The sequence below is a fragment of the Sphingomonas sp. CL5.1 genome, from assembly GCF_013344685.1.
In the GTDB taxonomy this organism is placed as follows: Bacteria; Pseudomonadota; Alphaproteobacteria; order Sphingomonadales; family Sphingomonadaceae; genus Sphingomonas.
On sequence record NZ_CP050137.1, the window covers coordinates 1,995,313 to 2,110,655 of the forward strand.

The 115,343-nt window shown below is 63.8% G+C and carries 97 protein-coding genes, 1 tRNA gene and 8 pseudogenes (2 of these 106 only partly in view); 45 read left to right on the top strand and 61 right to left on the bottom strand.

Annotation, left to right across the window (positions count from 1 at the left end):
* Nucleotides 1-678, top strand: partial view of a hypothetical protein gene (locus tag F9288_RS09650; protein WP_174836417.1) — the 3' portion only. The gene continues 342 nt to the left of window position 1, outside the view; only the last 678 of its 1,020 coding nucleotides appear in the window; its start codon lies off the left edge, out of view; the stop codon is at nucleotides 676-678.
* A 53-nt stretch (nucleotides 679-731) separates the two neighbouring features.
* On the opposite strand, the gene F9288_RS09655 is transcribed toward F9288_RS09650, so the two are convergent.
* The 5 genes from F9288_RS09655 to F9288_RS09675 form a co-directional block, all read right to left on the bottom strand.
* Nucleotides 732-1,754 (bottom strand): alpha-ketoacid dehydrogenase subunit beta, encoded by a 1,023-nt coding sequence (locus tag F9288_RS09655; RefSeq protein WP_174836418.1) that lies wholly within the window; start codon nucleotides 1,752-1,754, stop codon nucleotides 732-734.
* A gap of 11 nt (nucleotides 1,755-1,765) precedes the next feature.
* Nucleotides 1,766-2,731 (bottom strand): thiamine pyrophosphate-dependent dehydrogenase E1 component subunit alpha, encoded by a 966-nt coding sequence (locus F9288_RS09660; RefSeq protein WP_174836419.1) that lies wholly within the window; start codon nucleotides 2,729-2,731, stop codon nucleotides 1,766-1,768.
* Nucleotides 2,728-3,855: an acetoin dehydrogenase dihydrolipoyllysine-residue acetyltransferase subunit gene (locus F9288_RS09665; RefSeq protein ID WP_174836420.1), complete on the bottom strand. Its 1,128-nt coding sequence runs from the start codon at nucleotides 3,853-3,855 to the stop codon at nucleotides 2,728-2,730. Before F9288_RS09665 ends, F9288_RS09660 begins: the two co-directional genes overlap by 4 nt.
* 294 nt (nucleotides 3,856-4,149) lie before the next feature.
* Nucleotides 4,150-5,421, bottom strand: a complete 1,272-nt coding sequence (locus tag F9288_RS09670) for an aminotransferase class III-fold pyridoxal phosphate-dependent enzyme (RefSeq protein WP_174836421.1) — start codon at nucleotides 5,419-5,421, stop codon at nucleotides 4,150-4,152.
* Nucleotides 5,422-5,559: 138 nt separating this feature from the next.
* Nucleotides 5,560-6,585 carry a TetR/AcrR family transcriptional regulator gene (locus F9288_RS09675; RefSeq protein WP_174836422.1) on the bottom strand — a complete coding sequence of 342 codons (1,026 nt, stop codon included), beginning with the start codon at nucleotides 6,583-6,585 and terminating at the stop codon, nucleotides 5,560-5,562.
* Between the two features lie 44 nt (nucleotides 6,586-6,629).
* Between F9288_RS09675 and F9288_RS09680 the strand changes: the two genes are divergently transcribed.
* From F9288_RS09680 to F9288_RS09690, 3 genes are all read left to right on the top strand, one after another.
* A complete protein-coding gene (locus F9288_RS09680; protein ID WP_174836423.1) occupies nucleotides 6,630-7,511 on the top strand; it encodes a phytanoyl-CoA dioxygenase family protein in 882 nt (293 codons plus the stop codon).
* Nucleotides 7,512-7,531: 20 nt separating this feature from the next.
* Complete coding sequence (locus F9288_RS09685; protein WP_174836424.1) at nucleotides 7,532-8,197, top strand: hypothetical protein; 666 nt, start codon at nucleotides 7,532-7,534, stop codon at nucleotides 8,195-8,197.
* Nucleotides 8,198-8,600: 403 nt separating this feature from the next.
* Nucleotides 8,601-8,804, top strand: a complete 204-nt coding sequence (locus tag F9288_RS09690; RefSeq protein WP_174836425.1) for a hypothetical protein — start codon at nucleotides 8,601-8,603, stop codon at nucleotides 8,802-8,804.
* Nucleotides 8,805-8,847: 43 nt separating this feature from the next.
* Here F9288_RS09690 and F9288_RS09695 read toward each other — a convergent pair whose 3' ends face one another.
* From F9288_RS09695 to F9288_RS09705, 3 genes are read right to left on the bottom strand one after another with little or no spacing between them, the layout of a single operon-like run.
* Nucleotides 8,848-9,606, bottom strand: a complete 759-nt coding sequence (locus F9288_RS09695) for an SDR family NAD(P)-dependent oxidoreductase (protein WP_174836426.1) — start codon at nucleotides 9,604-9,606, stop codon at nucleotides 8,848-8,850.
* 12 nt (nucleotides 9,607-9,618) lie between these two features.
* Nucleotides 9,619-11,346 (bottom strand): hydantoinase B/oxoprolinase family protein, encoded by a 1,728-nt coding sequence (locus F9288_RS09700; protein ID WP_174836427.1) that lies wholly within the window; start codon nucleotides 11,344-11,346, stop codon nucleotides 9,619-9,621.
* On the bottom strand, nucleotides 11,343-13,466 hold the full coding sequence (locus F9288_RS09705; protein WP_254621149.1) for a hydantoinase/oxoprolinase family protein: 2,124 nt from the start codon (nucleotides 13,464-13,466) through the stop codon (nucleotides 11,343-11,345). Before F9288_RS09705 ends, F9288_RS09700 begins: the two co-directional genes overlap by 4 nt.
* A 217-nt stretch (nucleotides 13,467-13,683) precedes the next feature.
* On the opposite strand from F9288_RS09705, the gene F9288_RS09710 reads away from it, so the two are divergent.
* The 3 genes and pseudogenes from F9288_RS09710 to F9288_RS22145 all read left to right on the top strand — a co-directional run.
* Nucleotides 13,684-14,628 (top strand): phosphotransferase, encoded by a 945-nt coding sequence (locus tag F9288_RS09710; RefSeq protein ID WP_174836428.1) that lies wholly within the window; start codon nucleotides 13,684-13,686, stop codon nucleotides 14,626-14,628.
* Between the two features lie 14 nt (nucleotides 14,629-14,642).
* Nucleotides 14,643-15,965: an aspartate aminotransferase family protein gene (locus F9288_RS09715; RefSeq protein WP_174836429.1), complete on the top strand. Its 1,323-nt coding sequence runs from the start codon at nucleotides 14,643-14,645 to the stop codon at nucleotides 15,963-15,965.
* Between the two features lie 24 nt (nucleotides 15,966-15,989).
* Nucleotides 15,990-16,173 (top strand): annotated as a pseudogene (locus F9288_RS22145) (hypothetical protein); the annotation flags it as partial.
* Nucleotides 16,174-16,259: 86 nt separating this feature from the next.
* Here F9288_RS22145 and F9288_RS09720 read toward each other — a convergent pair.
* The 15 genes and pseudogenes from F9288_RS09720 to F9288_RS09795 form a co-directional block, all read right to left on the bottom strand.
* On the bottom strand, nucleotides 16,260-16,976 hold the full coding sequence (locus F9288_RS09720) for a helix-turn-helix domain-containing protein (protein WP_174836430.1): 717 nt from the start codon (nucleotides 16,974-16,976) through the stop codon (nucleotides 16,260-16,262).
* A 557-nt stretch (nucleotides 16,977-17,533) separates the two neighbouring features.
* On the bottom strand, nucleotides 17,534-19,069 hold the full coding sequence (locus F9288_RS09725) for a fatty acyl-CoA synthetase (RefSeq protein WP_174836431.1): 1,536 nt from the start codon (nucleotides 19,067-19,069) through the stop codon (nucleotides 17,534-17,536).
* 77 nt (nucleotides 19,070-19,146) lie between these two features.
* Complete coding sequence (locus tag F9288_RS09730) at nucleotides 19,147-20,394, bottom strand: S9 family peptidase (protein ID WP_174836432.1); 1,248 nt, start codon at nucleotides 20,392-20,394, stop codon at nucleotides 19,147-19,149.
* Nucleotides 20,395-20,514: 120 nt separating this feature from the next.
* Nucleotides 20,515-21,117, bottom strand: a complete 603-nt coding sequence (locus F9288_RS09735) for a nitroreductase family protein (RefSeq protein WP_254621150.1) — start codon at nucleotides 21,115-21,117, stop codon at nucleotides 20,515-20,517.
* Nucleotides 21,114-22,259, bottom strand: a complete 1,146-nt coding sequence (locus F9288_RS09740) for a 3,4-dihydroxy-2-butanone-4-phosphate synthase (protein ID WP_174836433.1) — start codon at nucleotides 22,257-22,259, stop codon at nucleotides 21,114-21,116. The genes F9288_RS09735 and F9288_RS09740 overlap by 4 nt, the downstream gene beginning before the upstream one ends.
* Nucleotides 22,259-23,800, bottom strand: coding sequence for an amidohydrolase (locus F9288_RS09745; protein ID WP_174836434.1), 1,542 nt, complete (start codon nucleotides 23,798-23,800; stop codon nucleotides 22,259-22,261). Before F9288_RS09745 ends, F9288_RS09740 begins: the two co-directional genes overlap by 1 nt.
* Nucleotides 23,801-23,852: 52 nt before the next feature.
* Nucleotides 23,853-26,042 (bottom strand): annotated as a pseudogene (locus F9288_RS09755) (TonB-dependent receptor).
* 239 nt (nucleotides 26,043-26,281) lie between these two features.
* The gene (locus F9288_RS09760) at nucleotides 26,282-27,022 is read right to left on the bottom strand and encodes a hypothetical protein (protein WP_174836436.1); all 741 of its coding nucleotides are present in this window, start codon (nucleotides 27,020-27,022) and stop codon (nucleotides 26,282-26,284) included.
* Nucleotides 27,023-27,071: 49 nt separating this feature from the next.
* A complete protein-coding gene (locus F9288_RS09765; RefSeq protein WP_174836437.1) occupies nucleotides 27,072-28,427 on the bottom strand; it encodes an MFS transporter in 1,356 nt (451 codons plus the stop codon).
* 17 nt (nucleotides 28,428-28,444) lie between these two features.
* Nucleotides 28,445-29,770 (bottom strand): LLM class flavin-dependent oxidoreductase, encoded by a 1,326-nt coding sequence (locus tag F9288_RS09770; RefSeq protein ID WP_174836438.1) that lies wholly within the window; start codon nucleotides 29,768-29,770, stop codon nucleotides 28,445-28,447.
* Between the two features lie 275 nt (nucleotides 29,771-30,045).
* Complete coding sequence (locus F9288_RS09775) at nucleotides 30,046-31,110, bottom strand: phosphotransferase (protein WP_174839006.1); 1,065 nt, start codon at nucleotides 31,108-31,110, stop codon at nucleotides 30,046-30,048.
* Entirely contained in the window at nucleotides 31,107-32,288 is a 1,182-nt protein-coding gene (locus F9288_RS09780) for an acyl-CoA dehydrogenase family protein (RefSeq protein WP_174836439.1), read from the bottom strand. Before F9288_RS09780 ends, F9288_RS09775 begins: the two co-directional genes overlap by 4 nt.
* Entirely contained in the window at nucleotides 32,285-32,578 is a 294-nt protein-coding gene (locus tag F9288_RS09785; RefSeq protein ID WP_217482617.1) for a hypothetical protein, read from the bottom strand. The genes F9288_RS09780 and F9288_RS09785 overlap by 4 nt, the downstream gene beginning before the upstream one ends.
* Nucleotides 32,579-32,629: 51 nt before the next feature.
* Nucleotides 32,630-32,773, bottom strand: a complete 144-nt coding sequence (locus tag F9288_RS09790; RefSeq protein WP_174836440.1) for a hypothetical protein — start codon at nucleotides 32,771-32,773, stop codon at nucleotides 32,630-32,632.
* 6 nt (nucleotides 32,774-32,779) lie between these two features.
* Nucleotides 32,780-33,907, bottom strand: a complete 1,128-nt coding sequence (locus tag F9288_RS09795) for an acyl-CoA dehydrogenase family protein (protein ID WP_174836441.1) — start codon at nucleotides 33,905-33,907, stop codon at nucleotides 32,780-32,782.
* A gap of 89 nt (nucleotides 33,908-33,996) precedes the next feature.
* Here F9288_RS09795 and F9288_RS09800 point away from each other — a divergent pair, with 89 nt between their 5' ends.
* The gene (locus F9288_RS09800; RefSeq protein ID WP_254621151.1) at nucleotides 33,997-34,620 is read left to right on the top strand and encodes a TetR/AcrR family transcriptional regulator; all 624 of its coding nucleotides are present in this window, start codon (nucleotides 33,997-33,999) and stop codon (nucleotides 34,618-34,620) included.
* Nucleotides 34,621-34,653: 33 nt separating this feature from the next.
* On the opposite strand, the gene F9288_RS09805 is transcribed toward F9288_RS09800, so the two are convergent.
* Nucleotides 34,654-35,319 carry a TetR/AcrR family transcriptional regulator gene (locus F9288_RS09805; RefSeq protein WP_174836445.1) on the bottom strand — a complete coding sequence of 222 codons (666 nt, stop codon included), beginning with the start codon at nucleotides 35,317-35,319 and terminating at the stop codon, nucleotides 34,654-34,656.
* A 122-nt stretch (nucleotides 35,320-35,441) separates the two neighbouring features.
* Here F9288_RS09805 and F9288_RS09810 point away from each other — a divergent pair, with 122 nt between their 5' ends.
* The 3 genes from F9288_RS09810 to F9288_RS09820 are packed head-to-tail and all read left to right on the top strand — an operon-like array spanning nucleotide 35,442 to nucleotide 39,001.
* Nucleotides 35,442-37,658: a TonB-dependent receptor gene (locus F9288_RS09810; protein WP_174836446.1), complete on the top strand. Its 2,217-nt coding sequence runs from the start codon at nucleotides 35,442-35,444 to the stop codon at nucleotides 37,656-37,658.
* A gap of 13 nt (nucleotides 37,659-37,671) precedes the next feature.
* The gene (locus F9288_RS09815; protein ID WP_174836448.1) at nucleotides 37,672-38,139 is read left to right on the top strand and encodes a nuclear transport factor 2 family protein; all 468 of its coding nucleotides are present in this window, start codon (nucleotides 37,672-37,674) and stop codon (nucleotides 38,137-38,139) included.
* A 22-nt stretch (nucleotides 38,140-38,161) separates the two neighbouring features.
* Entirely contained in the window at nucleotides 38,162-39,001 is an 840-nt protein-coding gene (locus F9288_RS09820; RefSeq protein ID WP_174836449.1) for an ergot alkaloid biosynthesis protein, read from the top strand.
* Between the two features lie 292 nt (nucleotides 39,002-39,293).
* Here F9288_RS09820 and F9288_RS09825 read toward each other — a convergent pair whose 3' ends face one another.
* The gene (locus tag F9288_RS09825; protein ID WP_174836451.1) at nucleotides 39,294-40,631 is read right to left on the bottom strand and encodes a TetR/AcrR family transcriptional regulator; all 1,338 of its coding nucleotides are present in this window, start codon (nucleotides 40,629-40,631) and stop codon (nucleotides 39,294-39,296) included.
* Nucleotides 40,632-40,689: 58 nt separating this feature from the next.
* Between F9288_RS09825 and F9288_RS09830 the strand changes: the two are divergent.
* The 5 genes and pseudogenes from F9288_RS09830 to F9288_RS09850 form a co-directional block, all read left to right on the top strand.
* Nucleotides 40,690-40,848 (top strand): annotated as a pseudogene (locus tag F9288_RS09830) (SDR family NAD(P)-dependent oxidoreductase); the annotation flags it as partial.
* A 22-nt stretch (nucleotides 40,849-40,870) separates the two neighbouring features.
* Nucleotides 40,871-41,017, top strand: coding sequence for a hypothetical protein (locus F9288_RS09835; protein ID WP_174836454.1), 147 nt, complete (start codon nucleotides 40,871-40,873; stop codon nucleotides 41,015-41,017).
* A gap of 1 nt (nucleotide 41,018) precedes the next feature.
* Nucleotides 41,019-43,538: a TonB-dependent receptor gene (locus tag F9288_RS09840; RefSeq protein ID WP_174836456.1), complete on the top strand. Its 2,520-nt coding sequence runs from the start codon at nucleotides 41,019-41,021 to the stop codon at nucleotides 43,536-43,538.
* Nucleotides 43,539-43,563: 25 nt separating this feature from the next.
* Nucleotides 43,564-45,081, top strand: a complete 1,518-nt coding sequence (locus F9288_RS09845; protein WP_174836458.1) for an MFS transporter — start codon at nucleotides 43,564-43,566, stop codon at nucleotides 45,079-45,081.
* 31 nt (nucleotides 45,082-45,112) lie between these two features.
* The gene (locus tag F9288_RS09850) at nucleotides 45,113-46,942 is read left to right on the top strand and encodes an NAD(P)/FAD-dependent oxidoreductase (RefSeq protein WP_174836460.1); all 1,830 of its coding nucleotides are present in this window, start codon (nucleotides 45,113-45,115) and stop codon (nucleotides 46,940-46,942) included.
* On the opposite strand, the gene F9288_RS09855 is transcribed toward F9288_RS09850, so the two are convergent.
* On the bottom strand, nucleotides 46,939-48,231 hold the full coding sequence (locus F9288_RS09855) for a D-serine ammonia-lyase (protein ID WP_217482618.1): 1,293 nt from the start codon (nucleotides 48,229-48,231) through the stop codon (nucleotides 46,939-46,941). The two genes, F9288_RS09850 and F9288_RS09855, sit on opposite strands and share 4 nt — an antisense overlap.
* A 99-nt stretch (nucleotides 48,232-48,330) precedes the next feature.
* The gene (locus tag F9288_RS09860; RefSeq protein WP_174836463.1) at nucleotides 48,331-49,308 is read right to left on the bottom strand and encodes a LysR family transcriptional regulator; all 978 of its coding nucleotides are present in this window, start codon (nucleotides 49,306-49,308) and stop codon (nucleotides 48,331-48,333) included.
* 295 nt (nucleotides 49,309-49,603) lie between these two features.
* On the opposite strand from F9288_RS09860, the gene F9288_RS09865 reads away from it, so the two are divergent.
* The 5 genes from F9288_RS09865 (at nucleotide 49,604) to F9288_RS09885 (ending at nucleotide 55,996) form a co-directional block, all read left to right on the top strand.
* Nucleotides 49,604-51,724, top strand: coding sequence for a TonB-dependent siderophore receptor (locus tag F9288_RS09865; protein WP_174836465.1), 2,121 nt, complete (start codon nucleotides 49,604-49,606; stop codon nucleotides 51,722-51,724).
* A 67-nt stretch (nucleotides 51,725-51,791) separates the two neighbouring features.
* On the top strand, nucleotides 51,792-52,694 hold the full coding sequence (locus F9288_RS09870) for a DUF5829 family protein (protein ID WP_174836466.1): 903 nt from the start codon (nucleotides 51,792-51,794) through the stop codon (nucleotides 52,692-52,694).
* A gap of 53 nt (nucleotides 52,695-52,747) precedes the next feature.
* Complete coding sequence (locus F9288_RS09875) at nucleotides 52,748-53,740, top strand: alpha/beta fold hydrolase (protein WP_174836468.1); 993 nt, start codon at nucleotides 52,748-52,750, stop codon at nucleotides 53,738-53,740.
* Between the two features lies 1 nt (nucleotide 53,741).
* The gene (locus tag F9288_RS09880; RefSeq protein ID WP_174836470.1) at nucleotides 53,742-55,445 is read left to right on the top strand and encodes a serine hydrolase; all 1,704 of its coding nucleotides are present in this window, start codon (nucleotides 53,742-53,744) and stop codon (nucleotides 55,443-55,445) included.
* On the top strand, nucleotides 55,442-55,996 hold the full coding sequence (locus tag F9288_RS09885) for a DUF1611 domain-containing protein (RefSeq protein ID WP_302675325.1): 555 nt from the start codon (nucleotides 55,442-55,444) through the stop codon (nucleotides 55,994-55,996). The genes F9288_RS09880 and F9288_RS09885 overlap by 4 nt, the downstream gene beginning before the upstream one ends.
* On the opposite strand, the pseudogene F9288_RS22150 reads toward F9288_RS09885, so the two are convergent.
* The 3 genes and pseudogenes from F9288_RS22150 to F9288_RS09895 form a co-directional block, all read right to left on the bottom strand.
* Nucleotides 55,984-56,204: pseudogene (locus F9288_RS22150) on the bottom strand (conjugal transfer protein TraN); the annotation flags it as partial. The gene F9288_RS09885 and the pseudogene F9288_RS22150 sit on opposite strands and share 13 nt — an antisense overlap.
* Before the next feature lie 44 nt (nucleotides 56,205-56,248).
* Complete coding sequence (locus F9288_RS09890) at nucleotides 56,249-57,439, bottom strand: tyrosine-protein phosphatase (RefSeq protein WP_254621152.1); 1,191 nt, start codon at nucleotides 57,437-57,439, stop codon at nucleotides 56,249-56,251.
* Between the two features lie 46 nt (nucleotides 57,440-57,485).
* Nucleotides 57,486-58,103 (bottom strand): TetR/AcrR family transcriptional regulator, encoded by a 618-nt coding sequence (locus tag F9288_RS09895; protein WP_174836473.1) that lies wholly within the window; start codon nucleotides 58,101-58,103, stop codon nucleotides 57,486-57,488.
* Nucleotides 58,104-58,301: 198 nt separating this feature from the next.
* On the opposite strand from F9288_RS09895, the gene F9288_RS09900 reads away from it, so the two are divergent.
* From F9288_RS09900 to F9288_RS09950, 11 genes and pseudogenes are all read left to right on the top strand, one after another.
* Entirely contained in the window at nucleotides 58,302-60,491 is a 2,190-nt protein-coding gene (locus F9288_RS09900) for a TonB-dependent receptor (RefSeq protein WP_174836475.1), read from the top strand.
* 20 nt (nucleotides 60,492-60,511) lie between these two features.
* Complete coding sequence (locus F9288_RS09905; RefSeq protein WP_174836477.1) at nucleotides 60,512-61,591, top strand: metallophosphoesterase; 1,080 nt, start codon at nucleotides 60,512-60,514, stop codon at nucleotides 61,589-61,591.
* Nucleotides 61,588-62,358 carry an SDR family NAD(P)-dependent oxidoreductase gene (locus F9288_RS09910; RefSeq protein WP_174836479.1) on the top strand — a complete coding sequence of 257 codons (771 nt, stop codon included), beginning with the start codon at nucleotides 61,588-61,590 and terminating at the stop codon, nucleotides 62,356-62,358. Before F9288_RS09905 ends, F9288_RS09910 begins: the two co-directional genes overlap by 4 nt.
* 706 nt (nucleotides 62,359-63,064) lie before the next feature.
* A pseudogene (locus tag F9288_RS09915) lies at nucleotides 63,065-64,043 on the top strand (IS481 family transposase).
* A 124-nt stretch (nucleotides 64,044-64,167) separates the two neighbouring features.
* Entirely contained in the window at nucleotides 64,168-64,545 is a 378-nt protein-coding gene (locus F9288_RS09920; protein WP_174836481.1) for a BlaI/MecI/CopY family transcriptional regulator, read from the top strand.
* Entirely contained in the window at nucleotides 64,542-66,200 is a 1,659-nt protein-coding gene (locus tag F9288_RS09925) for a M56 family metallopeptidase (protein WP_174836482.1), read from the top strand. The genes F9288_RS09920 and F9288_RS09925 overlap by 4 nt, the downstream gene beginning before the upstream one ends.
* A gap of 103 nt (nucleotides 66,201-66,303) precedes the next feature.
* A complete protein-coding gene (locus tag F9288_RS09930) occupies nucleotides 66,304-67,176 on the top strand; it encodes a hypothetical protein (RefSeq protein ID WP_174836484.1) in 873 nt (290 codons plus the stop codon).
* Nucleotides 67,177-67,380: 204 nt separating this feature from the next.
* The gene (locus F9288_RS09935) at nucleotides 67,381-69,405 is read left to right on the top strand and encodes a hypothetical protein (RefSeq protein ID WP_174836486.1); all 2,025 of its coding nucleotides are present in this window, start codon (nucleotides 67,381-67,383) and stop codon (nucleotides 69,403-69,405) included.
* Nucleotides 69,406-70,240: 835 nt separating this feature from the next.
* A pseudogene (locus F9288_RS09940) lies at nucleotides 70,241-71,014 on the top strand (IS3 family transposase).
* Nucleotides 71,015-71,220: 206 nt separating this feature from the next.
* Nucleotides 71,221-72,393, top strand: coding sequence for an alpha/beta hydrolase (locus tag F9288_RS09945; protein ID WP_174836488.1), 1,173 nt, complete (start codon nucleotides 71,221-71,223; stop codon nucleotides 72,391-72,393).
* 23 nt (nucleotides 72,394-72,416) lie between these two features.
* The gene (locus F9288_RS09950) at nucleotides 72,417-72,773 is read left to right on the top strand and encodes a YciI family protein (RefSeq protein WP_217482619.1); all 357 of its coding nucleotides are present in this window, start codon (nucleotides 72,417-72,419) and stop codon (nucleotides 72,771-72,773) included.
* A 45-nt stretch (nucleotides 72,774-72,818) separates the two neighbouring features.
* On the opposite strand, the gene F9288_RS09955 is transcribed toward F9288_RS09950, so the two are convergent.
* Together F9288_RS09955 and F9288_RS09960 are read right to left on the bottom strand one after the other, a co-directional pair.
* Nucleotides 72,819-73,535 (bottom strand): SDR family oxidoreductase, encoded by a 717-nt coding sequence (locus F9288_RS09955; protein WP_174836490.1) that lies wholly within the window; start codon nucleotides 73,533-73,535, stop codon nucleotides 72,819-72,821.
* Between the two features lie 61 nt (nucleotides 73,536-73,596).
* Nucleotides 73,597-75,012 carry an MFS transporter gene (locus F9288_RS09960; protein WP_174836492.1) on the bottom strand — a complete coding sequence of 472 codons (1,416 nt, stop codon included), beginning with the start codon at nucleotides 75,010-75,012 and terminating at the stop codon, nucleotides 73,597-73,599.
* 354 nt (nucleotides 75,013-75,366) lie between these two features.
* Here F9288_RS09960 and F9288_RS09965 point away from each other — a divergent pair, with 354 nt between their 5' ends.
* From F9288_RS09965 to F9288_RS09975, 3 genes are all read left to right on the top strand, one after another.
* Nucleotides 75,367-76,092 (top strand): FadR/GntR family transcriptional regulator, encoded by a 726-nt coding sequence (locus F9288_RS09965; RefSeq protein WP_174836493.1) that lies wholly within the window; start codon nucleotides 75,367-75,369, stop codon nucleotides 76,090-76,092.
* A gap of 146 nt (nucleotides 76,093-76,238) precedes the next feature.
* Complete coding sequence (locus F9288_RS09970; protein ID WP_174836495.1) at nucleotides 76,239-77,594, top strand: MFS transporter; 1,356 nt, start codon at nucleotides 76,239-76,241, stop codon at nucleotides 77,592-77,594.
* A gap of 204 nt (nucleotides 77,595-77,798) precedes the next feature.
* Complete coding sequence (locus F9288_RS09975; protein WP_174836497.1) at nucleotides 77,799-79,928, top strand: TonB-dependent receptor; 2,130 nt, start codon at nucleotides 77,799-77,801, stop codon at nucleotides 79,926-79,928.
* Nucleotides 79,929-80,032: 104 nt separating this feature from the next.
* Here F9288_RS09975 and F9288_RS09980 read toward each other — a convergent pair whose 3' ends face one another.
* From F9288_RS09980 to F9288_RS10000, 4 genes and pseudogenes are all read right to left on the bottom strand, one after another.
* Nucleotides 80,033-81,205, bottom strand: a complete 1,173-nt coding sequence (locus tag F9288_RS09980; RefSeq protein WP_174836499.1) for an alpha-hydroxy acid oxidase — start codon at nucleotides 81,203-81,205, stop codon at nucleotides 80,033-80,035.
* Nucleotides 81,205-81,912, bottom strand: a pseudogene (locus tag F9288_RS22155) (GMC family oxidoreductase). The gene F9288_RS09980 and the pseudogene F9288_RS22155 overlap by 1 nt, the downstream one beginning before the upstream one ends.
* Before the next feature lie 206 nt (nucleotides 81,913-82,118).
* Nucleotides 82,119-83,012 carry a dihydrodipicolinate synthase family protein gene (locus F9288_RS09995; RefSeq protein ID WP_174836502.1) on the bottom strand — a complete coding sequence of 298 codons (894 nt, stop codon included), beginning with the start codon at nucleotides 83,010-83,012 and terminating at the stop codon, nucleotides 82,119-82,121.
* 50 nt (nucleotides 83,013-83,062) lie between these two features.
* On the bottom strand, nucleotides 83,063-83,491 hold the full coding sequence (locus F9288_RS10000) for a heme-binding protein (RefSeq protein ID WP_174836504.1): 429 nt from the start codon (nucleotides 83,489-83,491) through the stop codon (nucleotides 83,063-83,065).
* A 178-nt stretch (nucleotides 83,492-83,669) separates the two neighbouring features.
* Here F9288_RS10000 and F9288_RS10005 point away from each other — a divergent pair, with 178 nt between their 5' ends.
* Genes F9288_RS10005 through F9288_RS10015 form a run of 3 tightly spaced genes read left to right on the top strand, consistent with a single transcriptional unit; the run spans nucleotide 83,670 to nucleotide 85,745 of the window.
* Nucleotides 83,670-84,221 (top strand): hypothetical protein, encoded by a 552-nt coding sequence (locus tag F9288_RS10005; protein WP_217482620.1) that lies wholly within the window; start codon nucleotides 83,670-83,672, stop codon nucleotides 84,219-84,221.
* Nucleotides 84,214-84,918, top strand: a complete 705-nt coding sequence (locus F9288_RS10010; RefSeq protein ID WP_174836505.1) for a fumarylacetoacetate hydrolase family protein — start codon at nucleotides 84,214-84,216, stop codon at nucleotides 84,916-84,918. Before F9288_RS10005 ends, F9288_RS10010 begins: the two co-directional genes overlap by 8 nt.
* A gap of 17 nt (nucleotides 84,919-84,935) precedes the next feature.
* Complete coding sequence (locus F9288_RS10015) at nucleotides 84,936-85,745, top strand: amidohydrolase (RefSeq protein ID WP_174836507.1); 810 nt, start codon at nucleotides 84,936-84,938, stop codon at nucleotides 85,743-85,745.
* A gap of 499 nt (nucleotides 85,746-86,244) precedes the next feature.
* On the opposite strand, the gene F9288_RS10020 is transcribed toward F9288_RS10015, so the two are convergent.
* Complete coding sequence (locus F9288_RS10020) at nucleotides 86,245-86,874, bottom strand: glutathione S-transferase family protein (RefSeq protein WP_174836509.1); 630 nt, start codon at nucleotides 86,872-86,874, stop codon at nucleotides 86,245-86,247.
* A 10-nt stretch (nucleotides 86,875-86,884) separates the two neighbouring features.
* Nucleotides 86,885-88,012 (bottom strand): zinc-binding dehydrogenase, encoded by a 1,128-nt coding sequence (locus F9288_RS10025; protein ID WP_174836511.1) that lies wholly within the window; start codon nucleotides 88,010-88,012, stop codon nucleotides 86,885-86,887.
* A 232-nt stretch (nucleotides 88,013-88,244) separates the two neighbouring features.
* On the opposite strand from F9288_RS10025, the gene F9288_RS10030 reads away from it, so the two are divergent.
* A complete protein-coding gene (locus F9288_RS10030) occupies nucleotides 88,245-89,987 on the top strand; it encodes a GMC family oxidoreductase (RefSeq protein WP_174836512.1) in 1,743 nt (580 codons plus the stop codon).
* A 53-nt stretch (nucleotides 89,988-90,040) separates the two neighbouring features.
* On the opposite strand, the pseudogene F9288_RS10035 reads toward F9288_RS10030, so the two are convergent.
* The 6 genes and pseudogenes from F9288_RS10035 to F9288_RS10060 form a co-directional block, all read right to left on the bottom strand.
* A pseudogene (locus F9288_RS10035) lies at nucleotides 90,041-90,398 on the bottom strand (transposase); the annotation flags it as partial.
* Between the two features lie 27 nt (nucleotides 90,399-90,425).
* The gene (locus tag F9288_RS10040; RefSeq protein ID WP_174836514.1) at nucleotides 90,426-90,674 is read right to left on the bottom strand and encodes a hypothetical protein; all 249 of its coding nucleotides are present in this window, start codon (nucleotides 90,672-90,674) and stop codon (nucleotides 90,426-90,428) included.
* 270 nt (nucleotides 90,675-90,944) lie between these two features.
* Nucleotides 90,945-91,020, bottom strand: a tRNA-Glu gene (locus F9288_RS10045).
* A gap of 45 nt (nucleotides 91,021-91,065) precedes the next feature.
* Complete coding sequence (locus F9288_RS10050; protein WP_174836516.1) at nucleotides 91,066-92,439, bottom strand: class II 3-deoxy-7-phosphoheptulonate synthase; 1,374 nt, start codon at nucleotides 92,437-92,439, stop codon at nucleotides 91,066-91,068.
* An 86-nt stretch (nucleotides 92,440-92,525) separates the two neighbouring features.
* Nucleotides 92,526-93,305, bottom strand: a complete 780-nt coding sequence (locus tag F9288_RS10055) for an SDR family oxidoreductase (protein WP_174836518.1) — start codon at nucleotides 93,303-93,305, stop codon at nucleotides 92,526-92,528.
* Between the two features lie 41 nt (nucleotides 93,306-93,346).
* Nucleotides 93,347-94,786, bottom strand: a complete 1,440-nt coding sequence (locus F9288_RS10060) for a carotenoid oxygenase family protein (protein WP_174836520.1) — start codon at nucleotides 94,784-94,786, stop codon at nucleotides 93,347-93,349.
* A gap of 47 nt (nucleotides 94,787-94,833) precedes the next feature.
* Here F9288_RS10060 and F9288_RS10065 point away from each other — a divergent pair, with 47 nt between their 5' ends.
* Nucleotides 94,834-95,439: a TetR/AcrR family transcriptional regulator gene (locus F9288_RS10065; RefSeq protein ID WP_254621153.1), complete on the top strand. Its 606-nt coding sequence runs from the start codon at nucleotides 94,834-94,836 to the stop codon at nucleotides 95,437-95,439.
* Here the strand turns inward: F9288_RS10065 and rfbA are convergent.
* Genes rfbA through F9288_RS10090 form a run of 5 tightly spaced genes read right to left on the bottom strand, consistent with a single transcriptional unit; the run spans nucleotide 95,425 to nucleotide 99,821 of the window.
* Nucleotides 95,425-96,312, bottom strand: a complete 888-nt coding sequence (gene rfbA, locus F9288_RS10070; RefSeq protein ID WP_174836521.1) for a glucose-1-phosphate thymidylyltransferase RfbA — start codon at nucleotides 96,310-96,312, stop codon at nucleotides 95,425-95,427. The genes F9288_RS10065 and rfbA overlap by 15 nt on opposite strands.
* Nucleotides 96,309-97,196 (bottom strand): dTDP-4-dehydrorhamnose reductase, encoded by an 888-nt coding sequence (rfbD, locus tag F9288_RS10075; RefSeq protein ID WP_174836522.1) that lies wholly within the window; start codon nucleotides 97,194-97,196, stop codon nucleotides 96,309-96,311. The genes rfbA and rfbD overlap by 4 nt, the downstream gene beginning before the upstream one ends.
* Nucleotides 97,193-98,248: a dTDP-glucose 4,6-dehydratase gene (gene rfbB, locus F9288_RS10080; protein ID WP_174836523.1), complete on the bottom strand. Its 1,056-nt coding sequence runs from the start codon at nucleotides 98,246-98,248 to the stop codon at nucleotides 97,193-97,195. The genes rfbD and rfbB overlap by 4 nt, the downstream gene beginning before the upstream one ends.
* Nucleotides 98,249-98,257: 9 nt before the next feature.
* Complete coding sequence (gene rfbC, locus F9288_RS10085) at nucleotides 98,258-98,824, bottom strand: dTDP-4-dehydrorhamnose 3,5-epimerase (protein WP_254621154.1); 567 nt, start codon at nucleotides 98,822-98,824, stop codon at nucleotides 98,258-98,260.
* A gap of 55 nt (nucleotides 98,825-98,879) precedes the next feature.
* Nucleotides 98,880-99,821, bottom strand: coding sequence for a D-2-hydroxyacid dehydrogenase (locus F9288_RS10090; protein ID WP_174839013.1), 942 nt, complete (start codon nucleotides 99,819-99,821; stop codon nucleotides 98,880-98,882).
* A 47-nt stretch (nucleotides 99,822-99,868) separates the two neighbouring features.
* Between F9288_RS10090 and F9288_RS10095 the strand changes: the two genes are divergently transcribed.
* On the top strand, nucleotides 99,869-100,843 hold the full coding sequence (locus F9288_RS10095; protein WP_174836525.1) for a M48 family metallopeptidase: 975 nt from the start codon (nucleotides 99,869-99,871) through the stop codon (nucleotides 100,841-100,843).
* A 145-nt stretch (nucleotides 100,844-100,988) separates the two neighbouring features.
* Here F9288_RS10095 and cysS read toward each other — a convergent pair whose 3' ends face one another.
* The 3 genes from cysS to F9288_RS10110 form a co-directional block, all read right to left on the bottom strand.
* Nucleotides 100,989-102,419, bottom strand: coding sequence for a cysteine--tRNA ligase (gene cysS, locus F9288_RS10100; RefSeq protein WP_174836527.1), 1,431 nt, complete (start codon nucleotides 102,417-102,419; stop codon nucleotides 100,989-100,991).
* A 175-nt stretch (nucleotides 102,420-102,594) separates the two neighbouring features.
* Nucleotides 102,595-103,887 carry a cell wall metabolism sensor histidine kinase WalK gene (locus tag F9288_RS10105; RefSeq protein ID WP_174836529.1) on the bottom strand — a complete coding sequence of 431 codons (1,293 nt, stop codon included), beginning with the start codon at nucleotides 103,885-103,887 and terminating at the stop codon, nucleotides 102,595-102,597.
* Complete coding sequence (locus F9288_RS10110) at nucleotides 103,871-104,584, bottom strand: response regulator (protein WP_254621155.1); 714 nt, start codon at nucleotides 104,582-104,584, stop codon at nucleotides 103,871-103,873. The genes F9288_RS10105 and F9288_RS10110 overlap by 17 nt, the downstream gene beginning before the upstream one ends.
* Nucleotides 104,585-104,830: 246 nt before the next feature.
* On the opposite strand from F9288_RS10110, the gene rpsU reads away from it, so the two are divergent.
* Together rpsU and F9288_RS10120 are read left to right on the top strand one after the other, a co-directional pair.
* On the top strand, nucleotides 104,831-105,037 hold the full coding sequence (gene rpsU / locus F9288_RS10115) for a 30S ribosomal protein S21 (RefSeq protein ID WP_007404630.1): 207 nt from the start codon (nucleotides 104,831-104,833) through the stop codon (nucleotides 105,035-105,037).
* Nucleotides 105,038-105,136: 99 nt separating this feature from the next.
* Nucleotides 105,137-105,703 (top strand): FKBP-type peptidyl-prolyl cis-trans isomerase, encoded by a 567-nt coding sequence (locus F9288_RS10120; protein ID WP_174836532.1) that lies wholly within the window; start codon nucleotides 105,137-105,139, stop codon nucleotides 105,701-105,703.
* Nucleotides 105,704-105,829: 126 nt separating this feature from the next.
* On the opposite strand, the gene F9288_RS10125 is transcribed toward F9288_RS10120, so the two are convergent.
* The 3 genes from F9288_RS10125 to wecB all read right to left on the bottom strand — a co-directional run bounded on the left by F9288_RS10125 (nucleotide 105,830) and on the right by wecB (nucleotide 109,099).
* Nucleotides 105,830-106,612 (bottom strand): metallophosphoesterase family protein, encoded by a 783-nt coding sequence (locus tag F9288_RS10125; protein ID WP_174836534.1) that lies wholly within the window; start codon nucleotides 106,610-106,612, stop codon nucleotides 105,830-105,832.
* A gap of 89 nt (nucleotides 106,613-106,701) precedes the next feature.
* Nucleotides 106,702-107,997, bottom strand: coding sequence for a UDP-N-acetyl-D-mannosamine dehydrogenase (wecC, locus tag F9288_RS10130; protein ID WP_174836536.1), 1,296 nt, complete (start codon nucleotides 107,995-107,997; stop codon nucleotides 106,702-106,704).
* Complete coding sequence (wecB, locus tag F9288_RS10135) at nucleotides 107,984-109,099, bottom strand: non-hydrolyzing UDP-N-acetylglucosamine 2-epimerase (protein WP_174836538.1); 1,116 nt, start codon at nucleotides 109,097-109,099, stop codon at nucleotides 107,984-107,986. The genes wecC and wecB overlap by 14 nt, the downstream gene beginning before the upstream one ends.
* Before the next feature lie 119 nt (nucleotides 109,100-109,218).
* On the opposite strand from wecB, the gene galU reads away from it, so the two are divergent.
* Nucleotides 109,219-110,088 (top strand): UTP--glucose-1-phosphate uridylyltransferase GalU, encoded by an 870-nt coding sequence (gene galU / locus F9288_RS10140; RefSeq protein ID WP_174836539.1) that lies wholly within the window; start codon nucleotides 109,219-109,221, stop codon nucleotides 110,086-110,088.
* A complete protein-coding gene (locus F9288_RS10145) occupies nucleotides 110,085-111,083 on the top strand; it encodes an SDR family NAD(P)-dependent oxidoreductase (protein ID WP_174836541.1) in 999 nt (332 codons plus the stop codon). The genes galU and F9288_RS10145 overlap by 4 nt, the downstream gene beginning before the upstream one ends.
* Before the next feature lie 180 nt (nucleotides 111,084-111,263).
* On the opposite strand, the gene F9288_RS10150 is transcribed toward F9288_RS10145, so the two are convergent.
* The 6 genes from F9288_RS10150 to F9288_RS10175 all read right to left on the bottom strand — a co-directional run.
* The gene (locus F9288_RS10150) at nucleotides 111,264-111,506 is read right to left on the bottom strand and encodes a hypothetical protein (protein ID WP_174836543.1); all 243 of its coding nucleotides are present in this window, start codon (nucleotides 111,504-111,506) and stop codon (nucleotides 111,264-111,266) included.
* Nucleotides 111,507-111,603: 97 nt separating this feature from the next.
* Complete coding sequence (locus tag F9288_RS10155; protein WP_174836545.1) at nucleotides 111,604-112,362, bottom strand: molybdopterin-synthase adenylyltransferase MoeB; 759 nt, start codon at nucleotides 112,360-112,362, stop codon at nucleotides 111,604-111,606.
* Entirely contained in the window at nucleotides 112,359-112,757 is a 399-nt protein-coding gene (locus F9288_RS10160) for a hypothetical protein (RefSeq protein WP_254621156.1), read from the bottom strand. The genes F9288_RS10155 and F9288_RS10160 overlap by 4 nt, the downstream gene beginning before the upstream one ends.
* Entirely contained in the window at nucleotides 112,754-113,200 is a 447-nt protein-coding gene (dut, locus tag F9288_RS10165) for a dUTP diphosphatase (protein WP_174836547.1), read from the bottom strand. The genes F9288_RS10160 and dut overlap by 4 nt, the downstream gene beginning before the upstream one ends.
* Before the next feature lie 49 nt (nucleotides 113,201-113,249).
* The gene (coaBC, locus tag F9288_RS10170) at nucleotides 113,250-114,431 is read right to left on the bottom strand and encodes a bifunctional phosphopantothenoylcysteine decarboxylase/phosphopantothenate--cysteine ligase CoaBC (RefSeq protein ID WP_174836549.1); all 1,182 of its coding nucleotides are present in this window, start codon (nucleotides 114,429-114,431) and stop codon (nucleotides 113,250-113,252) included.
* Nucleotides 114,428-115,343, bottom strand: the 3' portion of a protein-coding gene (locus F9288_RS10175; RefSeq protein ID WP_174836551.1) for a hypothetical protein. The gene runs 206 nt beyond the window's last position; the window shows 916 of its 1,122 coding nt (coding positions 207-1,122); the start codon falls outside the window, past its right edge; its stop codon occupies nucleotides 114,428-114,430. Before F9288_RS10175 ends, coaBC begins: the two co-directional genes overlap by 4 nt.

Genomic DNA, 115,343 nt, shown 5'->3' on the forward strand with positions numbered 1-115,343 from the left:
GCGCGGAATGCACCGGTCGTGATGGCGAGCAACTGGTTCGCCGGAGCGCCGGCAATTGCGGCGCTTGCACTCGCGCAGGGGTTGGCGCGCGTCGATGAGATTGAGGTGGGTCTCGTCATCGATCGCGGGGAAGCTCCAAGTGGCGCCGCGACGATCGCCGATTTCGAGCGAATCTCGCTATCATGCCCCAGCACATTGGTACGCGAGGCAGGATGTTATCGCTGGGTCCAGGGCGATGCGGCCAGTGCGCATTTCGAGCGCGAGAACGGCGCCATTGCTGAAGGAAAGATCGCCGTATCGACCGACGTCATGTCGCTCACGGCGGCGACTGGCGCTGCCACGGTTCGCGTTATCGAGGCGTTTACGCCGTCGCTCAGCCTGTTGCGCGGCGAAGGTGCCGCCGATGAGATCAGTATCCGTGTCGTCGGTGCGGATGCGCACGGCATTCGGATCGAACGTCGCCGGTTTCTGACCGCGCGGCGCGACAAGGTCGGGCTTACCGCGCTGACTGTCGCGCTGGCGCTCGAACGCCTGGTCGGAAGGTTTGGAGAATCCGCACCGGCATCAGGATTGCATCCGGTCGAGGCGATCTTCGCCCCCGACGCTTTTGTCGATGCGGTGCGTGCCGCAGGCGTTCAGGTATCAGCGGTGATCGAACGCCGCTCACCAGATGCATGACGTTGCATTTTCCGGGAGGTGCAGCCTCGGCATCGAGCGGACCGTTCGATGCGTCACGCGATCGCCTTCGCGCGGGAGGTGATGCTCAGTGCCGCCTGTTTGATCGCCTCGATCGAGGGGATATAGGCGTCCTCGAGCACTGGCGCGAAGGGAACCGGTGTGTGGGGGGCGGTCACCTTGCGGATCGGCGCCTTGAGGAAGTCGAAACCTTCCTCGGCGACGACCGATGCAATGTCGGCGGCAAGCGAGCAACGCGGCGGGCTCTCGTCGACCACCACGAGCCGGCCGGTTTTCTCGACACTCTCGAGGATGGTTTCCGCGTCGAGCGGCGAGGTGGTGCGCGGATCGATCACCTCGGCGGACACGCCGGCCCTGGCGAGCAACTCGGCTGCTGCGGCGGCGCGCTGCACCATCGCGCCGAGCGCGACGATCGTCACGTCCTTACCGCTCCTGAGGATGTGCGCTTCGCCAAAGGGGATGCGATAGGATTCGTCCGGAACCTCCATCTGCTCGTCGTACAAGAGCTTCGATTCGAGGAACATGACGGGATCGTCGTCGCGGATCGCCTGGATCAGCAATCCCTTGGCGTCATAGGCGTTGGAGGGCATGACCACCTTGAGCCCCGGCACCGCGGTGAGCCAGGGATGGAGCGTCTGGCTGTGCTGCGCCGCCGCGCGGCGTCCGGCGCCGATCATGGTGCGCATGACCATCGGTGTCCTCGCCTTGCCGCCGAACATGTAGCGGAATTTGGCCGCCTGATTGTAAATCTGATCGAGGCATACGCCGAGGAAGTCGACGAACATCAGCTCGGCCACGGGGCGCAACCCCGTAAGCGCGGCGCCGGCGGCGGCGCCCATGATCGCGCTTTCGCTGATCGGCGTATCGATGACCCGATCAGGCCCGAACTCCTTGTAGAGTCCGCGCGTCACCCCCATCACGCCGCCCGCATCGCCCTCGACGCCGCTGCCGCCGTGGCCGCCCGCGATGTCGATTCCGATCAGGATCACCTTGGGATCGCGGCGCATCTCCTGGGCAAGCGCCTCATTGATCGCCTGGCGATAGGATTTCTTGGACATCGATTTGCCCTTCAGTAGCTGACGTAGACATCTTTGGTGAGCGCGGCGACGTCCGGAACGTCAGCCACGAGGGCTTCGGCGACCGCGGTATCGACTTCCGCCCGGATTTCGGCATCGATCGCGTCGAGCTGCTCGTTCGACAGGAGGTTCGCCCCGGTGACGCTTCGGCGAAACCGTTCGATCGGATCGTTCGCACGCGCACTCGCGAGTTCGTCGGTCGACCGATAGCTCTGCGGATCGCCGACGAAGTGGCCGAGGAAACGACGCGAAACGAGTTCCAGCGCGTAGGGGCCCTTGCCGCCGCGCGCGTGCTCGATCGCCCGGCTCATTGCCTGCTGGACCGCGAAGAAATCGCAGCCGTCGACGGTTTCGGCTTCCATGCCGAATGCGCGCGCGCGCTCCGCGATCGAGGCGGCGCCAACCGCATAGCTCGATCCCGTGAACTCGCCGTAGCCGTTGTTCTCGAATATGAAGATCGCCGGCACCTTGAGCACGACCGAGAGGTTCATCGCCTCCATCGTGGTGCCCTGGTTCGACGCGCCATCGCCGCTGAATGCCACCGCCACCCGGCCATTGCCCCTGGCTTTCTCGGTGAGCGCCGCCCCGACCGCGAGCGGTGGCGAACCGCCGACGATGGCGTTCGCGCCCAGCATTCCCTTGTCGAGATCGGCAATATGCATCGAGCCGCCCTTGCCACCGCAAAGACCGCCTGCGCGGCCGGCGATCTCGAGCATCATGCCGCGCACGTCGCAGCCCTTCGCGATGCAATGACCGTGACCGCGGTGAGTCGATCCGATCCAGTCCTCGTCGGTGAGGTCGAAACACACGCCGACTGCTGACGCTTCCTGGCCGAGATAGACGTGGCAAAAGCCGGGGATATTGCCGGCGGCAAACTCCTTTTCGACCCGCTCCTCGAAAACCCGGATCGTCTGCATCAGCCGGAACGCCCGAATGAGATCTTCCCTGCTCAGGTTCATGCGTCCGCTCCCGTCAGTGCCTCGACGACGAGTATGTTGATTTCCTCAACCTGCTCCATGTGCAGCATGTGTCCGGCATCGACTGCGACCACCTGCCAGCCTGGCGGGAGCGCGGTGAGGTCCGGCAGGCCGGTCACCCTGTCGTGTTGGCCGTAGATCACGGTCGTGCGGGGCAGCCGGCCGAGATCGGGTTGCAGGGCGGCGAGTTCGTCGCCGCTCTCAAGTCCGGCCGCGATCTTGGCAAGGGCTTCGTCGACACCGTCCAGACGCTTGTATTTCATCATCTCGTCGGCCATCTCGCGCGTGGCAGCATCCGGGTCGGCAAAGAGATCGCGCAGGACCGGCAACAATTGCCGGCTGTTCTGCGCCTCCACCACGCCGTGGATGAAGGCCATGTTGACGGCGGGTCCGGGAAGACCGGCCGGCGCGAGCAACACGATCGAGCGAACCAGCGCCGGCCGATCGAGCGCGATCCGCATCGCGACCGCGCAGCCCAGCGAATGCCCGACGATGTCGCATCGCTCGACATGAAGCGCGTCGAGCACGCGCTTGACCGCGCCGGACAGTTCAGCGAGGCTGCCTGACTGGAGCCGCTTGTCCGACGCTCCGTGGCCGGGCAAATCAAGCGAGATCACCGGACCAAGGCTGGCGATCGCTTCGATATTGAAAAGCCAGTTGTCGAGGTCGCCGCTGAAACCGTGGATCAGGACGGTGACATCGCCTGTGGCGAGGTCGCCGATCACATTGATACGATATTCCTTGTCGCCGACGGTCACCGTCTGCCGCGGCGTTTCGGTATCGGCAGCCTCGCCCTGCGTCTCGGGGACGAAACGGGCGCTGAAATCCGCGGCGAATGCGTCAAGTTCCGCAGCGGCGGTTTCTTCCGGCGCCGAAATGCCGATCAGGCCGCCGACTGGCACGGTATCGCCTTCGCTGGCGACGATTCTCGCCAGGCGTCCGGCGAATGGTGCATCATAGTTGTTGTTGATCTTGGAGGTCTCGATATCGACGAGTTCGTCGCCTTCGACAAAGCTGTCCCCGGCCTTCTTCCACCACGTCGTGACCGTGCCTTCGGTCATGGTGAGGCCCCATTTGGGCATCGTGATCGCCACGATCTCGGACATGATCCCTCCAAATGCGCTGCGCAGCATCGGGCCTATCTAATAAATCGATAAATATTTTAAAAATACGCGCTGTCAATCCGGAACTGGCGGCACGCATGAACGTGTGATTAGCTGCCCTGCTATATCATCAAGAAAGAACTCATATATTTGAAAATGAAAGATATTTTTCGATCCTATGAAACCGGGGTGGCGTGGTGCTCGTACATTCCCGCGCAAGGATTTGACGCTCTGAAACGAAATGTAATAGAATAAATATCCTGAATACGGCGCAATCGTTGATCGGGCGCTGTTCGCTCAGCCGGCTAGAAGCTGCATCAGGATGGGGTGAGGCTCCAGCCTGTCGCGCCTGGCCTTGAGCGCTTCGAACGCTTGATCGGTGATCTCGAGCGTCGCGTTGATATCCGCCTCGCTGTGCGCCGCCGACAGGAACAGGTTATGATAGGGATGAATATAGGCGCCGCGCTTCAGGCATTCCGTAACCCAGCCATAGCCCACCCGGAAATCGGCATCGTCCTCGAACAGGAGCTGCGGCATCACCACAGGCCCGGTCTGGCGCAGTCCGAAGCCGTGCGCGCCGGCCTGTTGCTGCAACCCGTCGCGCAGCCGCTGCCCCATCTGGTTGATCCGCTCGAGATAATCGGTTTCGCGAATCTGCTTCAGCGTTTCGATTGCCGCCGCCATCGGGGCTGCCGAGAACCAGAACGAGCCGGTAGCGAAGATCGCGCACGCCGCGTCGCGGGCTTTGTCCGATCCCAGGAGCGCCGAGATCGGATGGCCGTTGGCGATGCACTTGCCCCAGGTGCTGAGATCGGGACGGACGCCGATCGGCTCCCAACTGCAATCGCGCGCCATGCGGAACCCGGCGCGCACGTCGTCGACGATCAGCAGCGCGTCATGCTCGTCGCACAACCGGCGCGCGGTGCTCGCATATTCGAGCGTCGGCTCCTGCTGATCGTAGAACACCTCATGGCGGAACGCCGTGGCGAATACGCCGGCGACGTCGCCGGCATGTTTCGCGAAGGCGTCGGCGAGGCTGTCCGGGTCATTGTAGGTGTAATAAACGATGTGGGCGCGATCCTCGGGCAGGATGCCGGCGAGGCGGGGCGTGCACCAGGGGGCGGTCCCGTGATAGGTGCCCTTCGCGCACAGGATCGTCTTGCGGCCGCGATGCGCGCGCGCGACGACCATTGCCATCGTCGTGGCGTCGGAGCCGTTCTTGCAGAACATCGCCCAATCGGCATGCGACACCTGGCCGACAAAGGCCTCGGCAAGATCGACCATGATCTCCGACGGGCCGGTGAGCGTGTCGCCCAGCCGCTGCTGCGCGGCTGCGGCCTCGTCGATCGATGCATGGCCGTAGCCGAACAGGTTGGGGCCGAAGGCGCAGATATAGTCGATGTAGCTGTTGCCGTCGGCGTCCCACATCCGGGCTCCTTCGCCGCGATGGAAGAACTGCGGGAATTCATCAGGCAGCAACCGGGTCGATTCATGCCCGTACATGCCGTTGGGGATCACGCGTTGGGCGCGCTCCCGGAGCGCACGTGCCTTGATGTTGGCCCAGGCCATCTGCCTTCCCTCCTAAATCAGATATTAATCCGATTTAGTCATGGAAGTGCGGCACGGTCAAGCCACCGGCGGCGTTCGGCCAGGAGTTTCGAATGGTCCGGTGACGCGCGGTGAGACGGGAGGCGCGGGTGAATGGAGTTACTCTACCGGCTTTTCCTCCGCCGATTCCGTGGTGAGCTGCGGCCTGAGCGGAAGATATTCAGGCAAATAGGTGCGCATATGGGCAACCCGCGCCCGGCGCGAATATTCCGCCGCCTCGTCGGTGATAAATCCGTGTTTATAGTTGGCGAGCGCCCACAGCGCGTCGTTGATAACGATCGTTTCCACCATGCGGTCGACGAGTCCGGGAATTTCGGGAACGAAGAAGGCGTGACTCATCGCCTTGAGTGAGCGGATCGCCACTTGCTCGTTGATGTCGAAGTCGCGCGAATGGATCGTCCAGGAACTCGCGGCACCGCCGAGAAGTATCTTTCTCGCCGCGGTATTGCGGTTGAAATAGTCGCGCGACGCCGCATAGCGCAGGTCGATCCATTCCTGCCAATTTGTATAGAGTTTGCTCTCGTAATCGCCGAAGGCGCCTGACGTGAATGCGGCGAAATAGCGTTCCGCCAGCGCGATGAAGATGTGCTGGCTGTCGGGGAAAAAATGGTAGATCGACGGAGGCGACATGGCGGCTTCGTCGGCGATCGTATAGATGCTGATCTTGTCGGGCTCGTGATGGTCGAGAACCCGTTCCGCCGCGTCGAGAATTGCTTCGAACCTCTCTTGGCTGCGTTTTTGCCGAGGCCTTCTGATCTGCGGCGGCTTGGGCTGTACTTTGTCGACCATCGCGATGTCATGTCTTCTATGATGTGGATGCGCAAGGGTCCCGCTGGCCGGCGCGAGTCCGGGCGGTGACCTGCCGGGCCGAACGTCTCGCGCTGCTGCAAGCGATCGCGGGCCGAATAGGAAAAGCGCGTCGACCTCGCCGACGCCGTCAGCGAGGAAATGGGCATGCCCGCGGCGCTCGGAGCGAGAAGGTGCGCCGCGCCCGTTGTCCAGCCGATACGAAAGTAAGCCGGGCGCACGCACGGGCCTTGCATATGACGCATAAAACAGATAAATATCCAAATAAAGTGCCGTTTGTCGGGCGAGTCTCGCTGAAATCGCGATCCTCTCGGGCATTGAGCAGATTTTTATTCAATTATGTCGACCGAAGGGGATTGAGTGTGGCTGGAGAGACAATCGAGCGCGATCTGCAGCGGGTCGCGATCGACACCGAAGCGCAACTCCTCGCGGAGATCCTCGACCGCGACGGTGCCGTGGTGCTGGAAGGCGTCCTGTCGCGCGAGGACGTCGCCCTGGTGAATGCCGAACTCGACGTTGAAATGGGGCCGATGCCGGAAGGCAATTGGGCGGCGGCTTCGGAGGACTGGATCGCGGAGTTCCAGGGATACAAGACCAAGAGACTCCAGCATTGCGTGCGGTATAGCCCGACCTATCGGGCGAAGTTCCTCGACAATGAATTGATTGCGCGGCACGTCGCGATGATCCTCGACAGCCCCGCCGATACCGCATCGCTCTATGCCAGCCAGGCGATTGAAATCTGCCCGGGCGAAAAGGCGCAGGTGCTCCATCGCGACGCCACGGGATTTCATCAGAGGCTCGGAACGTTCAGCCGCGAAGGGCCGGAGCTGGTCATGAACACGTTGCTGGCGCTCACCGACATCACGGAGGAGATCGGGGCGACGCGAGTGGTGCCGGGTAGTCATCGATGGGAGGATTTCGAGGCCGGCGCGGAGCCCGCGCAAACTGTTCCGGCAACAATGCGCGCCGGTGATGCGCTGTTGCTGACTGGGCGGCTTGTTCATGGCGGGGGCGCAAACACCACGGCGAACCGGTCGCGCCGCCTGATCTCGACCTCCTGGTCGCTCGGTTTTTTCAAATCGGAGGAGGCATGGCACATCGCGATTCCCCTCGAAGAAGCGCGACACTATCCAGCACGGGTGCAACGCTATCTGGGCCTCTATTCACCGTCGCTTCTGGGAGAACTGCCAGGGTTCCTGTGGCGTGTGGATGCCAAGCCGCTTGAGGAACACCTGCAACTCTAAACCGCGCGGGGGGCCAACCTATGACGAAACTGACCGTTGCTATCGTGCTGGCGCTGGGCGCGCTGGCCTTCACGGGTTTTTTCTTTGGGACGAAGTTCCTCCAGCGGAAGAACCTCCTGCTCGGACTGGAATGGTATATTCTGGCAATCTCGGCGACTAACGGGGTCGTCTACTTTCTGACCGGGTGGCAGACATCCTTCATCATCACGAGTTTCTGCGACGCCTTTTCGCGTACCGTGGGCATACCAATAATCGGAATCATCGGTCTGGTTCAGGCCTTCAATGGCTGGAGACCGTCGCACGTCCTGGAGGCCGGGCTGTTTGCGGGCGGGGCATTGGTGGCGGTGCTCGTACTGACCGTAGCGCCGATCCATGAGGCGCTTCCGATGGGTTCGGTCGTTCTCGGCCTCGGCTTTGATGCTGCGTTGATCCTCATGAGCATCGCCCTGTTTCGAGGCGGCGCAGCAGGACACGCATTCGCCGTGGTGCTCTGCGCTCTGGCCCTTCTGGCGATTGCATTGTGGGATGGCATTCCACAAGATCCGGACGGCGCGGGCAGTATCCTGCTGAATTTCTGGGTCGTTTCGGATTTGGTATGGGCGATTGCCTTCGCGGAGGTCTATTTCGCCTATTGTGCGCTGGAAGATCTCCACTGGCAGAATGCCCGTCAGCTGCAACGCTTCTGACAAGGGGGATTGGCACGGGAGGTGCGTGGCGGCTGCGTAAAGGTGACGATGCTGTATAATGGATCGCCCGTGAAGTGCCGCCAATTACTGGGGTCCGATACCAACTAAAGCGGGAGACGGCGCTTGTTGGCTGCTCTCGCGGCCGCATCCGAATAACTGAAATCGTGACAGGGGCCCGCTCACGGACGAGGGAAATATTTTCCGTGCTCAAGTAAAGGCGCCTCGGAGCGGGCATACTCAGAGATTGATATATAGCCGGGTGGCCGAGACGTGTGTCCAGGCTCGTAGCGATAAGAGCCTCGGCGTGTGTTCAAGCACGATCCTTACGTCCGGCATTTTATTCAAAATGCGATTTCGTGACCACACATTCGGGTGTGCCCAGCCGCGCTGAAGGGACGGAACGGTGCGGACCGCGTTGTTCGATGTCGCTAGTATCGATGCCGCTGACCAAGGGCTGGAAGGAATGGAGCCTGACCTGCCGTTCCCATTGGCTTATCGCGGCATTTATAAAGAGCGGCAGCGCGAAGTTGATTGGCAGCTCTACGACAGTATCGGTGTGCGCCGTGCGAACCCTCCTTCCAAAAGGAAAATCCGCCGGAATTACTAACGCTTGGTGTGGAGCACTTTCACCGTGTCACCTCAAATGAGCATCACGCGCACCAGCCGTCGTCGACGAGCAAGATAAGGCCATGAACACCCTTGGCATCGTCGCTTGCCAGAAAGGCGGCGGCGCCGGCCATGTCGTTCGCGTCCATGAAGGCACGCCCGGTCGGCGTCCGGTTGCTCATTTGAGCCATATAGTCTTCGTGGCCCGGACCGCGCAGATGGGCGTTTATCGGTGTGGCGACGTTGCCCGGCGCGATCGCGTTCACGTTGATATTCTCTCGTGCGAGTTCAGACGCGAGCGCCTTGGTCAGCAAGGACACGCCACCCTTTGATGCGCAATAGGCGGGGCAGTTCGGAAAGGCATCGACGCCAGCGATCGACGAAAGGTTGATAACTTTGCCGCCGCCCTGCTTGCGATACCACGGCAAGACCGCCTGAACGCAGAAAAAGGTGCCCTTGAGATTGAGATCGATCTGTTCGTCCCAGATCGCTTCGGTAGTTTCGGCCACGGGCACGGTGCGAAAGGTGCCGGCATTGTTCACCAGAATATCGATACGACCAAATTCGGCGCCGACATCTTCCACAAATCGCTGGATATCAGCAACGTCGGCGCAATTTCCACGCACCGCCTTCGCGTTGCCTCCCGCTGCAACGATTTCAGACACAACCTTGTCGGCCGCCGCATCGTTGCGGCTGTATACGATGGCGACGGTCGCCCCATCCTTGGCGAGGCGTTTGGCGATCGCCTCGCCGATACCCTGGCTTCCGCCAGTGACAATCGCAACTTTTCCCTGAAGTTTCATTTTCTTACTCCGCTAAACCGATTGTGCTCCGTAGATGGCGGCGGCGCGTTCCGCACTGATCCATCCTTCCTGAACGTCGCGGCGGATACTCGCCGGATCACGCGTCCTCGGATCGCCGTAGCCGCCACCGCCGCATGTTACGGATACGACCGCTTCGCCGGGACGAACGGTCAGCACCATAACTTGATCGATGGCGACACGGCTGCCATCGGCCCTGCGGAGATACTGGCTGGAGGCGCCGCCAGTTCCGCCGCCGCGCACGCCCGTGGGACCGTTTACCAAGCCATCGCTGACGAAGGCGACGTCGATGGTGCAATCGACCGGGCCGAAGACCACTTCCAGGCTTGGTGCGCCTCGCTGCCTGCCTGGTCCTTCGGTGTCCTTCACCAGACGGCGGCTCTCGACAAGAATCGGCTGGCACAACTCGTCGAGCTCGACGCTGTCGATGAAGCAAAGTCCCCCATTGCCGGCATGGAGGTAGGTGAGCCATGCATCGTTACCGGAAGTGGCAGCCCCCCCGGTCGCACCCAGAAAAAGCTGGTTGATAAACGGTTTGCCGGTACGTGGATCGCGGCCCGAAACGACACCGCTAGCCGGAGACAGACCGGCCCCGACTTCGGCCATGCCGAAACCGTCGGCGATCTGGGCAATCGCGCCTTGGGTAGCCGCGCAAACACGATCGGCAATGTTGGTCGTCGCGGCCGAGCAACTCGTCGGATGAACTGGGATACCGCAGACGCAGCCTTCGCGCAGCCGTACTTCGACACGCCGGAACGCACCGGCATTTTTTGGCACCGAGTGATCGATCGAGTTGAACACTCCGATCAGCGCGCTGGTACGCGCACATGCCTCGCTGAGGTTAAGGCCGCAGGGCAAGCTGTCGCTGTTTTCCGTGAGATCGACCACGATCCGCGCCTGCGCCGGGTCCACCTCGACGATCGCCTTGATGACGATGCCTTCGACCGGCGTACCGGGAATATGATCGTGCGTGCTCGTTGCGCTGATTCGGCCTGCAGGGAGTTGCCGGATGGCGTCCATCATCCCTTGTTCGCTGTAGTCCAGCCAGCGGTGCGTGAAGGCATCAAGCTGATCCCAGCCGATCTCGGCGGCGAGAGCGAGGAGTTCCTGTTCTCCGATCCGCGCGGCGCCGAGCATGGCAAGGAAATCACCTTTCCATTGCTCGGGTACACGGATGCGCATCTCGCACATGCGCACGATATCTTCGATCGTCTCGAAATTCTCCTGGACCTTGACGGCCGGAAAGATCAGCGCGCCTTCCTCGTACACATCGCGCGCTGTGCCGTGATAGGTTGTGGGAAGCGAATTGCCGATGTCGGCCTGATGAGCTTTGGCGACGACGGTGAAGCGATGCCGCCCGTCGTCGTCGATCACCGGCACCAGAATACTATGATCCGCGGGATGCGAGCAGCCGTGATAGGGCGAGTTGTGTAGAAAGGCGTCGCCGCGCTTCAGTTGGGGATGAAATCGCTGCATTGACGCCGCCATCAAGTCGGGACCAGACAGGACATGGATCGGCAGACTCTCGGCCGCGGCAAGAAGCTGATGGTCGGCAGTGACAATGCATGCCGAGAAATCTCGCGCGCGATTGAGCACTCCGGATCTGCCTGCGCGAAGCAGCGTGTTCGCCATCTTGCGGGCGGCGCCTTCGAACCGGTTGTTGAGGATGGCGAGCTGGGCGCCGTCGAGTGGCGATGTCTCGGAGTTGGGCAAGGTGGTCATGCTGCCGCTCCCTGGGTGGAGAGATCGATCACGAGGCTCCCGTCCCCGGTTCGCCAGAAGGTTGTACCAGGATCGGCGACCACGGTTGTGAAGGGTGATTCAATCAGCGCGGGCCCATGTTGAACTTCGCCGATTGCGAGTAACGGGAAAGATACAACTCTGGTTTCGCAGGCGCCCACGGCGGGGAAATACGCTTGGCGGGTGGCCGGCCGCTGTTCGTCGCCGGCACGGACGTGCATCCGGCCGATCATCCGTTCATGCACCCGGCAGCTGGCCCGCGCCGACCAGCCGATAATCTCCACCGCCGATTGTTCGTCGCGGAAGGCAAAGATCCTTTCGTGGGTTCGGTGCATCGCCTCAACCACCGCGTCGACGTCATCCTGTCCTTCGAAGACGTCGAAGGTGAGGGGCACCTCGATTTCCCACACCTGCTGTTCGTAGCGCGCCTCGAGCGCGAACTGGATCTGTGGGTGGAAACTGCTGCTTCCGGTATCAGCCAAAAAAGCTTCGCTCCGTTGGCGCAGGTCACGCAGGATGGCGTTGGCGCGTTCGCGGTCGAAGCGCGATGTCACCATATAGTCGACCGCACGAAAATCCGCTGCCAGTTCGGACATCAACGCGCCGGCCGCGCTCAGTGCCGCGCCGACCTCCGGAATCACCAGCCTCGGAATGTTCATCCGCCGTGCGATGAAAATGGAATTCAGGCCGGCAGCGCCTCCCCCACCTATCAATATGGCCTTGCGGGGATCGATGCCTTGGTTGACCGTAATGTCGGCAATGGCCTGTGCCATGTTTTCGGTAGCCAGAGTGACGATCGCCAATGCCGCGTCCTCGACGCTCATGCCGAGCGGCGTGGCGATGCGCTGCTGGATCGCGCAACGCGCGGAATCGATCCTTAATGTCATCTTGCCCCCCAGAAAGTAATCGGGGTCGAGATAACCAAGTACGACACATGCATCGCTTAGCGTCGGTTCGATGCCGCCACGACCATAGCAGACCGGTCCCGGAACCGCGCCGGCGCTTTGCGGGCCGACGCGCAGCAGACCGCCTTTGTCCACGTGAGCGATGCTTCCGCCGCCGGCACCGACGCTCTGCACGTCCACCGACGGAAAGCCGGTCATGTGGCCGCGAAAGGGCTGGCCGATCCAGGCGTCTCGGGTGAGGGGGATGCGCCCACCGCGAACCAGGCTGACGTCGTAGGTCGTTCCACCGGTGTCGGCGACCACGATATCTGCGCCGGGCATTGCGCGTTCACCAAAATATTTGCCGGCTACCGGCGCCAGCGATGGCCCGGAATTGATTGCGCGGATCGGCGACTGCGCGACTTCGTGCGCATCGACCATGCCACCCTGCGATGTGAGAACGAGCAATCGGCCCCTGAACCCGACCGACCGCAACCTTTCGGTGAGCGAACCGAGATAGGAGCCCATCAGCGGACGCAGCGAGGCATCAATGGCGGCGGATGAGGCGCGGCGGAATTCGCGGATCGTCGGATTGAGCGTGCTGGACAGGGTTACCGGCACGCCAGGAAGGTGTTCGGCAAGAAGTTCGCGGATTCGCAATTCATGGGCGGTGTTGGCCACCGCCCACAACAGCGCGACGGCCACTGCCTCGACCTTTAATGCAAGAAGATGCTCACAGATCGCTACGACCGCCGCCTCGTCCAATGGAGTCACAACGCGTCCGTCGGCGCCGATTCGTTCGGGTACCTCGAAGGTTAGCGAGCGCGGGATGTAAGGCTCGGGATAGGCGATGGTAAAGTTGAACGGCTCCATCCGGCCGCCTTCACGCAAGACGAGAATGTCAGGATGACCCTGCGTAGTGAGCAGCGCCGTTCGCGCGGTGCGGCCGGTGATGACCGCGTTGATTGCGTGGGTGGTGCCGTGAATGAATACATCGGCTTTCGCGAGATAATCGGCGAGATCGACACCCGCCGCCTCTGCCGCCAGCCGGGCCGCGTCGAGCACGCCGCGTACAGGGTCGTCCGGAGTAGTCGACGCCTTGAACATTTCCAGGTTGCCGTCATCGTCCTCCACGATGAGATCGGTGAACGTCCCACCGGTATCGCAAGCCAACCGCATAGCTGTCGTTTCCGTCTCGTCGTCGAGTTGAAGGGCCATCGAATATATTACGGATCGGTAAGTGTCCAATGCGGTTCCGTGAGTCAATGCTATTTTTATGTCGCGGCGCTGATCGGGAAGGCGACCCGGCGTCAAATCTCCACACCGTTGACTTACGTATCCGTAATAGTAATATTCGGATCGGTAAAGAAGGGTTGTTTAAAGTTTGGGTATAAACGATTCCAGAACGGCAGTTTCATCGCCATCGAAGCCTGTCGTGAGTCCGCGCGAGGCCGAGACGCTCTGGCGGTGGGCTTTTGCGGGAGATGCGACGGCGATTCCGATTGCCAGTGAATTGGACGCGATCTTTCGTATGCGCTCCGCGACATGTGGGAGTGATTATCTTCTGCGGATCGTTCCCGCGCGGGAAGCTCGCGTCGTCGACTTGCAAGCCGCTTTGCTCGACTACCTGGGAGACGTCGTACCGGATCTTCCCGTCCCGCGATTGTGTCGCAACGCCAGCGGCCAGCTGGTTACGCTACTGAATACCGGCCAACTGGCGCTTGCGATGACTTTCCTGCCCGGCCGGCCCTTGGCCGCACTGAAAACCGAGGAGATCGATCGCGGCCGGATATTCGCGGAGCTTGCCCGGCTGGATCGGGCACTGGCGAATTTCGATCATGAAGCGGCCGTCCGCGACCTGTTGTGGGATGTTTCGCGAGCGGATCAGGTTCTGTCCATGGTAGAAGAAATCGGCGACGCGGACCTGCGTCGGCTTGCCGCTCAGGCATTGGCTGACTGGGAGGCGGAAGTCATGCCCATCCTGCCGACCTTGCGACAACAGATTCTCCACAACGATTTCAATCCATCCAACATATTGGTGGATGCAAATGCTCGGGTCACGGGAATCATCGATTTTGGCGACGTGGTGAAGGCGCCGCTGATCTGCGATCTGGCGACCGCCGTTGCGTATCAGGATCCGCGAGGCGATTTCGGCGATCTTCTGGCCATCGCGATCGACGGCTATGAGGCGGAGTACCATCTTACTCCCACAGAGCGAAGCATCCTGCCGGTTCTGGTGCGTGCAAGAGCGGCGATGGTTGCCGCGATCGCTCACTGGCGGTCTGCCCGAATGCCCGCGAACCGTGATTATCTCCTGCGGAACGTTCCGGCGGCCGCACGCCTCCTTGCTGCCGCTACAAGCGACCTCCACCGCATCTGAAGGAAGAGTGAGAGATGACGCGTGACACGTCCGGCATGCTGAATTCCTATTCCGGATCCATCGAAGTCGAGGCCAGCACCCAAGCCCTCATCGAGCGCCGGCGCGGGCTTCTAGGCCCGGCCTATCGCCTGTTCTACGAACATCCGATCCATATCGTGCGAGGCGAGGGAGCGTGGTTGTTCGATGCGGAAGGATATCGCTATCTCGACGCCTATAATAATGTAGCGTCAGTGGGGCATTGTCATCCCCATGTGGTCGCGGCGATCGCGCGGCAGGCAGCGACCCTCAATACCCATACACGCTACCTCGGCGCAGAAATTCTTGACTATGCCGAACGGATCCTGGCGACCATGCCCGATGATCTGGGTAACATCATGTTCACCTGCACGGGCAGTGAAGCCAACGACCTTGCCCTGCGCGTGGCGCGCCATTGCACCGGCGCCCGCGGCGTAATCGTCACGCGGCTGGCGTATCACGGCATCACGGAAGCGGTTGCCGCAATTTCGCCGTCGCTCGGCTTTGGAGGCGCGCAGCCACCCTATGTCCGCGTCGTCTCCGCTCCGGACAGTTATCGGCTTGGGAAAGAGGCGACTGCGATTCTCCTGCGCGAAACAGAGGAGGCGATCGCGGATCTGAAGGCGGCGGGGCATGGCGTCGCTGCGATGGTTTGCGACACTATTTTCTCCAGCGATGGGGTATTCGCGGAAGCCGGCCTGCTCTCCGAAGTAGCACGGGTTGTGCAGCGGGCCGGGGGGCTGTTCATCGCCGACGAAGTGCAGGCGGGTTTTGCCCGTACCGGCATGACGATGTGGGGATTCCAGCGGCACGATATGGTGCCGGACATCGTGACGATGGGAAAGCCGATGGCGAACGGTCACCCGGTCGCGGCGGCGGCTATGCGTCCTGACCTACTTGCGAGTTTCGGCGAGAACACGCGCTACTTCAATACGTTCGGTGGCAACACCGTGTCCTGCGCGGCCGCTGCGGCCACCCTGGACGTCATCGAGCGGCAAGGACTAGCGGCGGGCGCCACCGCAATCGGGGCGCAATTCACCGATCGGCTGCGCGCGTCGATGGACCGTCATGAGGCAGTCGGCGACGTTCGGGGAGCGGGCCTGTTTTTGGGCGTGGAAATCGTTGCCGATCGCGCCAAGCGCACCCCCGATTCGGCCAGGGCGCAGGCGATCGTCAACGGGATGCGCGATCGACGAGTCCTTATCAGCAGCACCGGTACATATGGCAATGTCCTGAAAATCCGGCCGCCGTTGATCTGGGAAGAGGATCATGTCGCGATTTTTGCCGAGGCGTTCGACGCGACATTGGATGCCTTGTGCTGATTGTACCCGATCGGAGAGGCCTGCATCATCAATTATGTGGCCAGCTTACGTGTCGATAATATGCCTTATGGCGTGATCCGCGATTTGAGTTTGGGACGCGAAGGGTTCGCTTCGCCATGGAAGATAGGAAGGAAAAATCCGCAATTTGGTGGTGGGCCGTCGCTGCGGACCTTCGAATCGCGCGCACCTGCCTCTTTCCCGTCGTTAGCGACGAACACCATTATGTCGTGGGAGCTGGCGAACCGCGTTGTCGGATCAACTGTTCTGCCGCGGAAAAAAGCGTCCGGTCTTTTGTCAGTTATCCCCGGCATCCCGCCGTTGCGCCAGCCGGGCCGCGAATGGTTGCATGTCCTCCTGCGACACCGGATCGACCGTGGTGATGTTCAGCACTCGCGGGCGCGAACGCGCCTTGGCGACATAGGCGTGCGGCGTTTCGCAATTGAATAGGACACTGGCACCAGCCGGCAACTCGACCGGCGCCCTGCCTTCGACGTGCATGATGACAGTACCACGAAGCACGTAACAGAATTCGTAGCCCTTGTGCCCGCGCAAGCCGCCCGCGCTGTCAACGTCAACCGCGCGAATGTCGAAGATCACAGGCTGGATCCTGTCGTTTAGTCGGCTCGAGAGGTGCGGCGCATAATAAGCGTAACCGGGGACTTCCGTCGGGTCGCCAGAAGGCGGCATGGCGATGCTTATGTCGGAGCCCGAACCGTCCGTCGGGTCGTCCATCAATTCCGCCCACGATAGACGCAATCCCGCCATAAGCTTTATCAGCGTGGGGAAAGTCGGCGACATCTTGTTCGTTTCTACTCGGGACAGGGTTGCGGCGGGCACGCCGGTCAGATCACTGGCGCCATTCAACGACAAGCCCTGTTTCTCGCGATGTTCGCGGATGCGTTGGCCAAGCTTTTCCGTGAGATTATGATCAGCAAGCTCGCGTTTCCAGGCGAAGCGTTCTGACACCGCGTCCGTTTTGTTAGTCTTGGTTTTTGATGCCTTGCGTGCCACTATGTTTATATCCGTATGGTCCGGTGCGTCCGTTCTTATCCATAGACATTGCGCATGTCGATTGAAGTAGCGCGGCGATGATATCGAGGCGAATCATTGGTTACGTGCCGCGCTGGCGATCACCTTGCCCACGAGGCGACGATCCGCCGGCGCCTTGACGGCAGTGTCCGTGGTTGCGGCATGTGATGCCGGAACATGCCGGATATGGGCATCGTATCCTCTCCCGGCTTATGTCCAGCACTCCGCGCCTTTCAACAGAAGGAGGTTTGCAGCCGTGATGCCGACTCGGCATAGACGCCGCCAACAGGATTAAACATGCAAATGATCGCGCATCCGTCCGCCCCGGCTATATCCGCGGCCAGGTCGTGGTGATCATTTTGTACCGCTGGTAGATCAGTACGGCTCCAGCCCCGCCGGTTCGGGCAGCCTCCGCCCTGTCGTCGGAAAAGATTGCGGCGACGACATGCACTGGCGGCGACCTGCCAAAGCCGCGCCGCTGCGGTTGAGTAGAGCACGCGCGAGTGATGTTCCACAGACATGATACGACGACTGACGGATCAGACCAGCGCGCGCAGTTCTCGCTTCAGCACCTTGCCGCTCGCGTTCTTTGGCAACGACTCGGCGATGACCACCCGCTTGGGTAGCTTGAAACCAGCGAGCCGCGTGCGGCAATAATCGATCACTTCGGCTTCGGTGATGGCCTGGCCCTGTCGCGCGACCACCACAGCGGTAACCGCCTCGATCCAACGGGGATCGGGCATGCCGATGACGGCGGCCTCCGCGATCCCCGGATGACCATAAAGGACTTCCTCAACCTCGCGCGATGATACGTTCTCGCCGCCCGATTTGATCATGTCCTTCTTGCGATCCACGATGGTGATATAGCCGTCGGCGTCCATGACGCCGAGGTCGCCGCTGTGAAACCATCCGCCCGCGAAAGCCTCTGCGGTCCGCTTTGCATCGTTCCAATAACCAATCATGAGTTGAGGCGATTGATGGACGATTTCTCCGATCTCGCCAGCCGGAACATCGTGCATCGCATCATCGACGATGCGGGTGGAGACATGAAGCGTCGGGCGTCCGGCGGAGCCGGCGCGGTCGCCATGTTCGTGGGGAAACAGGACCGTCGCGACTGGTGCGATCTCCGTTTGCCCATAGAGGTTCCATAACCGCAGCGCAGGCAGCCGGCGGGCAAGCTCGCGCAGAATCTCCACCGGCATTATCGATGCGCCATAATAGCCGCACGCCAGTTGGGAAAGATCGGCATCGTCGAGGAGCGGTGATCGCAGGATGCCGATCCAGACGGTCGGCGGCGAGAAGAAGGATGTCACTTTATATCGGGAAAGCAATGGAATGAGATTATCCGGCGACGCCGTAGCGGTGATGATATTCGTGGCGCCGGACTGGAGCGCGGGCCCGAGCATCGCGTCTAGCTGGGCGCAATGAAACATTGGTAGCGCATGGAGCGCTACGGTTCGCGCCGACCATTCGCAATCGATGACGCAAGATTGGTATTGCCACAACACCGCGCCATGCGTGAGCATTGCGCCCTTGGGGCGAGATTCCGTACCGCTCGTATAGATGATCTGCAGCAGATCGTCCGCCGAGACGACTTCGTCCGGTATCGGGCCGGGCCGGCATAACGTGTCCCACGATGGAATACCGTCCGGCGGCGCTATACCTTCTCCCGCAATACCGAAAATTGCTTCCACGGCTGCGGTACGAGCGTCCAGGCCGAGTGCCTTTGTCGTCCGGTCGACGAATAGCAGGCGTGCGCCGGAATGATCGAGCACATAACGCACTTCCTCTGCGGTCAGCATGAAATTGATGGGAACCAGGACCGCCCCGATCCGGGCGACCGCGAAGCGGAGAGCGGCGAAGACATGGCTGTTGCGCGCCAGGATCGCGACGCGATCACCCTTCGCGATGCCGCGATCGATCAGGCCGCGACCTAGCGCATCCACGATGTCGTCGAACATCAGATACGACCAGCTTATCTCGCCGCAGATGATGGCGGGCTTGTTACCGTGCCGCGCGGCGCTCCTGCGCAACAAGGTTGACAAGGATTGGTGGCGAGCCTGATCGACGTGCATCTCTTCCTCTCTTGTCGTCCGCCTTTCTGACGGATGACCTGCTGGTTGCCGTCCAGGTCTGGATCGCTTTATTCCGTTTAGCGATTAGGCTTGAGCAGCAGCCCCGGAAGTGCCGCTTGGTCAATGCCAAGTTTGTCCGCGAGCCAATCGCAGATATATTCCATGCCAAGTGTCAGATTGTCGATCTGGCAATGCGATGCGCCAGTTTCCTCAGCGGTGAACACTTTCATGGTTACATCCTGGCCAGCGGCTTTCGAATAGGCGTAGGCTTCCTCGGCCAAGTGGAAACCGGCATGATCAAGTTCGCCTTCCACCATGAGATAGGGGCAACGAATCTTGTCCTGCACCCCTTCGAGCGAGAAGTCGGCAAGCTTCTCCAGGACGGCATCGAAACCCTCCAGCGTTCCTTCGCCCGGCACGCCAAGAATCCAGTGCAGATGCCGGACCGCGATACGGGATGGATTGTTCGCCGGCACGCCGACACAGCGTTGCGCATTCCAGATCACGCCGTCCGATACCACCGCTTTCAACCGATGTTCGAAACTGGCTGCGCGCGGAGCGTAATAGCCACCCAGGCTGGCGCCGTAGAGGGCGATCCGGTCAGGGTCGACGTCGGCGCGGGACTCCAGATAGTCCACGCATGCACCTACCGGCACTTCCGTATCGAAGCGCGACCGGAGCTTTTGCCGTCGCAAGGTGCCACCCTGTCCGGGCAAGTCGACCAATAGCAGCGACAGGCCGCGCGCGAAGGCGTGACGGGTGATCTCGTGCAGCAGTTCGTCCTTGAACTCATCCAACCCGCCAAAGCAGATCACCACTGGATGCCGGTCAAGCGAATATGGCGCGCGAAGGAAATATGCGTCGAGATGCGCGCCGTTCTCATAGGGGACGCGGACGACCTCGCCCGCGGGGTCCATGCGCCTCATATATTCACGCGAACAGCCTTCGATCAGGTCGAGCAGCTGCAATCGCCGCGGATCATCGTGGCGCAGGAAAAATTCGGCCGACCGGAAATAATTCGCCGCGCGCAGCCAATTGTCCCGAGCGGTTTGCACATGGCCGATCGCCAACGCGGCCTCTGCCCGGGCCTTGTTGCGATGGCCGAGCGCGGTCCACTCCTTATGCCAGCTCTCGTCGTCACCGGGTGAAATGCGGGTGCCGGCCTGAAAGCACTCGCTTATGGTGCTGGCGCCCTCCTGCGCTGCCCCCAGCACGCGCATGAACTGGAAAGAATAGTCCGGATTGTCGGGCCACTGCATCCAACCCGCCGGCTGATACTCGCCCCGGCGACCGGCGATCGCGGTTGCGCAAGTCTGATCGTTCATACAAACCCCTTATGCGAGCAATATTCCATGCGGGTATTACGGATCGGTAATAGTTTTGTCGAGCTATTTCGCGCGGTGAATCACGAGGCTGAACAGAGAGCGGTCGAATCACCGCTCCCGTCAGACTGCAACGCGGAAGCTCGCGGCAGTCGCTATCTCGGAAAGCGGTTTGCGGTCGCTGGGTGCTTCTCTGGCCCGTAATTTTTCCGGGAGGATATCGGGTGCCGCCCTGCGGCCGATCGCTGCGGCCGCCTCGATCCGCCATGCCGCGGGAATGTTCAGAAGCGACCGGGCAAGATCGAAGTCAATGCCGGTCATGGCATGAGCATGATAGCCCAGCAGCGTTGCTTGCAGGGCGATCTGGGCCCAGGCGGCTCCCGCATCGAAGCTGTGCGTGTGCGATGGATTGCCGGAATCGTTCATTGCACATTCCGACACGAAAACGATCAACAGCGATGCCCGACATGCCCAGTCCCGGTTGAACGGCAAGAGTAGAGAAAGGAAATGATCAAACTCGGGATGATCGCGTTGCGCATAGATGAAGCGCCACGGTTGATAGTTGAACGCTGACGGCGCCCATCTGCCGGCGTCGAGAATGGTCAGAATATTGGCATCAGGCATGGCTGATCCATCAAAGGCACGCGGTGACCAACGGTGCAGGAATAATGGGGCAACCGCGCTCGTGCTGGTTCGCGGTGTCGCTGTAATGGAGGCCTCGGTCATGGTTGTGCTCCGGCGACATGTTGATCGTCTGTGAAGCCGATGGGGTGGTCCCCCACGATGTTCACACCAAAGGCGTCCACTCCATATCCTCGCGGCGGCGGCGTGTTGGTCAGGCGGACAATGTCGTGGATGCCCAGATCAGCCAGAATCTGTGCACTGATCCCCAAAGTCCTGATCATCTGATCGCTATACGGATGACTGCTCGGCTCGACTTCGGGCTCGACGCTCAAGTCCTCCGGTTCAATAAGAACGATGACTCCGTGTCCGGCTTCGCCGACATGCATCATGGTACGGTGCAGCAACTGAAAATCCGATCCCGGCACGCTTAGTATGTCTGACCGGCGGGAGAGGCGATGAATTCGGACTGGGGTGGGCGAGGTTGGGTCGATCTCGCCCTTGCACAACACGATTACCTCGCTGTTGTCGATCGCGCTGCGGTAGCGAAGCATGCGCCACTCGCCCCCATATTGTGACAGCAGCGGTTCGTCGCCAATGCGAGTGACCAGATTGTCGTGCCAGCGGCGATACCCGATTAAATCCCGGATCGTGCCGACCTTCAATTCGTGACGCTGCGCGAAGGCGCGCAACTGATCACCGCGCGCCACGGCGCCCGTCTCATCGAGAATTTCGCAGAGCACCGCCGACGGATTCAGTCCCGCGAGCCTTATTATGTCCACTGCCGCTTCGGCATTTCCGGCGCAAGCGAGAACGCCGCCGTCCCGAACCACCACGGGGAAGACATGGCCCGGCACCACAAGTTCATCCGGATCGCGGGTGGAAATCGCGACCGTGATCGTTCGGGCGCGATCCGCGGCGGAGATTCCCGTCGTCACCCCCGTGCGCGCCTCGATCGACACCGTGGCGGCGATGCGGGTTCGCGGCGCCGCATCGCCGACCATCGGCGGCAGTCCCAGTTCGTCGACACGCGCCCGAGACAATGCTAGCCGGATCAACCCGCGCCCGTGCGTGGCCATAAAGTTGATGGCTGCGGGCGTCACCATTTGTGCCGCGATCACCAGATCCCCGGGGCTGTCGCAGCCGATTTCATTGACCATGATGAACATGCCGCCATTTCCCGCCAATGCGATAAGATCGGCGGGAGCCGGAACGAGGGCGCGATCATGAGCCATGGGCGTCGACATCAGTTCCGTGGCGACTGATAGCGTATGCCGAGTTGGTCGAGGTAGGTCGGAAACCTTGAGGGCTGGTAGTAGAATTGCTCCATCTGCGGCCGGATCTGACTCATCAAGTTCGCGTTCAGCCAGATTGCAGGCTTTTGCAGGATCGGATCGTAGTGATCGGTCTTCCTCTGCACATTCTCGAAATAGGCGCGGGCAGCGGTCAGCAATGTCGGGCTGGTCATCGCGTCGAGGACGGTGAGCGCGACTGCCTTGGCCCCCACCGCGACACCCTTGTGCGCGATCGGGGTGGCCATGGCCATGGCGGATTGCTGGTTGTGACTGATAAGGTTGGGGATGTTCGCAGGGTAGAACAGGGTGATGGTCGGAACGGTCCACATAATGTTGCCGATGTCGTCCGATCCACCGTTTACCTGTGTCGGATCCGGTGGCGCCAGCGGGGTGACCGTGGTGCGCAGGCCATCTACCGGACGACCGTTGGCCCGCTGGACTGCTCTGGCGAAGTCCTGGTCGTTCGACGACCAGCGCGGTATCCCGACACGTCTGATGTTGGCGAAGGCCGCCTCTGCCAGCGGCCGATTGCCGAAATATTTTGCGGCATAACCCAATACGGTGTGCTTTACAGTCGTGCCCGTGGCAAGCGCGGCCGCTTCGGCAATCGTATTTCCCGTGTCGTAAAGAGCTCGCACTCCCGCAGACGTTCGGTCGCGGAAATAATACCAGACTGAAGCATGCGCGGGAACAATGTTGGGTTGGCCGCCGCCATCCGTGATGACGTGATGCGACCGCTGCGTGAGTGGAAGATGTTCTCGTCGGAAGTTCCAGGCGGTATCCATGATCTCCACGGCATCAAGCGCGCTGCGGCCTTCCCAGGGGCTAAGTGCCGCATGTGCGGATTTTCCCGAGAACTTGTATTCCACGGACACCGCCGCAGTAGTGCCGATGTCGCCGTAATTGGTCGTGAAACGATCGCTGACATGGACGAAGATACAAGCGTCGACATCTTTGAAGACGCCTGCCTGAACGTAATAGGCTTTGCTCCCCAGCAACTCCTCCGCGACGCCAGGCCAGATCAGCAGGCGACCGGGAATATGATGTCGTTCCATCACGCGCTTGACGGCAATGGCGGCCGCCACGATTAGCGGCATACCAGAATTGTGTCCTTCGCCGTGACCGGGCGCACCCGCGACCATCGGTGACACCGTGCTGACGCCCGGGCGTTGCGACATGTCGGTCAGTGCGTCGATATCGCTGCCCAGCGCGATCAGCGGACCGCCTTTGCCCCATGTGGCGATAAAGGCGGTTGGAATTCCCGCGACGCCCTTCTTTATTTCGAAGCCGTTTTCAGCCAGCCTTTGTTGAAGGAGATCCGATGTTCGAAACTCCTGGAACCCCGGCTCGGCAAAGGAGAATATCTGGTCGACCATGACCTGAATATTCCTGGCTTGCGCGTCGATCGCAGCGACTGTTTCGGCGCGTTGATCGCCGCCGCCGGCCTCGGCGGGGCTGGAGGTCATGGCGACGCCGGCCAATGCCAGCGCCATGCCCAACTTCCTCCGGCGGTACACCTGCCCGATCCTGCCGATCGCGCGCATGTTAGAATTTGGTTTCCAGCGACACGCCATATGTTCGCGGCTCGCCGGGAGAAGAGGAGGTGCCGACCGTTGCCGCCGTCAGTATGACGGTGTAATACTTATTGGTAAGATTGCGAGCCCAAAATGTAATCTTATGCCTGTTGTCAAAGTTGAGCGCTACTCTCGTGTTGATGAGTGAATAGGCATTTTGGAACAGAACATTGTCTGGTTCGGGGTAATAGCCATTATTATAGGAATAGGTGAGATTGAAATCCGCCGAGACGTTCGAAGCGACCGGCAGCGAATAGTCCACCGCGGCATTGCCGGTCCACCGTGGGGCGCGATACAATTCGTTCCCGCTGGCGTCCCCGACCACGACGGAATTGCCTCCGCCGGGGAGGGGAACGGCAATGGCAGCGCCGGGGAAGGAAATATATTTGCTGCGAAGGTATTCAACACTGCCGGACAACCGCAGCCTTGACGTTAGCAACGCTTCGGCGTCGATATCGACACCATATACCTCCGCGCGCGCGGCGTTACGGATAGTCTGCGTTCCGAGCACGAACTGACTGAGCTGAATATCCCTGAAGTTGTAATAGAAGGCCGCTAGGTTGAGTCGAAGACGCCGTGCGAAGAGGCTTTATTTCAAGCCGACTTCATAGGCGTCGAGCACTTCCGGGCGGACGGGCGGACTGGTCAGCGAACTCGGATTGTATGCGCCGCTGCGGAAGCCTCGATTGTAGCTTACATATGCGAGCACGTCCTTCGCGAGATCCTGGTCGACGGCAATTCGCCATGTCATCTTATTGAAAGTCGCGTCAGTATCGTCGGGTACGACATAGGTGCTGGCCACGGTTGTCCCGTCCGCGGCGTAATTAATCTGCCGGCCCGACAAGCCGCGCTTTTCGGAATTGTAGCGGGCGCCCAGTGTAATGCGGGTATGCTGCAGCACCGGGTAAGTCGCTTGTGCATAGCCGGCAAAGGATCGCGTCGTTTGGGTTGCGAAAATGTCACGGAAGAAGGACCCGGAAAACGCGATCCACTGCCGGCCGTTCGCGTCGAAATAATATAGGCCGGCGGTCCATTCCAGCGAGCCTGGTGATCCTCCGTTCAACTGCAGCTCCTGGCTTATCTGCCGTTCTTGAACGCCGGTGTCGAACCGGAGCGTGGGTGCGGGGCTGACGTCCGCATCCAGCGCGAAACCATAGTTGGTGCGGCGATAGGCAGTGATGCTGGTGAGCGTTATATCGTCGAAATCGTGTGCGATGGTGAGGCTCGCTCCACGCGCCTTGGACCGGAAGAACTGATCGAAGGTGGTGGACACTCCATAACGCGGCCCGACGTAGGGCTGCCCGTTGGCGGCCAGGAAGCCATCCGCCGTGCGGACGGCTAGGCCCGTGTTCGAATCTCGTTCGCTGTAATCGCCGGCCAGCGTGATGCGCGTATCCTCGCCGGGCGTGAACAACAGCTTGCCGCGGGCGAGAAAACTGTCGGTCGTATTCACGTTGTTGCCAGTGACGGTATTGTAGCCCCAGCCCTTGCCCTGATTGCGATAATCCAGGACGAGATCGGCCGCGACCCCGTCAACGATGCCGCCCGTGAGATAGCTGCTGGCGGTTACGGTGTTGAAATTCTCATAGCCCACCTTGGCCGAGAACCCTGGAGTGGACGATGGGTCGCGGGTGATGATCTGAATTAATCCGCCGGTGGCGTTGCGGCCGAACAAGGTGCCTTGAGGGCCCTTGAGCACCTCAACGCGCTCGACATTGGCGAGGCTTTCCATGGCGTCGGCCTTCGAGCCGTAATAGACGCCGTCGACATAAGTGGCGATTGAACTCTCGGTGCCGGGACCATTGCTCGAACTGCCGATGCCACGGAGGAATGGGGAGTTGAGGCCGACACCGCGGGCGACAACCAGACCCGGGGTCACGCTCGCGAGGTCAGAAGTGTCTTCGATGCCTGAAGCCTGCAGTGTTTCGCTTGTAAAGGCCTGCACGGCGATTGGCACCGACTGAAGCGATTGTTTCCGACGTTGCGCGGTCACGACGATATCGGCCAAACCTTGTTCGGCGGGCTGTCCGACATCGCTCTTTGCGGGAGGTGATGCCGGTGTCTTGTCGTCGGTAGCCGGAAGCTCCTGCGCCATGGCCAAGTTCGGCAAGAACATTGTCAGGCAAGTCGACATCAACGCCGCAGTGATACCGGTCCGCATGGCTCATCCCCTTTGATGCAGGACGCATCGATTCCGAATGTTGGCAGGCTGATCTTTACAGATCCGTAAGTCAACTGGAAATTACGGATCGGAAATAGGTTGCAAAATGGATGCTTCGAGCTGGGCGCGTTCCATCCGGTATAACAAGGCGGCTTTGGCCCGTTGGCGCGGATGAGCGGAGCAATAAGATCTGCGCGGGGATCAGCGGCCACCGCCAATTCCACCGCGGGCCTGAGAACCTACCGGATCGCTGCGGACCAGCAGATGATCGTGCATCGCTCCCTGGCGTCAAGCACGTCAGAGTGCGACCGATCGGTGACGACCAGAAACTGATGGGCCGTCACGGCGCAGGTTTCCGCCGCGGAGGTTGCCCGAAGCGATCCGGACTCAACAAAATAGACCCGATCCCTTGCAGCTTGCTGGAAGCATGCTCGTGCGCCCGCGTCCAAAACGATGTGCGACATCGTCATCGCCGGGGTGTCGAACATTACGCGAAGCGTGACCCCGTCGTCGGTACCGGCAAGCGGCTGCACCTCGTCTACGTTGCGGAACTGCGGGATCGGGCATACGGGAAGCGCCTGCTGCGCCGCAATCTGCTCGGGAGTCAGCAAATGGCTCCATGCGTCGACCCTGGCCGGTCCGAAGCCACAGATAGAGTTATAAGCCGAGGTGACGGTGAATCGCTCCGTCACGGCGCCCGCCGGTCGCCACATGAACATGCCGCCGCCGAAGTCAACGGCCTCTCCGCCGTTCACCATGCGCGCATTGCCCGCGACGGTGTAGCAGAATTCATCCCGGTCGTAGGCATAGGGTCGCGCGTGATCCATGCCGGCCGCTGAATGATTGTATCCGAGATCGAGGCTCGCCGGGCCGCCGCGCATCGCTGTCAGGATGCGGCGGTGCACCTGGCGCCCGGCCCGATGATCGGCTGAAGAGCGGTTGACCGTGGGGTCTATGTCCCGGGGATCGACTACGTACATGAATAAGCTCCGACCGGATGAAGAATGGGCATGCTAACCGCGATATCGGTTAATCCCGCAGTGCATCGCTCGCCGTCTCAACGCCTAGAACCAGCACGAGAATGAGGATCGCCAGCAAACACACCATCAGGCTGAGCATGATGCCGGTGCCGCCGTACGAGGCAAGCAATGCCGCCATCGCAAATGGCGCGATGATAAGGGAGATTCGGGACACCGTCAGCGCGAACGAACTGCCTCTCGCGCGCAAGCGGGTGGGAAAGAGTTCCGGGAGATAAATGCCCAGGATGATCGTGCAGATCAGATTTATCAGCGCCATCAGCACAAATGCCGCGGGGATCAACCCGGTATCGCGGTCCATATAGGCGCAGGCGCCGGCACAGGTGGTCGCCAGCAGGGCGGATACGCCGAGCGCGCGACGTCGGCTGGCGCGGGCCATGATGAAATAGCCGATAAGGCTGCCCAGGGGCGCGCCGAGCATGATGACAAAATTGTCACCCAGCCCCTGCAGGACGGGACTGCGGGCAAGCAGCAGAGTGGGGAGCCAAGCTACGACGCTATTGCTGGTCACCGTCGCTGCGACGGCCAGCCCCGTGCCCAGGATCAACCGGCGCAGCAACGGGGGACGAAAGAGATCAATCGATTGCGCGGGCGGTGCGGATAGTTCCAGGGTTGCCCGGCCCGCCGCCGCCGCAACCGGGTAAGTCGGCGGCCGCGCGGCGATGCGGGCAAAGGCGTGAGCGGCACTCTCGCAATGCCCCTGTACATCCAGCCAGCGAGGGGATTCGGGTGCGAAATGGAGGCCCAGCATCAGCAGCACGCCCGCCAGAACGGGCAGGAAGAACATCAGCCGCCACATGCCCATCGGCAGCAGATAGTAAGCGACAACCGATGCGACGGTCGAGGATGCCGCTACCACGATCCCGGCCCCACTGATCCACGGGCCACGGACCCGGGCGGGCAATATCTCGCTCAGGTACACATAGCCGATCGTGGGAATGCCGCCCATGCCCATCGCCGCGATCACGCGCGCGACGACCAGGAACGCCATGGTCGGCGCGACCATGCAAAGCACCGTGCCGCCGGTCATCAGCCCGAAGCAGATTTGCAGGACGCGCACACGACCGATGCGGTCGGCCAGCAGTCCGGCCACGAACACGCTTATCGCGGCGCCCACACCCGCGGCCGCGAAGAACATCGAATTCAGGGTCACCGTAGTCCAGCCGGTGTGGAGAAGACTGGCTGCGATGGCGCCGCCCATGGTCAGATCAAAGAAGTCGACGAACAGCGCAGCGGCGATCAGGCAGAACAGCAAGCGGTGTCGCGCGGTCGGCGCCAGCCCATCCAGCGCCACGCCGATCGTGCTCGGCGTGCCCTCGCCTTCGGGGGAGCGTGCGGGAAAGGCCACTAGCTATTCCGCCCCCGTCATCGCTCGCTCTCGCGAGCTACGGTGTAGCGATTGGGGACGGCGGGAAGGCCCAGATTGCCCCGAAACGTGGTCGCTTCATATTCAGTCCTGAACAGCCCCCGTTTCTGGAGGATCGGAACAACCAGTTCATAAAAGTCCTGCAATCGCCCGACCGAGGCGGTCAGCATGAACCCGTCGACGGCGCCGGCATTGAACCAGCGCTCGCAAGCATCGGCGACTTGCTCCGCGCTGCCGATAAAGTCCGTGCGGGGGATCGCGAACCGGTGCGCCACCTGACGCAGCGTCAGCTTTTCCTCCGCCACGATCTTTCGGATATAATCGACCTGGCTGCGATAGGCGTTCTGGCCGACATCGCCCAAATCGGGGAACAATGCATCAGGATCATACTGGCTGAAATCGTGATAGCTGAAGATAAAGCTTACCCAGCCCAGGCTTTCTTCATACCGCATGTAATCGCAGGCGTTCTTGTACTTGCGCTCCGCATCCTCCTGCGTTTCGCCCACAATCGCGTCAATGCCGGGCATGAAGACGATATCTTCGACGGATCGGCCGAATGAGACGGCGCGACGCTTTACGTCGTCATAATAGTCCTTGGCCTCCTGCATCGACTTGACCAGGCCGAAGATCGCGTCGGCGGTTCTCGCGGCAAGATCGCGCCCGCCTTCCGACGCGCCCGCCTGGAACAGCACCGGATGACCCTGCGCCGAGCGTGCGATGTTGAGCGGTCCGTCGACGCGAAAGAATTCGCCCTTGTGCATCAACGGATGCAATTTGGACGGATCGAAGAATACGCCGGTGGATTTGTCCGGCGTAAAGGCGTCGTCCTCCCACGAATCCCACAAGCCCTTCGCCACCGCGACATGCTCGCCCGCGCGCCGATATCGATCCTCGATCGGCGGCAGCGTATCGAGGCTGTGATTGTAGGCGGCTCCCTCCAGCGCGGAAGTTACGACATTCCATCCCGCGCGGCCGTGGCTGATGAGGTCGAGCGAGCTGATCTGCCGCGCGGCGGTGAACGGTTCGGTGAAGGTAGTCGATAAAGTGCCAACCAGGCCAATGTGCGAGGTATGCGCGGCCAGCGCGCCGAGCATCGTCATTGGCTCTAGCCGGTTCAGAAAGTGTGGCGACGACGTGGGCGTGATCGAAACGGTGTCTGCGATGAAGATGAAATCGATCTTCGCGGCCTCGGCGCTCCGCGCTTCCGCGATGAAGCACTCGATGTCGGTGCTGGCATGGGGATCGATGTGCGCCCTGCGCCACCCCCAATGGGACCCGCCAATGCCGTCCAGCATGGCGCCCAGCTTCATGAAACCCGACCGCATCCGTCTTCTCCCATTGGCGCCTTTGGCAATCGTATCGGCAATGCGAGCGACCGCGTTTCAACTCGCCGGTGGGATCATACCTGTACGGATCGGTAAGTCAAGGCGACCTGGGCTCAGGGAAAAGGGCAGGCCAATGCGCTACATGCACATTTGGAGCGGCGGATTTATCGACCATATGCCGATCCGAAGATTGGCCGGGCCGAAGAGAGCCTGGGACAAGGGCAGGTCGATCGCATGCTGGCGGCGGGGCGGTTTGCGACGACGGCTCGCGCCGATCAGAAACGGTCCATCGCCTGTCGACCGAGCGCGGTGAGTATCGGGAAACTTTTTACGCGTTCCCGGGCGTGCGCGGACGATGCGGTGCCGCGCGCGACCCGGCCCTTTATGCCGTGAAAGATCGCTGCGATGCGGAAGTAATTGAATGCTAAGTAGAAATCCCAGTTCGGAATCCCGGTTCGGCCCGTTCGCGCGCAATATCGGGCGATATATTCCTCTTCGGACGGTATATTGAGCGCGGCGAGGTCCGCGCCCGCCAGTCCTGCCAGAATATCAGGTGGCATCCGGTACATCAGCGCGTGATATGCAAAATCGGCCAAGGGATGACCGAGCGTGGACAATTCCCAATCCAGCACCGCGACGATGCGCGGCTCGGTTCGATGAAAGATCATGTTGTCGCAGCGAAAATCGCCGTGGACAATGCTGCTCTCGTCATCATCCGGGATCGCGGTGGGAAGCCATTTGACCAACGCATCCATGTCGGGATCGCGGCCAGCGTCCACGTCCTCCAGATACTGTCTGGACAGGCGGCCGATCTGGCGAGCGAAATAATTGCCGGGCCTGCCATAGTCCGCCAGCCCGAGCGCGGAAAAGTCGGTCTTGTGCAATCTCGCCATGGCGGCGTTCATTGCATCAAAATAGGCGGGCCGCGCCGCATCGCCGACTCCGGGAAAGGCCGCGTCCCAAAAGATGCGGCCTTCCACCATCGACATGACGTAGAACCAGCTGCCAATGATGCTGTCATCCGTGCAAAGGCCATAGACGCGGGCGACTGGAAAGCCGGTGTCGCCCAGCGCGGTAAGGATTCGCGCTTCCCGATCCACGACATGTGTGCCCTTGCGCATTTCGCCTGGCGGCTTGCGACGCAGCACATAGCTGCGACCGGGGGTCACCAGCTTGTAGGTCGGGTTGGATTGACCGCCCTTGAACTGCTCCACGCCAAGCGGGCCACGATAATTCTCGACATGGCTCGCCATCCAGCGATCGAGCGCCCCCTCGTCGAACCGTGAGCCTTCACGCACCGGCGTGGTGCCGGCATTGGCATCCTGGCCAAGCGCGCTCATGTCGCGACCGATCCGCTCGTCTGCCACTCGCGCTTTATCTTCTTGGCCAGGCTCCATTTGTGCACTTCGGTTGGCCCGTCGTAGATTCGGAAGGCGCGGATTTCGCGAAACACCTGTTCGACGATGGTGTCGTCGGTGACACCTGTCCCCCCCATCACCTGCACGCATCGGTCGGCCTCGCGCATCAGGGCTTCCGATACGGCGACTTTCGCCATCGAACTTTCGGCCGTGCCTGTCGCGCCTCCGTCCAATATGCCGGCGCACCAGTCGATCATCAGTTCAGCTTGCTTCAGGTCGATTAAATTCTCCGCCAGCATGAAGCCGACGCCTTCATGGTCTATCAGCGTCTTTCCGAAAGCAGTGCGCCGGTTGGCGTAATCGGTCGCGATCTCCTGCGCCCGCAAACAGGCGCCCAGCCAGCGCATGCAATGGGAAAGTCGTGCGGGACTGAGCCGTACCTGCGCATATTCAAAGCCCTCGCCCGGCCGCCCAAGCATCTGGTCGGCCGGTACCCGCAGGTTGTCGATGACGACCACGGCGTGACCGCCCGGCATCGAACTGTCGATCGTCCTTGGAACCCGTTCGATCCGGATCGCCGGATCAGGCAGGTCGACGAGGAACATGCACGCGCCCTTGTCCGACTTTGCCATGATGATGCCGGTTCCGGCACCGTCGGCGCCGGTGATGAATGCCTTGCGCCCGTTAACGATCCAATGATCGCCTTCCGGTCGGCAAATAGTCTTCATCATTGACGGATCGGATCCAGCGCCGCCTTCGTCGGCCGGCTCGGTCATGAAGAAGGCGGATCGTTTGCGGCCCTCGATCATCGGCTGCAGGAAGCGGGCCTTCAGTTCAGGGCTGCCGACCGCGCCGAGCAGAAACATGTTGCCCTCGTCGGGACCTGCTGTGTTGCATGCGATCGGGCCGAGCGGCGAGAGGCCGGAGCGGATTAGGACGATCGCGGTCTCCCGCTGCGTGAGATGACTTCCGTCCCGCAGAATATGGGGCGTCAGCACGCCGGCCGCGCGCGCCTTTTCCTTAAGCTCGGTCACAAGCTCTTCGGCGGGGCAATCATGATGGTCGCGCCGGGGATCGCGTTCGTAAGGGACGACCACCTCGCGGACGAAGGCTTCGACCCTGGCGGCGATCGCAGCGGTCTTTTCGGGGCCGGCGCTCACTTCGCGGCCATCCCGATCGCGCCATCAAGACGGATGGCTTCACCGTTTAGCGCAGGGTTGGCGAGGACCTGTTCCGCCATCATCACATATTCCTCGGGCCGACCTAACCGGCTGGGGAAGGGGGCCTGTCGTCCGGATGAATCCTGGGCTTCCTGTGGCAGCGAGGCGAGCAAGGGCAGAAGGAGGCCGGGTGCGATCGTCACCGCGCGAGTACCGTATCGGTCGAACTCGCGCGCGATCGGCAAAGTCGTGCCTGAGCCGGAAGCGCCACCCGTGACGATTGCGGGCAATCTTCTCATATTCAACAGAAAATTCCTTTCGGGTTGAATTGGGTTCGATGGTCAGGGTGGTGGCAACGCCCCGCCGATGCATAGTGCGGCCGGCTCGCGCCTGAGGCCGCGATTCTGCAACGCCTCGATCAGGGGCGTCAGGATTCGCGCAACGATGACGACCACATCGTTCAACATCTGGAACGGCCCGGCCATGTGCGATTACAACGCACGCGCGATGACCATTCGTTGGATATCCGACGTGCCTTCGTAAATCTGACAGACGCGGACATCGCGGTAGATTTTCGCGACCGTGAACTCTTCCAGGTAGCCATGGCCGCCAAGCGTCTGGATCGCACCGGATGCCACTGCTTCCGCCGTTTCGGACGCGATCAGCTTCGCCATCGATGCTTCCTTCAAGCAAGGTTGGTGAGCATCCTTCATCGCTGCCGCATGCAGCACGAGCTGGCGTGCGGCTTCGAGCCGGGCGGCGAGATCGGCCAAACGAAAACCGACAGCCTGATGGTCGATGATCGGCTTGCCGAAGCTGGTGCGAACCTTGGCATAGTCGATCGCTACGTCGAGAGCGGCTTGCGCCATGCCGATGCACTGCGCGGCGATGCCTATCCGGCCGACTTCCAGATTCGCCAGCGCGATCCCGTAACCCGCGCCTTCCCGGCCGAGCCGGAGGGAAGCGGGGATGAAGAGGTTGTCGAAGCGAATGGCGCAGGTGTCGGAGGCCGCCTGGCCCAGCTTGTACTCCACCTTGTCGACGGAGTAACCGTCGCTGTCGGTCGGCACGATGAACCCGGTAATTCCGCGCTTGCCGGCATCCGGCTCCGTCACCGCATAGACGATAGCAATGCTGGCGATTCGCCCAGATGAGATGAACTGCTTGGCGCCCGTCAGGCGATAACCGCCTTCGACCCTGACCGCACGGGTCCGAATGGCGGCGGCGTCCGAGCCGGCGTCCGCTTCGGTAAGGGCGAAAGCGCCGATTGCCTTGCCCGTCACCAGATCGGGTAAAAAGCGCGCCCGTTGCTCAGGCGTGCCGTCATTGACCAGGCTCGCCACGATCAAGCTGTTCTGGATGCTGAGAATCGTGGAGAGTGCGCCGTCCGCGGCGGCTATTTCCATCAGCGCCAGCGCGTATGAAATATAGTCGGTCCCCGCGCCGCCGACCGATTGGGGAGCTGTCATGGCCATCAAGCCAAATTCGGCCAATTGTTCAAACAATTCCGGCGGAAATCCCCGTGATTCCTCATAGGCGCGCGCGTTGGGCCTGATCCGGTCCTGCGCAAAAGCGCGGACCGCATCGCGAATGGCCGATTGTGTGTCGGATAGGACCATAACACTCATCAGTATATTATGCACTCATGAGTGTATTGAGCGGTGCGTCGTTTTCTGTCAACGGCTCAGGGCTTTTGTCGGGAAATCATGTGACAGTTTCACCCTTCAGGACTCCGGGCGAGCGCGCTGCCGATCGCGCGGCAAAACGTGAGGCCGTGCTGCGTGCGGCTGTCCGGATGTTCAACGAACGCGGCTTTCATGCGACGTCGCTTGACGATGTCGCGGCCAGCCTCGGCATCTCGAAGCGCACCATCTATCATTATCTGGCCAGCAAGGATCAGGTGCTGCTGGAATGTATAACCATCGGCCTGCAGCAGGTGCTGGCGGCAGCCAAAGAAGCGAGAACGGCGGAGGGAACAGGTCGCGAGCGGCTGGAACACCTGCTGCGTCGCTATGCCGAAATCAATATGGACGATTTCGGTCGTTGCGTCATTCGCACCGGGGAAGAGGCGCTGGCGCGGGAAAGCCTGCCGCGCTATCGCGCGCTGAAACGCGAGATCGACCTGGCGATGCGAACGCTCATCGCGGATGCGGTCGAAGATGGCTCGATCGGGGCGGTGGATGTCAAGATGGCGGCTTTCGTCCTGGCGGGGGCGCTGAACTGGCCTGCCAGATGGCACAAGCCTGACGGTGCGATGGCAGCGAACGACATCGCCAGTATAATGGTCGCCCTGCTCATGAATGGTGTGGCAAATGGGGGTAAGGCGGTTTGAATCGAGCGGGATCGCAACCAATGATCTTGCCGCCTATGACAGCACCCGGATCTGCCTCCCTGAAACAGCGCGCCGTCCCGATCCCGCGGCGGCACGGTCGAGCGCCTGGATCGCGCCGACAACCGCCGCTGCCGTCAGGCGGGGATATTCCATCTCGTCGATCGGTTGCTTGGAAATGATTGCCCGCCAGTAAAGCGGTCCAATCAGCATATCGTACACCAGCTCACGGTCAACGGCGTCCGAAACCTCTCCGCGTCCAACTGCCCGATCAATCAATTGCGTCACGCTATCGCGCTTTTTGCGTTCGATTGTCCGGCGAATTGCGTCCGCCAGAGCCGTGTCGCGGCTCATCTCGGAATAAAGCGACGGCAGTATCCGTGAAGACAGCGGGCGCTTGAGCAGGCGTAATGCCTTTTCGATATAATTGGCAATATCCGCGCCAAGCGAACCACAATTGTCAGCTGTGATGATTTCGATCTCGATTGCCTCGACAAGCGCGATAATCATCGCTTCCTTGTTAGGCCAGCGGCGATACAGGGCCGCTTTTCCAACGCCAGCACGTTTGGCGACCACTTCCATCGACATCTGGGCATAGCCTGTTGCGGCCAGCTCGACGATTGCCGCGCGCCAAATTGCCCGGGTGCGATCCGGCTGGAGGACGGCGGCCCCCGATGGCGCTCTTTTGGTTCTGTTCAACATAATCGACCATTACACGACAGAACGGTTGCGTTCCATCCAAAACGTTAGTAAGAACGGAACGGTACCGTTCCGTACGTATAGGCGGGCGGACGCCGTGAAATATGAGAGAGAGGGGGGAGTGTATGTCGATTCCGACCAGGACTGCGCTTTGGCTTGGCGTCGCGCCGGTTATTTTTGTTGCCACCCAGGCTTCTGCACAGGTTGTGGAATCACCCGCCCGGCCAGCGGCAAACGGCAATGCTCCGGCACAGCCGGTTGTCAGCGACGATATCGTCGTCACCGCGACCAAATCCGGCGAACAGCAGCTTCAAAAAGTTCCGCTTGCCATATCCGCTTTCTCCGGCGCTGCCCTCGAAACGCGCGGCGCCGTATCGCTCGCTGACGTGGCGAAGCTCACTCCGGGCTTCAACTATACATTCAATACCGTTTGGGCGATCTCGTCCATTCGCGGCATCGGCACCAACAATGTCTTCGCTGGCGGCGATCCGAGCACCACCCTTCAGGTGGACGGAGTTTATTACGGGCGACCGACGGGCGCCAACCTCGATTTCGTCGACGTCGATCGCGTCGAAGTCCTGCGTGGACCGCAGGGCACGTTGTACGGGCGTAATGCCATCGGCGGCACGACCAACGTCATCACGCGCGACCCGACAAACGAGCTTGGCGGCATGGTTCGTGGGACACTTGGCAATTACGCGCTGCGTCGACTGGAGGGGGAAATTTCGGTGCCGATCGTTTCGGATCTGGTGTCCGCCTCGATCGCCGGTCGCATATCGCGGCGCGACGGCTATATCGAGGAACTCAATCCGGCGCTTCCCGATCAATGGAACGAAAGGCGCGAGGCGGTTCGCGGCAAGATAAAGATTACGCCCTCGGCCAACTTGAAGCTGATCCTGGCTGCCGATTATAACCATGCCAACGAATATTACGCGCCGTTCAACATCCGCCGTTCGCCGGTGACGCCGGACGGTCAGGATCCCGGATTTTTTCAGACGGCGCAAGATGCGCCGGACCGTGATCGGATGCAGCAATGGGGCGTCAGCCTCCGGGCGGAATGGGATCTCGGCGGAGCGACCCTGACATCAATCACGGCCTATCGCCACTCCTTCACGACGCTGGAAAGCGATCTCGATTTCACCGAACTGCCGCTCTTCCACACCCGTCAGTTTCCGGAGTACCAGAGCCAGTGGAGCCAGGAATTCAATATCGCGGGCAAGGCGGGTCCTGTCTCCTATGTCGCTGGTCTCTTCGGCTATCGCGAGCGAGTCTTCAGCTTCTACAATGCCAGCCTTTTCGAATCGCTGCTCATCACCCAGGGCATGACGGCGATAACCAAGTCCGTCGCCGCTTTCGGCCAGGCGGATTATGAACTGGTGCCCGGTTTGAAGTTCACGCTTGGGCTGCGTTACACAATCGACCGCAAAAGCGCCGTCAACGTCGACGGAACGCAGTCCTTCGATCCACCCGGTGCGGAAGGCGGGCTGACGAGCGACCTCACCCAGCAAGCGGCTGGCGTCAGCGAGATTTTCCGGGGGCGTAACATTCGGCGGGCGTTGACGCCGAAATTCGGTATTCAGTATCAGGCCACACCCGATATTCTGGCTTATGCGTCGATAACGCGTGGCTTCAAGAGCGGTGGCTACAACCTCCTGATCAGCCCGAGCTCGATTGATGCGGCGGAGTACGGGCCTGAGACGGTATGGGCCTATGAAGCAGGTCTGAAGACGCGCATTGCGCCGTTAAACGGCACGCTGAACCTTGCCGGCTTTTATTACGATTACAAAGGCCTTCAGATCAATCAATTCATTTTCTTGCCGGACAGCGTCGCCCAATTGGTCAGCAATGCAAAGGCGGCGAACATCAAGGGGGTCGAGGCGGAACTGGCGTTGCACCCGTCGCAGGTCGTCGACGTGGGGGGCGCGCTTGCCTATCTCGATGCGCGGTACAAGGGTAATTTCCCGGCGATCGACAATTTTACGAATACGGTCATCGATCCTGATGGCAAGCGCCTCAATGATGCGCCGAAATGGGCGGGCAATGCCTATCTACAGCTCAACGTTCCCGTCGTGTTGTCGACCGCGCATTTGCGAGTCGAGGGGATCTACAAATCCAAAGTCTATTATACACCGTTGAACGACATCCGCCTCGGCGCGAACGGCCGTTTACTCTTGAATGGCAGTCTTGTCCTGGATCTCGCCAACGCACCGATCCAGATCGGTGTCCGTGCGAACAACATCACCAACAAGAAATATATCGTTGCGACCTACTACGGTTTCACGGCCGGGGCGCAGCCTGGCGAACCGCGGACGGTGCTGGGTTTTATCAGCTATAAATTCTGATCGGGACAAGAACATGAATTACCGAGATTCCGCTCATATTGTTGTTACTGACCTGTTCAAGGCGCTCGATGATCTAACCCGAGGCGATACGGAAGCCTGGGGACGTCTGTTCATGGTCGATGGTGTTCTGGAATTTCCTTTCGCGCCAGATGGCTATCCCAGGAGGGTCGAGGGCCAAAAAGCCATTGCGCAATATCTCGCCGGGTTCCCGGAGAGGCTGGTCTTCACCGCCATTCACAAAGACGGAGTATATTCCAGCGAGAACGGCCTGATCGTCGAATTCCATGTCGACGGCCACGAGATCGGAACGGACGCTCCCTATCCGCAACGGTACATTGCGGTCATCTTCCACGAAGACGGAAAGATCCGTCATTATCGCGACTATTGGAATCCGCTGATTGCATTTGGCGCGATGGGAGGGGCTGCCGGTTTTCATGAATTCGGCATGAAGCAAACCTCCGATCCCGCGGTCGGGCGGTGATGACGGCAAGCAGGGGAAGCGCATGACAAGCAAGCAAACCATTCTGGTGACCGGTGGCACCGGCAAGAGCGGTCGGCGCGTCGCGAGTGCGTTGGCGGGGCAAGGTCACCTGCCGCGTGTCGCGTCGCGTGGCGGAGAGGGCGGCCTGAAATTCGACTGGCTGGATCCCGCCACCTTCGATCTCGCATCCAGGGACATCACCTCAGCCTATTTGCTCGCGCCAAGCGGTGTGTTTGACCTTCTGCCGGCTATGCGGCCGTTCATCGATCACCTCTTGAACAAGGGTGTCGGGCGCCTGGTGCTTCTCAGTGGGTCGACCGTCGATCGCGACGGGCCGCTTATGGGACCTGTCCATGCGTATATCGCGGACCACGCGCCGTCCTGGACGGTATTGCGCGCAAGCTGGTGGTTCGAGAACTTCTCCGAGCAACAGCATCGAGCGACGATCGTGCAAGAAGATGCCATCTATTCCGCTACTGGCGACGGCCGGGTCGCCTTCATCAGCGCGGAGGATATTGCGGCGGTAGCTGCGGCTGTGCTGACTGATGTCGATTATCCGAGCGGCGACCTTATCCTGACCGGGCCTGAATCACTTTCTCACGATGAAGTCGCCGGCATGATATCTGAATCGGTTGGCCGCACTATCACTCACCACAAGCTGTCCGTTGCTAAACTGTCGGATCGCATTCAGAAGATGATGGGACTGCCGGCCGACTATGCGACATTGCTGGCGGAATTGGATGGCGAGCTTGCTGGGAAAGCCGAGCCGACCACCGATGTCGTGGCGACTTTGACCGGACGCAAGCCGCGCCGTTTTGCGGATTTTGTACGAGATGCAGGTGTTGTTTGGAGAAAAGGATGAAGGGCTGATTCGTGGCCGATCATGTGGACGAGCATCGCTGTGTGGGAACGTTCGCATCAACCTCATAGAGATTTAGCTGCTTGGATTCGAGCAATGCTCTGATATGCAGCCGGCGATAGCCGGATCGACGGCGCCGCTGAGCCAGTTCGCGCGGCTTCGACCGAAGCTCGGCATCATCGTTCCGGCACGACCGATAGCGCATGCTCAGCGGGAGCGTGTGCCGCCGAAAGGCGACAACCATCGCTTTCTCCCATGCGAAAGGATCACACCATCAAACCGTGGGATCGAACAGCTAGAAAATACCCGAGCGCACCACATCAATGATCATGCCGGCTGCTTCGTCCAGCGCGCGCCGTTCGGCCCAACGGCGGAGCATGCCGGCGGAATCGATCGCCGCCATTACCGAGTGGCCGGCAATCTCTGGATCGATCGTGCGGATCGAGCCGTCGGCGATGCCGTCGGCGATCGTTCCGGCGACGTGGCGCGTCGCTTGATCGGTGCGCTGGAGCATGCGCCCGCGTAACTCCAACGGCAGCGCCTGATAGGTATTGGTGCGCAGCAACGGACTTTCCCCGGCGAATTGCAGCGCGACGAGGCTCGACACCATGATCGCTAGTCGTTCGCCTTCGTCGCGGCCGCTGGCGTCGGCACGCGATTGTGCGGTTTCGAGCAGGGCGTGGGTGCGATCGAAACAGGCGACGACCAGATCGTCCTTGTTGTCGAGGTGGTGGTAAAAGCTGCCGGTCGACAAGCCGAGCTCGGCCGCGATCTTCTCGACGCTGGCGCCGATATAGCTTTCGCGGTTGATGAGGTTGGTTGCGGCGTGGAGGAAGCGCGTATGCGCGTCCCCGCTCTGCTCCTCCAGCGGTTCGATACGGATCGGCCAGGCCCGACCTGTGCTGAGTCCCCGATCGAGGATGTCGAACAGCCGCTCTCCGGCGCGGTCTAGGTCGCGGTCGAGATAGTGCGGCAACCACGCCGACGTCCAATGAACGTTCTGGAGCAGCACGGTGGCGGAGATCAGCGATCGGGACCGCGCGCCAGGCTCTTCGCCGAACGCGAAGAAGCCGCGCACGATCCGGAACATCTCGGCATAGAGGTCATCGAGCGGCGCACGGGTATCGTCGTCGAGCGCGCGCATGTCGGACAGGAGGGCGAGGCGGGCCACGTTCGGATCGCGCTGTCGATGATGAAGATCGAACTGCGCGCGAAGGAAGGCGTGGACGCGCGCGCGGGGATCGGGTTCGTGAGCGGCCGTGGCGGCGGCATCGCGCAACCATAGCAACGTGCGTTCGAGACAGGCCGCCGCGAGCAGATCCTTGCGCTTGAAATAATAGGTCACGCTCGACGTATCGAGTTCGAGCGCCTTGGCGACGGCGGTCAAGGTCATACCACGCGTGCCGTGGACGTTGATCAGTTCGGAGGCGACATCGAGAATCTCGCCCCGGCGGCGCGCGAAGCGTTGGGTCTGGCGCACGGGCTCGGCGGACATGGCGCCATTATAGCTGAAGATGGGGGCGGCACAATCGGCTCCCACGGCGCTTTCAGGTATATCGTTACGTATCATGGGGAAAAGGGAAGTTTGTGCGAACTGAAAAATAGCGCGAATTGCCGAGAAAAACGGCGGCAATGATCGGCATATCGAACATTGAAATTTGACATGGACCTGTTTTTTTCCAAGATTGAATATGGAGAGGACGATTCGAAAGGAGGGCAATGCCCGCTTCGATGGAAAGGTCGCGCTGGTAAGCGGCGGGGCATCGGGTATCGGCCGCGCGAGCGCGCAGGCGATGGCGGCGGAGGGCGCGATCGTAATTGCAGCCGACCGCGATCTCGCGGGCGCCGAGGCATGATGTCGCCGAAGCCGCGATGTTCCTGGCGAGCGACGCCGCGGCGTCCGTAACCGGCGCGCACCTGCCGGTCGACGGCGGTCTGATGGTCGATCCGCGCCTGAGCAACAAAACAACCGCGGACCGGATGCCGACAAAGCACCGGCCGCCCAGTCGGAGGGGATGAGATGAAGGCCTATCTGTTTGCCGGCGCGGCGATCGCCGCGATGCTGCCCGCAATCGCCGCGGCGCAATCGACCGATTCGAAATCGGCGACATCGACGTCGCCTGAGGCCTCTCCGTCGACCGACCGCGACGACGACATCATCGTCACCGCGCAGCGTCGCGACGAGAGCTTGCAGAAGGTGCCTGTCGCCGTCACCGTCTTCAGCTCCGAGAATCGCGACAAGATCGGTATCCGCACGATCCAGGACATGTCGAACGCGACGCCGGGCCTCACCTTCAATTCCACGCTCGACCGCTTGTCGCTGCGCGGCGTCGGTCGACTGACCAACACGATCGGGTCGGATCCGGGCGTCGCCGTCTACAATGACGGGCTCTACACGTCGTCGAACGCCGAGGCGTCGAAATCGCCGATGTTTGTCGATTCGATCCAGATCCTGCGCGGACCGCAAGGGACGCTGTTCGGGCGCAATTCGGTCGGCGGCGCGATCAACGTCATCTCGAAGCGGCCCAAGGACCATTTCGAAGGCGAATTCCGCCTGACCGGCGACCAATATGGCGGCTTGATCGCCGAGGGTTACCTGTCGGGACCGATCACTGGCGGGCTGAAAGGTCGCGTGTCGGTCCAGATGGGACCCCGGCCGCTCGATACCGCGTTCACCAATATCGGTCCCGCCCAGGGCAAAGGCGCGCAGCGTCGCTTCCTCGTCGAGACGCAGCTGCAATATGATTTCGGCGACAAGGCGCAGCTATGGTTAAAATATTCGCATGCCGAATGGGATCATGAGAATTACGGCAGCGCCAACCTCGTCACGCCCTATGCGACCGCGAGCCTGTTTCCGTCGGGGGCGGTCGTTCCCAATCCTGGGTATGGCTACACCGTCGCCAATCCGGGGGTAACGAACCCGCGCACCATCAATACCAACACGACCGACAACGACACCCTGTCGCGCAACCACAATTTCGTGGTCAATTTCCGCGCTGACCTGGGGAGCGACATTCAGCTCAAATATGTCGGCGGTTATTCGCAGTATCTGTACACGCTCTACACCGATTTCGATCAGACGGCGGCGACCAAGCGCTCGATCGCCGCCGGCGATCCCAACGCATCAGCATACGGCACGTACACGTACAATCCGACCTATATTCAGCGTTACGTCGAGGACAAGAAATACTATTCGAACGAGGTTACGCTCTCCAACTCACGAGCGGGCGATCGCTTCAATTGGGTAATCGGCGCCTATCAGTTCCATGAACATTACTACCAGCCGGTTAGCTGGTATCAGGGCGGCGACGGCACCGACAACATGGCGGCCGGGCTGGCCAATCCGATCTGCGTGGATCAGAACTTCGGGCTCGCCGCGAGCTGCCCGGCCAACCCGCTGCGCGCTTACTACAGCGGCAGCGGCGACCTGAAGACCGACAGCTATGCCGGATTTGGCCAAGTTGATTACAAGCTGACCGAGCAACTGAAGGTCACCGCCGGCCTGCGCTATTCGTCGGACAAGAAGAGCGGCTTCGAAACCTACCGGCTCGTCAACTGGAACCCGGTCGGATCGGCTTATTGCGTCTACCCGCCCTTCGGCGTGATCGGTTTCGGAGGGTGCGGGCCGATCACGGCGGGCCAGGACATCACCCGCTACGTCCTGCAGATCGCGGGAAGCGGGCCGGCGACGCGGTCGCTGGCCGATACCTTCAGCGGGTGGTCGTGGCGGCTCGGCGCGGACTATACGATCAGCCCCAATGCGATGGTCTATGTCAGCTACAACCGCGGAATGAAGGCCGGCGGATTCAATCTCGGATCCTATGCCGCCAGCCCCGAGGTGAAGAACGAACAGGTCGACGCCTACGAGATCGGCCTGAAGAGCCGGCCGACAAAGGACCTGACGCTCAACCTCACCGGGTTCTACTACGACTACCGCAATGCCCAAATCCCGATCTTCGTCGCGCTCGGCAACGGCGCGCTCGGGCTCACCACGCAGAACTTTTTCAACATCAACAAAACGCGCGCGCTGGGCGCCGAGGTCGAGGCGCGCTGGAACGTCACGCCCCGGTTCGAGCTGAGCGGGACGTACGCTTATCTCGATTCGACGATCCGCCAGGCGCCGCAGCTGTTCGACGATCCCAACCAGCCCGGCAACAATCCGGTCAGCATCGTCGGCAATCGGACGCCGGCGACATCGCGGCACAAGTTGTCGGCTACCGCCTTGTACGACGTCCCGCTCGGCCCTGACGCCGGCAGCCTGTACCTCGCGGCAAGCTATTATTATCGGTCGGATGCCTATTACGACGTGTTCCAGTCGGAAACTGGCCGCACGCCGGGTTGGGATCAGGTCGATGCGCGGATCACCTGGGTCGACCCGTCGCAGAAGCTGACCCTGATCCTCTACACCCGGAACCTGTTCAATACGCTCGGCTATGACGGCGCGACCGGCGCCAACGGCACGAACGCGGCCGGGTTCGGCAAGACCTATTCGTACACGCTGCCGCGCCAGATCGGCGCCGAGATGCACATCAAGTTCTGATCGGCGGCAGCGAAGAAAGAGCGCCATGCAACTCACGTCCCCGGCACAGCGCAAGGTCGGCTTGCGCACCAAGCTCGCCTACGGGTTCGGCTCGATCGCGTATGGGATCAAGGATAACGGCTTCCAGACGCTCCTCTTGCTCTACTACAACCAGATCGTGGGGTTGCGCGCCGACCTGGTCGGGCTCGCCATCCTGATCGCGCTGGTGCTCGACGCGTTCGTCGACCCGATCGTCGGGCACTTCTCCGACCATACCCGCGCCGGGTGGGGGCGACGGCATCCGTTCATGTATGCCGCCGCGGTTCCGGTCGGGCTGTTGTATCTGTTGCTGTGGAACCCGCCAACGGGCAACCAGACGGTGACGCTGATCTATCTGGTCGGCGTGGCCATCGCGGTGCGGACCGCGATCAGTTGCTACGAGGTGCCGTCGAGCGCACTCGCGCCCGAACTGACCGCCGATTATGCCGAGCGCACTTCGGTGCTCGGCTATCGCTATCTGTTCGGCTGGGCGGGCGGCATGGTCATGACGCTGCTGACCTTCATCGTCCTGCTCGCGCCGACGCCGCAATATCCCAACGGCCAGCTCAACCCGGCGGGCTATCACACATATGCCTGGATCGCGGCGATCGCGATGACCGCGGCGATCCTGATCTCGTCGCTCGGGACGCACGACCAGATCCGCCACCTCCCGCGCGCCAATCCCGAGCGGACGTCGCTGGGCGAGACGTTCCGCGGGATCGGCCGTACGCTCGGCAACCGCGCGTTCCTGATGCTGTTCGTGTCGGGCATCTTTGGGTTCACGGCACAGGGGTTGACCTTCGCGCTGTCGGTGTACGTCAACACCTACTTCTGGGTGTTTCCGGCCAAGATCGTCGGGTTGTTCATCGTCGCGGTGATGGCAGGCGTGGTGATCGCGTTCGGCATCGCGTCGTTCGGTACGCGCAAATGGGGCAAGCGGCCGACGGGCGTCACGGTGATGGTGCTCTATCCGATCTTCGGCGTGTTGCCGTTCGTGATGCGCTTCGCCGGCCTTTATCCGGTCAATGGCGACCCGCTGCTGTTCCCTCTCCTGATGCTCAACGTCGCGATCGCGACCTCGTTCGGGGTAGCGGGGTCGATCCTCGGCGCGTCGATGATGTCCGACGTGGTGGAAGACGCGCAGCAGCAGACCGGACGGCGGTCGGAAGGGCTCTACTTCGCGGGCATGTTCTTCATGCAGAAATGCGTGTCGGGTCTGGGATTGTATCTGACCGGGGTGATCCTCGCGCTGGTCCATTTCCCGACCGGTGCGACGCCGGGGACGGTCAAGCCCGAGGTCCTGCGCAACCTCGTCACCACCTATGGCGGCGCACTCGTCGCGCTCGGCCTGCTGGCGGCGTATTTCGTGCATCGCTTCCCGCTCGGCGGGCGGGCCGAGCATGAACGGCGCCTCGCCGAACTGGCGCGGGCGGAATCGCACGCCGCGCCCTTGCCCGGCAGCGAGAGCGAATTTCCCGGCGAGGAACTGACCGATCGCGGTGGCCGACTGAACCCCGCCGAATGACCCACGCCGCCGAGGCGGCCAGGAGAGACGCATGACGAGTACCGCGACCGAGGCTCAGGAGTTCCCGGCACAGGCCGAGATCGGCTTCGACCCCAAGGCGCTGAAGGCAAAATATCGCGCCGAACGCGACAAGCGGCTGCGCGCCGACGCCAACGAGCAATATGTCGAGATGGCGGGCAAGTTCGCCCACTATCTCGACGACCCGTATATCGACGCGCCGATCGACCGCGCGCCGCTGACCGACGAGAAGGAGGTCGTGGTGATCGGCGGCGGTTTCGGCGGACTGCTGGCGGGCGCGCGGCTGCGCGACGCCGGGATCGCCGACATTCGCCTGATCGAGAAGGGCGGTGAGTTCGGCGGCACCTGGTACTGGAACCGTTATCCGGGCGCGGCGTGCGATATCGAGAGCTACGTCTACCTGCCGCTGCTCGAGGAAACCGGGTTCATGCCCGAGCGCAAATATTCGCGGGGGCCCGAAATCCGCGACTATTCGAAGCGCATCGCCGTGCATTACGATCTCTATCGCGACGTGCTGTTCCAGACCGAGGTGACGGACCTGACCTGGAACGACGACGACCGTCGCTGGATCGTTTCGACCAACCGCGGCGACGCCATTCGCGCGCGCTTCGTGGTCATGGCGAACGGCCCGCTGCACAAGCCGAAACTGCCGGGTATCCCGGGCATCGAGAGTTTCGCGGGCCATACCTTCCACACCAGCCGCTGGGACTATGCCTATACCGGAGGCGATCAGAATGGCGGCTTGACGCGGCTGGCCGACAAGGTGGTCGGCACCGGCGCGACGGCGGTGCAGGCGGTGCCGCATCTGGGGGCTGGGGCGAAAAAACTCTATGTCTTCCAGCGCACGCCCTCGTCGATCGACGTCCGCGGAGACCGTCCGACCGATGCGGCGTGGGTGAGCACGCTTCAGCCGGGCTGGCACCGGCATCGCATGGAGAATTTCAACACGCTCGTCTCCGGCGGCTGGGCGGAGGAGGATCTCGTCGCCGACGGCTGGACCGACATCATCCGCAATCTGGGCGTGATCGCGCGGATGCGGGCCAACAGGCAGGCCAAAGGAACGAACGTTGATCCGGGCGAACTCGTCCAACTCGCCGACTTCCAGAAGATGGAATCGATCCGCCACCGCGTCGACACGATCGTCGCCGACCAGTCGACCGCCGATGCGCTGAAGCCCTATTACAACCAGTTCTGTAAACGGCCCTGCTTCCACGATGATTATCTGGCGACGTTCAACCGCCCCAACGTCCATCTCGTCGACACTGACGGACAGGGCGTCGAGCGGATCACGGCAAAGGGTGTGGTCGCGGGCGGCAAGGAGTATCCGCTCGACTGCCTGATCTTCGCGACCGGGTTCGAGGTCGGCACGAGCTATGCGCGCCGCGCCGGCTACCAGATCCGCGGTCGCGGCGGTATCACGCTCGAGGAGAAATGGGGCAAAGCGGGATGCCGCACGCTGCACGGGCTGATGAGCCACGATTTCCCCAACTGCTTCATCTTCTCGACGATCCAGTCGGGGTTCACCGTCAACTATCCGCATGCCTTGGCCGAGCAAGCGACCCAGGCCGCGTACATCATCCGCCAGACGCTCGATCGACAGAAAACGCTGGTCGAACCGACTGTCGAAGCGGAAGAGGCGTGGACCAAGGAAATTTTGGAAGCGGTGCTCGATCGGCGCAAGTTTCAGGAGGAATGCACGCCCGGTTATTACAACGGTGAAGGCGGTAAACCCAGCCCGCTGCTCGCGAGTTATGCCTCTTACGGTAGGGGATCGGTCGCTTTCTTCCGTTTGCTCGGCGATTGGCGTGCGGCGAACGACATGACGGGCATCGATCTTCACTAGGTGTTCAGTCCCGGCATCCGGTCGCGCAGGCCTTTTGCCGGCGAACTGGGCGGGCCGGAAAGAAGGCGCTCAAACTCGACTTGCGGAATCAGCGAACCGCCAGTAGTCCACGCCACGTGCGTGCCCTGGCGGGCCTGATCATCGGCCTTCGCTAGATATTGATCGGCCGCCGCGAGAGCGGCGGCGGCGGAAGGCTCCAGCTTCAGCCCGGCCAGCCGCCAGGCGCGGTGCATCCATGTCAGCATCGCATCGTCCGATACTGTAACGGCGCCATATGCGATCTCGCCGACCGCTTCGAGGGCGAGGTCAGAGGCACGCGCGACGGCAAGGCCATCCGCTATCGTTTTATTGTTCCATTCATAGTCATAGACGGACACGCTTGTCCCACCAGCGCGCGCGAGCGCGAGGAACATGCAGGCGGCCGTAACAGGCTCAGCGAATATGCCTCGCACGGCATTGCCGTAAATACGATGCAGGCCGAACAGAATGCCGCCGGGCGCGCCGCCGACACCGCAGGGAAGGTAAACGGTGAGCGGCTCGGCGTCGGAGACCATGATGCCTTGATCCGCGATCTGCCGCGCTATTTCCGCTCCCGCCGTTGCGTAGCCGACGAACAGGCTGGTAGAACGCTCGTCGTCCACGAAGTGGGCATTCGGGGACCGCGCATGAATTCGCCTGGCTTTCGCGACGGCTTCGCCATAATCGCCAGCATGCTCTACGACGGTGGCGCCGATCGCGCGCAAGCGGTCACGCTTCCAGTGCTTAGCGTCGGCAGAAACATGCACTTCCGTGGCGATACCGAAGGCGCGAGCCACGATTCCGATCGCCAATCCGAGATTGCCCGTACTGGCGACGATCACGCTATAACGCGCCAGCCGCTCATGGGCGCGTGCCTCGATCAGGGGCGTCATGTCGCCGCCCACCTCCACGAGGCCCTCGGCCGCGGCGATGTCCTCTAGATAGACGAGCAATTCGTGCACGCCGCCCCTGGCCTTCACGGAACCCGCAAGCGGGAGATCGTGATCGGCCTTCACGAAGAGGCGATCGACGCCGCGGATCGATCCCGGCCACGGCAGGAGCGAAGACATAATCTCGCCGGTCCGCGGCATGTCCGGAAACAGCGCAGCGAGCACGGGCGCGAAACGCAAAAATCTGTCGATGGCGCGGTCGATTTGCGGGAGGAGATCAAGTCGCCCAACTCGGTTCGACCGGAACGGATTGATCCACAATTCGCCTTTGCCGGCCCAAGAATCCGATCGGCCAACCTGTCCCAACGCCTGCTCCTTCATGCCCGCGCGTGCGGCGCTCGTCATGTCAGCATTGGACAAGGCCAACCGACGAGCAATCCAGAAGAGCTTGGTGTTGCATTAGTCAGTCTTATGGAAACGTCAGCGTGACACGCCCACCTGCAACATCGCCAACGTCTGTTCCTGCGAGACCTTCATTTCATCGATCAGCCACTTGGCGAAGCGCCGGATCGGCGAACGAGTTCCCCCAGGGCGGCTCGCCAAAACCCGGTACGTGGCGCCGGCTACCGGCGGCCGCTTGGAGGCTGCGACCAACTCTTCCCCCCTCATAAGCCGATGGACCAAGACTGTCCGCCCCATGGCGACTCCCTGCCCTGACCGGGCCGCCTGATAAGCCAGGTGGGCGAGATTAAAATGTCGGTCGAGAAAGTCTTTTCCCGCCCATTCAGGCGCCGTCACGACCCAGGTATCCCACTCGAAATACATCGGTCCATCGACCCAGGGTACGACATCGTGAAGGCGCGTGATCTGCCGCGCCGTCGAGCGATGGTTGTCGCCCTCGTCGATCAAATACCCTTTGGCGCAAACCGGAAATATCAATTCCTGTAGCGAGGCGAGTTCGTGCAGCCCGGCCGTCGGTTCCTTTTGATATTCGATCATGACGTCGACGCCTTGATCGTCGAAATTGTCGATCGAGGTCGGAATTAATTCTGCCTTGATCGATAATTCAACATCGGGATTTCGGCCGTAAAAGTCTTCGAGCCGGGGTACCAGCCACTCGGTCGCCAGCGAGGGAGCGCAGCTTACTACCAGCGCGCGACGACGCACACCCTCGAAATCCTCCAGCACACCGTTCAACGTCGAGGACACGACGTTCATGGCGCCGAGCATGTTGTAGCCCGATTCGGTAAGATGCAATCTGCCCCGCCTGCGCACGAAAAGGGCAATATTTAATCGCCGTTCCAATCGGAGGATGCGCTGGCTTACGGCACTTTGCGTGACGTTAAGTCGTCGCGCCGCGGCAGTGATGGATTCAAACCGGGCCACCGAACGGAACAACCACAGATCGGACAGAAGCTGCCCGTCGAGTTTGCCCGTACCATCGGAATCGCGATCCATTCGGCTCCCCTTTGGTTTGCGTCATCCGAACGACCTGGGCCGCTCATCCTATAATTTTAGCTAATGGTCTCGCAAGGTCTTCAACATTGCGGAAGCGAAACTTCCGGCAGACAAAAACACGCGGGTCCGATCGGATCGGGAGCGCGGCAAAATGCGCTGAGCAGCGCTCTTACGGTTCGAAACTCGCGAGGGATGTCGGGCGACAAAGCTCGACGCTCAGGGAAGAAGGGGAAGAGGTATGAACCGATTTTGGAAATCAGCCGGTAGGTCCCGACTCATGGAAAGCACAGTTGTCGTGCTGACGAGTCTCTCAGCCTATTCCTCTCCGGCAATCGCCCAGACGGCATCCGCCGAAGCGGCTACCACCGATGCCCAGAAAACAACCAATCGGGAAAACGACGACATCGTGGTGACGGCGGCGCGCGCGATGAGCGCGAACGGCGCTCTCGGCAGCAGACCGGTGTTGGACACTCCCTATTCGATCAATATCGTCTCCGCGAAGGAAATCGAGGACCGGCAGGCATTTTCAATGTCGCAGGTCTTTGCGAAGGACGCCAGCATCGGCCTGTATACGGGCAGCGCCTACAACGCTTATTCGAACCGATTGACCATACGTGGCCTAAGTCTCGATCTGGGCAATAGCTATCGTTTGAACGGCCAGCCTTTCTATGGGTGGGGCTCAGTATTGCCGATCGAGGATATGCAAGAGATACAGGTGCTGAAGGGCGCTTCCGGCTTTATGTATGGGTTGGTCGCACCCGGTGGCGTCATTAACTTCGTTACGAAGAAGCCGACGGAGACACCCTTGGCCAGCGTCGATGCGGGGTTCCGGTCGGACTCGGTATTTACAGGTCATGTCGATCTAGGGGGGCGCATAGGCAAGAACGATATGTTCGGCTATCGTACCAATCTATCGTTCGAAACGGGCCATACCTATACCAATAGCGACGTCGACCGGCAGGCGGCCACATTGGCGATCGACGCGAAGATTTCGGACAGCCTCCTGTGGAGCGCAGAAGTGCTGTATCAGCGTTTCTACATCCGCCGGCCGGTTCCCACGAATTTTGCCATCAACACGCCGACTTATCTGACCACCGTCGTGCCCGAGGGTATCGACAGCCGTAATCTGCAGGTTTCCCCGCAAGCGTTCAGCGATGACCATTTCTTTTACGGGACGACCGGCCTGAGTTGGCGGTTTGCTCCGAACTGGTCGGCCAGTCTGGCCGCGTCGGCGATGCGCATCAACCGCGTCTATCCGACTGACTATTTCTACATCCTGAACCAGGCCGGCGATTATAAGGACCGAACCTTCCCCGGCCGGTATCGATTATCATACCGTCATCTGCAACTCCTGGTGAACGGCACCTTGAACACCGGTCCGGTCGAGCATCAGATCGTGCTCGGCGGCGTCATCCAACAGCAGCAGGCCTATACCGACACCAACAACGTCTTCACCGTCTCGCTCGCTGCCGCGCCGCTTAGCAATTTATACAACCCGACCGCGCCGAACTGGACGGTGCCGAACGAGGGCGCCCAATATCGCTATACTTACGTCCTGCAGAAGGCGGCGTTTATCAGCGACACGCTGACCTGGGGCAAGTTCTCGCTCCTGGCCGGCATTCGCTATAACGACTACACCACCCGTCAGTGGAATGGCCCGGGACAACCGCCTGCACTGAACTATCAGAAGCCGGTAACAACTCCATCGCTCGCCATCATGTTCAAGCCGATCCCCGGCGCAACGGTATATGCAAGCTATGCCGAGGCGCTCGAGCAGGGCGTGGTCGTGAATTCACTCTACAACAATTACAATCAGGTCTATCCGCCGCTCAAGAGCAAACAATACGAAGCCGGAGTGAAAGTCCAGCGCCCGCTATTCGACGCCACCGTCGCGCTGTTCCAGATGGACCGCGCCGCCTACGTCGCCGATATCGCGAACAATTATGTGCCCGCAGGTCTTCAGCGGTATCGCGGCATCGACAGCGCGTTCGCCTTGCGACCGGCATCGGGACTCGAACTGTTCACGTCCTTCGTCCTGCTGGACGGCGTATACAAGAACACCGACATCGCCTATCTGCGCGGTCGCCGGGCGGCGGGCGCGACACCGTTCTCGGCAGCGTTCGGGGCGAGCTACGACGTCGCCGCTGTTCCAGGGCTTACCTTCAACCTTCTGGGTAAGTATTATGCGAAGACGCCAGTCTACGTCACAGCCGCAACTCAAGTGACGATAAGCACGCGCGATTCAACCGTGTTCAGTGGCGGGCTGGGTTACAAAACGAAGGTCGGGACAACGCCGATCACATTCCGTGCCCAGATGGAAAACATCTTTAACGTGAAATACTGGCTACCGGCGGCCAACGCCCTGAGCATCGGCGTGCCCCGCATGGTATCGCTGAACGTCAAGGTCGATCTTTGACAAGAGCACCGGTCACGCATTGCAGAGAGAGCAGATTCGGATGACAAAATTGCTCGTGGATCGGCGGATGGTCACTGCGGCGCTGCTCGCCTTGCCCTTCGCTACGCCCGCGCGGGCGCATCTTCGACAGATCGCCTTCGTCAACCATTTCTATGCCCTGCTCGACGGGGAGACGGCGGAAGCGGTGAAGACCGCGGCGCTGCTCAAGTCTTTCGGCGTGCTGCGCGTCAAGCACGTCAATGCCGGGGACGGGCAAAGCTGGACGGGCCGCTATCTGTACATGCGAAACACCTATATCGAGCTGTTTGGGCCGGGCGATTCGGGCGACCTGACCGTCGGGTCGCTCGGCATCGGTTTGGGGGGCGATCGGCCGGGCGTGCTCGACGAAATGGCGGCCCGCCTGCGCCGTGCCGGCGTAGCGTTCGAGGCGGACATGACGCGCCGCACCTATGTGGATCGGAGCGTCGATTGGTTTAAGAAGATCGCGCCTCCTTCGCCGCCGCCGGTGTCGGCGCCCGCGGGGGTGCCCAGACCACCCGCGGTCGAGATCTGGGCGATGGAATACGTGCCGGGTTATTTCGACGTTCCCGAAGCCGGCAAGGGCGTGAGCCTGGGACCGCAGGACGTGGTCTCCCGCCGACGCTATAACGCGTCCGAATATCACGGCGAACTGCTGTCCGACCTCGCGCACGTGTCGTTCGCGATCGATCGCGGCGATTATCTGTCGATCCGTCCGCTGCTCGCCGCGGCGGGTTTCGACCTGGCCGCCCGGGCGGACGGCGAAGCAGCGCGGAGCGCGGAGGCCTCGGTCGACTTCACCTTCGTCCCGAAACGGCAAGCGGGGCTTCGCGAGGTCGGCTTTCACCTCAACCGGGCGCTGGGCAGTACGCACCGGGAAACGATCGGCAAGTCGGAGTTGGTCATAGGGCCGGGGCGGACAGCGCGCTGGTCGTTCCAGCCAAGGCAATGAGTATGCGTCGGGGACTTGCCGGCGTCGTATGGGCGACGAGAAGCCGCATAGCGATGCTGGGCATCGCGGCGCTTGCTCCGCTGGCGGCCGCCGGCGGAGCGACGGGACAAGTGGCGTCCGCGCTCGACTATGCGATCTACGCCGCGGCTCCGACCAAGGTCGACATCGGCGGCCGCAGGATCGCCCTGCGCTGTGCCGGGACCGGCGGCCCGACGGTCGTGCTCGACACCGGCCTGGGAGGATGGTCGATCCACTGGTGGCTGGTGCAACCGGTGCTGGCGAAGCGCGTCCGGACCTGCGCATGCGACCGCGCTGGCTTCGGCGACAGCGATCCGCCGCCCGGGCCGCAGACCGTGGGTGACGTCGCCCGCGATCTCCACGCCGCGCTCCGGGCGGCGCGTGAGAAACCGCCTTATGTGCTTGTCGGGCAATCGCTTGGCGGCGTCGAGGTACGTTTGTTCACCCAGCGCTGGCGGCACGAGGTCGCCGGCATGGTGCTGGTGGACAGCAGCTTCGCCGACCAAGTAACGGTCAAGAGGGCGCTGCCGGGCTGGGATGCGGCGGCCGATCGCAAGAAGCGTGACGACAATCTCGATTGCGCGCGACGCGCCGCCGCGCCGTCGTTCAAGCCTGGCAATGACGCCTATGCGCGGTGCGCCTTCCCGCCCCCCGACGGCGCGCCGGCCGTGATCGCCGCGACGTGGCCGCATTATTTCACGCCGAGCTATTTTACGAGCAGCCAGCCGTTGAGCGATTCGCTCAGCGGCACGCGCTTCCTGCGCGCGGACAAGCTCAAGCTTGGCGTCATGCCGCTCGTCGTCCTGACCGGGCTCAACCGCCCCGCGCCGGCACGGGGTCAGGAGCAATACATGAAACGCTGGCTGGCTATCTGGCAGGAACGGCATGAGGCGCTGGCACGGATGTCGTCGCGCGGCGTCCATCGCATCGTCGCCGATTCGGGTCACAACATCCAGTTCGACCAGCCCCAGGCCGTCCTCGCCGCCATCGATCAGGTATTGGACCAACTCGGCGCGGAGGCCAGATAGGATGCCGATCGTGGATCGCCGATCCTTTCTGGGCTCTGCCGGCGGCGGGGCGATGGTCCTGTCCGCTTCCGGGGCGGGCGCCGCTGTCCTTCGCGACGATCGGGCCGCCAGGCTGGACGCCGTGCTGGGCGCCGCTGTTTCCACGAACGGACCCGGCATGGCGGTGGGCATGGTGCAGGGCGGCAAGACCGTCCTGCTTCGCGGCTACGGGCTCGCCGACATGGAATCGGGCGCGCCGTTCACGACGCGGACGCCGGTCTGCGTCGCCAGCGTGTCGAAGCAGTTCACGGCGTTCGCGATCGGCCTGCTGGTCGACGAGGGGAAGGTCGACCTGTCGGCCGATGTCCGCGCCTACCTCCCATGGGTGCCGGATTTCGGGACGACCATCCGCGTCGGCCACATGATCCACCATGTCAGCGGCCTGCGTGACCAGTGGAACCTGTTCATCATCGCGGGCAAGCAGATGGAGGACCTGCTCGATCGGGGTCAGGTGATTGCCGCGGTCAAGCGACAGCGCGCGCTCAACTTTCCGCCAGGGTCCGACTTCGCCTATTCGAACACGGCCTACACGCTGCTGGCGGAAATCGTGGAGGCGGCGAGCGGCAAGAGCCTGCGCGCCTTCGCGGCGGAGCGCATCTTCGCGCCGCTCGGGATGACCGCGTCGTTCTTCGACACTGATACCCACGACATCGTGCGCGATCGCGCAGCCTCATACGAGAAGCGCGATGACGGACGTTGGGGGCGGTCAATCCTCAGCCACAGCATTGTGGGATCAACCAACCTGGTCACAACGGTCGAGGACCTGTTGAAATGGCAAGGTTTCATCCTGTCGCCGTCGGGTCCGCTCAAGACAGTCGCCGACAGGGCGCTGGACCCGGTCATCCTGTCCGATGGAACACCGGTGAAGTATGGCTATGGTCTGTATCGGGGCAAAGTCGCGGGATTTGACGTGTTCGGGCACGGTGGCAGCGTCGCCGGCTTCAGGACCAATGTCATGTGGATTCCTGGCGCCGACGCGGCCATCGTCGCGCTGCGCAACGACAGCGGCAACGCCGTTGAGGCGATGACGAAGATCGTCGACATCTATCTTCCGGCCGGCGGCGCAAAGCCGGCAGCCGCGGCGCGGCACGCCCCGATCGCGTGGACCGCGACAACCATGAACGGCCTGGTCGGGCAATGGCTGGCGCCGAACAGGATTGTCCTGACGATCGCGGAGACGCCGTCCGGCTTGTCGCTCGCGACCGCTGCTGCGCCGCCCAAGGCGATCATCCTGCGCGACGACGGCACGTTCGATACTGGCGCGTTCAGGGGCACTTGCTATCGCGTCGTTCGGGATGCCGCCGGACGCGCGATCCAGCTGTACGAAGATAATGCCTATGCCCAGGGGATCAGCCGCCCCTATCACCGCGTGACCGCAGCCACGCCCGCCGCGGCGCAACTGGCGGAGATCGTGGGCGCCTATCAAAGCAAGGAGCTCGACATCATCCACCGCTTTACCGTCGAGGGCGGCCGCCTGGTGTCGCGCGACATCTGGTCGACCGAACCGGTCGTCTGGCAACCGAGTATCACCGACCGCTTCGATGCATGCGGCAAATGGGCCGACTGGCTCGGTAATCTGGACGTGATACGCGACACCGCGGGGCGGGTTGTTGCCGTCGCGTTCTCGTCCGTGCGCGCCAGGAACATTCGGTTGGACCGCATATGACGCACGATGCGTCCCTGATCCCTCGACCCTGTCGTGTGTGTGACCGATCCAATGGCGGTAAAGACGGCGCGGTATCGCCCGTTGGAGGACCGGCGCGGCGATCGGCGGGCTGTGCCGTCAGTGTCGGCCTGCCGCGCATGACGGTCGCCGAGGCGGTCGCCCAAGGAGCGAGGACCGCCGTGCCCGGTTTCGCGAACGCGGGCGGCGTGATGGAACAGGCCGATATATTGTTCTGCGTGGAGGCACTCCGCGCTGGCCTTCACGTCTCATCCAGCCTGCACGCCCGCCTTTCCGCCGCTCCGGAGATCAGCGCGGCAGCCAGGCCGGCCGGCCTGTCGCTGTTCGATGTCCGCGAGCCGCTGGCTGGATTACCGGTCGGCGCGGAGGAACCGTGCGCCGGCCATAGACCGCTGACCGTTGGCACCGGCTGCCCCCTTGAGATGGTCCAATGCCTCGTTTCTCCAGCCCTCGATCTGGCGGCGGGACGAATCCTGCCCGAGCGCCGGCGGCCACGATCAGGGCGAGCATCGCGCTCGCGCTACTGCGGCTGAACAGCCTTGAGATACGCATCCACGCGATCCCTCATGTCGATCTGGATATCGGAGTGGGCGCGAGCCTCGATGTCCGCATAATATTCGGAGAGCTCGATCCTGCTGAAATCGAGCGCCTGAAACTCCTCGGGCGTGAACCCCCGACACACGGGCTTCTTCGGGTTTCCCAGAGGTTGCCGTTGAACGACCTGAGCTGCGGGCGGCTCTGCGAAGGATCGTTGCTGCGCATCGGGCCGGCCTCCTGCTTCTTCCTCAGCGCCGGACGGGTGCTCCTGTAAGGAAACGCACGCGCAAGCGTTTGATCCCCGCATCATTCAGCCCGAATGCCTGATGGACATAATTGTCGAACGAGCCGTAACGGCGATCGACCTCCGCGAAGGCGGCGTTGATATAGGCCGGGCGCACCGTCAGCAGCGGCTCCAGCATCGTCGGCGTCACCTTGCTGTCGGGGCGGGCGAGCATGGCGAGCGTCTTCTCGTTCTTCGCCTTCAGCGTAACGTTGCTTTCCAGATAGTCGGCCATCACTGTCTCGCGCGGCACGCCCAGGATGGTCAGGATCACCGCCGTTGCCCAGCCCGTCCGGTCCTTGCCGGCGGTGCAGTGATAGAGCATCGCGCCGGTTTCCGGCAGCTCGAGCCGCGCCAGCATCGTCGAATAGGCGTCGCGCGCGCTTTTCAGCGTCACCATCTCGCGGTTGGCGTCGGTCAGCATCTTGGCGGCGTCACCCTTGGCGACGAGGTCCATCACCCGGTGCATGTCGCCGGCCACGCCGTCCTTGCTGTCGGCTATCACGTCGAGCACCAGCGGCTGCGCGCCGGCGGGCAGGCGATCGGGGCCGTGCTGGCGCTCGCCGGCGGTACGCAGGTCGCCGACCACGCCGATGTCCAGCGTCGACAGGGTCGCGAGATCGACGTCGCTCAACTGATCGAGCTGATCGGAGCGATAGATCATGCCCATCCGCACCCAGCGCCCGTCGGCGGTGCGATAGCCGCCGATGTCGCGAAGGTTGGGCACGGTGGCGAGGTGGAACAGGCGGTCGGCCACCACCAGCCGCTCGCCGCGCGCCGGGACGAGCGCGAAGAACCGCCGCTTGCCCGGCGTCAGCCCGGTGACGCGCGCGCTGCCCGTCTCGCCGCCGCGCGCCACGATGCGCGCGTAGCTGATCGTGTCCGGCGTGTCGCCGGCGTAGACTTTCACCGCGCCCGCGCCGGGGGCGGACCAACGGATCTCGGCAGCGTCGCCGGTCTGCGTGACGGTGGTGGCGCGGAACGGGATGACATGCGCCTGTGTCGCCACGCGCTCCGGCGCCTCCTTCGCCGCCAGCGGCTGCCCGAGCGGCGCGGTGACGACCAGCGCGGTGAGCGCGAGCGTCGCCATGCGACGCCAGACCGGGCGGTGATTCGCCGGATGCGTGGCGGACAGGGCATCGGCGGGTCGGGTCATGTCGCATCTCCTTGTCGTCAGATCTGATCGATTGTTTCCGACGTCGTCAGCCATTCGCGACCGCCGCCTTCGCGTTGAGGTGAAGCAGCCGGCGGAAAGATTCCTTCTCCGTCGGATCGGCGGCGTCATAGGTGCGCTGCCGGCCGAGCTGATCGGCGTTACAGACATAGAACAGGATGCCGCCGCCCACCGCGTTGACGATCTGCATCGCCGGGACGGTGCGGAAATCGCCCGCCGCTACGCCATCTTCGACGATCGCCTCGATATCGCGCAGCACCTTGTCGGAGAACTGAACGGGATCGCCGTGGCGCGGTGTGGTGTCGGCGACGTTGCGCAGGATGATCCGCGCCGCCGCCGGCCGCGATACGAGGAAGTCGAGCCAGGCGTCGAGCAGCGCGAGCAGCCGGTCGACCGGCTTCGCCACGCCGTCCAGCCGCGCTGCGGTGAATGTATGCATCGCGGCGAAGATGTCGCTCTCCACCGCGTCGTACAATTCCTGCTTGCTCGGGAAATAATAGATGATCGAGGGGCGTCTGATCCCCACGGCGGTCGCCACGTCCTCCATCCGCGAGGCGGCATAGCCGACGTCGGCAAAAACGGTTTCCGCGGCATCGAGGATGGAGCGGCGTGTGGCCATGCCGCGATCGTGCTTGATCGGTTTCATCCCCCTCCTTTTCAACGCGGTGCGCGGCTTCACAAGCCTCTTTAGAGCCGGCGCGCGGGCGAATTCCGCCGCCGCACGCTTCATGCACCGTCGCGACGAATATTGCAATTCTACCTACAAGAAGGTAGATGATTCGCCGGCGCCGTAGCGGCAGGGACTTTCCCGCCGATGCAGCGCCCATCGGTAAGGGGAGGGGATATGACCAAGGCATTGTCCGTCTGCGCGCGCGTGTTGCTCGGCTCGACGGCGCTGATCGCTGCCACGGGGGCATGGGCGCAGACCGCGCCGGAGACGCCGCCGGCGCCCGGCAACCAGCTGGAGGATGTCGTCGTCACCGCGCAGAAGCGCCTGGAATCGCTTCAGAATACCCCGCTTTCGATCGTCGCGCTGACCAGCGCCGATCTGGAGAAGAATGGGGTGCACAACATCACCGACCTGCAGACGTTAGTGCCCAACCTGCAGCTTTCGGCGCACCCGAACAGCGGCGTCACCACGCTGATCGCGATTCGCGGCATCGGCGCGACGGACGACCAGATCACGCAGGATCCGGGGGCGGCGATCTATCTCGACGGCGTCTATGTCGCGCGCAGCCAGGGGCTGGCGATGGATGTGGCGGATATCCAGCGCGTCGAGGTGCTGCGCGGCCCGCAGGGTACGCTGTACGGTCGCAATGCCAAGGCGGGCGCGGTAAATTTCATCACCGTTCCGCCGAAGCTCGGCGAGTTCGGCTTCAAGGAAGACCTGACGCTCGGCAACCGTTCCAATTTCGGCAGCCGCACGATGGTCAACATCCCGGTCGGTCAGACGATTGCGGTGCGGCTGTCCTATCTCTATCGCGCGATGGACGGCTTTGTCGCCAACCCGGGCAGCAATGTCGCCCGCTATGGCGACATCCGACGCCAGGCGTGGCGCGCGGACGTGCTGTGGCAGCCGAGCGATGCATTCCAGGCGCGCTATTCCTATGATCGTTCGAACATCGGCGACACGCCGGCCTATGTCGCCCGCGCGCCGCTCTATCCGGCGGTGACGCCGCTTCCGACGACCGGCAGCGGGCTGGTCAGCGGGCTGAATCCGAACGACGTGACGGCGCAGGGGCACAGTCTGCTCCTGACGCTCAACCTCGACGAGAATGTCGCGCTGAAATCGATCACCGCCTATCGCGCCATCTCGAACTTCCAGAACGAGAACTTCCTGCCCGGCCTCGGCGGCAACCCGCTGCCGGTGTTCCGCAATTCCTCGCTGATCGAGCAGCATCAGTGGAGCGAGGAGCTTCAGCTCGTCGGCAACACCCCGGACAAGAGTCTCGAATATGTCGCCGGCTTCTATTATTTCGCCGAATCCGGCAACCTGAGCAGCGGGACGGTGACGAGCCAGGCGCCGACGGTCAGTTCGATCAACGGCTCGACGATCGACAACAAGGCCTATGCCTTCTTCGGGCAGGCGACATGGAGTCCGGCGGCGCTCGACGGGCGGCTGCATCTGACGGCGGGCGGGCGCTATTCGAGCGACCTGCGTGGCGCCACGCTGGCCCGCGCGACGCAGACGCTCGCCACCGGCGTGATCGTCAACGATCCTAATGTCGGCGCGGGCAAGCACCGTTATTCGAACTTCAGCCCGACCGGCGTGATCGCCTATGACGTGACCAAGGACATCAACGTCTTCGCCCGCGTCGCACGCGGCTATCAGACCGGCGGGTTCAACACCCGCGCCAGCTCGATCGCGGTGTTCAACCGGGGCTATGGCGAGGAAACGCTCACCTCGTGGGAAGCCGGCGTGAAGTCGCAGTTCTGGGACAACCGCATCCGCTTCAACCTGACCGGCTTCTACAGCAAATACCACGATATCCAGGTCAACGTGCAGTCCGATCCGACCAATCCGCGGATCGTCGACGTGCTCAACGCCGGTCGCGCGACCATCCAGGGGGTCGAGCTGGACGCGATGGCGCGGCTGGCGCGCGGGCTGACGCTGGGGCTGAACTACGCCTATCTCGACGCCAAATACAACGACGTGCGCGACGCGACCGGCAAGAATATCGCCGCCAACTTCCGCTTCCTCAGCCCGAAGAACAGCTTCAATATCAACCTCGATTATCAGGCGCTGGCGACGCCGATCGGCGTGTTCACGTTCAGCGGCAATTATGCATGGCAGGACAAGAAGAACACCGCGAGCAACAATCCGGCGCTGATCATCGGCAGCTATGGCCTCGCCAACGCGCGGCTGACGTTGAGCAACATTCCGGGCCTGGAGCGTTTCCGCTTCGCGGTGTGGGGCAAGAACCTGACCGACAAATCCTATTACATCAGCAACTTCCAGCTCGGAAACGGGGTGCAGGGCGCGCTCTTCGGCGAGCCGCGCACCTATGGGCTTGAAGCGATCTTTGAGTTCTGACCGCGCAAAGGAGAAGGGACATGCGGACGCACCATCGCGTGATACTGGGGGCATGTTTGTTCGCGATGGGCGCGGGGGGCGTCGCGGCGCCCCCCGCGCAGGCGCCCTATACTCCGGGCCAGCAGAAGGTCGCGCGGACGGAGAAGGCGTTCGGCGACGCGCTGGGCGATTTCCACTTCGCCGTGTTCGGCGACCGGACGGGCAAGCATCGTCCGGGCGTGTTCGAGGAGGCGCTGCGGGATGCACGGCAGCTTCATCCTGATTTCGTCATCAATATCGGTGACCTGATCGAGGGCAATACCGAGGATCGCGGTGAACTCGATCGTCAATGGTCGGAGATCAACGGCGCGATCAACGCGATCGACGTTCCGTTCTTCTACGTCCCAGGCAATCACGACATCACCAACACGGTGATGCGCGACGAATGGCGCCGGCGGATGGGCGCGGACTATTACAGCTTCGTTTACAAGAAGGTGCTTTTCCTTATCCTCAACACGGAAGATCCGCCGCAGCCCGAGATCAGCCGGATGCTGCTGTTCAAGGAATATGGCGGCGAGGCGATGGCGACGGTGTTCAAGGCGCTGTCGGGCGACCCGGCGGAGGCGAAGGCGCTGTTCGCGCGCGATCCGCGGCTAGCCGAGCTGGCCGGCAAGATCATGGCGGCGGAGCATGTCAACATCGGTGCCGATCAGGTGCGGATGGTCCACGACGCGCTGGCGAAGAACCGCGACGTGCGCTGGACCTTCGTGCTGATGCACCGCCCGGCATGGCGCGGCGATGTGCCCGCCTTCCGCGAGATCGAGACGATGCTGGCCGACCGGCCCTATACTATGCTCGCCGGCCATTATCACAAATATGCCTATGAGCGGCGGCACGGGCGGGATTACATCCAGCTCGGGCGCACCGGGGGCACCCCGGGGGCGGCGGGGGACGATCCCGCAGTGGCGGATCACATGATGTGGATATCCTTCACCGGGAAGGAGCCGCGCATCGTCAACATGCGGCTCGACGGTTTCTATGGGAAGGAGGGGCCGGTCTCGAAGGACGCGGTCCCCGCCGCGCCGACCGCTCCGGCGCAACCAGGTGAAGGCAGGCTATGACGATGCGACCTGACGACATGCCGCGGACCGGCGTGGTGGTGACGGGCGGGGCATCGGGAATCGGTCTCGCCAGCGCGGAGGCGCTCGCGGCGACCGGCCGCCCGGTCGCGCTATGGGATCGCGACGGTGCCAAGGCCGAGGCGGCGGCGGCGCGGATCGCCGCCGACCATGGCTTCGCGGCGACCGGCATCGCGATCGACCTGTGCGATCTCGACGCGATCGGCCCGGCGCTGGAGCGGACGCGCGCCGCGCTCGGGCCGATCGGCGGGCTGGTCCATGCGGCGGGGATCGTCGACACCGCATCGCTGGAAGGGATCACGCCGCAAAGCTGGGAGGCGGGGATCGGCGTCCATCTGCGCGCGCTCGCCTTCGTCACGCAGGCGCTGCACGGCGATCTTGCGGCCAATCCCGGCTCGGCGATCGTCGCGATCGCCTCGATCAACGCCACGCTGGGCAATGCGATGAACCCGATCTACACGGCGGGAAAGGGCGGCATCCTGTCGCTGGTCCGCTCGCTGGCCGATCGGCTGGCGCAAGATGGCATCCGCATCAATTCCGTCTCGCCTGGGCAGATCCGCACACCGATGGTGCAGCCCGCGATCGACGCGCTGCCGCCGGGCCATTTCGAGCGCCGCATCCTGCTGGGCCGTATCGGCGAGCCGGCGGAGGTGGCGAAGGTCGTGCGCTTTCTGATGTCGGACGAGGCGAGCTACGTCACCGCGGCGGAGATCGTGGTCGATGGCGGGAATATTTCCTCGCAGCGTTGAGCCTCCACATCGGTCGCACATTGCGGCTGACCGCAAGCGGGCGGCACGTTCGCGTGCCGGCCGCACGCGTGCGGCCGGTGGTCGGCGTCACGGATATATTCGTTGAACGGCGGCTGGATCGCGAAGTCCATCCGGCCAATCGAGCGGAGCATGTCGTCATGATCGGTGATGCGCGGCCGATGGCTGAAGGTCGGTACTTCGACGCTTATCCTCGTCGAAAGCCTGCGCAAGTTTGTTGAGGCCCAAAGGGTTCAGTGACCGCCACGCTGGCGCCGACCCGCTGCATTTTCTTCCACCCCAATCCACAAGATGCCGATCGCTCCTGTACGGGATGTATTCGGGACGTGGGGAGCTTCCCGTCCCGGAGACATATCTAAGTCGTTGAAATAACTTGTGTACCCTGCGGGACTCGAACCGGAAAATCAGGGGAATTGAGGGGTTTTAGGGGCAAAAAGCCACATAAAAGCAGGATGTAGATGCCCCCTGACTCCCCTGTTTTCCCCTAAATCTGGCACGGATTTAGGAACGGCATTGAGGAACGACAGTGTGTATAAATATGTTGCGAGTCAGGAATGAAATCTATCGGATCGGCTGATTTTTTTAAGCGGCATTGGACTGCCCACGATGACTGTTCCGGTTGCGTAGTTAGATGTTTGATTCCACGGTTTGATGGTGCGCTCCTTTCATTGGAATGGAAGGAAGCCGTATGAGACAGGTACGTCACGGGAGCGTCACGACCACGCACGCCGTGCGAGCAGCAATACAGCGATCGCAAGCGTCGTTCGCGACGCTGAGCCGCGAGCTGGGGATCAATCCCAAGACGGTAGCGAAGTGGCGGAAGCGGACGACGGTCGAGGATCTGAAAACCGGGCCGAAGGCCCCTCATTCGACCACCCTGACCGAAGCCGAGGAGGCGATGGTCGTCGCGTTCCGGCGCCACACGCTCCTGCCGCTCGACGACTGTCTCCATGCATTGCAGCCATCGATCCCGCATCTGACCCGATCAGCGCTGCACCGCTGCCTGCAACGCCACGGCATATCACGCCTGCCCGACGTCGAAGACGACAAACCAAGCGGCAGCGCTTCAAGCGCCACCCGATCGGCTTCTTCCACATCGACATCGCCGAGGTGCAGACCGCCGGGCCGCAGGCGATCGAAGGTCAACGCAAGCTCTATCTGTTCGTAGCCATCGACCGCACCAGCAAGTTTGCGGTCACCCAGCTGGTCGACAGGGCCGATCGACGAACAGCATGGGAGTTCCTGGAGCATCTGCTGATGGCTGTGCCCTACCGCATCCACACGATCTTGACCGACAACGGTATCCAGTTCGCCGAGCAGCCGCGTAACCGGAACACCGCCTGGTCGCGACAGATGCGCTTCGATATGATCTGCGAGGCGAACGACATCGAGCATCGGCTCACCAAACCGAACCATCCCTGGACCAACGGACAGGTCGAACGGATGAACCGCGCCATCAAGGAAGCGACCGTCAAACGCTTCCACCACGACACCCACGACCAACTCCGGACGCACCTCACCGACTTCATGGCAGCTTACAACTTCGCACGTCGGCTCAAGACACTCAGCGGACGCACACCCGACGAATACATCGTCAAATCTGGACGTCAGAGCCAGAGCGGTTCATCGTCAACCCGATCCACCAAATCCCGGGACCAAACATCTAATATTCTCCAATTCCCTCGCTAAAATGGGATGTCTTCAGGATCGATCCGATTTTCCCCCGACGAAAGCCACTTGCGCATGCGCTACAAATGTAGCACACTACATTTGTAGCGCATGGAGATTCGTATGCTCGACAGATTGCCGCCGCGTGAGCGCCAGATCGTGGACCTGCTCTATGAGCGGGGCGCGATGGTGGTCGGCGACATATGTTCGGCCTTGCCCGATCCGCTGTCCGGATCGGCGGTGCGCGCGATGCTCAAGCGACTTGAGGACAAGGGGTTCGTCGCTCGCCACGAAAGCGAGCGCGGCTATGTCTTCTCGCCGACGCTGCCCGAGGACAAAGCCAGCAACAATGCGCTTGGCCATATCGTCCGCACCTTCTTCAACGGATCGGCGGCGAGCGCGGCGAGCGCGTTGCTCGGCATGTCGCAGCGGCTCGAGGAAAAGGAACTTGACGAGCTGGAGGCGCTGATCGCCCGCGCTCGTGAGGGGAGAAGGGCATGACCTTCATCATCGGCCTCGCCGTCAAGTCACTGGTGGTCGCCGGGCTCACACTCGGGCTGCTGCGGCTGTTCCGCAACGCATCGGCGGCGCAGCGTTCCTGGCTTGCGCATGCCGGTCTCGGCGCATTGCTGCTGATGCCCGTCGTCGCGATGCTGCTGCCCGCGCTTGAAATCCAGACCAGGCTGCTGGGCACCGAAACGCCGGCAAGCCGCGCTATCCCGATGACTATCGCGCCGGCGCCTCGCCTCGCGCACCACGCCGCCGCGACCGTAGCCCGCGTCGCGGCCGATCCCGTCACCACCGCCCTCGCGCAGATCGACTGGGCGCTGCTGATCTATCTCGTCCCGGCGATTCTGCTGCTCGGCATCACGCTGATCGCGCTGGTGCGACTGTTCGCGCTGCGTTCGCGCGCGCAGGTGATGACCAGCCCCGCATGGCTGAGCGCGCTCGCGCACGCCCAGGCACGGATGGACTTCAAGAACGGGACCGCGCTGCTGGTCAGTGACGCGCTGCCCTCGCCGGTAAGCTGGGGGCTGGCGCGGCCGGTCATCCTGCTCAACGAGGACGCGCTCGACGCCACCGACGAGGCAGAGGCGATCATCGCCCACGAACTCGCGCATGTCGCATCGATGGACTGGGCCAAGCTGCTGCTCGGCCGCGTCGTGACCGCGCTCTATTGGTTCAACCCGCTCGTCTGGCTGCTCGTGCGCGACGCGCACCAGTTGCGCGAGGAAGCGGCCGACGACGCGGTGCTCGGCGCCGATGTCGCGGGCGTCGATTACGCCGCATTGCTTGTCCACACCGCCCGCCATGATTGCCGTGCGGCGATGCTGGCCGCCCATGGCGTCGCGCCGGGCAAGGGATCGCTGCAGCGGCGCGTTCGCCGCGTGCTCGATCACAGCCTGCCGCGCACCCGGATGGAAGCGCGCTGGGCGATGATCGGCATGACCGTCGCGCTATTCGGCGGCGCCCCGCTCGCGGCGCTGACGCTGGTGCCGCGGCATCCCGCAGACGCTGCCGAGCCTCGCATGGCCGTCCCGGCCGCGCTGCCAATCGTTACGCCATCGCGGCAGGTTGCCGCGACGCCGGATGACCATGCCGCCGGTTTCGCCGCCGCTCCGGCCACCGATGCCGCGCTGCCCGCCGATGCCGTGACGCCCGCTGATGCCGTGACGATTGCGAGCGACCGCCACCGTGCCGCTGAAGATCTGGTCGACAAGGCGATCGAAGCGAAGGCCATGGGCATCACGCCGGGCTATGCCGCCGCAATCCGCAGCGCCGGCCCGGCATTCGCCAACGTGACGGCCGACGACCTGTCGTCGATGCGCGCCGTCGGGGTGACGCCGGATTACATCCGCGCGCTTGCCCGGTCGGGATATCGCAACCTCGATCCCGATACCGTGGTCGAAGCGCGGGCGGTGGGTCTGTCGCCCGATTATATCCGATCGCTTGTCGCCGCCGGATTGAACGACCTGACCATCGACGACCTGACCGGGCTCGCCGCGGTCGGCGTCAGCGCCGACGATGTCCGCGCGCTGCGCGCATCGGGACGCAAGGTCACCGTCCATAATCTCGAAAGCTACGGCGCGCTCAAGGGCCGCGTCCCGCGACCGCCCGGCGTCCCGGCCAATGCCGGTTTCCCGTTCGACCGCTGACCTGACCCCCTAGCCGAACTCCATTGCCGTCAACTCGTGACGTTCGCCTCCGGGCGAACGACCGGCCCCGCTTTGCCTGCTGCATGCCCCAAGGAGACGTGCCATGAACCGCCTTGCCACCTCGATCGCCGCGATGTTGCTGATCGCCTTCGCGATCGCCGCGAGCTGCGTCGCCGGGATGCGCGAAGACATCCGCTTCCACCTGTCGATGCGCGCCGGCGGCGACGAAGTCGAACTCGCCTTCGATCGCATCGGCCACGGCCACGACCGTCTGGGCAATGCGATGCCGATCGCGGCGCTTCGTGGCCTTTCCCCGTCGGCGCTGCGCTCCCCGGAGCGCACGCCCATCGCCTTCACGATCGACCGCGTGCCGGGCCGGGTCGACTGCCGGGGCATGGCGGCCGGCGGCAGCGCCGATGGCGGCTGCGGCTTCGCCCGCAACCCCGGGTTCGACGCCCGGCTCGCCCATGTCGGCTTCCCCCGGCTCGACGACGACCAGCAGTTCGTCCTGACCATGACCGACTTCGACCCCGAGGTGATCGAGGCGCTGAAGGCGGGGGACTATCGCACGCCCGATGCCGGCGGTCTGGTGTCGCTCGGCATCTTCGCGATCCACGCGGATTATGTGCGCGACATCGCCGCGGCGGGCTTTCGCGTCGGCAGCGTCCACGATCTCGTCCAGTTCAAGATCGCGCATATCACGCCCGCGTTGATCGCCGCCTATCGCCAGCTCGGCTATCGCGATCTTTCGGCGAACGACCTCGTCAAGATGGGCATACAGGGCATCACGCCGGATTTCATCCTCGGCTTCGCGCGCGCCGGCTTGCGCGACATTCCCGCCGACAAGCTGATCGAGCTGAAGATCTTCAACGTCACTCCTGATGACGTCCGCGCGATGCGCCGTGACGGCGCGGCTGCGGTCACCCCCGATATGCTGACCCGCCGTCGCATCCTGGGCGCGGCCATCAACGGCTGATCGCCCCACCGACCGACTGAACCACACGGCCAATGGCACGCCGATCACGCTCGGCGCCGGAAGAAGCGCACCCGGGCCGGGGTGTCATAGACAAATAATACAGGGAGTGTCGATTTGTCTGCCCCGAAGCACCTTCATCGCCGGCACGCGCGCTGGCGCCATGCGACCTGCCTTCTGGCGATCGCGGCCGGGTCTGGCGCGCCAATGCGCGCCGTCGCGCAGGCGGCCCCGGCCGTCTCTGCCGATGCCGGCCCGGCAGCGGGAAGCGGCGTCGTCTTCACGCCCGATTACTTCGCGCGCTTCGCTCCGCAGACCGCCTATGACATGCTGACGCAGGTACCGGGCTTTATCGTCGTTGCCAGCGATGAGAAGCGTGGGCTGGGCCAGGCATCGGAGAACGTGCTCATCAACGGCCAGCGCGTCACCGACAAGTCGGGCGGCGCGGTCGGGCAATTGCAGGCGATTTCGGCCGACGATGTGCTCCGCATCGAGGTCCGGGAGGCGGTGTCGTTCGGCATCGCCGGGCTGACCGGCCAGGTCGTCAACGTCGTGCTCAAGGCGACGCGCAAGGGACGCGGCAACATCACCTGGAACCCGTCGGTGCGCGCGCATTATGCCGAGCCGAGCTGGCTGTCCGGCTCGATCAGCTACAACGGCAGCATCGGCGATCTCGACTATACCATCTCGCTCGAAAACAATACCAAGCGCGGCGCGATGGGCGGCAATGATTATCGCGTGCTGTCGCCGACCGGCGTGGTGACCGAGCGCCGCGATCAGGTCAACTGGGACAGCACCGACGACGCCAAGCTGTCCGCGATCCTCAAATACACTGGCACGAGCGGCCTCCAGGCCAATCTGACGCTCGATTACGATCCCTATTGGAAGCGCGGCATCAACGACCAGCGCCGCACGCGCACCGACGGCAACGATAACGACTGGAGCAGCACCTATCACACCTGGGGCTTCAGCTACGACGCCAACGGCGACGTCTCGGTGCCGCTCGGCGGCGGCCGGCTCAAGCTGATCGGCCTGCGCCATTACGAACACGCGCCCGCCGTCACCTACCAGCGCACCGATTACGACAGCGGCGCGCCGAGCGAGGGCCTGCTCTACAATCAGGATGCGCGGACCAGCGAGACGGTCGGCCGGCTTGAATATCATTGGCAGGGGACGCGCAACGACTGGACGGTCTCGCTGGAGCGCGCCGACAACCAATATGCGCAGGTCAGCACGCTGGCCGGCCTGCGGTCCGACGGCAGCTATGTCTCCATCCCCTATCCGCAGGGCAGCGGCATCGTCGCCGAGAAGCGCTACGAAGGGCTCGCCACCTTCAGCCGTGCGCTTTCACCCAAGTTCAATCTTCAGCTCGTCGGCGGTGCCGAATATTCCGAACTCGGCGAGCGCAATTTCGGGCAGGCGCCACGCCACTTCTTCCGGCCGAAGGGCAGCATCCTGCTCGGCTGGCGGCCGACGCCGGGCTGGGACGCCAGCCTGAAAATGGAGCGCAAGGTCGGCCAGATCAGCTTCTCCGATTTTCTCGCCAACGAGGACGTCACCAACAATCGCGGCAACGACGCCAACCCCAATCTCGTGCCGCCGCAAAGCTGGGAAGTGACCGGCGAGGTCGGCCGCGATCTCGGCCGCTGGGGCAAGACGCGGCTGCGGCTCTATCGCTACTGGGTCGAGGATATCGTCGATCACATCCCGGTCGGCGCCGATGGCGATGCGGTCGGCAACCTGCCGCATGCAACGCGCCTGGGAATCGAGAGCATCAGCACGATCCAGTTCGACCCGCTCGGCTGGCACGGCGCCAAGCTCGACGCCGACATCGGCATCGAGCACGCCCGCGTCCGCGATCCGCTGACCGGCTTGCCGCGCCAGATCAGCGACACGCACGATCGCTGGGCGAACCTGACGCTGCGCCACGACGTGCCGCACACCCAGTTCGCCTGGGGCGCGGGCCTGCAATTCGATCATTACGGCCCGCTCTGGTTTCTCGACGAGATCAACCAGCAATGGGAAGGCCCCTATGCCAGCGTCTTCGTCGAGTTCAAGAACGTGCGCGGGATGAAGGTCAAATTCAGGATCTTCAACATCAACGACGGCCATGTGCGCTATTGGCGAGACGTCTATTCGGGCCGCCGCACTGTCGCGCCCCTGTCTTTCATGGAACGCATGCACCAGATGGTCGGCCCGATCTTCACGCTGACGCTGAGCAGGCGCTTTTGAAGCCTGCCCGTAAATATTACGGAGCAAGGTCGATCAGATACTTGTTTTAGCGGCTGAATGAGCGACCGCTTTCGGATCAACCTGAAGCGCGCTGAGCGGCTGGCATTAGGGCACTTAGCTGTCTTCGAAGCAGTGAGTGACCTAACCGCGTTGAGTTCGGCAGAAGCCGATAGCAACGAGTATCATGCCCGAGAGCATCGTGATGGCGACCGACCCCAGCATGATCGAAACGATCATCTCCTGGGCTGCGGAGGCGGAAGGTCGCGGGGCTATTATCGGTGTCACAGCACCAGTTCCCCAAATCGCAGACAATTGCGTGGCGAACCAATTGGTCGCGCTCCCGACGATCAGGAGAAGCAAGGCTGCGAGCTTGAATCGACGTGGCAGCGCTACTTACGCCCACGCAGATCCGATCGCGATCAGCAGGATACCATTGAGCACGCCCTCAAGATGAGCGGACAAGCCCATTCGAGAGTTAACGACCAACGTGGTGACGAATCCTGACACCAGCCCCAACAGCAATAATGTCGCGCCTGACCGGTAGAGCCACCGCGCCTGTTGCGAATTGATCGTCGCCAAACTCATCTACCAAGCATTGCGCAATTTTTTGTCGGGCGCCAGTTCAACCTGATTGGCCGGTTTCGGGATGCACCTCGGCATACCATTATGTCCGTTATTAGGGCGCCAATGGACGCTCCATGTCAATGCCCGCGATGGGTGGGAGTGTGAACTGCTGCCGGTCTGGTGGACACCGAGATAGGATGTTTCCGCCTATCGGAGGTCCAGAACGCAACGAAGGAAGTTCAGCCGCGAGTTCAAGCTCGAGGCGGTAAAGTTGGTGGGCGAGCGCGGTGTCGCGGTTGCGCAGGCTGCTCGCGATTTGGACGTGCACGAGAACGTGCTGCGCAAGTGGGTGAAGGAGTTTGCCGCCGATCCGGGACACGCATTTCCAGGGCACGGCCAGATGAGGCCGAAACAGATGGAGATTGATCGTCTCCGTCGGGAAGTGGCCAAGCTCAAGGCGGAGCGCGACATTCTAAAAAAGCCACCGCCTACTTCGCGAAGGACTCGATATGAGGTTCGCCTTCATCGCGAAGCACCGAGGGATCTGGCCGGTGGCATGGGTGTGCGGGGCGCCCGGTGTCTCGCGAAGCGGCTTCCACGCCTGGCTCACCCGAGCGCCGACGCAACGGACTCGCGACGATGAGGTGATCGGCTCCAGGGTCAGGGCCAGCCATGTCGGCAGCTACCGGACCTATGGCGCCCGTCGTGTCTGGCACGATCTGCTGGCAGAGGGCATCTCGTGCGGCCTGCACCGGGTCGAACGGCTCATGCAGGCACAGCGGCTTCGGACACGGCCGCGTCGTCGCGGCGTGCCCAAGGATCAGGGCGAACGCCCGGACATCGCCGGCAATGTGCTGGATCGCCAGTTCACGGCCGACAGGCCCAACCAGAAGTGGGTGGCAGACTTCACCTACATCTGGACCGCGGAAGGATGGCTCTACGGTTCAACCACCGCCGTCTGCTTGAGCCTATCTGCAATATTCCGCCTGCCGAAGCCGAGGATCGATATTACGCCATGCTCGACGACGAACGCATGGCAGCCTAATTTAACCCTTGGAGCCTCCGGCAAACCCGGCGCGGTTCAATAGTAGCTGGTTTGCAGTGCATTCGTGTCATTCGGTGCTCGCGCGCCTTAGGGACACGAATCTTCTATCCCTTGACGCGGTTGGCTTAATCGACAAAACGCCGTTCAACCAAATATACCAATTTGGTTATCGGTCGGGCTGCGGCCCCGATGAAGGAGAGTTCGTCATGGGTGGTGATGCGACGACTGACGTGATCGCGATCAATTATTCCGGCAAAAGTGAACATGCCCATGGCCCCTTGGAATCGGTCGAGAACCCTGAATCCCAGGCTGCGCTCAGGCAATTTTCGCTGGAGCGGATCATCGCGTATGGCGTGCATTATTCCGACGCGATGGAACTGCGCGGCAGGGTTTGGGCGGGCGAGGCATGGCGCGACGTCGCGACTGAACTGGCCGAAACATGCCTTAAGCCGGCCGAATCGGCGGTGGCTCCCGAAACCGACCAGACGCGCGCCAACCGGATATTCCGATCGTCAGCGCTTTGGCGAATGAGCCAGGCGATGATGTTGAGGGATTCAGACGAGCGCACCGAAATCTATCGCCGCTCGGCTGAGCTCTATCAAGCCGCATCGGTTGTGGCGGGCGATCGGACGCGCATCATGATCGATACGTCGAACGGTCCCCTGGTTGGCTGGCTCCACAAGAGCGCGACGCCGACGGTCGTCGGCCGGGTGCTCGTGGTCGGCGGCTTCGAAGGGTGGGGCATGGACTGCGGCGAGGTCGGCGTCGCGCTCGCATCTCGGGGCATCGAAACGCTGGCGATCGACGGACCTGGGCAGGGCGAGAGCCGCATGATCCTCCATCATTACATGACGGCGGATTGGGAAAAATCCTATGCTGCGGTCTTCGACTTCCTTGCTGGGCGCGGGCCGGAACCAATAGGTATCTTTGGCCTGAGCGTTGGCGGATCGGTGACAACCCATCTCGCGCGTCGCGAGGAGAGGATCGCGGCATGCGTCAACAATGGCGGGCCGGGGATTCCCTGGATGGTGCGCCATCGCCGGGGAGCGGCGGCGGCCAACAAAGGGGCGAGTTTCTTCCAGAAGGTAGCGGCGCAATGCGGTGATGTCACCGATGACGAAGCCGAGGCGGTGTGGCGCACCGTTGATCCGCGCGACAGCGCCCATCCGTTATTACGGCCGTATCTCTTCGTTCACAGCGCTGTAGATCCGCTGGTCAGCAACAGGGACGCGCAAGACACGTTTGCGACCATCGAAGCGCAGGACAAGACCATGGCTGTGTTCTCGGACGGCCTCCACTGCGTCTACAATCACCCGGACGACAAGTTTAATCTCGTCGGCGACTGGTTTGTCTCACGCTTGCGGAAAGCCGGAATCTAGCGAAATTCTGGCAACGGTGTGCCATGATCGGCTTGCCCGCGCGGCGCAGGTGGTGTGCCACCGCCTTCCGGATGCAATGGAACGGGGACACGACTGTTTTTGCCCTTATCGGTTTCGACAAGCCGGACAGCGTCCCTTTGCGGATGGCGACATGGGAAGCACATTTAGCCTTTGTACGCAGCCGGAGGTCGGAAGTGAAATTCGCGGCCCCGTTTCTCAACGATGCGGGCGAGATGATTGGAACCTTGCTGCTTGTGGACCTCGCCGATCGACTGGCGGCTGAAGCATTCCAAGCGGAGGATCCCTACACGCGGGCTGACCTCTTCGAAAGGCGTGAGATGAAGATTTGCCCGCCCAATTACGAGTTCGTCGATTTGTAGTCAGCCTGTCGATGGGTGCTCCCGCTGGGTCGCCCATCACCAGCGTCAGGCGATCGTGCCGCCGCCGTCCACGCGGATCGTCGTCCCGGTCACGAAACCGTTGATCGCGGTGAATAGGATCGCGGCGGCGATGTCATCGGGCTGTCCGACCCGTCCGACGGGCAGACGATTTGCCGTGGCGGCGAACAGCGCGCCGCGCTTTTCCTCGGGCAGGCCCGACCACAGCGGCGTGTCGACCGTGCCGGGGGAGATTGCACTCACCCGGATCGGCGCCATCTCAAGCGCGAGTCCGCGGACGAGTCCCTCCAGCGCAGCATTGATCGCGCCCAATAGCACGGACGCGGCATTCGGCCGCACGCCGAGGACCCCGGACACCAGCGTGAGCGATCCCGACGGCTCAATCCTGGCCGCGCGCGCAATTCGATAAGCGCCCCAGAATTTGCTCTCCATCGCCGCCTTAGCGTCGTCGAGAGGCAAATGCGCGACGGAGCCAACCTCGGTCTGCGAGGCCGAGACGATGACGTGGTGAAACGGCTGCGCGTCCGAAAAAACGGCTTCTACGGCGGCATTGTCGCGCGTGTCGAGTGCAATGGGCGTTGCTCCGAGCTTGGCCGCGGCGCAATCAAGACGCTCGCTTTGGCGTGCGGCGACGAAAACGGCGGCGTTGGCCCGAGCGAAGAGGTGGGCGGTGGCCTTGCCGATGCCGCTGCTCCCGCCCACCACCAATACGCGTTTGCCCGTGAGATCGATGTCGTAGCTCATTGTCCGCCTCCGTCATTGGTGTGCCAATTCGATAATCATCGGGGAGGTTACCGGCCGTGCCTCAGCGCCTTGCATTTTTGGCGCGAACGTCATTGCCCGCGTCGCCCGATAGGCGCAGCGTCAGCATGACGCCGCAGAGCGCGAGAAATGCCGAGAACAGGAAGGCGGCGACGAAATCGGACCGGTCGAGCGTCGGGACCGACCCGGCGGCATTCGCCAGCGATAAGCTCAGGGCGGCGAGACCGACCCCGACCGCAAGCGAGACTTGCTGCATCATGCTGGCAAAGGTGGATGCCGAGGCGGTCAGCGTCTGTGGCACGTCGGAAAAGCTGAGCGTGTTCGCCGCCGTGAAGAACAAGGATCGGGATGCGCCGGCGATCAGCAAAAGGAAGCAGCTGGGCACCGTGAGATGATGCCAGTCGAACAACGGCAGCGCGGCTGTCGACAGGGCGACGACCGCTCCGCTGCCGATCATCGCCGCGCGGAAGCCAAGCTGACGGATAACCGGCGTGGTGGCCGTCTTCATCGAGAGATTTCCGAGGAAGTAAAAAAGCATGACCATGCCTGCGTCGATCGGGCTCATTCCCCACACGATCTGGACGAGGAGCGGCAAGAGATAAGGGGTGACGGCGATCGCGATCTTGATGAGATTCGCGCCGCCAAACGTGGAAAAGGCGAATGTTCCGATACTAAGGATCGCCGGGTCGATCAGCGGAGCCGGGGTGCGACGCAGCCATAATAGTGCGCCCCAGCCCAGCATGATGCCGGCGGAAAGGAGCGTGCCACCGACCAGGACGCCGCGCGCCTCTGTGTTGGTGAGCCAGTCCAGGCCATACATCGCCAATCCGAGCGATGACGAGATGAGCAGCGCACCACGGATGTCGAGTTGTGTTCGCGCGTCCGCCTCGCCTCGCGGCACGACGGCCATGATGAGCAGCATGCACGTCAGTCCGAGCGGCACGTTGACGAAGAAATTGAGTCGCCAGCCGACCCAGGAGGTGATCGCGCCACCCAGCCACGGCCCTGCGACCGGCGCGAGTAACGCAGGCCAGGTCAACATCGAGATGGCGCGTAGCAAGTCGGGCTTGGTGGTGTTCTTCAGGACGGCAATGCGTCCAACCGGCGTCAGCAAGGCGGCGCCCGCGCCCTGGATGATGCGCGCGACCACGAATTGCGGCAATGACCGCGCAAGTCCGCACAGGACAGAGGCGACCGTGAAGACGATCATCGCGGAGATGAGCGTCTTGCGAACGCCAAACCGCTGGGCGAACCAGCCGCTCAGCGGCATAAGCGCAGCCGCTGAGATGAAGTAGCTGGTAATGCCGGCGTTGATGTCGACCGCGCTAGCCCGGAACGATCCGGCAACCTGCGGGAGCGACGTGTTGAGGATCGACCCATCCAGGTTCTGGATGAAGAAGATCGCGGCGACGACGAGCGGAAGATGATCGGAATGTTTGATCAGGCCAATTCCGGGCACGGTCGGTCTCTTTCCAGGCCGGGCCGAGCATTGCGTTTACTCCTGCGCGCCGTGGAGCGCCGGCGCTTGACCGGTCGGAATCCTCGGTGGGCGCGCGCTGAAACGCAATGCAACCCGATTGATTGGTTAGAATCGGTTACGTTGGTTGACCAATAGTCATTCGGCTCTGCTGCGCAAGGGCGCGCGCCGCTCCGGCGGGCTTAATATCTTCGGGGTGCTCGTTGCGAGGCGGGCGACCGGTATCATGGCTGTGCGGGCTGTTGGGCGGACATTAAACCAAGGCGTGATTTACCTGAAAGGCCCCAGGCTAGGCACTTTTCCTTTGCAGCCAGCTAATTTATGGTCGCGTAACCATTGGAGGCCATTTTGACCGATCGTAACGCTAAAGTGGCGAATGCCTATCTTCTCTCGACGTTGCGGACGTGGCTGAGATCTGCAAACCTCGGACCCAGCCTGAAATTGCCGCCCGAACGCGATCTCGCCGCGCAATTCTGCGTCAGCCGGGCGGAAGTGCGCAAGGCGCTATCGGTTCTTGAGGCGGATGGTCAGATCAACCGTCATGTCGGTCGCGGCACGTTTTTGGCGCGCAACCCGCCCGAACCGCAACCGAGTGAAGAGGATATCGTCGCCAGGACTAGTCCGCTCGCCGCGATGCAGGCGCGCTTCATCATCGAGCCGGAACTGGCCGGGCTGGCTGCTCTCAGCGCGTCGCCCGCGCAGCTCTCCGCGTTGAAGGACCTGTGCCAAAGCATGCGTTCCGCTGACTCGTGGGAAGAATATGCCGAACTCGATTGGCAATTCCACAACCTCATTGCAGAGGCGACCGGGAACGTCTTGCTGATCGAATTCCAGCGCTTGCTGAATGGCGTGCGGCGCTATGTGCTCTGGGGAAATCTGATGAAAGACGAGCATGGCCCCAAGCGGGACTATCACTCGTTCGCGGAGCACGAGCGAATCGTCGACGCGATTGCGACGCGCAATCCGAAGGCGGCGATCATGGCGATGCGCAACCATCTCGGTGGCACGCGATCGCAGATGATGAATGCCAGCCTGGGCTTCGGGCAACTCGAATCGGCCTGACCAGCCTAGTTATGCGCGCAGTCGAATGCCCGATGATCATGGTTGCGGATTGGATTGCGGCTGTCACGTCTGCACCATGTTGACCAATTTGGTCATGATACGTAGCATGGTCTCGTACTTGGCAAAGAAGCCGAGCGAGGAGAGGTATGGACGCGCTATCAATCAGTGCCGATGCGGGGCTCACCGGCGAGGCAACCTATCCTCCACCGCGCCGCGCCTGGATGGCGTGTTCGATTCTCGCGTTAGGCAGCATTCTCGCATTCATGGATCGGGGTATCCTCAGCCTGTTCGTGGTGCCGATCCAGCGCGACCTTCATCTCAGCGATACTGAAATCGGCGCGCTGATCGGCATGGCCTTCGGGGTTTTCAACGCAATCTTCGGCTTGCCGATCGGTCGGCTGGTCGATGTCGGGAACCGCAAGGTGATCGCGGCCGCCGGCGTGTTCGCCTGGAGCGCTGCCAATGCCGCGTGCGGGCTTGCGGGCAATTTCGCGCAGATGTTCGTCGCAAGGACTGCCGTGGGGGCCGGGGAGGGGGCGCTGAGCCCGGCATCCGTGTCGCTACTGGCGGACTATTTCCCGCCTGGCCGTCGGGGGCTGCCGATGGGGGTGTTCTACAGCGGCATGCATATCGGCGGCGGCGGCGTCTTGCTGTTAGGTGGGTTGATCTGGCTGTCGTTCGGCGACCGGATGATCGATCTTCCTCTGCTTGGCGCGCTTCATTCCTGGCAGGTGATCATTCTCTGCTTTGCCGGCCTCGGTCTGATCGTTGCCCCGCTGACGCTTGCCATTCCCGAACCTCCGCGAATCGCGACCCATCGGGCGGACCAGGCAGGCGGGAGCAGTTTCCGCGAGACGCTGCGGTTCTATGACGAGCATCGTGGCGCACTCGTGGGGCATAATGTCGGCTTCGTTTTCAGCAATTTCGCGCTCCATGCCGGGGCAGCGTGGCTGCCGGCGATCCTGATGCGGAGCCAGGGATGGACCCTTACCCAGACCGGCTCGATCTACGGTACGATCCTTCTGGTTGTTTCTCCTGTCGGCGCCATATCGGGTGGCCTGCTCGGCGATCGTCTGGTCAAGGCTGGTCATAGGGATGGCCGGCTGATCGCCGCGGTGGTTGCCGCCTGCGGGCTGGGTCTTGCAGGCCTGTGCATCGGCTTCGCTCATAGCCCATGGCTGGTGGTGGCCGGGCTTCTCGTCTTCACCTTTTTCAGTTCTTTCAATTTGCCGCTGGGTCCTGGCGCGCTTCAGGATGGGTTGCCGAACAAGATGCGGGGCCAGGGCATCGCGCTGTACATTTTCTGTATTAACATCATCGCCGGCGGGATCGCAGCGGTCATGGTTGGCGCGATGACGCAATATGTATTCAAGGATCCGACGCGCACCAGCGAGGCGTTTGCGCTCATCGCGGTGGTGGTCTGCACCGTTGCGGCGATCGTGCTCAATCTCGCACGACCGCCATTCCGGACGCTGGTCGCGACCCAAATCCGTCCCAACTGAGCCATCATGAGATAGCCATTCCCGTTTAGGCGAAGGGAAGGCTCGTGGCCGCTTTGCGAGCCCTGCCGCGGCGTCGGCGCGGAGTGTGTGACCATGCAACCATATAGGTCTTGCGCACTCTCCTATGATTGGTTACACCAATTCAACCAATATAGTCTTCCTCGAAAGGAAGCGATTGCCGGATGGCCTTTTTGGGAGGGATGAATGAGAGGCGAAATCAGACTGACGATTCGTGCGGCTATGCTTGTGGCGCTATCGACTACGGCATTATCGGCCGCCCACGCACAAATCACGTCGGCGCCTGGGGCCGATGTGCCTCCGCTCGCCGCCATTGGCGATAGCCAGAATAGTGGCGATATCGTCGTTACCGCGCTACGGTCCACCGATCGTCTGCAGACCGCTCCGGCGGCGATCTCGGTGGTGACGGCGGATACGGCGAAAGCCGCGGGTGTCGCCAGTCTCGCCGACGTCAGCAAGGTCGTCCCGGCCCTTCGCTTCGAAACCGGCATTCGACCCGGCGTGCCGACGATCGCGATCCGCGGCATCGCGGCAATTCAACAGGGCGAAGCTCCTGTCTCGATCCTGATCGACGGCGTGCAGGTGCCGTTCCTCTCGATCGCGAATATGGACTTGCTCGACATCACCGATGTCGAATTGCTCAAGGGGCCGCAGGGCGCGTTGTATGGTCGCGGCGCGATCGCCGGTGCGCTCGTCATCAATACGCGCCAGCCCGACAATGATTTTCGCGCCAGCGGGCGCTTCACCGCACAGGAAGGCGCGGACTATAAGGGCATCCTGACCGTTTCAGGGCCGCTGATCGAGGACAGACTCTACGCCAAGATCACCGGATCGTATCAGAACCGGCGCGGCTTGCTCTATAACAGCACACGTCACGACTACAGCGATTTCGTCGATTCCGGTACGCTCGATGGGGAAATCGTCTATCAACCGACACCCAGCACTCGGCTTGCATTGTCGGCCATGTACACTCGTGGGACGGTCGGCAGCAATTATCTGGAGTTGACGACCATTGCCGGGCTGACCGACTTTTCAACTTCGCTCAAGCAGAATTTCTGGAATCGCGACCTCAGGAGGCTGTTCCGCACCTCGCTCACGCTCGATCAGGATACGCCGATCGGCACGCTGACGGTGATCGGGCAATATGCGCGCGCAAGGGACTATGTCATCACCGACATCGATTACACCCAGGCCGCCGGGCGTTATAATTACAATCCCGAACTCGATGACGCAAAGAGCATCGATGCAAGGCTGACCTCAAAGCCGGGCAGTCGCTTCCAGTGGATGTTCGGTGCGGCGTATCAGGACCGCTATACCGAGAACAACATCAATCTTCTCGCTGATCCGGCGGCGACGACGCCGCAGATCACGGGGATCACCTACCAGACCGATACCAGCAAATCCTACGGCGTTTACGGTCGTGCGTCCTACGACATCGGCGCGGGCTTCACGGTGATCGGCGCGCTCCGTTACGATCGCGACAAGAAATACGACGTCTTGACGAACGTGCCTGGAACCGGCCTGACCTCCCCCTTCACCGCCTGGCAGCCATCGGCGACCTTGAAGTGGCAGGCGCAAAAGGATCTGATGTTCTACGCCACCTTCGGCCAGGGTTTCCGCAGCGGCGGCTTCAATGCAGCGTCGGTTCCGTTCGACCTAGTCGGTGCGCAGCGGGTTTACCCGAAGGAGATTTCGCGGAACTACGAGGCCGGGTTCAAGGCACAGTTCGCCGATCATCGCATCACGCTTAATGCGGACGTCTATCGCACCGACTATGACAATGCGCAGTTCCAGCGCACGATCATCGGCGCCACGTCGTTCCGCTTCATCACGTCGATCCGCAAGGCGCACGTCAATGGCATCGAAGCAGATCTCACGATCAAGCCTGTCGATGACGTGACGCTCGGCGGAAGCTATTCGCTGAGCGCGTCGCGCATCGACGATTTCAACGGGACGTCGCTCTACGTCGGCAATCCGATGCCGAACGCGTTCCATGATAACGAAACGGCCTATTTCAGCTACGCCCCGCGCTTCGATGACACCTACCATGGGCTGTTGCGGTTCGACATGAACCGTCGGGGCTATATCTCGTATAATCTTTCAAACAACGTGAACTTCCAGCCGGCAACGACCTTCAACGCGCGTCTCGGCATCGAGTCCGAGCGATGGTCGGTGGACGTTTTCTGGAACAACATTACCAACAAGCGCTATCCGGAATTCGTGTTCCCCGACTTCATGGGAACGATCCAGGGGCGTTTGGCCAACCAGCCCTCTCGTGCCGGCATCGAGCTGAATTTCAACTTCGGGGCAAGATAACCCCATCCCCACCTGGCTTCGTCATGGATATGACTGACGTCGTATCCCTGGCGGAGCCAATTTCGTTCTGACGGATACTCGCCACGGTGTATCCCGCCGTTCGATTAAAGCATTCTGATCAGGTCCCGATCAAGTTCCGCAGGGCGCGCAGTGCCGAGATGCAGCAATGTGCGTGACAACTCGGTCCTGAGCAGGTCCAGCGCCTTCACCGAGCCTCTGCACCCTGCCGCGAGCGCCCCATAGAGCGCCGCGCGTCCGATAAAGCAGAACGCCGCACCAGTGGCCGTGGCGATCGCGACGTCCTCGCCACGCCGAATGCCACCGTCGAACATCAGCAAGGGCCTGGCTGAAGCCGGAACGGTTGCCACGATCTCATCGAGGGCATCCAGCGAGGCGACGGCGGCGCCCATGCGATTGCCGCCGTGGTTCGAGACAGTGACGGCATCGGCGCCGACGTCCTTGGCCCTGACGATGTCGTCGGGATGGACAAGTCCCTTGAGGACGAGCTTGCCGGACCACCGCTGGCGAACCCGTTCGACCTCACGCCAGCCGGCGCCTGAGATCATTTGCGCGCCGACGAATTGAAGCACGTCACGCGCCGACGCGCGTCCGTCCACATAGCGCGCCCAGCCTTCGAGCCGCGGCGTCCGGCCCACCCGCGCATAAGCCAGCGCCCAGGCCGGATGACGCATCGTTTGCCACAGGACGGCGGGCCAGGATCGTGGCGGTATGTTCAGTGGTGGCCTGATACCGGTAGCGGTCACATAGTCGGAGGCCGGAGAGACCGGCATGTCGATCGTATGGACCAAGACCTCGACACCGCAATTCTCGGCCCGGCAAATGAAGTCGTCGGTGATTGCCGGATCGCGCGCGGAATAGAGCTGCTGCCATATCCGCCCGGGCGCGATGCGCGCGATCGTTTCGACGTCCGCGACGGTGCCGACTGATAAAATGAACGGCACATCCGCCGCCACCGCCGCCTCCGCGAGGGCGACGTCCGCGCCCGGCCACATCTTGCCTGCATAGCCAATGGCCGAAATGCCGATGGGAGCGGCATAGCGCCGGCCGAAGATCGTCGTCGACAAATCGACGGTCACCGGCTCCTCGGTCAGGCGCGACTGCAGTCGTCGGCGGTCGAACGCGGCGACACTGGCGATCGCGCCGCGGCCGTCGCCGGTTCCCTGCTCCATCGGCTGGAACACGAACGGAGGGACACGCTTCCGAGCAAGCCGGCGCAGGTCATTGATTGAGCACACCCGGTCGAGTTTCGATACCATCACCCTCGCTCCCTCGCTCCCTCGCTGCGCGGCTTGTGGGGCGGCTGCCGGGCGTCGACGCCGGTCCAGACCGTGAGATTAGGAAGATGGCGACGCGGCTTGAGATAAGCGGTCGCCGTGCTCGCGCGTCTGCCTTTTTCGACCATGTGGTCCGAGGGGCCACAACCCTCCAGATCACCGCCGTTGATATCGTCGGTGCGACTATAACCGACCTCTTCGTCTGCCTGCAGAAGGGCGCGGGCGAGAGGACCGGGCTCGCCGGAGAAGCACACCTCGATCGGCCCGTGCTGTCCGTGAAACATATCGGGGCGCTGGTGCTCCGGGCGGTGAAAATAGCGCAGGACATCGTCAAAGCTCCAGCCTTCCTACCCTTCGCGTGCCCACTGGCCGTAATCGGCGGGATGCCCGCGGGCATAAGTAAGACCATTGACGGATGTGCCGCCCCCCAGGACCGCGCCTTCGAACAAGGACATGCTGCGACCGTTCAGGGCGGGATTGGGCTCGCAGGCGAGCGACTTCGTGAAACGCCCAGAGCGCAGCACGGTCGTCATACCGGCGGGCATTTTCAGCAACAGAGAGCGGTCGGCCGGACCGCGCTCCAGCAACAGGATCCTGGCGGTCGTCCGGTCGGCGAGCCGCGAGGCGATGATCGCGCCGGCGGCGCCGGAGCCGACGACGATGTAATCGTAGGATGAGTGCTTCGCCATGTCAGCGCACACGCCGCAATATTGGGTGGCTTCCGGCACCTGTCATCCTCCCACGATGACTCGCTCAGCGAATGGCGATGGTGTCTCCACGTGCGTCGATCTCATTGTTCGGCACCCACGGTGCGACAGCTGGCCCGGCCGAAAGCCGGAGTTCGCGCACATAAGAGCCCGGCTCGGCGCGGAATGGTTGGAAACCTCGGGGCCCATCAGGCGCTCACCGGCTCGATGGCCGCAAGGCGCTCCTGAACGATCGCCGCCTCGTCCGGGGGGAGCGACATGAGTGGCGCGATCGTATTTCGCCACGCAGGATCGCCAAGCCGGCTGGCGATCACATGCTTGATGCCGGGGACCAGCGGCAATCCATCGAAGATCGCGCGAATGGCGACCGCCCGCGCGAGGGCGGTCTCGTCGCCATCCTGGAAAGCGCGCCCGCAATCGACCGAGTTCAGATTGGCGGTGGCCGAGATACACCCGGCAAAGGCGCCGCCGCGCGCCTCGATCAAGACCCCCTCGTTCGAGGGGAAAACGTCGAGTGTCGACGAGAGGCCGGCGATCGTTCGCGCATAGGAAAGATCGCCTGAGGAGTCCTTCAGCCCGGCGATGCGATGACCGAAGGTCGCTACGAGCAGACTGACCAGGTCGGGCGTGTAGGTGATGCCGCTCAGCGCCGGGAAATTGTAAAGGTAGAGCGGAATGTCATGCTGCGCCGTCGCATCGGCGATGGCGCCGATGTAGCGCGCGATGCCTTCGTTGGTCACCGGCTTGTAGTAGAAGGGCGGAAGAATCAGCGCGCCGGCGAATCCGACTGTCGCCGCGGCTGTCGTGAGCGCCACTGCGTCCGTGACCGACGCCGCTCCCGTGCCGACCATGAAGCGTGCCAGTGGAAGTCCGGCGTCCGCGACCGCCTTCATCACCGACAAGCGTTGCCTGAGACTAAAGGACGTCGCCTCGCCAGTCGTGCCGAGGAGATTTAGGCCGTTGCAGCCATGGTCGAGCAAATAGCGCGCATGCGCGAGCAGGCGCTCGATATCGGGCTCGCCCCGTTCGTCAACAGGCGTGGAGATAGCGGCGATGACGCCGCGCAGGCTGCGATCAGACATGACGATCCTTTGCGTTAGGTCGATGTTCGTGGTGCGCGCTCATTGCGCCGTTACCGCTCCAGCAGCTTCGCGAATGCCGCTACCGCAGCGGCGGCACATTCCCGGTCCTGCGCTGGTGTGCCGGAGGAGATCCCGACCGCGCCAACGACGTCGCCGCCGACGACAAGGGGCATTCCCCCGCCAACGATGCAGATGCGGCCGCCAAGCGCGACATTGAGCCCAAATAACGGTGAACCCGGCTGGCTGAGGTCAGCGAGTTCGTGGGTCGGTCGACGGGCCGACGCGGCGGTGAACGCTTTGTCCATCGCCACCTGGATCGAGTGAATCTTGCCGCCGTCCATTCGCTGGAAGGCGAGGAGGTATCCGCTCTCGTCGACCACCGCGATGCACATCGGGACGCCGATTTCGAGCGCGCGTTCGCGCGCAGCGGCGACGAGCAAGACGGCCTCATGCGCATCCAGTCGTTTGATCTCTATCATCGCCTCTCCGCATGCCGTCATTTCCTGGACCAATTTGGTTGAAGTAATCAAAATTGCCAGCCCATGCAATAGCCGACGGCGGCAATGGCAAGGGCCTGCCAAGGCGTCAAACTATCGACTGAGGCATTGACCAAATTGGTCTTGGGTGACAGAATCGAGCGGATTGAAGCGAGACTCGATGCGACCGCGCGGCCGCCGGACAGACGCCGCGACACTGACGCGGCCGATGGTCCCAGGAGAGAAAATGATGCATACGATTGTCGTACAGTCCGAGCCAGGCCCGCCCGATGACCCGCGAGGACATTGGCACGAGATCATGCAGTGCGAGTTCGAGGCGAATAAATTCAATGGCGCGGTCGGCAGTGTGCTGGTTTCGGAAGCGGACAATTGCCGTGTTTGGCATCTTCATCTGCCGCCCGGCGGGCTCCTGACCTTCCATCGGCACGTGCTCGATTATTTCTGGACGGCTGTCACCGCTGGCGTGGCACGAGGCTATTACGAGGATGGCAGGATCGTCGATGTCCATCATTATCCTGGCGAGACGCGGCATTTCAAACATGGCCCCGGCGAGTATTTCGTGCATGCCATCGAGAATGTCGGTGATACCGAGCTGATCTTCGTGACGGTGGAGTTCTTGCCGGGCGACAACCCGGCGATCGACATCCCGGATTCGCTCCGTCTCCTCAAGCGGCGCGAAGCGGCCGGTCTGATCGACATGCCGCATGACTGAGGGCGCGGCGGCGCAATGGGCGATCGCGCCGGACGATCGGCCTTGCGTGACCGTCGCCGACGGATCGACCTTTCCCGTTCACCGGATCTGGTGTGTCGGCAGGAACTATTCCGAGCACGCACGCGAAATGGGCGGGGACCCGACGCGCGAACCGCCGTTCTTTTTCGCCAAGCCGGCCGACGCGGTGGTTCCGTCGGGAAGCAAATTGCGGTTCCCGCGCGCGACCGACGAACTGCACCACGAGGTCGAGCTCGTCGTCGCGATCGGTGGTCACGGTTCGGACCTGTCGCCCGAAGAGGCGCGGCGGCTGATCTTCGGCTATGCCGTCGGCCTCGACATGACCCGCCGCGATCGGCAGGCGGAGGCCAAGGCGACCGCGCGGCCGTGGGAGATCGGCAAGGCGTTCGATCAGTCGTGCCCGATCAGCGAGATCCGGCTGGCGGCGGAAACGGGCGATCTCGCGGCTGGCGCGATCACGCTTTCGGTGAACGGCGCAGAGCGGCAGTCAGGCGACCTTGCCGACATGATCTGGTCACCGGCGGAATGCATCGCGGCGCTAAGCCGCATCGTTGACGTGTTTCCGGGCGATCTGATCCTGACGGGGACGCCGGCGGGTGTCGGTCCCGTGGTTGCCGGCGACACGCTTCGCGCGACCTGCGAGGGGGTCGGCGAGCTTTCGATAACCTATGAGCGCTGATGCGGGGAAGGACAAACATGCTGATCGTCGATTCCCAGATTCATTTGTGGACCAATCCGGGCGGCCCGCCGCATCACCGCCAGACGCCCTATACGGCGCCGCTTGCGCTTGCCGATATGGACGAGGCGGGGGTTGCCCGCGCGATCAATTGCCCCGCTATCTGGGATAGCGAGGCGAACGACTATGCGGTCACCGTGGCCCAGGCGCATCCAAACAGGTTTGCGACGATGGGCTGGTTTCCGCTTTCCTCGCCGCTCACGAAGGATGAGATCGCGGCCTTCCTCGACCGGCCGGGAATGGTGGGGCTGCGCTTTGTCCTGATGCGCCCCGACGATGTTGAAGCCTGGCGGGCCGGCGGGTTGGACTGGCTGTGGGCAGCGGCGGACGATCTGGCGTGCCCGGTCGCCCTGATCATGCCCAAGGCGATCCTGCCCGACATCGATCCGCTTGCCGCGCGGTTCCCGCATATTCCCTTTCTGCTCGACCATCTCAACATCGGGCCGCAGGAAAAATTGCCCGACGCGATGAACCATCTCGACACGTTGCTCGCGCTTGCCGCTCACCCCAACGTCGCGGTCAAGGCGAGCGCCACGCCGAGCATGAGCAACGGCGCCTATCCCTTCGAGGATGTGTCTCCCTATCTGGAACGGATATTCGCGGCCTATGGCCCGGAGCGGATGTTCTGGGGGACGGACTTCACCCGAATGCACATCACGCTGCGCGAGTGCATCGAAATGTTCACCGACCATTTGCCGTGGCTGAAGGGAAACGACCTCGACATGGTGATGGGCCGATCGATCTGCGACTGGGTGAAATGGCCGGCTTGACGCCACGAGCGACGTTCCGTCGGGCGGCCGCCTGTATCGAGGCGTGCGCTCCCCGAATAGCATTCCTCACCTGTGCGGCATCACCAGATATATGGCATTGGTCGCGCGGCGGGTGATTTTCGCGATCGCGTCGAGATCGGGCAGGTGTTCGAGCTGGGCGCTATCGATCGAATGTCCCTGAGTACCGCTTCTCTATCCGCTCCTGGGCTTCCGCTCCCGGCTTTTCGAGAACATGAGGCAGAAGGAAACACCCCGCGCTCCAGGTGATGCCGCAGTTCCGCATGACTTCGCGCGAGCCGGTAACGGAGGTGCTGTCCGAGCATCACGCTCATCGCTGCCTCGATCCTGATAAGGATTTCGTCATCGGCGAGGCAAGGACGGACGCGTTGCAATGCGACGTGGAGCACGCCATCGCTCGCTATTGTCGACTCCAGGCGACCAGGTCGGCCATCGACATCGGCTTTGCTCTCGCTAGTCCCGCGTGCGCCGGCGGGGGGTGTCACGGCCGCGGAATGTCATTGATCCAGACGGGGACGTCATAGCCGCGCTGGACCGCCGGCCGGTCGGCGAGCGAAACGTACCAGCGGCGCACGTTGGGAAATTCGTTCAGGTCGATGCCCTGCCAGTCGAACCGCGAGATCCAGGGCCATGCCGCGATATCGGCGATCGAATAATCGTCGGCGATAAAGTCGCGGTCTTCCAGCCGCCGGTCGAGCACGCCGTAGAGTCGCTTCGCTTCCGACAGATAGCGTTCGCGCGCATAATCCGACGCATCGGGACTGTAATGGACGAAATGGTGGACCTGGCCCAGCATCGGCCCCAACCCGCCCACCTGCCACATCAGCCATTCGATCGTGCGCATGCGGCACTCGTGCTCGGTCGAGAGCAATTTGCCGGATTTCTCAGCGAGGTAGATCAGGATCGCTCCCGACTCCATGAGCGTCGCGCCGGTTTCGCGATCGACGATCGCCGGGATGCGATTATTGGGCGCGATTTTCAGAAATTCTGCACCGAATTGCTCGCCCTTGCGGATGTCGATCGGATGAAAGGTGTAGGGCAGGCCCATTTCCTCTAGCGCAATCGAGATCTTGCGGCCGTTCGGCGTGGGAAAGCTATAAAGATCGATCATGACGGGAACCTCAATCCTGGGGGCGAACGACGACCTTGATCGCATTGTCGACACGATTCCGGGCATAGCGGATCGCCTCGGGCAGGTCCGCCATGGCAAAGGTGTGCGAATGAATCAGCGCGGCATCGAAGCGCTTCGCCGCCATCAGTGCCATGGCGCGGCGGACGGCGCTCTTTCCTTCACCGCGAATGCCGTAGAGATAGATGTTGTTGATCACCGCATGGGCGAGGTCGATGTTCGAAAGCCCGTGCGGGAACGCGGCGAGGCAGATCTTGCCGCCGCGGCTGCACATGTGGATCGCATCGTTGATCGATTGCTCGGTGCCCGCGCAGTCGATCACATAATCGGCGCCGACGCCGCCGGTCAGCGCGCGTACGCGCGCCACGGCATCCTCCTCGCGACCGTTGATGAGCGCATCGGCCCCGAGCTTGTCGCCGATCGCTAGCCGGTTTTCGCGCGTGCCGATAAGGATGGCCGGCGCGGCGCCGAGCGCCTTGGCGACGCCGACCGCCAGCAGCCCGATCGGCCCGGGGCCGATGATGGCGACGCTTTCGCCGGCGACGAGACCGCCTAGTTCGGTCAGGCCATACATCGAGGTGCCGGCGGTGACCGCGAGCGTCGCGACCTCGTCGCTCATGTCATCGGGAACGCGCACCAGCGTGTTGACGTGGTTGACCGCATATTCCGCAAAACCGCCGTCGGTCGTGAAGCCGTTGGCGCGATGCCCCTTGTCGTGGTCGCCATAATTCTGACCATAGTTGAGGCAGGAGGTGTACATGCCCGCGCGGCACCGCCGGCATTGCCCGCACCCGGCATGGACCTCGACCGAGACGCGATCGCCGACCTGATAGTCTCCCACGCCCGGACCGAGGGTCGCGACGGTACCCATATATTCATGCCCCGGCGTGAAATCCTGACGGAACGGCAGTTTCCCGTTGATCAGCGCTGGCGGGCCGTTCGCGATGATGTCGAGATCGGTTGCGCAGATCGCTACGGCGTCGATACGGACGAGGACCTCGGCAAAGCCCGGCGTCGGGATCGCTTTACGACCAAGGCGAAGCTCGTTCGGCCCGTCGAGCACCCAGGCGCGCATGCCGCCGTTGGCTGAATCTTCCTGTCGTTCCGTCGCCAAATCCATCTCCTCGCCCTCTTGTTCGTGCCAAGATATCAGCCGAGGTATCGGTGGTATAAACCAATGTCAACCAATTCAACCCTTTCAGGGTGACGCGAGACATTGTGCGCGTCAAGGCGTGAAAGCGACATTGATGGCTCATGTTCCGCTTTATGTTTGCCCTTGCTATCCCGTATCGGTCCAATTACGCAACCGTATTGGTTGAAGAAGCGACCGGCGCGCCGGCGGCGAGACTGGTTTGACTGACTGGCTCGATGGGCAGCTATGCCGCTCAAGTCTGACAGTGGCCGGAGAGGAGCAGGAAGAACGGATGCCGGGGAGGTGGGACCATGTCATCATTGGGGGCGGCACTGCGGGCTGCGTTCTTGCGAACCGGCTTTCTGCCGATCCGGTGAGAAAGGTGCTCCTGATCGAAAGCGGGATCGACACGCCGCCGGACGCGATGCCGGCGGACATCCTTGATCCCTATCCACTTTCCTATGTGAACCCGAAATACCGCTGGCCGCTCCAGGGATTTGCATTGAACGCAGCCGGTTCGGGCCCGGTGCCCCTGCTGCACGCCCGCGTCATGGGGGGCGGTTCGTCGATCATGGGCATGATCATGCTCCGCGGACTCCCGCTCGATTATGACGGTTGGGAATCGTCAGGCGCGAAGGGGTGGGGATGGCGCGATGTCCTGCCATTCTTTCGGCTGCTCGAAAACGATCTCGATTTTGATGGCGACGCGCATGGCAAGGAGGGACCGACCGAGATTCGCCGGCACCAGAGCCGGGACTGGCCGGAACTCGCCCAGGCTGCCGGCAGATACGCCGAGGCACGGCAGGTTCCTTTCATTGCCGACATGAACGCCGACTTCCGGGACGGATATGGGGCGTTGCCGATCGCCGGCACGACCGAACGCCGAAGCACGAGCGCTATGGCCTATCTGACGTCCGAGGTCCGGCGGCGTCCGAATCTGCGCATTCTTGCCAATGCGACGGCGACCGGGTTGCTGTGGGATGGTGCCCGGGTCGCTGGGGTGCGGGCGAGTGTCGGCGATCTCGAGGAAACGTTCGACGCCGCCGAGGTCATTGTCAGCATGGGGGCGCTGCTGAGCCCGCATTTCCTGTTGCGCGAGGGGTTGGGCGATCCTCAGGCGCTTCTTGACGCCGGCGTTCAGCCGCGCGTCGCGGTCCCCGCCATGGGCGCGAACCTACAGAACCACGCGGCGCTGCTGACGCTTGCGCATCTGAAGCGGCGGGCCGTCCAGCGCCGGCCGCAGCGCAATCACAACAATTCGATGTTCCGCTATTCGTCCGCCGTCGCCGGCGGCACGCGGAGTGATATGGCCCTGATGATCGGCACGCGCGTCACCTGGCATGCGATCGCTCGCCGATTGGCGAACATCACGCCGATCCTCATGGCGCCGGCTGCCCGCGGCCGCGTATCGCTCGGCAAGATACCCACCGCGCCGTTGATTGAATATAATCTTCTCGGCGATCCCCTGGATCGCGCGCGACTGATCGAGGGGCTGGGCCATGCCGTGGCGCTGGGGACATCATCGGAGATGCAGCAGGTTATCGGTCCGCTGGTGGCGGCAAGCCGCCTGGCTAATGCGGCGCGCTTCAACGCGAGGACGCGATGGAACGATCTGCGTACCAAGGCCATCGCCACGCTTTTTGATCAAGTTCCGGGCCTCGGAGAAAGGGCCGTGCGCTCGATGGGCGAATACGATCTTGTCACTCTGCTTGCCGAGCCGGAGCGGCTCGACGAGTTCGTCGAAAGGAACGTCACCCCCCTTGCGCACCATTCTGGCACTTGCCGGATGGGAGCGGCGGACGATCCCCACGCGGTCGTCGACCCGCAATGCAGGGTCAAAGGTGTGTCCGGCTTGCGCATTGTCGACGCCTCGGTGATGCCGACGGTGCCCCGCGCCAACACCAATCTGCCTATGCTGATGATCGCTGAAAAGGCTGCCGCCATCCTGCTCGGGCGCGACTGATCCGCGAGCGCTTTGGATTGGGCGCGGCGAACTTTATCGCACAGCGGTAGACGCACGGCTGCGCAGTCGGTTATCCATGCCACCGGCCAGATCCCTCGGTGCTTCGCGATGAAGGCGAGCCTCATATCGAGTCCTTCGCGAAGTAGGCGGTGGCTTTTTTAGAATGTCGCGCTCCGCCTTGAGCTTGGCCACTTCCCGACGGAGACGATCAATCTCCATCTGTTTCGGCCTCATCTGGCCGTGCCCTGGAAATGCGTGTCCCGGATCGGCGGCAAACTCCCTCACCCACTTGCGCAGCACGTTCTCGTGCACGTCCAAATCGCGAGCAGCCTGCGCAACCGCGACACCGCGTTCGCCCACCAACTTTACCGCCTCGAGCTTGAACTCGCGGCTGAACTTCCTTCGTTGCATTCTGGACCTCCGATAGGCGGAAACATCCTATCTCGGTGTCCACCAAGCCGGCAGCAGTTCAAGAACCAGATTCTCCCGGATGAGGTGGTTCGGAAAATTATCCGCGCGGCTGCCAACTTCGACGAGGATGGCGAAGTCGGTCGAATGATCCTCGTGCTGGCCGCGACGGGCGCCCGCTTCTCTCAGATGCAGCAGATCATGGTCGGTGATGTCCAGGCTGATCGGCAGCGCATATTCGTCCCGAGCAGCCGGAAGGTCGCTAAGCAACTGGGCCACGCCGATCCCGCTGTGACCTTCAAATACTATGCGCGTTGGATCGTCGGATCGGCGGAGCAGGTGAGACCGCCAAGCTGAACCGAATCTTCTCGAATCAAACCTGATCAATCCGCGTGGAGTTCGGCAAATTGTCTTTCTGACCGCGTCAGTCCGCTGCCCCGTCGGGTTTTTGACACGAAATCACGAGCTGAATCAGTCATTTACCCGGCGAGCACGGGCCGCGTGATTCTATATGATGTATAAAGACGGTGCTATATCAATTACTTAGCGTGGTGACCCCTACGGGACTCGAACCCGTGTTTTCGCCGTGAGAGGGCGACGTCCTAGACCGCTAGACGAAGGGGCCATCTTGCAGGTGGAGGCGGGCGCTTACGGCCCGCCGGCGCCCACGTCAAGCCGCTGCTTTGCGGCGTTCCGCCATTTCCTCGTTCAGCATCTCCGCCAGCAGGAAGGCCAGCTCCAGGCTCTGGCCGGCGTTGAGGCGGGGGTCGCAGTGCGTGTGATAACGGTCCGCCAGCGTCTGCTCGGTCACGTCGATCGCGCCGCCGGTGCATTCGGTGACGTTCTGCCCGGTCATCTCGGCATGGATGCCGCCCGCATGCGTGCCCTCGGCGCGGTGCACGGCGAAGAAACCGCGCACCTCGGCGAGGATGCGCTCGAACGGGCGCGTCTTGTAGCCGTTGGCGGCCTTCACGACGTTGCCGTGCATCGGATCGCAGCTCCACACCACCGGATGCCCTTCGCGCGTCACGGCGCGGAGCAGGCGGGGGAAGGCGGCCTCGATCCTGTCGTGGCCGTAGCGGGTAATGAGCGTGACGCGCCCCGGCGTGCGCGCCGGATTGAGCGTGTCGAGCAGGCGCAGCAACTCGTCCGGCTCGAGGGAGGGGCCGCATTTCAGGCCGATCGGATTGCCCACGCCGCGCAGGAATTCGACATGCGCCGATCCCTCGAAGCGCGTGCGGTCGCCGATCCACAGCATATGCGCGCTGGTGTCATACCATTCGCCGGTCAGCGAATCCTGCCGCGTCATCGCCTGCTCATAGGGGAGCAGCAGCGCCTCGTGGCTGGTGTAGAATTGCGTCTGCGAAAGCTGCGGCACCGTATCGGGATTGATCCCGCACGCGGCCATGAACTCCAGCGCCTCGCCGATGCGGTCCGCCGTCTCGGCATATTTCGCCGCCCACGGGGAGCGCCCCATGAAATCGTGCGTCCAGCGATGCACCTGATGCAGATTGGCATAGCCGCCGCCGGCGAAGGCGCGCAGCAGGTTGAGCGTCGCGGCGGACTGGCTGTAGCCCTGCACCATGCGCGCCGGATCGGGCGTGCGCGCCGCCGCCGTGAAGGCGATGTCGTTGACGTTGTCGCCGCGATAGCTCGGCAGTTCCACCCCGTCGATCGTCTCGGTCGGGGCTGAGCGCGGCTTGGCGAACTGGCCCGCCATGCGGCCGACCTTCACCACCGGCAGCTTGGAAGCGAAGGTCAGCACCACCGCCATCTGGAGCAGCACGCGGAACGTGTCGCGGATGTTGTTCGGGTGGAATTCCGCGAAGCTTTCCGCGCAATCGCCGCCTTGCAGCAGGAAGCCCTTGCCCGCCGCGACATTCGCCAGATCGGCGGTGAGATTGCGCGCCTCGCCGGCAAAGACGAGGGGGGGATAGCTGCCAAGCTGGTCCGTCGCCGCCTTCAGCGCGGCGGCGTCGGGATAATCGGGAAGCTGGCGCGCTTCATGCAAGATCCAGCTGTCGGGGGCCCAATTGGCGGCCATGGCACACTTTCCGTCGATGCAAAGAGCAATGAAGCTGCGCGCGATAGCGCCGCAACGCAACGAAGGAAAGCTCCGGCTGCGTGAAGCTACATGATCCCGGCATAGTTGCCGCCGTCGATCAGCAGGCTCTGCCCGGTGATGAAGCCGGCCTGTTTCGAGCAGAGGAAGGCGCAGGCCGCGCCGAACTCGGCCGGGTCGCCGAAGCGGCGCGCGGGGATGCGCTCGCGGTTGCGGCGCTCGGCCTCGTCCATGTCGATGCCCTGCGTCTGCGCGGTGAAGCGGTTGACGCCCTCCAGCCGCCGGGTCGCGAACAGGCCGGGGAGCAGGAAGTTGATCGTCACGCCCGACGCGGCGACCTGTCGCGCGATCCCGGCGAGGAAGCCGGTCAGCCCGATCCGCGCGCCGCTGGAAAGGTCGAGGCCCGCGACGGGAGCCTTCACCGAGCCGGAGGTGACGCAGACGATCCGCCCGAAGCCGCGCTCGATCATGCCGTCGATCACCTGCTGCACCATGCGGATCGGCGCGACCATGTTGGCGTCCAGCCCGGCGTGGATCGCTTCGCCGTCGAGCTGGCGGAAATCGCGCAGCGGCGGGCCGCCGTTGTTATTGACGAGGATGTCGACGGTGCCAGCGGCGTCGATCAATGCGCGCTGCACGCCGGGGTCCGCGACATCGCCGGCGACCGCCTCCACCCGCACGCCGCTTTCGTCGCGGATCGCCCGCGCGGCGGCGGCGAGCGGCTCCGCCTCACGGCCGTTGATGACGAGATCGCACCCCGCGCGGGCCAGCTCGGCGGCGCAGGCGCGGCCGAGGCCGTGGCTGGATGCGCAGACGATCGCGGTGCGGCCGTTGAGTCCGAGGTCCATGCGCGGTTCTCCTGGTTTCGAAGGCCCGCGCATGGACCCGATCAGCCGCCTTGTGAAGTCAGCCAGCTGCCGTGGAAGCCCGGCGGGATGCGATGCGGCACGCGGACGCTGGCGACCGGCGGGCCGGAGAAGTTCCGCGCGTCGATGATCGCAAGGTCGGTGGTCTCGTGCGGCAGGTCGATGACGAGGCCGATCAGCCAGCCCTCGTCCTCCCCCGCGTCCGTCCCGGCGGGGACGAAGACGAACTCGCCGGGATAGCGGCCGGTGCCGAAATCGTGCGTCTCGCGCGCGCCGGTTTCCAGATCGTGCTTGTAGAGCCGGGTCGCGCCGAGGAACTGGTCCTCTTCGCTCTTGGGCAGCGCCATCGCATAGGCGTAGCGATAAGGCTGGCCGAAGCGCCGCTCGTCGGGGCGGGGGAATTCCTGCGGGCTGGCGTCGATCGTGCGGCGGGCGACGGTGCGGCCGACCGGGTCGATCGTCCAGCGTTCGAGGCCGAGGTTGCGGCCGTTCGGCCCCTCCGGCCCGCCGGCGAACATCGTCTCATAGGCGCAGACGTCCATCACCACGCGCCCGTCGGCATCGTCATAGGCGTTGGCGACATGGAAGACATAGGCGGGATCGACGTCGCACCAGATCACCTCCGCCGCCGTGCCGTGGCGCGGCAGCAGGCCGACGCGGGCGCGATGATCCGGGTTCCAGCGATACGGGAAGCGGTGCCCGCCGATCAGCGCCTTCATCGAGAAGGTGACGGGCAGGTCGAGGATCACCGCATAGCGCGCGGTGATCGCGCAATCGTGGATCGAGGGGCCGTTCTTCACCGCGATCGGCAATTCGCGCACCACCTTGCCCTCCGCCGAGATGACGACGTGGCGGATCGTGCCGGGGTCGGTCGCTTCATAGGCGATGGCGTGGTGCTCGCCGGTCAGCGGATCGAGGTGCGGGTGGGCGGTGAACGATCCCTCCAGCGTGCCGCCGAAGGGATTGTAGGTCTGCCCCTCCAGCGTCTCGTCCAGCTCGACCGGATAGCTGCCGGCCTCGACCAGCGCCCAGGTGCGGCCGGCGATGCCGACGACATTGGTGTTCACCGTGTCGAAGTCGCCATGGCGCGGGCCGGGGGCGGGCGGCTCGCCCAGCGCCGCGCCCACCGCGCGCGAGCGGATCCAGCGGTTGCGATACCACAGCGCCTTGCCATGCTTGAGCGCGATGCCGTGGACCATGCCGTCGCCGACGAACCAGTGATAGCCGGCCGGATCGGGCGCGACCGGGTTCGGGCCGATGCGCAGGTAGCGCCCGTCCAGCGCCGCCGGGATCGTGCCGGTGACGGGCAGGTCGACCAGCGTCATCTCGCCGCCGAGCGGCAGGTGGATGCCGGTGAGGAAGGGGTGGTCGGTCTTCGGCAGATGCTTGCGATTGAAGTCGGCGACGACCTCGATGCCCTTGGCGACGACCGAGCGGATCGTGGTTTCGACAGTTCCGGCCATGACGATTCTCCGATGTGATCGCTGTAAACATACACGCGATGTGATCGTTGTCAACATCCGGCTTGCCGCTACGGGCGGCGACGGGCTATCTCGGGTTGGTGACCAAGGCATATCATCATGGCGATCTGCGCGCGGCGCTGCTGGCGGCGGGGGTGGCGCTGATCGAGGAGCAGGGCGCCGACGACCTGTCGCTGCGCGAACTCGCCCGGCGCGTCGGGGTGAGCGCCACGGCGGTCTATCGCCATTTCCCCGACAAGGCGGCGCTGATGGCCGCGCTGGGGCGGGAGGCGTTGGCGAAGCTGGCGGCGGCGCAGCGCGAGGCGTCGGCGCGGGCGGGCGGCGGCGCTGCGGGGTTCAGCGCGACGGGGGCGGCCTATGTCCGCTTCGCGCGCGACAATCCGGGGCTGTTCCGGCTGGTCTTCGCGCATCAAGCGCCGGCGGGGCTGCATGACGAGGTGCCGGACGATGCGATGACGATGCTGAAGACGGCGGCGGCCGCGCTCGCCCCGGCCGGTACGGACCCGCGCATCTTCGCGCTCCGGGCATGGGCGCTGGCACACGGCCTCGCGATGCTGATGCTCGACGGTCAGGTCGAGGTGGATGACGCGGCGATCGACGCGGCGATCGACACCAGCGCGCTACGCGACTGCTGACCCCGTTCGCTCGCGGACGGCATTGACGATGGCGCGGCCGTAGGCGGTTTTGGCGAGGGCGTTGCCGCGCGCAAGGGCTTGGTCGGCGGAGATGAAGCCGTGGTGGAAGGCGATTTCCTCGAGGCAGGCGATCTGGATGCCCTGGCGGTGCTGGATGGTGCGGACGAACTCGGAGGCTTCGAGCAGGCTGTCGTGGGTGCCGGTGTCGAGCCAGGCATAGCCGCGCCCCATCTGCTCGACGTAGAGGTCGCCGGCCTCCATGTAGAGGCGGTTGAGGTCGGTGATCTCCAGCTCGCCGCGGGCTGAGGGCTTGAGGTCGCGGGCTAGATCGAGCACGCGATTGTCGTAGAAATAGAGGCCGGTGACGGCGCAGTTCGATTTCGGTTGCGCCGGCTTTTCCTCGAGGCTGATCGCGCGGCCGCTGGCGTCCAGCTCGACCACGCCGTAGCGCTCCGGGTCCTCGACGCGATAGCTGAACACGGTCGCGCCGTCCTTCCGCGCCACAGCGCTGGCCAGCAGGTCGGTGAGGTGCGCGCCGAAGAAGATATTGTCGCCCAGCACCAGGGCGACGTTATCGCCGCCGACGAAATCGCGCCCGATGGTGAATGCCTGCGCGAGGCCCTCGGGGCGCGGCTGCTCGGCATAAGAGACGGCAAGGCCCCAGTCGGCGCCGGTGCCGAACATGCGGCGGTAATTGTCGATGAACTCGGGGCTGGAGATGATCAGGATATCGCGGATGCCGGCCATCATCAGCACCGACAGCGGATAATAGATCATCGGCTTGTCATAGACCGGCAGGAGCTGCTTGTTGATCGCCAGCGTCGCCGGGTGCAGCCGCGTGCCGGACCCGCCGGCGAGGATGATTCCCTTCACTTGGGCGTTCCCATCAGTTCGTCGAGGATGTCGTCGAGCGCGTCCTGCCACGGGCGCGGCGTGATGCCGTAAGCCGTGCGGATCGCGCCGTGATCGAGCCGCGAGTTGGCCGGGCGGCGCGCGGGCGTGGGATAATCGGCGGTGGCGATCGCCTCGACGATGGGCGAGGGGCCGCCGCGCCGCGCGGCGCGTTCGAAGATCGCGCGGGCGAAGCCGCACCACGTCGTCTCGCCGGCGTTGCTGAAGTGGAAGGTGCCGGCCGGCGCGGCGGGATCGTCGGCCATGGCGAGCGCGATCGTCGCGACCGCGGCGGCGAGATCGGCGGCGGCGGTCGGCGCGCCATGCTGGTCGTCCACCACGCGCAACGTGCCGCGCTCGGCGCCGACGCGCAGCATGGTCCTGATGAAATTGTTGCCGTGCGCGCTGACCACCCATGAGGTGCGGACGATCGCATGGCGCTGGCAGCCGGTCGCCACCGCGAGATCGCCGCCGAGCTTCGAGGCGCCATAGACGCCGAGTGGCCCGGTCGGGTCGCCGGGCGCCCAACGGCCCGCTTTCGACCCGTCGAACACATAATCGGTCGAGACATGGACGAGCGGGATGTCCGCCGCGCGGCAGGCCTGCGCGAAGGCCGCCGGGGCGAGCGCGTTGACCGCCCATGCCGTGACGACATCCTCCTCCGCCCTGTCGACGGCGGTATAGGCCCCGCCGGAGATCACCGCTGCCCACGGGCGGGAAGCGACCATCGCGGCGATCGCGGCGGTGTCGGCGAGGTCAAGCTCGTCGATATCGACCGGCACGACGCGCCAGCCCGCCGGCCATGGATAGCGCTTCAGCTCGGTGCCGAGCTGGCCGTTGCCGCCGGTGACGAGGATCTCCCTCACGCCGCCAGCCCGCGTCGCTTGTCGGCCTGCCGCTCGTCGACGATCGCGCGCCACCAATGCTCGTTGGCGAGATACCAGCGCACGGTCTTCCCGATCCCGCTCTCGAACGTCTCGGCCGGCTCCCAGCCGAGTTCGTCGCGGATGCGCGTCGCGTCGATCGCATAGCGCGCGTCATGACCGGGACGGTCGGCGACGAAGCCGATCTGCTCCTTGTACGATTTGCCGTCGGCGCGTGGTCGCTCGGCATCGAGGATCGCGCAGACCGTCTCGACCACCTCGAGGTTCTTCTTCTCGTTGTTGCCGCCGACATTATAGGTGCGGCCGGGCGCGCCGCGCTCGAACACGCATCGCAGCGCGCGGACGTGATCCTCGACATAGAGCCAGTCGCGCACGTTGGTTCCCTGCCCGTAGACCGGCAGCGTCTCGCCGGCGAGCGCCTTGACGATCATCAGCGGGATCAGCTTCTCGGGGAAGTGGTACGGCCCGTAATTGTTCGAGCAGTTGGTGATCAGCACCGGCAGCCCGAAGGTATGGCCCCAGGCGCTGACGAGATGGTCGCTCCCCGCCTTGGACGCCGAATAGGGCGAGCGCGGATCGTAGGGTGTGTCCTCGGTGAACAGCCCGGTGTCGCCCAATGAGCCGTACACCTCGTCGGTGGAGATATGATGGAAGCGGAACGCGTCCTTCGCCGCGCCCTCCAGTGACTGCCAATAGCCGCGCGCCTCGGCGAGCATGACATAGGTGCCGACGAGGTTGGTCTGGATGAAGGCGTCGGGCGCGTCGATCGAGCGGTCGACATGGCTCTCGGCGGCGAGATGGGTGATGACGTCCGGCCGGAAGTCCGCGATCGCCGCGCGCACCGCCGCCGCGTCGCACACGTCGCCGCGCACGAAGCGATAGCGGTCGCTCCCCGCCACCTCCTCGACGGTGGAGAGCGTGCCGGCATAAGTGAGCTTGTCGAAGTTGAGCACCTCGTGCCCGGTATCGGCGATCAGGTGGCGGACCAGCGCCGAGCCGATGAACCCGGCCCCGCCGGTGACGAAAATGCGCATCACTCTACCTCAGGCAAGCGGCGCCAACGGGCGGCCGTCATAGGGGAAGGGGCTGTCGAAATCGGCCAGCGCGGGGAGCTTCGCGTCCTTGGCCGACAGTTCGGGCGCGGTGCCCGGCGGCAGCGGCCAGTCGATCCCGGCGCTGTCCCAGCGGATGCCGCCATCGCATTCCGGCGCATAATAATCGGAGACCTTGTAGGTCACCTCGCAATCGTCCTCCAGCGTCAGGAAGGCATGGGCGAAGCCGACCGGCACGAACAATTGCCGCCCGTTCGCCGCCGACAGTTCCGCCGCGACATGCCGGCCATAGGTCGGCGAGCCGCGCCGCACGTCCACCGCCACGTCGAGGATGCGGCCCCGGATGCAGCGCACCAGCTTGTCCTGCCCGTGCGGCGGGGTCTGGAAATGCAGCCCGCGCAGCGTGAACGCCGGCGCCGACAGCGAATGGTTGTCCTGCACGAACCGGCAGTCAATGCCGCGCTCGGCGAAGCGCCGCTCGGTGTAATATTCCGTGAACCATCCGCGCGCGTCGCCATGACGCACCGGCTCGATCAACTGCACTGCACTGTCCATCATCGGCATCGCGCATAGCCGCCGCGTGGTTTACGGACAATTGAGACGAGACGATGCGTCAATATCCGGCGTCCAGATCCGCGACATTTTCCATCGGCTTGCCTTCCACGAAGGCGGAAAGGTTGCGCAGGAACAGGGCGGCGGCGCGCTGGAACATCTTCGCGCGCCCGCTGCGCCCGGAAAGGTGCATGGTGATCATGCAGTTCGGTGCGGACCACAGCGGGTGATCGGGCGGCAGCGGCTCGGGATTGGTCGGATCGAGGAAAGCGCCGCCGATCGTCCCGCCGCGCAGCGCGGCGAGCAGCGCGTCGTCGTCGATCATGTCGCCGCGCGCGATGTTGATGAGCCACGCGCTGTCCTTCATCGCGGCAAGCTCCGCCGCGCCGATCATCGCCCTGGTGTCCGGGGTGGAAGGCGCCGCGAGGATCACCCAGTCGAACTGGCCGAGCCGCGCGCGCCAGCGGTCCGGCGTCAGCGTGCCGTCGCGGCCGGATCGGGTGACGCCCGTCACCTCGACGCCGAACGCTTCCAGCCGGTCGCCGACCAGTCGGCCGATCGCGCCCAGCCCGACGATCAGCGCGCGGGTGCCGTGCAATTCGGTCATCCCCGGCGCGTCAAGCAGCCATTCATGGGCGTCGGCAGCGCGGACGATCCGGTCGAAGCGCTTCGCCGCGACCAGCACGCCCATCACCGCATATTCCGCCACCGCCAGTGCGTTGATGCCGACGCCGTTGGTGACGATCGCCCGCCGCGCGCGCAGCACGTCGAGCGGGAAGGCATCCAGCCCGGCGTAGATCGTCGAGACCCATTTGAGATTCGGCCCCGAGGCGCGCATCGTCGCCGCGACGCTCGCGGGCTTCTCCATGTCGACCCAGGCGATATCGGCATCGGCGATCATCGCTTTCGCCTCCTCGACGCTTTTCCACCAGGCGACGGTGACGCCGGCGGGAAGATGGGGTTCGACGAGCGGGCGGGCGATCGCGGGAAGAACGGCTTTCATGGCGTCCACGATAGCGTCCCGATCCGCCGACGCCTATCGTCCGTGTCGTGAGTAAGTTCCGCATCGCCGCCGCCCTGTTCCCGCTCGCCCTGACCGCCGCCGCGCCGGCCGGGCTGTCGGTGGAGAGCCTCGAGGCGTTGCGCGCGATCGACCTGAGGCTCGGCACAATCGGCTATCGGCTGGCGACCGCCAACGCCGCCTTGTGCGAGCGGCAGGCGCCGGCGACCGGGGCGTTGCTCCACGCGATCACGCAATATGACCGGGCGAGCGAGGCGGCGGCGCGGCAGGCATTCGGCTTCGCCGCGCCGGTCGCGGTGGAGGCGGTGGTCGGCGATTCGCCGGCCGCGCGCGCGGGGCTGGAAGCGAACGACGGCGTGCTCTCGGTGAACGGCGAGGAGACGAGAGGGAGCGCTACGCCGCCCTCTGTCGCCGATCGCGACGCCGCGCTGGCGGCGATCGCGCGCGGCGGGATGCGGGTGAGGCTGGACACGATTCGCGATGGCGCGCGGCGCGCGGTGGATATCGCCGGGGTGGCGGGGTGCGACACGACCTTCGAGGTGGTGCTCGGCCCGGAGATGACCGCGCAGTCGGACGGCAAGGTGGTGCAGATCGGCGTCCGCTTCCTCGAACGCTATCGCGATGACGAGGTGGCGGTGGTCGCCGCGCATGAACTGGCGCATGTCATCCTGAACCATCGCGCGCGGCTGGAGGCGGCGGGAGTGAAGGGCGGCCTGTTCGGCGAGTTCGGCCGCAACGCCCGCCTGACGCAGCGCGCGGAGGAGGAAGCCGACCGGCTCGGCGTCCATCTGCTCTACAATGCCGGCTATGATCCCGCCTCGGCGGCGCGCTTCTGGCGCGCGCATGGCGGGGATGTCGACGGCGGCTTCTTCCGCAGCCGCACCCATCCGGCGACGAAGGTGCGCGTCGCCGCGATCGAGGCGGAGGCGGCGACGCTGGCGGCGGAGCCGGCGCGGCCGTCGATCCCGCCGATGGTGGCGGAGCGGGACCGGCCGATGCGGTGAACTAGGACGGATCGACATTCAGAAGATGAGGAGCCGAAAATGGTGGTTTTCCGTGACCCGGAGCGCAGCGGACTAAAGGTCCGTGAGCACCGGAAGCGCGGAAAGCCGCCATTTGCAGGCCGTCAGGGCTGAATGTCGATCCGTCCTAAACCGCCGTCCGCCAGTCCCATGCCAGCGCGTCGCCGTCCATCACCTCCACGCCGGCCGCGATCAGCTCGTCGCGGATCGTGTCGGAGCGGGCGAAATCCTTCGTCGCACGCGCCTCGCGGCGTTCGGCGAGCCGTTCCGCGATCGTCGCCTCGTCGATCGTCGCGTTCGCCGGGCGGACGCGCAAATCCTCGCGGCGCAGGCGGGAGAGGTCCAGCCCGAGCAGCGCGTCGAAATCGGCCAGCGCCAGCAACCGCTCCTGCGGCGCGATCTTGCGGTCGGCGAGCATCGCGTCGAGCACGGGCAGCGCCCTTGGCGTGTTGAGATCGTCGGACAGCGCCGCGTCGAGCTGCTCGCGATAGCCGACGGCCGATTGCGCCGACGGGGCGGGAGGACGCGCGCGCAAGCCCTCCACCGCCTGCACCAGCCGCTTCAGCCGCACCTGCGCCGCCGCGAGATTCTCCCACGAGAACTCCAGCTCGCTGCGGTAATGCGCCTGAAGGCACAGCATCCGGTAGGCGAGCGGGTGGAAGCCGCGATCGACCAGCGCGGCGAGCGTCAGGAATTCGCCGGAGGATTTGCTCATCTTCCCCGCGCGCTCGACGAGGAAATTGTTGTGCATCCACAGGTTCGCGCCGGTGTCCGGGCAGTCGCAATACGCCTGGTTCTGCGCGATCTCATTGGGGTGGTGGATCTCGCGATGGTCGATCCCGCCGGTGTGGATGTCGAATTGCGGCCCGAGATATTTCTTGCTCATCACCGAGCATTCGAGATGCCAGCCCGGCGCGCCGCGCCCCCACGGCGAATCCCATTCCATCTGGCGGTTCTCGCCCGGCGCGGAGGTGCGCCAGATCGCGAAATCCTGCGGATGGCGCTTGCCGGAAACCGGGTCGATCCGGCTCTCGCCCTCATCGTCGCGCGCGCGGGCGAGGCGGCCGTAATCGGGGACGGTGGAGACATCGAAATAAAGTCCGCTCTCCAGCCGGTAGCAATGCCTCGCTTCGATCGCCCGCCCGAACGCGATCATCTCGGCGATGTGATCGGTGGCGAGCGGGAAGCGCGCCGGATCGCCGATGTTGAGATCGCGGAGGTTCTGCCTGAACGCCTGCGTGTAATGCGCGGCGATCGCCCAGATATCCTGCCCCGCCTTCTTCGCCGCCGCCTCCATCTTGTCGTCGCCGGCGTCGGCGTCAGAGGTCAGATGGCCGACGTCGGTGATGTTGATGATGTGGGTGAGGTCATAACCCTTCCAGCGCAGCGTCCGCGCCAGCGTGTCGGTGAAGACATAGGCGCGCAGGTTGCCGACATGGGCGTAGTTATAGACGGTCGGGCCGCAGGAATAGACGCCCACCTTCGGCGCGGCGATCGGGACGAACCTTTCGAGGTTGCGGGTCAGGCTGTTGTAGAGGGTGAGCGGGGCGCCGTGCATGATGCGCTCCTAGCGGGCAAAAGAAGCCCCCGCCAGCCGGGAGTCTGGCGGGGGCTGGCGTAGCGAGCGATCGCCATGCCATTCGTTGCGGCTTTCGCCGGATGGGGTGGCACGGCTGATCGGGTCGGAACGTCACGCGGATATTTCACCGCGCGACCGAACATTTCAGATTGTTTCAGCGCGCGAGCGGCAGGGTGACCGTGGCGATCGCGCCGCCGCGCTCGCGATTGGCGAGCGTGACATGCCCCTCATGCCGCATGACGATCGCGCGGGCGATGGCGAGGCCGAGGCCGGTGCCGCCGGTCGCGCGGTTGCGCGAAGGGTCGCCGCGCACGAACGGGTCGAACAGCCGCTCCGCCTGTGCGGGATCGATGCCGGGGCCTTCATCCTCGACGCGGATCGTCGTCTCGGCATCCGCCGTCGCCCAGTTTACGCGGGCCGCGCCGCCGTAGCGGATCGCATTGCCGATCAGATTGGCGAACACCCGTCGCAGCGCGCGGGGATCGCCGCGCACCACCGCGCGCGGCCCCGGCATCAGCGAAACCGCCGCGCCGCCGACGCTCATGTCCTCCACCACGCTGTCCAGCAGGCTGCCCAGCTCCACCAGCGAATGATCGCGCTCCCCCGCCTCGTCGCGCGCGAAGTTCAGCGTGTCGGCGATCATCGCGCGCATCTCGTCGATGTCGGCGGAGGCGCGGTCGCGCGCGCCTTCCGGCAATTGCTCGATCCAGAAGGCGAGGCGGGAGAGCGGGGTGCCCATGTCGTGCGCGATCGCGGCGAGCATGTTGGTGCGCTGCTCCGCGTGGCGCGCGAGGCGGTCGTGCATGTCGGCGACGGCGGTGGTCAGCGCGCGCACCTCCGCCGGGCCGCCCGCGGGGAACACCGGCCGCGCCGCGCCCGCCCGCGCCTGGTCCGCCGCATTGGCGAGCCGGCGCAGCGGGCTGGAGATGACCCGCGCGATCCACCACGCCGGGATCGACAGCAGCAGCACCGTGATCGACATCGCGATCAGGGTGCGGCCGTGCCAGTTGCTGAAACGGGGGCCGGGCCGCCCCTCCACGATCCGCCAGCCTTCCGGCGTGCGCCAGCCGAAGGCGAAGCCGCCGACGAACGCGCTGGGGATGCCGCGCGGGGTGCGCACGATCACCGCCACTACATCGTCGTGCGGCACATGCAGCGCATGGGCGAGGCGCATGGCGGCGTCCTTGTCGGCATGTTCCGGCCCGAGCGCGATCGGCGGGCGGTCGGCGATGTAGATGCGCAGCGGCGGGCCGGGGTCGCCCGGCTGCCTGCCGGTGCGCAGCGCATAGGCGATGCTGGCGACGCCGCGCGGCGGGTCCTTGGGCGGCGGGCCGTTGAAGGTGACGGCAAACATCATCACCGCCGTCAACACCACCGCGCCCAGCACCAGCACGACGATCGGCGCGGCGATCGACCGCACCGGGCGGCGTTCAGCGGTGGTCGACATCGGCCGTGAACATATAGCCTTCGTTGCGCACCGTGCGGATCAGGTCGTCGTCGCCGTCGCGGGCGAGCTTGCGGCGCAGGCGGCTGATCTGGACGTCGATCGCGCGATCGAAATGCTCCGCGTTCACCCCGCGCGACAGGTCGAGGAGCTGGTCGCGGGTCAGCACGCGGCGGGGATGCTCGACGAAGGCGAGCAGCAGGCGGAACTCGCCGTCGGAGAGGTTGATGACCACCTCCTCCGGGTCGATGAGCTGCCGCCCGACCGGGTCGAGCCGCCAGCCGCTGAAGCGCAGGTGCGGCCGCTCCCCCGGCGCGGCGCGCGATCCGCCCTGGTTGCGCCGCAGCACGGAGCGGATGCGGGCGAGCAGCTCGCGCGGGTTGGCGGGCTTGGCGACATAATCGTCCGCGCCCATCTCCAGCCCGACGATCCGGTCGATCTCCTCGCCGATCACCGAGAGGATGATGACCGCCGGCGATTTCGCGCGATCGAGCGAGCGCAGGATTGACAGGCCGTCCTCGCCCGGCATCATCACGTCCAGCACGATCAGCGCATAGCTCTCGGCGGCGAGCAGCCGGCGCATCTCAGCCCCGTCGGCGGCGGTGTCGACCATATAGCCGTGCGAGGAGAGGAATCCGGCGGTAAGTTCGCGGATGCCGGGATCGTCGTCGACGATCAGCAGACGGGTTTCCGTATCCATTTCGGCGGCGACATTTAGCATGGGCGCGCGATTAGGCGAGCCATGTCTCGCGCAGGTTTCAGCCTTGTAACATCCGCGTAATCAACGCGCGCCGTGACGGCGAGACGACATCCCGGTCAATAACGCACCGGGAACCTTGCCTTTGCGTCGCCGCGCTGATAGGGGCCTCCCGTTCACGGCGCGGACTTTGTTCGACGCCGTCTTGGCTATTTGGCTGTGCCAATCGATTCGGAGAAATGCGAGTTTATGCAGATCATCGTTCGCGACAACAACGTCGACCAGGCGCTGCGCGCGCTCAAGAAGAAGCTGCAGCGCGAGGGCGTCTATCGCGAGATGAAGCTGCGCCGCCATTATGAGAAGCCGTCGGAGAAGCGCGCGCGCGAGCGTGCCGCCGCCGTCCGCCGCGCCCGCAAGCTGGAGCGCAAGCGCGCGGAGCGTGACGGCGCCCGGTAAATAGCGTCGCGCCGCCCATTGGATGGGCGGCGCCGCCGTTTCCCCGAATCGCGACCAGGTCGTGTTCGGCACGACCCCGCCTCAGCCTTGAGGATCATCATGTCGACCGTCACCGCCGTCCCGATTCCGCCCGTCAAGCGCAGCTATGTCGTGTGGCTGGTGCTGGGCATCCTCGCCGCGCTGGTCGCGGCGACGGCGCTCGCCTTCCAGGGCGACGACTTCCTCACCCGCAACGCGCGCCACAAGGGCGTGGTGACGACCGCCTCGGGCCTGCAATATGAAGTGCTGACCCCCGGCAGCGGCGCGAAGCCGACCGACACCGACGTCGTGCTGGTGAACTATGAGGGCAAGCTGCTCGACGGCAAGACCTTCGACAAGTCGCAGCAGCCGACGCCGTTCCCGGTGACGGGTGTCGTGCCGGGCTTCAGCGAAGGGCTGAAGCTGATGCCGAAGGGCAGCAAGTACCGTTTCTGGATCAAGCCGTCGCTCGGCTACGGTTCCGAGGCGAAGGGGCCGATCCCGGCCAATTCGGTGCTGCAATTCGATGTCGAGCTGCTCGACTTCCTGCCCGAGCAGGTGCTGCGCCAGATGCAGATGCAGCAGCAGATGGGCGGTGCCGGTGCGCCGGGCGCGGGCGCGCCGACGGAAGGGCCGGGCGGCCGCTGACCGGCCGCGCGGATCGACGAATCGAAAAACCGGTCGGCGTGATGCCGGCCGGTTTTTTCTTGCGCGTTGAACGGTAAAGCTTGCGGTCGAGCGAAAGGCGCGCGGAAATCGCCGCTCCGCGCGACTTCAATAGCTTCCCGTCGGCCCGTGCGATTCGAGGATGCGTTGTTCCGGCCCTTCCAGCACCAGTGCGGTCAGCCGGCCGGTGGCGAAGGCGCCGGTGTCGATGCCGATGCGGTTGTGCCGGAATTCGGGCGCCTCGCTGATCGTATGGCCGTGGACGATCACGCCGTCGAAGCTGCCCTCGAAATTGAGGAACTCGCGCCGGATCCAGCGCAGGTCCGACGCCTGCTGCTCCTCGAACGGCACGCCTGGCCGCATCCCGGCATGGACGAAGCGATAGTCGCCCAGCGCCACGCCGTCGCCGAACGAATCGAGGAAGGCGAGGTGATCGGCCGGCACCAGCCGCCGGATCAGCTCCGCGAGCTGCTCGAAATCGCAGGCGTCATAGTCGCCCGGGTCCGCGCCGTAGCTCAGCATCGTCTCGCGCCCGCCGACGCGGTGGAACACCGTCAGCGCGCTGCGCTCGCCCTGCGCCGCGTGGAGCAGCAACTCCTCATGATTGCCCTTGATGAAGTCGCATCGCGGCGGCGCGGCGGCGAGCGTCATCGCGCGCTCCACCACGCCGCGCGAATCCGGGCCGCGATCGATCAGGTCGCCGAGGAAGATCAACCGGATTTCGCCGCTGAAGCCCGCGCTGTCGCGGTCGATCGCGGCGAGCAGCTCGTCGAGGCAATCAAGCCGGCCGTGGATATCGCCGATCGCATAGACGCGCACGCCGGCCGGCACTTCGGGCGGTGGAGCGGCTGGAGCGGGAGCGGGCTTACGGAAAAGACGCGAAAGAACCATTGGGATACAGCTACTGGAACGCGGCCGGTATAGACCCGCTGGCGCAAGGCTCAAGCCGCTATGGCGATCGCCGGCACCGTCCCGGCGAATCAGGCCGCGCGGCGCCGCTGATCCGAAGGCGCCGCGAGGTTCATGTCGCCCCAGATGCCGCGCGTATCGAGCACGTGCTTGCCCGCGCGCTCCTCGATCGGCACCGAGCGGAAGATGTCGTGATCGACCAGCACGATCATGATCGGGCAGTCGGCGATCGCGCTGTCGATATCGATCAGCCGCGCGCCGCTTCCCGCCAGCGACGTGGGGAGGGCGTTGGCATAAGGCTCCACCACCGCGATCCGCGCGCCGAATCGCGCGGCCAGCGCCTCCGCCACCTTCAGCGCGGGGCTTTCGCGGAAATCGTCGATATTGGGCTTGAAGGCGAGGCCGAGGCAGGCGACCGGCAGGCCGGGCAGCGCCTCCAGCAATTCGGTCGCACGGGCGATCACCCAGTCGGTCTTGCCGTCGTTCACCTCGCGCGCGGTGCGGATCAGCGGCGTGCTCTCCGGCGCGGCATGGACGAGGAACCACGGATCGACCGCGATGCAATGCCCGCCGACACCGGGGCCGGGCTGGAGGATGTTGACGCGCGGATGGCGGTTGGCGAGGCGGATCACCTCCCACACGTCGACGCCCATCTTCTCCGCGACGATGCTCAACTCGTTGGCGAAGGCGATGTTGACGTCGCGGAAGGCGTTCTCGGTCAGCTTGGTCATCTCCGCCGCGCGCGCGTTGGTGGTGACGCAGGCGCCGCGCACGAAGCGGCGGTAGAAGGCCAGCGCCTTGCGCGCGCAACGCGGGGTGATGCCGCCGATCACCCGGTCGTTGTCGATCAGCTCGACCAGGATGCGGCCCGGCAGCACCCGTTCCGGGCAATAAGCGATGGCGATGTCCGCCGCCTCGGCGGAAACGCCCGGCACGCGCAGGTCCGGCCGAAGCTGCGCGAGCAGGTCGCGCACCTGCTCCGTCGTGCCGACCGGGGAAGTGGATTCGAGGATCACCGTGTCGCCCGGCTTGAGCACCGTCGCGATCGTCGTCGCGGCTTTCAGCACATAACCGATGTCGGGCGCATGGCCCGCCGCGAACGGCGTGGGCACGGCGATGACGAACACGTCGGCCGGCTCGATCTCCAGCGAGGCGCGCAGGTTGCCGCGCGCGACGACGCCGGAGACGAGGCCGTCGAGATCGACCTCCTCGATATGCACATGCCCCGAATTGACCGTCTCGATCACCGAAGGTGTCACGTCGATCCCGACCACCTTCGCGCCGGTCCGCGCGATCACGGCGGCGGTCGGCAGGCCGATATAGCCAAGCCCGAGGACCGCGACCTTCAGCTCGTTATCCGGCACCATCGGCAATCACCCCTGCGATCCTTTCCGCCGCATGGCCGTCGCCGAAGGGATTGTGGGCGCGGGCCATTTCGGACCAGGCCGCCTTGTCGTCGATAAGGGTGAAGACTTCGGAAACGATGCGCGCGCGATCGGTGCCGACCAGCCTGGCGGTGCCGGCGGCGACGCCCTCCGGCCGCTCGGTGGTGTCGCGCATCACCAGCACCGGCTTGCCCATCGCGGGCGCTTCCTCCTGCACCCCGCCCGAATCGGTGAGCGCGAGGTGGCACAGGCGCAGCGCGCGGATGAAATGCGGATAATCGAGCGGCGCGATCCGCGCGATATTCGGCCGATCGCCGAGGATCGCGTCCATCACCGCGCCGACATTGGGATTGGGGTGCACCGGGAAGATCACCGCGACATCCTCGCGCGCGGCGATATCGGCGATGGCATGGGCGATATTCTCCATCCCGCCGCCGAAATTCTCGCGGCGGTGCGTGGTGACGAGGACGATCCTTTTCCCCGCGAAACGCGCCGCGATATCGTCCAGCCCGGCGGCGAGCGCGGGATCGGCGTCGATCCGCGCGCTCGTCCAGTGCAATGCGTCGATCACCGTATTGCCGGTGACATGCACGCCGGCGCGGATATTCTCGCGCGCCAGCGCCTCGGCGGCGGTGTCGGTCGGCGCGAAATGCAGGTCGGCGATCGGGGCGACGATGCGGCGGTTCACCTCCTCCGGCCACGGGTGATAGATGTTGCCGGAACGCAGCCCGGCCTCGACATGCGCGACCGGGATCTTGCGGTAATAGGCCGCCAGCGCGCCGGCCATCGCGGTGGCCGTGTCGCCCTGCACGATCACGCGGTCGGGCCGCTCGCGGTCCATCGTCTCGCCCAACCCGGTGAGCAATCGCGCGGTCAGCCGGTCGAGCGTCTGCCCCGGCTCCATCAGGTCGAGGTCGATGTTCGGCGTCAGCCCGGCGATCGCCAGCACCTGATCGAGCAGCCCGCGATGCTGCGCCGTGACGCAGACGCGCGGGGTGACGCCCGGCCGCCCCGCCAGCGCCCGCACCACCGGGAACAGCTTGATGGCCTCCGGCCGCGTGCCGAAAATGAGCAGGATCTTCATGGCTTCCCGCTCTATTCGTCGTGACTTAACGACGCGCTAACCGTTTCGGGCCAAGGAAGCGAATTGTCGCGCCGCGCGTCGCCGGATAAGGCGCGGAACGTCGCAACAGGGACGAGTGCATGTCGATCAAGCCGCTTCGCAAGGCCGTTTTCCCCGTCGCCGGGCTGGGTACCCGCTTCCTTCCCGCCACCAAGGCGATGCCGAAGGAGATGCTCACCGTCGTCGACAAGCCGCTGATCCAATATGCGGTGGAGGAGGCGATCGAGGCCGGGATCGAGCAGATCATCTTCGTCACCGGGCGCGGCAAGTCGGCGCTCGAGGACCATTTCGACATCTCCTATGAACTGGAGGCGACGCTCAAGGATCGCGGCAAGAGCCTCGCGGCGATCGAGGGCATCCGGCAGAAGCCAGGCTCGCCGGTCTATGTGCGGCAGCAGGAGCCGCTCGGGCTGGGCCATGCGGTGTGGTGCGCGCGCGAGATCGTCGGCGACGAGCCGTTCGCGGTGCTGCTGCCCGACGAGTTGATGGTCGGCACGCCGGGGCTGCTCGCGCAGATGTGCGAGGTCTATCAGCGCACCGGCGGCAATGTGATCGGCGCGCTGGAAATCGCGGCGGAGCAGACCGACAAATACGGCATCATCTCCCCCGGCGCGGTCGACGGCCGCGTGGTCGAGGTGGCGGCGCTGGTCGAGAAGCCGGCGCTCGGCACCGCGCCCTCCAACCTGATGATCCCCGGCCGCTACATCCTCCAGCCCGAGGTGATGCGGATCCTCGACAATCCGGTGCGGGGCGCCGGCGGCGAAATCCAGCTTACCGATGCGATGGCGCAACTGATCGGCAGGCAGCCGTTCAATGGCGTGATGTTCGACGGGCAGCGCTACGATTGCGGCGACAAGGCCGGCTATATCCGCGCCAATCTCGCGCTGGCGCTGGCGCGGGAGGATATCGGCCCCGCCGTCCGCGATTTCGCGCGGCAACTCATCGCATGACGATCCTCGTCACCGGCGTCGCCGGGTTCATCGGCCACGCCGTCGCGGCGGCGCTGGCCGGGCGGGGCGAGCGGGTGGTCGGGATCGACAATCTCAACGATTATTACGATCCGGCGCTGAAGCGCGCGCGGCTGGCCGATCTGGCCGCCCGGTTCGGCGGGGCGGTGGAGTTCGTCGAGGCCGATATCGCCGACGAACATGCCCTCGACGCGGCGGTGGCGGGGCGCGGCGTCGACCGCATCGTCCATCTCGCGGCGCAGGCGGGGGTGCGTTACTCGCTGGAGAATCCGCGCGCTTATGTCCGCTCCAATCTGGCCGGGCATGTCAATGTGCTGGAACTGGCGCGGGGGCTGGGCGCGCGGCATCTCGTCTATGCCTCGTCCTCGTCGGTCTATGGCGGCAATGCGAAGCTGCCGTTCAGCGTGGAGGATCGCGTCGATCGGCCGGTGTCGCTCTATGCCGCGACCAAGCGGTCGGACGAGATGCTGAGCGAAAGCTACGCGCACCTGTTCCGCATCCCCCAGACCGGGCTGCGCTTCTTCACCGTCTATGGCCCGTGGGGGCGGCCGGACATGGCGGTGTGGCTGTTCACCTCGGCGATCCTGGAGGGGCGGCCGATCAAGGTGTTCAACAACGGCGCGATGCGGCGCGACTTCACCTATATCGACGATATCGTCGCCGGCGTCCTCGCGGCGCTCGACCGGCCGCCCGCCGACGACGGGGCGGAGAAGCCGGGTGGCAGCATCACGCCACACGCCCGCTACAATCTCGGCAACAGCCGCGCGGAGGAACTGTCGCACCTGATCGCGGCGATCGAGGCGGCGTGCGGGCGCGAGGCGGTGCGCGAGATGCTCCCGATGCAGCCGGGCGACGTTTCGGCCACCTATGCCGATATCGCCGTCTCCACGCGCGACCTGGATTTCAGCCCGGCGACGTCGATCGAGCAAGGCGTCGGGCGCTTCGTCGACTGGTATCGCGCGCATCACGGGATTTGAGGCGCGCGCCCGCGCCAAACGCGGCGGCATTTCGATTCGCTGGCGAATCGATCCGGAACGGAGGCGATAGCGGCGATCACCACGAAGCCGGCCCCGGCGTTTCACCCCGCCGTCCCCGCGAATCGCGGACAAAAAAATAGCGGCCCGAAGACCGCTATTTCTTCCGAATTCTCGGGGAACTCAGTTGCTGCTGGACTTGCTGTCCGAGTCGGCGATCACGACGATGCCGGCGATGACAGCGGCCGCAGCGAGAACGGCAATGAGAACGCCGCCGCCAGCGAGCTTGTCCTTCGAAGCGGACGGAGTCGCGGCGCGCGACTGGCCAACCGAGAGGCTCGCGGCCGGGTTGGCGGGGGCGGCAATCGCCGGCGCAACCGCGAGCGACGCAGCAGCAGCGGCAGCAATGTACTTGGCAAGACGCATGTTAAACTCCCTTTCCGGTCCGTTGGCCTATTTGCATCAACCCCCGGGCATTGCAAGCCTCTAAAGCCGGTTCGTTAAGAAAGTTCCACCACTTGGGTCATGCAGTTGTAATTCTGCAACGACAGGCCGGGTCCTTCTCAAGTCGAATCGTGCGGACGCGAAAGTAGAGCATGTCGGCGATCAGCAATTGTCCCGCCGGATCGTCGCCGAACGGGGTAATGGAACGAATCGCCTCCAGCGCGGCGAGGCTGCCGATCATGCCCACCATCGGCCCGAGCACGCCGTCATCTGCGCAGGAGCCGCCGTCGCGCGACGGGGCGTTGCCGACCAGGCAGCGATAGCAGGGCTTGCCCGCCTCCCAGCCGCGATAGACGGCGAGTTGCCCCTCGAACTGTCCCACCGCCGCCGAAACGAGCGGAATGCGCGCGGCAAGGGCCGCGTCGGCGACGGCGAGGCGCGTGGCGAAGCTGTCGCTGCCGTCGATCACCACGTCGGCGCCGCCAAGCAGTTCGGCGGCATTGCCCTCGCCCAGCCGCGTGGCGCGCTGCTCGATCACGACATGCGGGTTGATCGCCGTGGCGGCTTCGGCGGCGGCGGCGGCCTTCGCCGCGCCGATGTCGGCCGTGCGGAAGATCGTCTGCCGCTGGAGGTTCGACGCCTCCACGCGATCGTCGTCGATCAGGACCAGCCGCCCGACGCCGGCGGCGGCGAGATACTGGATCGCGGGCGAGCCGATCCCGCCCGCGCCGACCATGGCGACAGACGCACGCTTCAGCCGCAATTGCCCCACCCCGCCGATTTCGCGCAGGACGAGGTGCCGGGCGTAGCGCGCCAGCTCATCGGGGCCGAGCGTCACTCCTTCCATGCGAAGGCGACGGTGATGCGATACCAGGCGCCGCCGGCCGCCGGGGCGAGGTTGGCGCGCGTCATGCGCGAGACGAGGCCGGCGGCATATTGCTCGACCGTCGGGCAGCCGATCGCGCGCGGCACGATGCGTCGTACTTCGCCGGAGCGCTCGACCAGTACCGCGAGGTCGACCGCCAGCGTGAAGCCGTCCGCGCCGCGCTGCGCGGCGGAGCAGCGCCCGGCCGCCACCTCGTCATGCACGAAGCGCGACAGTTCGGGCTGCTGCATCACCTCGCGCCGGATCAGCGGCAGATCGGCGAGCTTGCTCCACTCCGCCGGCGGATCGGGGGCGGGCGCATCCGCGGGCGCCGTCTGCGCCAGCAGCAGGGCGGCGAGCGCGATCACCGCCCGGTCGATCCGAAGCCGCCCGCGCCGCGCGCGGTGTCGTCCAGCGCCGCCACCTCGACCAGCGCCGCGCGCAGCACCGGGGCGGGGACGAGCTGGGCGATGCGCTGGCCGCGCGTCACCTCGAATGGCGCGTCGCCGAGATTGGCGAGGATCACCTTCACCTCGCCGCGATAGTCGCTGTCGATCGTGCCGGGGGTGTTGAGGCAGGTCACGCCATGGTTGAGCGCCAGCCCGGAGCGCGGGCGCACCTGCACCTCATAGCCTTCGGGAATGGCGATGGCGAAGCCGGTCGCGACCGCGTGGCGCGCGCCGGGCGCGAGCGTCACGTCCTCCGCCGCCACCACGTCCATCCCCGCCGCGCCCGCGGTGGCATAGCCGGGGAGGGGGAGGCCGTCGCCATGCGGCAGGCGTTTCACCTGGATCGGGATCGAGTTGCTCATCGGCGCTCATATAGTCGAACGCGGGCCGGTCGCCATCTCCTGAATGTCTTCAGGCCAGCGCCTCGGCGATCCGCTCGGCCAGCCGCGCCGCCACCGCTTCCTTGGGCAGCCGCTCCCAATCCTCCACCCCGTCGACGGTGACGATATGGATGGTGTTGGCGTCGCCGCCCATCACGTCGCCGGACACGTCGTTGGCGACGATCCAGTCGGCGCCCTTGCGCGCGCGCTTGGCGGCTGCATGGTCGAGCACTTTCTCGGTCTCCGCCGCGAACCCGATGACGAGGCGCGGGCGGCGCGTGCCGTGCGCCAGCGTGGCGAGGATATCGGGATTTTCGGCGAGGCGCAGCGTCGGGGTGCCGCCGCCAGCCTTCTTGATCTTCTGCGCGGCGGCGTCCTCCGCGCGCCAGTCGGCGACCGCCGCGACCATCACCGCCGCATCGGCCGGCAGCGAATGCTCGACCGCCGCCGCCATCTCGCGCGCCGTCTCGACATCGATCCGCTCGACGCCGTGCGGCGTCGGCAGCGCGACCGGGCCGGCGACGAGCGTCACCCGCGCGCCGAGCCGGGCCAGCGCCCCGGCGATCGCGAAACCCTGCTTCCCCGAGCTGCGGTTGGCGATGTAGCGCACCGGGTCGATCGGCTCATGCGTCGGGCCGGCGGTGACCAGCACATGCCGGCCGGCGAGCGGCGTGACATGCGGCGTAAGCAGCGCCTCGATCGCCGCGACGATCGCGGCCGGCTCGGGCAGGCGGCCGGGGCCGTATTCGCCGCAGGCCATCGCGCCCTCGTCCGGCGTCATCACCGTCACGCCGTCGGCGCGGAGCTGATCGATGTTGCGGCGGGTGGCGGCGTGCCGCCACATGCGCACGTTCATCGCCGGCGCGGCCAGCACCGGCTTGTCGGTGGCGAGCAGCAGGGTGGTGGCGAGATCGTCCGCGATTCCCCCCGCCATCCGCGCGAGCAGGTCGGCGGTAGCCGGCGCGACGACGACGAGATCGGCCTCGCGGCTGAGCTGGATATGCCCCATCTCCGCCTCGTCCTTGAGATCCCAGAGGGTGGTGTAGACCTTGTCCTCGGACAGCGCGGCGAGCGTCATCGGCATGACGAAATGGCTGCCGCCCTCGGTCAGCACGCAGCGCACCTCGTGCCCCGCCTTGCGTAGCAGGCGCACCAGCTCGCACGCCTTGTAGGCCGCGATGCCGCCGCCGACGATCAACAGGATGCGCTTCATCGCAATACCCTTGTCACGGTGATGCGCCGCGTGTCGAGGGCGGCGGCGATCAGGTCGCGCAGCCCGCAAGGCACGAACACCAGCCCGACGAGCATCAGCGGGGCGGGCAGCATCACCCAATAGAAAGTGTCCGCCCGGCAGAAGATGCCGATCAGCGTGGCATAGCCGGTGAGCGTGACGAGCACGCGCAGCGCGGTCGGATCGCGCCAGGAGGCCCAGCCGTAGAGGCCCATCGTCACCAGCAGCGCGGCGATCGCGCCCGGCACGGCGACGAGCACGGTGGCCGACGCGAGCGACTTCACGAAGAAACCGTAGCCCAGCATCCCCATCCAGCCGGGCGAGGGCGTGTCGAGCGGACGGACCACCATCGCGACCGCATGGGCGTGGAAGGCGACGACCACCGCCAGCACCGTCGCGGCGATGAACCAGCCCAGCGCCTCGCGCCGGTCACCCTCGACCAGCGCGAGCAGGAACATCAGCCCCAGATACAGCCCCGCCGTCTCGCGGATCAGCGTGGCCGCCAGCCCGATCGAAACCGATTCGATCCAGCGTCCCGGCCGCCATATGGCGAGGCTGAGCGCGATGAGCAGGCCCGCCCATATCTCGTGGAAAACCAGCAGCATCGGCTGCACACAGGCGACCAGCCCGCCCGCCAGCAGCAGCAGCGCCATCGCGGTGGGAAGCGGGCCGGTGAAGACCGTGCGCAATCGCACCATCCACGCCAGCACCACCGCCGCGACCAGCGCGTAGAGCAGGAGCGGAGAGAGCCATTGCGGCAGCCAAGCCTGTATCACCGCCAGCGCCGGCAGGCGGAAGGTGATGAACGGGCGCAGCGGATAATGGCCGCGCCGCAACTCGGTCGCGGTCGCGGTATAATAATTGTCGCCGTAGCGGATGTCGGAGACGATATTC

Excerpts from the sequence above, each read along its gene's own strand:
- F9288_RS09725 (WP_174836431.1), bottom strand. The coding sequence starts at position 19,069 with ATGCACGTCGATCAGGCTCGCCACCAATCCTTGTCAACCTTGTTGCGC.
- F9288_RS09875 (WP_174836468.1), top strand. The coding sequence starts at position 52,748 with ATGCTGGGCATCGCGGCGCTTGCTCCGCTGGCGGCCGCCGGCGGAGCG.
- F9288_RS10005 (WP_217482620.1), top strand. The coding sequence starts at position 83,670 with ATGCGACCGCGCGGCCGCCGGACAGACGCCGCGACACTGACGCGGCCG.
- F9288_RS09885 (WP_302675325.1), top strand. The coding sequence starts at position 55,442 with ATGACGCACGATGCGTCCCTGATCCCTCGACCCTGTCGTGTGTGTGAC.
- rpsU (WP_007404630.1), top strand. The coding sequence starts at position 104,831 with ATGCAGATCATCGTTCGCGACAACAACGTCGACCAGGCGCTGCGCGCG.
- F9288_RS10120 (WP_174836532.1), top strand. The coding sequence starts at position 105,137 with ATGTCGACCGTCACCGCCGTCCCGATTCCGCCCGTCAAGCGCAGCTAT.
- wecB (WP_174836538.1), bottom strand. The coding sequence starts at position 109,099 with ATGAAGATCCTGCTCATTTTCGGCACGCGGCCGGAGGCCATCAAGCTG.
- F9288_RS09815 (WP_174836448.1), top strand. The coding sequence starts at position 37,672 with ATGAATTACCGAGATTCCGCTCATATTGTTGTTACTGACCTGTTCAAG.
- F9288_RS09930 (WP_174836484.1), top strand. The coding sequence starts at position 66,304 with ATGAACCGCCTTGCCACCTCGATCGCCGCGATGTTGCTGATCGCCTTC.
- F9288_RS09790 (WP_174836440.1), bottom strand. The coding sequence starts at position 32,773 with ATGGCCGGGCCGTTCCAGATGTTGAACGATGTGGTCGTCATCGTTGCG.
- coaBC (WP_174836549.1), bottom strand. The coding sequence starts at position 114,431 with ATGAAGCGCATCCTGTTGATCGTCGGCGGCGGCATCGCGGCCTACAAG.
- F9288_RS09745 (WP_174836434.1), bottom strand. The coding sequence starts at position 23,800 with ATGGCGCTGGCATTGGCCGGCGTCGCCATGACCTCCAGCCCCGCCGAG.
- F9288_RS09890 (WP_254621152.1), bottom strand. The coding sequence starts at position 57,439 with ATGACCCGACCCGCCGATGCCCTGTCCGCCACGCATCCGGCGAATCAC.
- F9288_RS09675 (WP_174836422.1), bottom strand. The coding sequence starts at position 6,585 with ATGCCCGAGAGGATCGCGATTTCAGCGAGACTCGCCCGACAAACGGCA.
- F9288_RS09775 (WP_174839006.1), bottom strand. The coding sequence starts at position 31,110 with ATGAGCGCGCTTGGCCAGGATGCCAATGCCGGCACCACGCCGGTGCGT.
- F9288_RS09730 (WP_174836432.1), bottom strand. The coding sequence starts at position 20,394 with ATGAACGATCAGACTTGCGCAACCGCGATCGCCGGTCGCCGGGGCGAG.
- F9288_RS10010 (WP_174836505.1), top strand. The coding sequence starts at position 84,214 with ATGACTGAGGGCGCGGCGGCGCAATGGGCGATCGCGCCGGACGATCGG.
- F9288_RS09820 (WP_174836449.1), top strand. The coding sequence starts at position 38,162 with ATGACAAGCAAGCAAACCATTCTGGTGACCGGTGGCACCGGCAAGAGC.
- F9288_RS09920 (WP_174836481.1), top strand. The coding sequence starts at position 64,168 with ATGCTCGACAGATTGCCGCCGCGTGAGCGCCAGATCGTGGACCTGCTC.
- F9288_RS10125 (WP_174836534.1), bottom strand. The coding sequence starts at position 106,612 with ATGGTTCTTTCGCGTCTTTTCCGTAAGCCCGCTCCCGCTCCAGCCGCT.
- F9288_RS09855 (WP_217482618.1), bottom strand. The coding sequence starts at position 48,231 with ATGAAGGAGCAGGCGTTGGGACAGGTTGGCCGATCGGATTCTTGGGCC.
- F9288_RS09695 (WP_174836426.1), bottom strand. The coding sequence starts at position 9,606 with ATGAAACTTCAGGGAAAAGTTGCGATTGTCACTGGCGGAAGCCAGGGT.
- F9288_RS09760 (WP_174836436.1), bottom strand. The coding sequence starts at position 27,022 with ATGTACGTAGTCGATCCCCGGGACATAGACCCCACGGTCAACCGCTCT.
- F9288_RS09870 (WP_174836466.1), top strand. The coding sequence starts at position 51,792 with ATGGTCACTGCGGCGCTGCTCGCCTTGCCCTTCGCTACGCCCGCGCGG.
- F9288_RS09945 (WP_174836488.1), top strand. The coding sequence starts at position 71,221 with ATGGGTGGTGATGCGACGACTGACGTGATCGCGATCAATTATTCCGGC.
- F9288_RS09705 (WP_254621149.1), bottom strand. The coding sequence starts at position 13,466 with ATGGCCCTTCAACTCGACGACGAGACGGAAACGACAGCTATGCGGTTG.
- F9288_RS09910 (WP_174836479.1), top strand. The coding sequence starts at position 61,588 with ATGACGATGCGACCTGACGACATGCCGCGGACCGGCGTGGTGGTGACG.
- F9288_RS09925 (WP_174836482.1), top strand. The coding sequence starts at position 64,542 with ATGACCTTCATCATCGGCCTCGCCGTCAAGTCACTGGTGGTCGCCGGG.
- F9288_RS09795 (WP_174836441.1), bottom strand. The coding sequence starts at position 33,907 with ATGGTCCTATCCGACACACAATCGGCCATTCGCGATGCGGTCCGCGCT.
- wecC (WP_174836536.1), bottom strand. The coding sequence starts at position 107,997 with ATGGTGCCGGATAACGAGCTGAAGGTCGCGGTCCTCGGGCTTGGCTAT.
- F9288_RS09980 (WP_174836499.1), bottom strand. The coding sequence starts at position 81,205 with ATGGTATCGAAACTCGACCGGGTGTGCTCAATCAATGACCTGCGCCGG.
- F9288_RS10105 (WP_174836529.1), bottom strand. The coding sequence starts at position 103,887 with ATGTCGACCACCGCTGAACGCCGCCCGGTGCGGTCGATCGCCGCGCCG.
- F9288_RS10000 (WP_174836504.1), bottom strand. The coding sequence starts at position 83,491 with ATGATAGAGATCAAACGACTGGATGCGCATGAGGCCGTCTTGCTCGTC.
- F9288_RS09655 (WP_174836418.1), bottom strand. The coding sequence starts at position 1,754 with ATGTCCAAGAAATCCTATCGCCAGGCGATCAATGAGGCGCTTGCCCAG.
- F9288_RS10055 (WP_174836518.1), bottom strand. The coding sequence starts at position 93,305 with ATGGACCTCGGACTCAACGGCCGCACCGCGATCGTCTGCGCATCCAGC.
- F9288_RS09715 (WP_174836429.1), top strand. The coding sequence starts at position 14,643 with ATGACGCGTGACACGTCCGGCATGCTGAATTCCTATTCCGGATCCATC.
- F9288_RS09880 (WP_174836470.1), top strand. The coding sequence starts at position 53,742 with ATGCCGATCGTGGATCGCCGATCCTTTCTGGGCTCTGCCGGCGGCGGG.
- F9288_RS09950 (WP_217482619.1), top strand. The coding sequence starts at position 72,417 with ATGATCGGCTTGCCCGCGCGGCGCAGGTGGTGTGCCACCGCCTTCCGG.
- F9288_RS10150 (WP_174836543.1), bottom strand. The coding sequence starts at position 111,506 with ATGCGTCTTGCCAAGTACATTGCTGCCGCTGCTGCTGCGTCGCTCGCG.
- F9288_RS09895 (WP_174836473.1), bottom strand. The coding sequence starts at position 58,103 with ATGAAACCGATCAAGCACGATCGCGGCATGGCCACACGCCGCTCCATC.
- F9288_RS09850 (WP_174836460.1), top strand. The coding sequence starts at position 45,113 with ATGACGAGTACCGCGACCGAGGCTCAGGAGTTCCCGGCACAGGCCGAG.
- F9288_RS10020 (WP_174836509.1), bottom strand. The coding sequence starts at position 86,874 with ATGATCGATCTTTATAGCTTTCCCACGCCGAACGGCCGCAAGATCTCG.
- F9288_RS10090 (WP_174839013.1), bottom strand. The coding sequence starts at position 99,821 with ATGAAAGCCGTTCTTCCCGCGATCGCCCGCCCGCTCGTCGAACCCCAT.
- F9288_RS09845 (WP_174836458.1), top strand. The coding sequence starts at position 43,564 with ATGCAACTCACGTCCCCGGCACAGCGCAAGGTCGGCTTGCGCACCAAG.
- F9288_RS09740 (WP_174836433.1), bottom strand. The coding sequence starts at position 22,259 with ATGTCGACGCCCATGGCTCATGATCGCGCCCTCGTTCCGGCTCCCGCC.
- F9288_RS09685 (WP_174836424.1), top strand. The coding sequence starts at position 7,532 with ATGACGAAACTGACCGTTGCTATCGTGCTGGCGCTGGGCGCGCTGGCC.
- dut (WP_174836547.1), bottom strand. The coding sequence starts at position 113,200 with ATGAGCAACTCGATCCCGATCCAGGTGAAACGCCTGCCGCATGGCGAC.
- F9288_RS09770 (WP_174836438.1), bottom strand. The coding sequence starts at position 29,770 with ATGCGGTCGGGTTTCATGAAGCTGGGCGCCATGCTGGACGGCATTGGC.
- F9288_RS09735 (WP_254621150.1), bottom strand. The coding sequence starts at position 21,117 with ATGACCGAGGCCTCCATTACAGCGACACCGCGAACCAGCACGAGCGCG.
- F9288_RS09900 (WP_174836475.1), top strand. The coding sequence starts at position 58,302 with ATGACCAAGGCATTGTCCGTCTGCGCGCGCGTGTTGCTCGGCTCGACG.
- F9288_RS09810 (WP_174836446.1), top strand. The coding sequence starts at position 35,442 with ATGTCGATTCCGACCAGGACTGCGCTTTGGCTTGGCGTCGCGCCGGTT.
- F9288_RS10025 (WP_174836511.1), bottom strand. The coding sequence starts at position 88,012 with ATGGATTTGGCGACGGAACGACAGGAAGATTCAGCCAACGGCGGCATG.
- F9288_RS09860 (WP_174836463.1), bottom strand. The coding sequence starts at position 49,308 with ATGGATCGCGATTCCGATGGTACGGGCAAACTCGACGGGCAGCTTCTG.
- F9288_RS09970 (WP_174836495.1), top strand. The coding sequence starts at position 76,239 with ATGGACGCGCTATCAATCAGTGCCGATGCGGGGCTCACCGGCGAGGCA.
- F9288_RS10050 (WP_174836516.1), bottom strand. The coding sequence starts at position 92,439 with ATGGCCGCCAATTGGGCCCCCGACAGCTGGATCTTGCATGAAGCGCGC.
- F9288_RS10060 (WP_174836520.1), bottom strand. The coding sequence starts at position 94,786 with ATGGCCGGAACTGTCGAAACCACGATCCGCTCGGTCGTCGCCAAGGGC.
- F9288_RS09700 (WP_174836427.1), bottom strand. The coding sequence starts at position 11,346 with ATGACCACCTTGCCCAACTCCGAGACATCGCCACTCGACGGCGCCCAG.
- F9288_RS09660 (WP_174836419.1), bottom strand. The coding sequence starts at position 2,731 with ATGAACCTGAGCAGGGAAGATCTCATTCGGGCGTTCCGGCTGATGCAG.
- galU (WP_174836539.1), top strand. The coding sequence starts at position 109,219 with ATGTCGATCAAGCCGCTTCGCAAGGCCGTTTTCCCCGTCGCCGGGCTG.
- F9288_RS09670 (WP_174836421.1), bottom strand. The coding sequence starts at position 5,421 with ATGGCCTGGGCCAACATCAAGGCACGTGCGCTCCGGGAGCGCGCCCAA.
- rfbC (WP_254621154.1), bottom strand. The coding sequence starts at position 98,824 with ATGATGGACAGTGCAGTGCAGTTGATCGAGCCGGTGCGTCATGGCGAC.
- F9288_RS09935 (WP_174836486.1), top strand. The coding sequence starts at position 67,381 with ATGCGCGCCGTCGCGCAGGCGGCCCCGGCCGTCTCTGCCGATGCCGGC.
- F9288_RS10110 (WP_254621155.1), bottom strand. The coding sequence starts at position 104,584 with ATGGATACGGAAACCCGTCTGCTGATCGTCGACGACGATCCCGGCATC.
- F9288_RS09955 (WP_174836490.1), bottom strand. The coding sequence starts at position 73,535 with ATGAGCTACGACATCGATCTCACGGGCAAACGCGTATTGGTGGTGGGC.
- F9288_RS10145 (WP_174836541.1), top strand. The coding sequence starts at position 110,085 with ATGACGATCCTCGTCACCGGCGTCGCCGGGTTCATCGGCCACGCCGTC.
- F9288_RS09840 (WP_174836456.1), top strand. The coding sequence starts at position 41,019 with ATGAAGGCCTATCTGTTTGCCGGCGCGGCGATCGCCGCGATGCTGCCC.
- F9288_RS09995 (WP_174836502.1), bottom strand. The coding sequence starts at position 83,012 with ATGTCTGATCGCAGCCTGCGCGGCGTCATCGCCGCTATCTCCACGCCT.
- cysS (WP_174836527.1), bottom strand. The coding sequence starts at position 102,419 with ATGCACGGCGCCCCGCTCACCCTCTACAACAGCCTGACCCGCAACCTC.
- F9288_RS09905 (WP_174836477.1), top strand. The coding sequence starts at position 60,512 with ATGCGGACGCACCATCGCGTGATACTGGGGGCATGTTTGTTCGCGATG.
- F9288_RS09835 (WP_174836454.1), top strand. The coding sequence starts at position 40,871 with ATGTTCCTGGCGAGCGACGCCGCGGCGTCCGTAACCGGCGCGCACCTG.
- rfbB (WP_174836523.1), bottom strand. The coding sequence starts at position 98,248 with ATGCGCATTTTCGTCACCGGCGGGGCCGGGTTCATCGGCTCGGCGCTG.
- F9288_RS09975 (WP_174836497.1), top strand. The coding sequence starts at position 77,799 with ATGAGAGGCGAAATCAGACTGACGATTCGTGCGGCTATGCTTGTGGCG.
- F9288_RS10015 (WP_174836507.1), top strand. The coding sequence starts at position 84,936 with ATGCTGATCGTCGATTCCCAGATTCATTTGTGGACCAATCCGGGCGGC.
- F9288_RS09805 (WP_174836445.1), bottom strand. The coding sequence starts at position 35,319 with ATGTTGAACAGAACCAAAAGAGCGCCATCGGGGGCCGCCGTCCTCCAG.
- F9288_RS09665 (WP_174836420.1), bottom strand. The coding sequence starts at position 3,855 with ATGTCCGAGATCGTGGCGATCACGATGCCCAAATGGGGCCTCACCATG.